General features: G+C 38.3%; 89 protein-coding genes and 1 pseudogene (1 of these 90 running past the window's edge). 57 read left to right on the plus strand and 33 right to left on the minus strand.

All coding sequences use genetic code 11. The annotated features are described in order from the left end of the window. The 5 genes from LC419_RS10835 to LC419_RS10855 all read left to right on the plus strand — a co-directional run. Window positions 1–2,223, plus strand: the 3' portion of a protein-coding gene (locus LC419_RS10835; protein ID WP_223607350.1) for a T9SS type A sorting domain-containing protein. It extends 1,332 nt beyond the left edge of the window; the window shows 2,223 of its 3,555 coding nt (coding positions 1,333–3,555); the start codon falls outside the window, past its left edge; its stop codon occupies window positions 2,221–2,223. A 297-nt stretch (window positions 2,224–2,520) separates the two neighbouring features. Beyond that, window positions 2,521–4,422: a choice-of-anchor J domain-containing protein gene (locus LC419_RS10840; protein ID WP_223607351.1), complete on the plus strand. Its 1,902-nt coding sequence runs from the start codon at window positions 2,521–2,523 to the stop codon at window positions 4,420–4,422. Window positions 4,423–4,612: 190 nt separating this feature from the next. Continuing rightward, on the plus strand, window positions 4,613–6,205 hold the full coding sequence (locus LC419_RS10845; protein ID WP_223607352.1) for a GEVED domain-containing protein: 1,593 nt from the start codon (window positions 4,613–4,615) through the stop codon (window positions 6,203–6,205). 264 nt (window positions 6,206–6,469) lie between these two features. After that, window positions 6,470–8,062, plus strand: a complete 1,593-nt coding sequence (locus LC419_RS10850; RefSeq protein WP_223607353.1) for a GEVED domain-containing protein — start codon at window positions 6,470–6,472, stop codon at window positions 8,060–8,062. A gap of 269 nt (window positions 8,063–8,331) precedes the next feature. Then, window positions 8,332–9,096 (plus strand): choice-of-anchor J domain-containing protein, encoded by a 765-nt coding sequence (locus LC419_RS10855; RefSeq protein WP_223607354.1) that lies wholly within the window; start codon window positions 8,332–8,334, stop codon window positions 9,094–9,096. Between the two features lie 83 nt (window positions 9,097–9,179). Here LC419_RS10855 and LC419_RS10860 read toward each other — a convergent pair whose 3' ends face one another. Further along, entirely contained in the window at window positions 9,180–9,338 is a 159-nt protein-coding gene (locus LC419_RS10860; RefSeq protein ID WP_223607355.1) for a hypothetical protein, read from the minus strand. Between the two features lie 45 nt (window positions 9,339–9,383). After that, window positions 9,384–10,211, minus strand: a complete 828-nt coding sequence (locus tag LC419_RS10865; protein ID WP_223607356.1) for an ion transporter — start codon at window positions 10,209–10,211, stop codon at window positions 9,384–9,386. A 61-nt stretch (window positions 10,212–10,272) separates the two neighbouring features. Here LC419_RS10865 and LC419_RS10870 point away from each other — a divergent pair, with 61 nt between their 5' ends. Then, window positions 10,273–11,370 carry a Nif3-like dinuclear metal center hexameric protein gene (locus LC419_RS10870; protein ID WP_223607357.1) on the plus strand — a complete coding sequence of 366 codons (1,098 nt, stop codon included), beginning with the start codon at window positions 10,273–10,275 and terminating at the stop codon, window positions 11,368–11,370. Between the two features lie 2 nt (window positions 11,371–11,372). Further along, window positions 11,373–12,149, plus strand: coding sequence for a zinc ribbon domain-containing protein (locus LC419_RS10875; protein ID WP_223607358.1), 777 nt, complete (start codon window positions 11,373–11,375; stop codon window positions 12,147–12,149). Between the two features lie 275 nt (window positions 12,150–12,424). On the opposite strand, the gene LC419_RS10880 is transcribed toward LC419_RS10875, so the two are convergent. Next, window positions 12,425–14,203: a long-chain fatty acid--CoA ligase gene (locus LC419_RS10880; RefSeq protein WP_223607359.1), complete on the minus strand. Its 1,779-nt coding sequence runs from the start codon at window positions 14,201–14,203 to the stop codon at window positions 12,425–12,427. Window positions 14,204–14,446: 243 nt separating this feature from the next. Between LC419_RS10880 and LC419_RS10885 the strand changes: the two genes are divergently transcribed. Then, window positions 14,447–15,586 (plus strand): acyl-CoA dehydrogenase, encoded by a 1,140-nt coding sequence (locus LC419_RS10885; RefSeq protein ID WP_072922884.1) that lies wholly within the window; start codon window positions 14,447–14,449, stop codon window positions 15,584–15,586. 21 nt (window positions 15,587–15,607) lie between these two features. Beyond that, window positions 15,608–15,973: a hypothetical protein gene (locus tag LC419_RS10890; protein WP_047448598.1), complete on the plus strand. Its 366-nt coding sequence runs from the start codon at window positions 15,608–15,610 to the stop codon at window positions 15,971–15,973. 360 nt (window positions 15,974–16,333) lie between these two features. On the opposite strand, the gene LC419_RS10895 is transcribed toward LC419_RS10890, so the two are convergent. Then, entirely contained in the window at window positions 16,334–17,290 is a 957-nt protein-coding gene (locus tag LC419_RS10895) for a DUF4349 domain-containing protein (RefSeq protein ID WP_223607360.1), read from the minus strand. Window positions 17,291–17,679: 389 nt separating this feature from the next. On the opposite strand from LC419_RS10895, the gene LC419_RS10900 reads away from it, so the two are divergent. Beyond that, window positions 17,680–18,069, plus strand: a complete 390-nt coding sequence (locus LC419_RS10900; RefSeq protein WP_223607361.1) for a hypothetical protein — start codon at window positions 17,680–17,682, stop codon at window positions 18,067–18,069. Between the two features lie 4 nt (window positions 18,070–18,073). Beyond that, entirely contained in the window at window positions 18,074–20,335 is a 2,262-nt protein-coding gene (locus tag LC419_RS10905; RefSeq protein ID WP_223607362.1) for a reprolysin-like metallopeptidase, read from the plus strand. A gap of 73 nt (window positions 20,336–20,408) precedes the next feature. Here the strand turns inward: LC419_RS10905 and LC419_RS10910 are convergent, their stop codons facing one another. Then, complete coding sequence (locus LC419_RS10910; RefSeq protein WP_223607363.1) at window positions 20,409–22,004, minus strand: peptide chain release factor 3; 1,596 nt, start codon at window positions 22,002–22,004, stop codon at window positions 20,409–20,411. Window positions 22,005–22,176: 172 nt separating this feature from the next. After that, on the minus strand, window positions 22,177–22,869 hold the full coding sequence (locus LC419_RS10915; RefSeq protein WP_223607364.1) for a hypothetical protein: 693 nt from the start codon (window positions 22,867–22,869) through the stop codon (window positions 22,177–22,179). A gap of 109 nt (window positions 22,870–22,978) precedes the next feature. Between LC419_RS10915 and LC419_RS10920 the strand changes: the two genes are divergently transcribed. The 8 genes from LC419_RS10920 to LC419_RS10955 all read left to right on the plus strand — a co-directional run bounded on the left by LC419_RS10920 (window position 22,979) and on the right by LC419_RS10955 (window position 35,616). Then, entirely contained in the window at window positions 22,979–23,809 is an 831-nt protein-coding gene (locus LC419_RS10920; RefSeq protein ID WP_223607365.1) for a CPBP family intramembrane glutamic endopeptidase, read from the plus strand. 59 nt (window positions 23,810–23,868) lie between these two features. After that, window positions 23,869–24,450, plus strand: coding sequence for an RdgB/HAM1 family non-canonical purine NTP pyrophosphatase (gene rdgB / locus LC419_RS10925; RefSeq protein ID WP_223607599.1), 582 nt, complete (start codon window positions 23,869–23,871; stop codon window positions 24,448–24,450). A 55-nt stretch (window positions 24,451–24,505) separates the two neighbouring features. Then, entirely contained in the window at window positions 24,506–25,420 is a 915-nt protein-coding gene (locus LC419_RS10930; RefSeq protein WP_223607366.1) for a ribonuclease Z, read from the plus strand. Window positions 25,421–25,427: 7 nt separating this feature from the next. Then, on the plus strand, window positions 25,428–26,198 hold the full coding sequence (locus LC419_RS10935; protein ID WP_223607367.1) for a TIGR02757 family protein: 771 nt from the start codon (window positions 25,428–25,430) through the stop codon (window positions 26,196–26,198). Between the two features lie 12 nt (window positions 26,199–26,210). Beyond that, window positions 26,211–26,753 (plus strand): DUF1003 domain-containing protein, encoded by a 543-nt coding sequence (locus LC419_RS10940; RefSeq protein ID WP_223607368.1) that lies wholly within the window; start codon window positions 26,211–26,213, stop codon window positions 26,751–26,753. A 281-nt stretch (window positions 26,754–27,034) separates the two neighbouring features. Next, the gene (locus LC419_RS10945) at window positions 27,035–29,365 is read left to right on the plus strand and encodes a choice-of-anchor L domain-containing protein (protein WP_223607369.1); all 2,331 of its coding nucleotides are present in this window, start codon (window positions 27,035–27,037) and stop codon (window positions 29,363–29,365) included. A gap of 172 nt (window positions 29,366–29,537) precedes the next feature. Next, window positions 29,538–33,140, plus strand: a complete 3,603-nt coding sequence (locus LC419_RS10950; protein WP_223607370.1) for a choice-of-anchor L domain-containing protein — start codon at window positions 29,538–29,540, stop codon at window positions 33,138–33,140. Window positions 33,141–33,249: 109 nt separating this feature from the next. After that, window positions 33,250–35,616: a choice-of-anchor L domain-containing protein gene (locus tag LC419_RS10955; protein WP_223607371.1), complete on the plus strand. Its 2,367-nt coding sequence runs from the start codon at window positions 33,250–33,252 to the stop codon at window positions 35,614–35,616. A gap of 67 nt (window positions 35,617–35,683) precedes the next feature. Here the strand turns inward: LC419_RS10955 and rsmA are convergent, their stop codons facing one another. After that, complete coding sequence (rsmA, locus tag LC419_RS10960) at window positions 35,684–36,454, minus strand: 16S rRNA (adenine(1518)-N(6)/adenine(1519)-N(6))-dimethyltransferase RsmA (protein WP_223607372.1); 771 nt, start codon at window positions 36,452–36,454, stop codon at window positions 35,684–35,686. Between the two features lie 91 nt (window positions 36,455–36,545). Here rsmA and LC419_RS10965 point away from each other — a divergent pair, with 91 nt between their 5' ends. From LC419_RS10965 to LC419_RS11000, 8 genes are all read left to right on the plus strand, one after another. After that, window positions 36,546–37,445, plus strand: coding sequence for an ABC transporter permease (locus LC419_RS10965; protein ID WP_223607373.1), 900 nt, complete (start codon window positions 36,546–36,548; stop codon window positions 37,443–37,445). A 2-nt stretch (window positions 37,446–37,447) separates the two neighbouring features. After that, window positions 37,448–37,747 (plus strand): DUF3098 domain-containing protein, encoded by a 300-nt coding sequence (locus tag LC419_RS10970; RefSeq protein ID WP_223607374.1) that lies wholly within the window; start codon window positions 37,448–37,450, stop codon window positions 37,745–37,747. A gap of 89 nt (window positions 37,748–37,836) precedes the next feature. Continuing rightward, entirely contained in the window at window positions 37,837–38,655 is an 819-nt protein-coding gene (locus LC419_RS10975; RefSeq protein ID WP_223607375.1) for an undecaprenyl-diphosphate phosphatase, read from the plus strand. Between the two features lie 4 nt (window positions 38,656–38,659). Further along, window positions 38,660–39,112: a hypothetical protein gene (locus LC419_RS10980; protein ID WP_223607376.1), complete on the plus strand. Its 453-nt coding sequence runs from the start codon at window positions 38,660–38,662 to the stop codon at window positions 39,110–39,112. Beyond that, on the plus strand, window positions 39,112–39,810 hold the full coding sequence (gene truB / locus LC419_RS10985) for a tRNA pseudouridine(55) synthase TruB (protein WP_223607377.1): 699 nt from the start codon (window positions 39,112–39,114) through the stop codon (window positions 39,808–39,810). The genes LC419_RS10980 and truB overlap by 1 nt, the downstream gene beginning before the upstream one ends. After that, window positions 39,807–40,385: a hypothetical protein gene (locus LC419_RS10990; RefSeq protein WP_223607378.1), complete on the plus strand. Its 579-nt coding sequence runs from the start codon at window positions 39,807–39,809 to the stop codon at window positions 40,383–40,385. Before truB ends, LC419_RS10990 begins: the two co-directional genes overlap by 4 nt. After that, on the plus strand, window positions 40,385–41,107 hold the full coding sequence (gene rluF, locus LC419_RS10995; RefSeq protein WP_223607379.1) for a 23S rRNA pseudouridine(2604) synthase RluF: 723 nt from the start codon (window positions 40,385–40,387) through the stop codon (window positions 41,105–41,107). Before LC419_RS10990 ends, rluF begins: the two co-directional genes overlap by 1 nt. Window positions 41,108–41,348: 241 nt before the next feature. Further along, window positions 41,349–42,569, plus strand: coding sequence for a hypothetical protein (locus tag LC419_RS11000; protein ID WP_223607380.1), 1,221 nt, complete (start codon window positions 41,349–41,351; stop codon window positions 42,567–42,569). Window positions 42,570–42,922: 353 nt separating this feature from the next. On the opposite strand, the gene LC419_RS11005 is transcribed toward LC419_RS11000, so the two are convergent. Then, a complete protein-coding gene (locus LC419_RS11005) occupies window positions 42,923–44,191 on the minus strand; it encodes a helix-hairpin-helix domain-containing protein (RefSeq protein WP_306666573.1) in 1,269 nt (422 codons plus the stop codon). Between the two features lie 187 nt (window positions 44,192–44,378). Then, on the minus strand, window positions 44,379–44,723 hold the full coding sequence (locus tag LC419_RS11010) for a MerR family transcriptional regulator (protein WP_034704939.1): 345 nt from the start codon (window positions 44,721–44,723) through the stop codon (window positions 44,379–44,381). A gap of 285 nt (window positions 44,724–45,008) precedes the next feature. Here LC419_RS11010 and LC419_RS11015 point away from each other — a divergent pair, with 285 nt between their 5' ends. After that, window positions 45,009–47,666, plus strand: coding sequence for a reprolysin-like metallopeptidase (locus LC419_RS11015; protein WP_223607381.1), 2,658 nt, complete (start codon window positions 45,009–45,011; stop codon window positions 47,664–47,666). Between the two features lie 119 nt (window positions 47,667–47,785). Next, a complete protein-coding gene (locus LC419_RS11020) occupies window positions 47,786–48,667 on the plus strand; it encodes a helix-turn-helix transcriptional regulator (RefSeq protein WP_223607382.1) in 882 nt (293 codons plus the stop codon). A gap of 108 nt (window positions 48,668–48,775) precedes the next feature. Here LC419_RS11020 and ccoG read toward each other — a convergent pair whose 3' ends face one another. Next, the gene (gene ccoG, locus LC419_RS11025) at window positions 48,776–50,218 is read right to left on the minus strand and encodes a cytochrome c oxidase accessory protein CcoG (protein WP_223607383.1); all 1,443 of its coding nucleotides are present in this window, start codon (window positions 50,216–50,218) and stop codon (window positions 48,776–48,778) included. 661 nt (window positions 50,219–50,879) lie between these two features. Between ccoG and LC419_RS24130 the strand changes: the two genes are divergently transcribed. From LC419_RS24130 to LC419_RS11035, 3 genes are all read left to right on the plus strand, one after another. After that, the gene (locus LC419_RS24130) at window positions 50,880–51,527 is read left to right on the plus strand and encodes a S41 family peptidase (RefSeq protein ID WP_262901705.1); all 648 of its coding nucleotides are present in this window, start codon (window positions 50,880–50,882) and stop codon (window positions 51,525–51,527) included. A 31-nt stretch (window positions 51,528–51,558) separates the two neighbouring features. Further along, window positions 51,559–51,969 carry a S41 family peptidase gene (locus tag LC419_RS24135; protein ID WP_262901706.1) on the plus strand — a complete coding sequence of 137 codons (411 nt, stop codon included), beginning with the start codon at window positions 51,559–51,561 and terminating at the stop codon, window positions 51,967–51,969. A gap of 72 nt (window positions 51,970–52,041) precedes the next feature. After that, window positions 52,042–52,935 carry an SMP-30/gluconolactonase/LRE family protein gene (locus LC419_RS11035; RefSeq protein WP_223607384.1) on the plus strand — a complete coding sequence of 298 codons (894 nt, stop codon included), beginning with the start codon at window positions 52,042–52,044 and terminating at the stop codon, window positions 52,933–52,935. A gap of 89 nt (window positions 52,936–53,024) precedes the next feature. On the opposite strand, the gene LC419_RS11040 is transcribed toward LC419_RS11035, so the two are convergent. Further along, the gene (locus LC419_RS11040; RefSeq protein ID WP_223607385.1) at window positions 53,025–54,332 is read right to left on the minus strand and encodes a DEAD/DEAH box helicase; all 1,308 of its coding nucleotides are present in this window, start codon (window positions 54,330–54,332) and stop codon (window positions 53,025–53,027) included. 330 nt (window positions 54,333–54,662) lie between these two features. Next, on the minus strand, window positions 54,663–55,928 hold the full coding sequence (locus tag LC419_RS11045) for a hypothetical protein (RefSeq protein ID WP_223607386.1): 1,266 nt from the start codon (window positions 55,926–55,928) through the stop codon (window positions 54,663–54,665). Window positions 55,929–56,207: 279 nt separating this feature from the next. On the opposite strand from LC419_RS11045, the gene rpsA reads away from it, so the two are divergent. The 5 genes from rpsA to LC419_RS11070 all read left to right on the plus strand — a co-directional run bounded on the left by rpsA (window position 56,208) and on the right by LC419_RS11070 (window position 64,637). Next, window positions 56,208–57,998: a 30S ribosomal protein S1 gene (gene rpsA, locus LC419_RS11050; protein WP_034726429.1), complete on the plus strand. Its 1,791-nt coding sequence runs from the start codon at window positions 56,208–56,210 to the stop codon at window positions 57,996–57,998. A 246-nt stretch (window positions 57,999–58,244) separates the two neighbouring features. Beyond that, window positions 58,245–59,669, plus strand: a complete 1,425-nt coding sequence (locus tag LC419_RS11055; protein ID WP_223607387.1) for a T9SS type A sorting domain-containing protein — start codon at window positions 58,245–58,247, stop codon at window positions 59,667–59,669. A 186-nt stretch (window positions 59,670–59,855) separates the two neighbouring features. After that, window positions 59,856–62,453, plus strand: a complete 2,598-nt coding sequence (locus LC419_RS11060; RefSeq protein WP_223607388.1) for a T9SS-dependent M36 family metallopeptidase — start codon at window positions 59,856–59,858, stop codon at window positions 62,451–62,453. Window positions 62,454–62,580: 127 nt separating this feature from the next. Further along, window positions 62,581–63,561: a DMT family transporter gene (locus LC419_RS11065; RefSeq protein WP_223607389.1), complete on the plus strand. Its 981-nt coding sequence runs from the start codon at window positions 62,581–62,583 to the stop codon at window positions 63,559–63,561. Window positions 63,562–63,641: 80 nt separating this feature from the next. Beyond that, window positions 63,642–64,637, plus strand: a complete 996-nt coding sequence (locus LC419_RS11070; RefSeq protein WP_223607390.1) for an alpha/beta fold hydrolase — start codon at window positions 63,642–63,644, stop codon at window positions 64,635–64,637. Between the two features lie 207 nt (window positions 64,638–64,844). Here LC419_RS11070 and rplS read toward each other — a convergent pair whose 3' ends face one another. Next, window positions 64,845–65,201, minus strand: coding sequence for a 50S ribosomal protein L19 (gene rplS, locus LC419_RS11075; protein WP_223607391.1), 357 nt, complete (start codon window positions 65,199–65,201; stop codon window positions 64,845–64,847). Window positions 65,202–65,492: 291 nt separating this feature from the next. Between rplS and LC419_RS11080 the strand changes: the two genes are divergently transcribed. Beyond that, complete coding sequence (locus LC419_RS11080; RefSeq protein WP_223607392.1) at window positions 65,493–68,231, plus strand: fibronectin type III domain-containing protein; 2,739 nt, start codon at window positions 65,493–65,495, stop codon at window positions 68,229–68,231. Between the two features lie 109 nt (window positions 68,232–68,340). Here the strand turns inward: LC419_RS11080 and LC419_RS11085 are convergent, their stop codons facing one another. The 3 genes from LC419_RS11085 to LC419_RS11095 form a co-directional block, all read right to left on the minus strand. Continuing rightward, the gene (locus LC419_RS11085) at window positions 68,341–69,027 is read right to left on the minus strand and encodes a DUF3667 domain-containing protein (protein ID WP_223607393.1); all 687 of its coding nucleotides are present in this window, start codon (window positions 69,025–69,027) and stop codon (window positions 68,341–68,343) included. Between the two features lie 464 nt (window positions 69,028–69,491). After that, on the minus strand, window positions 69,492–71,015 hold the full coding sequence (locus tag LC419_RS11090) for a membrane-binding protein (protein WP_223607394.1): 1,524 nt from the start codon (window positions 71,013–71,015) through the stop codon (window positions 69,492–69,494). A gap of 245 nt (window positions 71,016–71,260) precedes the next feature. Continuing rightward, window positions 71,261–71,758, minus strand: a complete 498-nt coding sequence (locus LC419_RS11095; protein WP_223607395.1) for a DoxX family protein — start codon at window positions 71,756–71,758, stop codon at window positions 71,261–71,263. Between the two features lie 161 nt (window positions 71,759–71,919). Here LC419_RS11095 and LC419_RS11100 point away from each other — a divergent pair, with 161 nt between their 5' ends. Beyond that, the gene (locus tag LC419_RS11100) at window positions 71,920–72,621 is read left to right on the plus strand and encodes a CoA transferase subunit A (RefSeq protein ID WP_034726421.1); all 702 of its coding nucleotides are present in this window, start codon (window positions 71,920–71,922) and stop codon (window positions 72,619–72,621) included. Window positions 72,622–72,682: 61 nt separating this feature from the next. Here the strand turns inward: LC419_RS11100 and LC419_RS11105 are convergent, their stop codons facing one another. Then, window positions 72,683–74,485, minus strand: coding sequence for an ABC transporter ATP-binding protein (locus LC419_RS11105; RefSeq protein WP_223607396.1), 1,803 nt, complete (start codon window positions 74,483–74,485; stop codon window positions 72,683–72,685). A 524-nt stretch (window positions 74,486–75,009) separates the two neighbouring features. On the opposite strand from LC419_RS11105, the gene LC419_RS11110 reads away from it, so the two are divergent. Continuing rightward, window positions 75,010–75,663 (plus strand): CoA transferase subunit B, encoded by a 654-nt coding sequence (locus LC419_RS11110; protein WP_223607397.1) that lies wholly within the window; start codon window positions 75,010–75,012, stop codon window positions 75,661–75,663. 348 nt (window positions 75,664–76,011) lie between these two features. On the opposite strand, the gene LC419_RS11115 is transcribed toward LC419_RS11110, so the two are convergent. Beyond that, on the minus strand, window positions 76,012–76,833 hold the full coding sequence (locus LC419_RS11115) for a DUF4197 domain-containing protein (RefSeq protein ID WP_223607398.1): 822 nt from the start codon (window positions 76,831–76,833) through the stop codon (window positions 76,012–76,014). A 161-nt stretch (window positions 76,834–76,994) separates the two neighbouring features. Between LC419_RS11115 and LC419_RS11120 the strand changes: the two genes are divergently transcribed. From LC419_RS11120 to LC419_RS11135, 4 genes are all read left to right on the plus strand, one after another. Continuing rightward, complete coding sequence (locus LC419_RS11120; protein WP_223607399.1) at window positions 76,995–79,205, plus strand: family 20 glycosylhydrolase; 2,211 nt, start codon at window positions 76,995–76,997, stop codon at window positions 79,203–79,205. Between the two features lie 145 nt (window positions 79,206–79,350). Next, the gene (locus tag LC419_RS11125; protein ID WP_223607400.1) at window positions 79,351–80,343 is read left to right on the plus strand and encodes an isoaspartyl peptidase/L-asparaginase family protein; all 993 of its coding nucleotides are present in this window, start codon (window positions 79,351–79,353) and stop codon (window positions 80,341–80,343) included. A 34-nt stretch (window positions 80,344–80,377) separates the two neighbouring features. After that, window positions 80,378–81,046: a copper homeostasis protein CutC gene (locus LC419_RS11130; protein ID WP_223607401.1), complete on the plus strand. Its 669-nt coding sequence runs from the start codon at window positions 80,378–80,380 to the stop codon at window positions 81,044–81,046. 148 nt (window positions 81,047–81,194) lie between these two features. Next, complete coding sequence (locus tag LC419_RS11135; protein WP_223607402.1) at window positions 81,195–83,678, plus strand: glycoside hydrolase family 2 protein; 2,484 nt, start codon at window positions 81,195–81,197, stop codon at window positions 83,676–83,678. Between the two features lie 282 nt (window positions 83,679–83,960). Here the strand turns inward: LC419_RS11135 and LC419_RS11140 are convergent, their stop codons facing one another. Next, the gene (locus tag LC419_RS11140; RefSeq protein WP_223607403.1) at window positions 83,961–84,836 is read right to left on the minus strand and encodes a C1 family peptidase; all 876 of its coding nucleotides are present in this window, start codon (window positions 84,834–84,836) and stop codon (window positions 83,961–83,963) included. A gap of 275 nt (window positions 84,837–85,111) precedes the next feature. Here LC419_RS11140 and LC419_RS11145 point away from each other — a divergent pair, with 275 nt between their 5' ends. From LC419_RS11145 to LC419_RS11165, 5 genes are all read left to right on the plus strand, one after another. Continuing rightward, window positions 85,112–86,020, plus strand: a complete 909-nt coding sequence (locus tag LC419_RS11145; RefSeq protein WP_223607404.1) for an AEC family transporter — start codon at window positions 85,112–85,114, stop codon at window positions 86,018–86,020. Between the two features lie 459 nt (window positions 86,021–86,479). After that, a complete protein-coding gene (gene priA / locus LC419_RS11150) occupies window positions 86,480–88,927 on the plus strand; it encodes a primosomal protein N' (protein WP_223607405.1) in 2,448 nt (815 codons plus the stop codon). 160 nt (window positions 88,928–89,087) lie between these two features. Further along, complete coding sequence (gene dacB, locus LC419_RS11155; protein WP_223607406.1) at window positions 89,088–90,557, plus strand: D-alanyl-D-alanine carboxypeptidase/D-alanyl-D-alanine-endopeptidase; 1,470 nt, start codon at window positions 89,088–89,090, stop codon at window positions 90,555–90,557. An 86-nt stretch (window positions 90,558–90,643) separates the two neighbouring features. After that, window positions 90,644–92,569, plus strand: coding sequence for a M1 family aminopeptidase (locus LC419_RS11160; protein WP_223607407.1), 1,926 nt, complete (start codon window positions 90,644–90,646; stop codon window positions 92,567–92,569). A gap of 254 nt (window positions 92,570–92,823) precedes the next feature. After that, window positions 92,824–94,755, plus strand: coding sequence for a M1 family aminopeptidase (locus LC419_RS11165; RefSeq protein ID WP_223607408.1), 1,932 nt, complete (start codon window positions 92,824–92,826; stop codon window positions 94,753–94,755). 392 nt (window positions 94,756–95,147) lie between these two features. On the opposite strand, the gene LC419_RS11170 is transcribed toward LC419_RS11165, so the two are convergent. After that, the gene (locus LC419_RS11170; RefSeq protein ID WP_223607409.1) at window positions 95,148–96,026 is read right to left on the minus strand and encodes a cupin-like domain-containing protein; all 879 of its coding nucleotides are present in this window, start codon (window positions 96,024–96,026) and stop codon (window positions 95,148–95,150) included. Window positions 96,027–96,186: 160 nt separating this feature from the next. On the opposite strand from LC419_RS11170, the gene kbl reads away from it, so the two are divergent. The 5 genes from kbl to gldG all read left to right on the plus strand — a co-directional run bounded on the left by kbl (window position 96,187) and on the right by gldG (window position 100,979). Further along, window positions 96,187–97,383: a glycine C-acetyltransferase gene (gene kbl / locus LC419_RS11175; RefSeq protein ID WP_223607410.1), complete on the plus strand. Its 1,197-nt coding sequence runs from the start codon at window positions 96,187–96,189 to the stop codon at window positions 97,381–97,383. A gap of 31 nt (window positions 97,384–97,414) precedes the next feature. Beyond that, on the plus strand, window positions 97,415–97,936 hold the full coding sequence (locus LC419_RS11180; protein WP_223607411.1) for a hypothetical protein: 522 nt from the start codon (window positions 97,415–97,417) through the stop codon (window positions 97,934–97,936). A gap of 15 nt (window positions 97,937–97,951) precedes the next feature. After that, window positions 97,952–98,500, plus strand: coding sequence for a CopD family protein (locus LC419_RS11185; RefSeq protein WP_223607412.1), 549 nt, complete (start codon window positions 97,952–97,954; stop codon window positions 98,498–98,500). A gap of 75 nt (window positions 98,501–98,575) precedes the next feature. Continuing rightward, complete coding sequence (locus LC419_RS11190; protein ID WP_223607413.1) at window positions 98,576–99,304, plus strand: ABC transporter permease; 729 nt, start codon at window positions 98,576–98,578, stop codon at window positions 99,302–99,304. A gap of 4 nt (window positions 99,305–99,308) precedes the next feature. Beyond that, complete coding sequence (gene gldG / locus LC419_RS11195; protein WP_223607601.1) at window positions 99,309–100,979, plus strand: gliding motility-associated ABC transporter substrate-binding protein GldG; 1,671 nt, start codon at window positions 99,309–99,311, stop codon at window positions 100,977–100,979. Between the two features lie 126 nt (window positions 100,980–101,105). Here gldG and LC419_RS11200 read toward each other — a convergent pair whose 3' ends face one another. From LC419_RS11200 to LC419_RS11210, 3 genes are all read right to left on the minus strand, one after another. Further along, window positions 101,106–101,540, minus strand: a complete 435-nt coding sequence (locus tag LC419_RS11200) for a hypothetical protein (protein ID WP_223607414.1) — start codon at window positions 101,538–101,540, stop codon at window positions 101,106–101,108. 515 nt (window positions 101,541–102,055) lie between these two features. Further along, a complete protein-coding gene (locus LC419_RS11205) occupies window positions 102,056–102,970 on the minus strand; it encodes an AraC family transcriptional regulator (protein WP_223607415.1) in 915 nt (304 codons plus the stop codon). Window positions 102,971–103,216: 246 nt separating this feature from the next. Further along, complete coding sequence (locus tag LC419_RS11210) at window positions 103,217–104,056, minus strand: SDR family oxidoreductase (RefSeq protein WP_223607416.1); 840 nt, start codon at window positions 104,054–104,056, stop codon at window positions 103,217–103,219. Between LC419_RS11210 and LC419_RS11215 the strand changes: the two genes are divergently transcribed. Beyond that, entirely contained in the window at window positions 104,047–104,214 is a 168-nt protein-coding gene (locus tag LC419_RS11215) for a hypothetical protein (RefSeq protein WP_223607417.1), read from the plus strand. The genes LC419_RS11210 and LC419_RS11215 overlap by 10 nt on opposite strands. A gap of 582 nt (window positions 104,215–104,796) precedes the next feature. Here the strand turns inward: LC419_RS11215 and LC419_RS11220 are convergent. The 4 genes and pseudogenes from LC419_RS11220 to LC419_RS24205 all read right to left on the minus strand — a co-directional run bounded on the left by LC419_RS11220 (window position 104,797) and on the right by LC419_RS24205 (window position 107,764). Beyond that, the gene (locus LC419_RS11220) at window positions 104,797–105,243 is read right to left on the minus strand and encodes a hypothetical protein (RefSeq protein WP_223607418.1); all 447 of its coding nucleotides are present in this window, start codon (window positions 105,241–105,243) and stop codon (window positions 104,797–104,799) included. Window positions 105,244–105,904: 661 nt separating this feature from the next. Continuing rightward, window positions 105,905–106,243, minus strand: a pseudogene (locus LC419_RS11225) (RHS repeat-associated core domain-containing protein); the annotation flags it as partial. Between the two features lie 104 nt (window positions 106,244–106,347). Continuing rightward, complete coding sequence (locus LC419_RS11230; protein ID WP_223607419.1) at window positions 106,348–106,935, minus strand: hypothetical protein; 588 nt, start codon at window positions 106,933–106,935, stop codon at window positions 106,348–106,350. Continuing rightward, window positions 106,910–107,764, minus strand: a complete 855-nt coding sequence (locus LC419_RS24205) for an RHS repeat-associated core domain-containing protein (protein ID WP_306666574.1) — start codon at window positions 107,762–107,764, stop codon at window positions 106,910–106,912. The genes LC419_RS11230 and LC419_RS24205 overlap by 26 nt, the downstream gene beginning before the upstream one ends. Window positions 107,765–107,995: 231 nt before the next feature. On the opposite strand from LC419_RS24205, the gene LC419_RS11240 reads away from it, so the two are divergent. Continuing rightward, window positions 107,996–108,229 carry a helix-turn-helix transcriptional regulator gene (locus tag LC419_RS11240; protein ID WP_223607602.1) on the plus strand — a complete coding sequence of 78 codons (234 nt, stop codon included), beginning with the start codon at window positions 107,996–107,998 and terminating at the stop codon, window positions 108,227–108,229. A gap of 74 nt (window positions 108,230–108,303) precedes the next feature. Here LC419_RS11240 and LC419_RS11245 read toward each other — a convergent pair whose 3' ends face one another. From LC419_RS11245 to LC419_RS11270, 6 genes are all read right to left on the minus strand, one after another. Continuing rightward, complete coding sequence (locus LC419_RS11245; RefSeq protein ID WP_223607420.1) at window positions 108,304–108,702, minus strand: hypothetical protein; 399 nt, start codon at window positions 108,700–108,702, stop codon at window positions 108,304–108,306. Between the two features lie 5 nt (window positions 108,703–108,707). After that, window positions 108,708–109,625 carry an RHS repeat-associated core domain-containing protein gene (locus LC419_RS11250; RefSeq protein ID WP_223607421.1) on the minus strand — a complete coding sequence of 306 codons (918 nt, stop codon included), beginning with the start codon at window positions 109,623–109,625 and terminating at the stop codon, window positions 108,708–108,710. Window positions 109,626–110,378: 753 nt separating this feature from the next. Beyond that, window positions 110,379–110,558 carry a hypothetical protein gene (locus LC419_RS11255; RefSeq protein ID WP_223607422.1) on the minus strand — a complete coding sequence of 60 codons (180 nt, stop codon included), beginning with the start codon at window positions 110,556–110,558 and terminating at the stop codon, window positions 110,379–110,381. Between the two features lie 189 nt (window positions 110,559–110,747). Continuing rightward, complete coding sequence (locus LC419_RS11260) at window positions 110,748–111,632, minus strand: tyrosine-type recombinase/integrase (RefSeq protein ID WP_223607423.1); 885 nt, start codon at window positions 111,630–111,632, stop codon at window positions 110,748–110,750. Then, entirely contained in the window at window positions 111,632–112,435 is an 804-nt protein-coding gene (locus LC419_RS11265) for a tyrosine-type recombinase/integrase (RefSeq protein WP_223607424.1), read from the minus strand. Before LC419_RS11265 ends, LC419_RS11260 begins: the two co-directional genes overlap by 1 nt. Before the next feature lie 141 nt (window positions 112,436–112,576). Further along, window positions 112,577–114,823, minus strand: a complete 2,247-nt coding sequence (locus LC419_RS11270) for a CHC2 zinc finger domain-containing protein (RefSeq protein WP_223607425.1) — start codon at window positions 114,821–114,823, stop codon at window positions 112,577–112,579. 90 nt (window positions 114,824–114,913) lie between these two features. On the opposite strand from LC419_RS11270, the gene LC419_RS11275 reads away from it, so the two are divergent. Continuing rightward, complete coding sequence (locus tag LC419_RS11275; protein WP_223607426.1) at window positions 114,914–115,321, plus strand: helix-turn-helix domain-containing protein; 408 nt, start codon at window positions 114,914–114,916, stop codon at window positions 115,319–115,321. The last annotated feature ends 22 nt before the right edge of the window (window positions 115,322–115,343 follow it).

Below are 115,343 nucleotides of genomic sequence, written 5' to 3' on the forward strand. Positions count from 1 at the left end.
TATAGCTTTACAGCAACAGGAACCAGTCACCTGATTACCATTTCCAATGTAGTTTCTACGGGGGTGAGCTCAGATACTGATATGTACTTCCAGGTTCTTGGAGGAAGCTGTGGGACAATGACCAGCATATTGTGTTCTGATGATAATATCAATATGGCAACAGGACTTACTGTGGGTCAGACCTATTATGTAAGAGTGTATACATATTCATCGAATGCAAATACAAACGCAAGCTTCAATATTTGTGTATCAACACCTCCGCCTCCGCCTGCAAACGACGATTGCGCGAATGCTGTAACGGTTACGGTAAATGCTGATATGAACTGTGGTTTTGTAACTGCAGGAAATACTTCAGGAGGAACTAACTCTTCTGTTCCTGTAGGAGCTTGTTCAGGTTCTCCGGATGATGATGTGTGGTATAAATTTATTGCGACAGGCACAAAACATACGATCTGGTTTAAGAATGTAGCTTCTGTAGGAACCTCTACATCTACTTCATTGTACGCTCAGGTGTTCAGTGGTGCATGCGGAACATTAACGAGCACTACATGTATTACTTCAAATTCAACTTACACTGTTTTATCTAACCTGACAGCAGGGGAGACTTATTATGTAAGAGCTTATAATTCAAATGCTAACTCCGGGGCTTCATTGTATGCCAATACATTTGATCTATGTATAGGGACCTTACCTCCACCTCCGGCAAATGACGAGTGTTCAGGTGCTGCTACCTTGACCGTTAATCCGGATATGAGCTGTGGATCTGTAACTTCGGGAACTACTTTTGGTGCAACCAATTCTTCAGTTCCGGTAGGCACTTGTTCAGGGACTCCTGACGATGATGTCTGGTATTCATTTACCGCTACCGGTACTGCACATACAATTTGGTTAAAAAATGTGGTATCAGTGGGAAGCAGCTCATCTACGAGCTTGTATGCACAGGTATTCACAGGAGGATGTGGGGCTTTGGTCAACAAAACCTGTATCACTTCAAATACAAACTACACTGCACTTACAGGCCTTACAGCTGGAGAAACTTATTATGTAAGAGTGTATAACTCCAATGCAAATACGTCTACAACGATTTATGCTAATACATTTAGTGTGTGTATCGGTACACTGCCTCCTCCTCCTGCCAATGATGACTGTGCTAACGCTGTTTCATTAACGGTAAGCAGCACGGGAACTTGTACAAACCCTGTAACCGGTTCTACTTACAGTGCTACTCAAAGTACAGGAACAACTCCAACTTGTGCAGCCAGCGGAATCAATGATGACGTTTGGTATTCCTTTACAGCTACTGCAGCGACTCATCTGGTAACCGTAAATTATACGGATAATGCTACCGCAACACAGGTGTATTCAGGATCTTGCGGAAGTTTCACAGCAGTTGCATGTACAGATGGAGGTTTTGGTAATTCCAATGTACTTTTACAGAGCTTGACAGTAGGTCAGGTGTATTATGTAAGAGTTTATTCTTCATCAAGTACAGCTACAATAGCTTCATCTTTCAGCATCTGTATTACTTCACCGGTAGCACCTGCGAACGATACCTGTGATACGGCAATTGCCATTCCTTGCGGTGGAACAGTAGAAGGCAACAATGCACTTGCTGCCAACGAAACTTTACCTGCCAGTACTTGTGGCGGTACAACAACTACAGCAAGTTATAAAGGAGTGTGGTATACTGTAAAAGCTCATGCAGCAGGACCTATTACAATCAGTGCTTGTGGAGCTGAATTTGACAGCTACTTAAGAGTATATTCAGGAAGTTGTGCAGCACTTACATGTGTGAACAATACTTCAGGAATTGGTTATGCTGATGGCGGATGTTCTGGTGCTAATCTTAATGATTCATCTACTTTAACATTCAATGCTACAGCCGGAACTACGTATTATGTATTACTGACCGGTTATACGGCAGCGAGATTCGGAAAATATACGATTTCTGTGACGCAGGATTGCTCTACCATGGGAACATCTGAGGTTAAAAAAGAAAATAACCTTAAAGCCTATCCAAATCCTTTTGCAGACGTTCTGAATATTTCTGATATTTCTAAAGTGAAGTCAGTATCCATTATTGATCTGGCAGGAAGAGTGGTGAAAACTATAGAAAATCCTTCTTCAGTCCTTCAGTTGGGAGATCTGAAACAGGGAATGTATTTGGTGACTCTTACTTTGAAAGACGGATCTAAACAGACCATTAAGGCGATTAAAAAATAAAATTGTATTAACCCTATTCAAAAGAACAGCAGCTGATAGGCTGCTGTTCTTTTTTGATGATGTTTTTTTATTTCATTTCATAGACTTACCGAAATGGGCATCAATTTTAGAAGAAGTTTCTTTAAAAAAACTTCTTAATTTAGTGAATTACAAATAATTATTAAAATATGTTATAAAATTATGTTATTGATGAAAATAATTTAATAATTTATGTTATTTTTATTTATTTTATTGATTTCATACTGTATTGTTGAAATATTTCATATTTTCATGTCATTAATCTGAAATATTCACATTATGAAAAAACTATTATCTTTTATGATAATGCTTCCGGTTTTCATCTTTGGACAATGGACAGAGATGTTTGATTCCGGAACGACACTTCCGGCGGGCTGGGCTATCATCAATAATGGCGGAAGCAATGGCTGGACTATTCGTACGCCAAATCTTGGTGCAACACAATCAGGAGCAAACGTTGCCGGGATTACTTATAATGATACAGCTCATGATGATTATTTGATCACAAAGGCCATATATGTACAGGCAGGGATTAGTGAAAGAATTGCTTTCTATGTAAGATCCGGCTCTTTCCTTCTGGAAAATTATGAAGTTTTACTTTCAACGACAGATCAGACACAGGGAGCATTTTCGACTGTACTGCAGTCAGAAGAGAAAGCATCACAAACATGGACAAAAAAAACAATTAGTTTATCCGCATATGTTGGGCAAACGGTTTATGTGGCCATTCATGCAACGGACACTGATCAGTTTTACCTTTTTACAGATAGCTTTATTGTAGATGCTCCTCCTACCACACTACCGCCTTGTACTACAATTACTTTACCAATAAATGGAGCCACTGGAGTAAATGCAGATGGCGTACTGAATTGGGATATGGTATCCTCAGCTACAGGATATAAAGTTAAAGTAGGGACAACCAGCGGAGGAACGGATATTGTAAATAATATCGATGCAGGAGATGTGACGACTTATAATATACAAGGAACGCTTAATGCAGCAACTACTTATTATGCCACAATTATTCCGTATAATGCAGTTGGTGATGCCACCAGTTGTACTGAAATTTTCTTTACAACAGCTTCGGCACCTGCTAATAATGATTGTTCCAATGCTACTTCATTAGCTGTAAGCAGCACAGGAATATGTGTGAATCCTGTAAGTGGTACTACTGCTGGAGCTACTCAAAGTACAGGAACAACTCCAACTTGTGCAGCCAGCGGAATCAATGATGACGTTTGGTATTCCTTTACAGCTACTGCAGCGACTCATCTGGTAACCGTAAATTATACGGATAATGCTACCGCAACACAGGTGTATTCAGGATCTTGCGGAAGTTTCACAGCAGTTGCATGTACAGATGGAGGTTTTGGTAATTCCAATGTACTTTTACAGAGCTTGACAGTAGGTCAGGTGTATTATGTAAGAGTTTATTCTTCATCAAGTACAGCTACAACAGCTTCATCTTTCAGCATCTGTATTACTTCACCGGTAGCACCTGCGAACGATACCTGTGATACGGCAATTGCCATTCCTTGCGGTGGAACAGTAGAAGGCAACAATGCACTTGCTGCCAACGAAACTTTACCTGCCAGTACTTGTGGCGGTACAACCACTACAGCAAGTTATAAAGGAGTGTGGTATACTGTAAAAGCTCATGCAGCAGGACCTATTACAATCAGTGCTTGTGGAGCAGAATTTGACAGCTACTTAAGAGTATATTCAGGAAGTTGCTCAGGATTAACATGTGTAAGCGATATATCTGGAGTAGGATATGCTGACAGCGGATGTCCCGGTGCTAATCTTAATAATTCATCTATTTTAACATTCAATGCTACAGCCGGAACTACGTATTATGTATTACTGACCGGTTATACGGCAGCGAGATTCGGAAAATATACGATTTCTGTGACGCAGGATTGCTCTACCATGGGAACATCTGAGGTTAAAAAAGAAAATAACCTTAAAGCCTATCCAAATCCTTTTGCAGACGTTCTGAATATTTCTGATATTTCTAAAGTGGAGTCAGTATCCATTATTGATCTGGCAGGAAGAGTGGTAAAAACCATAGACCATCCTACTTCGGCCCTTCGGTTGAGAGATTTGAAACAGGGAGTGTATCTGGTCACCCTGAATATGAAAGACGGACCTAAACAGACCATTAAGGCAATTAAAAAGTGAGCATATCCTATAGATCAGCAGCTGAAAGGCTGCTGTTTTTTTTGATGATAAACATCGAATAAATACAATTTTAAAAACTGCAGAATTCCATAATGATAAGAGATTGTTTAATATTATTTTTTTAAAAATTAGAAAACGATATTATTGTGTTTTTTTTGTTAAATTTGCTTATAATATAAAAAAATAATATATGAAAAAGATTTTAATTGCGAATATGTTAATTGTTTTTACGTCGACATTTGCGCAAACCTATTGTATCCCTGAATATTCGAGCGGCTGTTCTGGCGGAGATGTAATTGACAGTTTTACGATCCCTGCAGCAGGATTTAGTCATCTGGATACAGGATGTTCTCAGGCATCTTACGGAGATTACACTACCCAAACCGTTACCATGAATGCCGGTGTTAATTATGCCTTTTCTATTACCCATGGCTTTGAAAATCAAAAAATTAGAGTCTGGATTGATTTTGACAGTAACGGAACCTTTGACGATACAGCACCCGAGTTGGTGGCTGAAGCAAGCAGCATCGGGTCGGATACAAATTCAGTGACAAACGGGATCATTACTATTCCTGTAACAGCCACACCCGGAACTTACAGAATGAGGGTGGGAGACCGATATTCCAGCCAGCCGGAGCCTTGTAATACGTCAGGGTATGGAGAAGCACATGATTATGTGGTAGTTATCGGAGCTGCTCCAAGTTGCCTTTCACCAGGGAACTTATCTTCAAGTACCATCACTTCAAATTCAGCTTCTATTTCCTGGACAGCTCCTACAAGCACGGTTGGCGTAGGATATGAATATTATCGCTCTGAAACAAGCACAGGGCCAACGAGTACTACTGTTGCCACAGGAAGTACTGGAGCATCTGCGCTTACGGCATCATTATCTTCACTTTCTCCTGCCACTACGTATTATGTATGGGTAAGATCCGTATGCAGTGCTTCCGATAAAAGTGCATGGTCTATAGGAGCGTCATTTACAACGGAATGTGCCGTTATTGTACCTACAGTAACTTACACAAACGATTTTGCAACATTCCCGGGCAATTGCTGGGAGCAGGCTTCAGGCGGAAATGCTGCCTCAGGACCTAATAATACCGAAAAATTATGGCGTAACGGAGACTTCCTGAACGCAGGGAACGACAACAACTCTGCTAAGATTAATCTTTTCTTTACAGGGAAGGCAGCATGGCTGAAAACTGCACCTTTCAATCTCTCAGCAGGTGGGTACAGAGTTAAGTTTGACTATGGAGTTACAGTATATCTTAATACGACAGCATCCGGTATGGGATCTGATGATATTGTTCAGTTTCTTGTGTCAGGGGATGGTGGAATTACCTGGAATGTTCTGCAAACATGGGATGCGGCGAACGGACCATCTAATATGTCTACTACCTATTCTTATAATCTGACTTCTTACACAGGAACGAATACAGTCTTTGCATTCTATGCTTCCAACGGTACATCAGATGATCCGGAAGATTATGAATTTTTCGTGGATAACTTCAAAGTAGAATCTGCATCACTGGCAACATCTGAAGTGGCCGCAGCAAAAGAAATCATTAAAGCATATCCGAATCCGTTCACAGATGTATTGAACATTTCAAAAGCAGAACTTGTAAAATCAGTTTCAGTTTCTGATGTTTCGGGAAGATTGGTGAAGACCATAGATAATCCTTCTTCAGCCCTTCATCTTGGAGATCTGAAACAAGGAGTGTATCTGGTTACCCTGAATATGAAAGACGGATCGAAGCAAACCATTAAGGCCATTAAAAAATAAAATTTAATTAGTTATATGATAGAGAACAGCAGCTGAAAAGTTGCTGTTCTTTTTTATGCAATAAGATCAGATAAAGATTTATTATTTCAGAAATTTTGAAAATAAGGATCATCATTGTTTCGAAGGTTTATACACAGGCTATCAAAAAATAACGATCAATCCGATAATAATAATGGATAAACGTAAGCTGTCATTTTTTAATTTAAAAAATGATGTTATTGTATTTTTTTTATTAAATTAGCTTATACCATAAAATAATATTATATGAAAAAGATTTTACTTGCGAATCTGTTAATGATTAGCGCATCAGCATTTGCGCAAACGTATTGTATCCCTGAATATTCGAGCGGCTGTTCCGGCGGAGATGTAATTGACAGTTTTACGATCCCTGCAGCAGGATTTAGTCATCTGGATACAGGATGTTCTCAGGCATCTTACGGAGATTACACCACCCAAACCGTTACTATGAATGCCGGTGTTAATTATGCCTTTTCCATTACCCATAGTTATGAAAATCAAAATGTTAGGGTTTGGATTGATTTTGACAATAACGGAACCTTTGATGATGCAGCACCCGAGTTGGTAGCCGAAGCAAGCAGTATAGGATCGGATACAAATTCAGTGACTAACGGGACCATCAGCATTCCTGTAACCGCTATACCCGGAACTTACAGAATGAGGGTGGGAGACCGTTATTCCAGTCAGCCGGAGCCTTGTAATACGTCAGGGTATGGAGAAGCACATGATTATATGGTAGTTATCGGAGCTGCTCCAAGTTGCCTTTCACCAGGGAATTTATCTTCAAGTACCATCACTTCAAATTCTGCTTCTATTTCCTGGACAGCCCCTACAAGCACCGTTGGCGTAGGATATGAATATTATCACTCCGAGACAAGTACAGGGCCAACAAGTACTACTGTTGCCACAGGAAGTACAGGAGCATCTGCTCTTACAGCATCATTATCTTCACTTTCTCCAGCCACTACGTATTATGTATGGGTAAGATCCGTATGCAGCACTTCCGATAAAAGTGCATGGTCTATAGGAGCATCATTTACAACGGAATGTGCCGTTATTGTACCTACAGTAACTTACACAAACGATTTTGCAACATTCCCGGGCAATTGCTGGGAACAGGCATCAGGGGGAGATGCTTCCACCGGACCTGATGATACAGAAGAATTATGGTATAGCGGAGACTTCCTGAATGCCGGAGATGATAACAACTCTGCTAAAATCAATCTTTACTATACGGGTAATGCAGCATGGCTGAAGACTGTACCTTTCAATCTTTCAGCAGGAGGATATCAGGTTAAGTTTGATTACGGAGTTACAGCGTTTCTAGACACGGCTGCATCAAGTATGGGATCTGATGATATCGTTCAGTTTCTTGTATCCGGGGATGGAGGAATTACCTGGAATGTTCTGCAAACATGGGATGCGGCGAACGGACCATCTAATACGTCTACTACTTATTCTTATAATCTGACTTCTTATACAGGAGCGAATACAGTCTTTGCATTCTATGCTTCGGACGGTACATCAGATGATCCGGAAGATTATGAATTTTTCGTGGATAACTTCAAAGTAGAATCTGCATCACTGGCAACATCTGAAGTTGCCGGAGCAAAAGAAACTATTAAGGCATATCCAAATCCGTTCACAGATGTACTGAACATTTCAAAGGCAGAACTTGTAAAATCAGTTTTAGTTTCTGATGTTTCGGGAAGATTGGTGAAAACTATTGATAACCCTTCTTCAGCTCTTCATCTTGGAGATCTGGAACAGGGATTATACTTTGTAACCCTGAATATGAAAGACGGTTCCAAACAAAGTATAAAAGCCATTAAGAAATAATCTGAATTTAACTAAAATTATAAAGGCGAATATTTTTTTATTCGCCTTTTTTTGTCGATAAAGTTTGATTTAAAAACAGATATGTCAATATTTTTTTAAACCTATTTTTTTATTAATAAAAGTATAAATAATTGAAAATAATCTTTAGATGAAAAAAGTAAGTTTAGCCCGTAATATACACTGATTATTGAAAAATACTTTTATTCAATTTATTTTTGGAATAAAAATTCATGTGGTTACATTGCAAAATAATTTTAAACACACAGATTATGAAAAAAGTATTATTTTTTATTTTAGCATGGCCTACATTAAGCTTTGGACAATGGACGGAAAATTTTGATTCCAGCGATATATTACCATCAGGTTGGGCGGTTATCAATAATGGAGGGGCAAATGGATGGAGAGTTGGTGGGTCACTTAGTCCACAATCCGGAGCAAATACAGTCATAATTAATTCCGAAACTACAGCACATAATGATTACCTGATTACAAAAGCAATCCCGGTACAAGCTGGTGTTAGTGATCAAATATCGTTTTATGTTAAGTCAATGAATTTTTCTTCATTTGATAGTTATGAGGTTTTGCTTTCTACGACCAATCAAACGGCAGGTGCTTTCACAACAGTCCTTCAACCGTCGGAACAAGCGGATAATTACTGGGGTAAAAAAACCTTTAATCTTTCATCATATGTGGGACAAACGGTATATGTAGCCATTTATGCTATCGGAGCAAATCAGGGGCAGCTTAATGTTGATACTTTTGCTGTGAATACTGGAGTATTATCAACATCTGAAGTTTCCGGAGCAAAAGAAACCGTTAAGGCATATCCAAATCCGTTCACAGATGTATTTAATATTTCAAAAACAGATCTTGTGAAATCTGTTTCAGTTTCTGATGTTTTAGGAAGACTGGTAAAAACCATTGACAATCCTTCTTCAGCCCTTCATCTGGGAGATCTGAAACAGGGTTTATACTTTCTAACCCTGAATATGAAAGGCGGCTCAAAACAAACCATCAAAGCCATCAAAAAATAAAAAAATAAAAAAACAATATCATTATATTGGAAAAAGACGGCAAAAGCCGTCTTTTTTATTACTTATTACCCATCATTCATTACTCATTTATTCGGCACTGGCTGTATATCTCCCGTATTCATATGCTCGAAGATCGTAGGGAAAAACATGACAAGGATAAAATAGATAATGATCATTAAGACGATTAACGAAAAAAGGATAATGACCAGACTGTTGGGTTTATTTTTCTTTTGTGGTTCCATGATTTTTGTGGTATTTGGTTAATAGATTAATATCAATACCAAATACTAAGCTAATTTCTTGCCACACTGTTTGCAGTATCTTGCGTCGTCATCGATATCTTCATTACCACACTGGTCGCAGATCTTTTCCAGATTCTGTCTTTTATTTCTCATTTCGGCAGTCACAATTCCTGTAGGAACCGCAATGATGGAATAACCTGCCAACATCAGAATAACAGCGAAAAATTTACCCATCGGTGTAATAGGAGAGACATCTCCATAACCCACAGTCGTTACCGTAACCACTGCCCAGTAAATAGATTGCGGAATGGTTTCAAAACCAGGTCTTCCACCTTCCACCATAAACATCAGGGAGCCTACAATTACAGAGAAAATGATCAGGAACAAAAGGAAAATATAGATCTTTCTGGAACTGTGCTTTAAGGCTCTTACGATGAGGTAACCGTCATTCATAAAGTCCAGAAGATTGAAAATTCTGAAGACCCTAAGCATTCTCAGCATTCTGAAAATCAGGAAATATTTGGTCACCGGAAAGAAAAAGCTGAGAAAAAAAGGAACCAATGCCAAAAAATCGATGATTCCGAAAAAGCTGAAAATATAGTTTTTCTTATTCTTTACCACACTGATCCGCATCCAGTATTCGGCGGTGAAGAAAATAGAAATAATCCATTCAAGGATCAGAAAGGTTCTGTGAAATCTTTTGTCGAGTTGAGGTACGCTTTCCATCATAATAATGGCGGTACTTATCAGGATCAGAGATAATAATGTAATGTCAAATAACTTACCGAGTTTGGTGTCGGCACGGTAGATGACCCTGTAAAGAAACCTTTTCCAAAGCTTATCTTCAGGAACAAGATTGTGTTCTCTTTCCATTTTTAATGTTTTTTAAAATTAACAAATTATCGTTATTTTCGTAGCAAACATACAGAATAAAATGACAATAAGCGAAGTAATTTCAAAAATAGAGCACCGCATTCCGCTGCAGCAGGCAGAAGATTTTGACAATGTAGGATTGCTGTGCGGATCTCCGGACCGAAATGTTAGCGGTATACTGGTGTGCCATGATGCATTGGAGAATGTGGTGGATGAGGCTATTCAGAAAAACTGCAATCTGATCGTATGTTTTCATCCCATTATTTTTTCAGGATTAAAATCGCTGACAGGAAAGAATTATGTGGAAAGAGCCGTGTTAAAAGCGATTGAGAATAAAATTGCCATCTACGCCATTCATACGGCATTTGATAATGATTTCTTTGGCGTCAATCATGGAATCTGCAGCCAGCTGGGATTGAAGGATCTGAAAATTCTTCAACCTAGAAAAAATAATTTAAAACAGCTGACGGTCTTTGTCCCGAAAGATCAGTCTGAACAGGTAAAAGAAGCCCTTTTTTCTGCAGGAGCGGGAAATATAGGGTTTTATGACGAATGCAGTTTTACCCTCAACGGAAACGGAACATTCAGGCCCACGGAAGGGTCGAATCCATTCTCAGGACAGCAAGATGTTCGTGAAAATGTAGATGAAGATATGATTTCTGTGATTTTTGAAAGCTATAAACAGGGAAGGATCATCTCAGCGATGAAAGCCGCGCATCCATATGAAGAGGTTGCTTATCAGATTTATCAACTGGAGAACGAGAACCAGCATACAGGTTTGGGAATGTATGGTGATCTGGAAGAGGAAATGGAGGAACAGGATTTTTTAAGATTCGTTAAAGAAAAATTCGGACTGGAAGTGATCAAGCATTCTGATTTTACCGGTAAAAAAATCAAAAGGATAGGTGTTCTCGGAGGTTCGGGGGCGAGTGGAATCAAAGCTGCATTATCCCAGAAATGTGATGCTTACCTTACCGGAGATATTAAATACCACGACTATTTTCTGGCAGAATCCAAAATGATGATCTGTGACATAGGCCATTATGAATCAGAACAATTTGTAACTCAACAATTATTTGAAATTTTATCACAAAAATTTAGTACATTTGCAATTTCAAAATCTATTGAAAAAACAAACCCAGTAAATTATTTCATTTAAATATGGCAAAAACCAACGATATTTCAGTTGAAGAAAAATTAAGAGCTTTATACGATTTGCAGATCATTGATTCAAGATTGGATGAAATCCGAAATACCAGAGGAGAATTGCCAATTGAAGTTGAAGATCTTGAAATTGAGATTGAAGGACTTGAAAAAAGAGCTGAAAAATTTCATGCAGATATCAAAGATCAGGACGATCAGATCAAAACTAAGCATGAAGTGATTAACCATGCAAAAACTTTAATTGAAAAATACAAATCTCAGCAGGATAATGTAAGAAACAATAAAGAGTTTGAAGCATTAGGAAAAGAAATGGAATTCCAGGATCTGGAAATTCAGCTTGCTGAAAAAAGAATTAAAGAATTCGGAGCTAAAATTGCTCACAAAAATGAAACTTTAAGCGAACTTAACGGAAAAATAGATGATCTTAAAAACCATTTAAAATTCAAAAAAGAAGAATTGGATGGTCTTGTATCTGAAACTCAAAAAGAAGAAGAATACTTAATAGAGCAGTCTAAAGAGTATGCAGGTAAGATCGACGAAAGATTACTGGCTTCATATAACAGAATCAGAAAGAGCTCTATCAACGGACTTGCTGTAGTAGGATTGGAAAGAGGGGCACCGAAAGGTTCATTCTTCACGATTCCTCCTCAGAAGCAGATGGAAATCGCTCAGAGAAAGAAAATTATTATCGATGAGCATTCAGGGAAAATCCTGGTGGATGACGAATTGGTAATGGAAGAAAACGACAGAATGAAATCCGTAATTAAATTTTAATTAGGATTCAGACCATACAAAAAGTGCTTCAGTAATGAGGCACTTTTTTTGTTTATAGGGTTAATCTATAGGTATTCAATATAGACGGGCTTTAGCCCGTTGTTTTATCCTGTAAACGAAACAATTCCATTTATTTCGATGGCCTTAGAAACACTTAGTCATTATTAAAATTCAACAGGAATGGGCTTTAGCTCGTTTATATTGATCCCCATCAATTTAATACCTAGCCAAAACATAAAAAAAAGCTGCTTCTCTTGAAACAGCTCATTGTATTTTTAATCGTGATGCTCATACATTTTATTGTATAGATCCATAAATTTCTCTTTGACCGCTTTTCTTTTCAGCTTTAAAGTAGGCGTTAGAAGCCCTGTCTCTATGGCCCAGACTTCCGGAGTAAGCTCAATTCTTTTGATCTTTTCCCAGTTTCCGAGGTGTTCGTTGATGCCTTCTATTTCTTTTTCAATTCTTTCTTTTAATTCAGGGCTTTTGGCGATTTCTGCCGGAGTAGAACCAATATTCAGGTTATTTCTCATGGCCCAGTTTTTAGCAAATTCAAAATCAGGCTGTACCAGTGCACACGGCATTTTTTCACCGTCACCTACCACCATGATCTGCTCTATGAATTTTGAAGCTTTCGCTTGGTTTTCAATAGTTTGTGGGGCAATGTATTTTCCGCCTGAAGTCTTGAACATCTCTTTTTTACGGTCGGTGATCTGAAGGAATCCTTCTGCATCAATATGCCCGATGTCTCCTGTTCTGAAAAAGCCGTCTTCCGTAAAAGCTTCTCTGGTCATTTCTTCAGCTTTAAAATAGCCTTTGAAAATAGAAGGGCCTTTTACCGTAATTTCACCATCTTCCTGGATTTTCACCTGTAGATTATCTAATGGTGCACCAACGGTTCCTACCTTCATTTTCTCAAAACTGTTAACCGCGATTACCGGTGAAGTTTCTGTCAGTCCGTAGCCTTCCAGAATAGGAATTCCTGCATTCTGGAACATCATATTCAGTCTTGTAGACAAAGCAGCAGAACCGGAAACCAGTGTGATGATTTCGCCTCCCATACCTTCTCTCCATTTGGAGAATACCAGCTTATCGGCAATGATTTCCTGCAGTCCGGATGGTTTTGAGATCGTTTTCTTTTTACTGATCAGATTTAATGCCCAGAAGAATATTTTAGATTTCAGACCTCCCGCAGAAGAACCTGTATTGTAGATTTTATCGTATACTTTTTCTACCAGTCTCGGCACCACAGTCATATAGTGAGGTTTCACTTCTTTGATGTTTTCCCCCATTTTATCGATGCTTTCAGCAAAATAGATGGAAAATCCATTGTATTGATACAGATAGAAAAGCATTCTTTCGAAAATATGACAGATCGGAAGGAAGCTCAATGCTCTGGAATCTTTGTAATCCAGGCTTTTTCGTTTAGGAATTCTTGGAATTGAACCCAGAACGTTGGAAACGATATTATGGTGGGTCAACATTACTCCTTTGGGTCTTCCCGTTGTTCCGGAAGTATAAATAATCGTAGCCAGATCCTCTGAATTGATGGCATTGGAAAGGTCTTCCACTTCAATTTGGGTAGAATCATCTTCCCCAAGATCCAGAATTTCTCGCCAGTTAGCGGCTCCGCTTATCACATCGAAAGTAAAAACACCCTGTAAAGAGGGAATATTATGTTTCACCTTCATCACTTTCGTCAGAAGTTCTTTATCGGACACAAAGCAATACTGTATTTCAGCATTATTAAAGATAAATTCATAATCTTCAGCAGAAATACTCGGATATACAGGTACGGAAACTACACCGATCTGAGAAAGTCCAAAATCCATCACCGCCCATTCTGTACGTGAATTGGTGGTGATCAGAGCAATCTTATCTCCCGGCTTTATCCCCAGTTTCAAAAGTCCTCTGGATATTTTATTTCCCTGATTGATAAACTCTAACGTTGAAGTTTTTTTCCATTCGCCCTGATATTTAGTAACAAACATATCCGTTTTAGGAAATTTTTCTAAAGCGTAGTGTGGAATATCGAATAATCTTTTGATCGTCATGATTTTTTAAGCAATTTTTAAAGAATTTTAAATATAAGCATTTTTTTTAATTGTAGTAATCAGAAATCACCAATTGAAAATTAATTGAATGCCTGCCATAATATCAGGAGGTTTTCAGCTGTTATACAACTGAAATTTGAAACTAGCCACCCCCAACTTCTAACTTCTCATTTCTAACTTCTAATTCTATTTTCAGATTTCGTTAAAAAGTGTAAATTTACGGCTATCTAATTATTATTTTTTATGGACTTTAATTTATCGGAAGAACAGCTGATGATTCAGCAGGCTGCAAGAGATTTTGCACAAAATGAACTATTACCCGAAGTTATCGAAAGAGACCGCGAGCAGAAATTCCCTACAGAGCAGGTAAAGAAAATGGGGGAGATGGGACTTTTGGGAATGATGGTGGATCCTAAATACGGAGGGGCTGGTATGGACAGTGTTTCTTACGTCCTAGCAATGGAGGAGATCGCAAAAATAGATGCTTCTGCAGCTGTGGTAATGTCTGTAAACAACTCATTGGTATGTGCAGGTCTTGAAAAATTTGCTTCCGAAGAACAGAAAGTAAAATACCTTACCCCTCTAGCGAGCGGAAAGGTAATTGGAGCTTTCGCATTATCTGAGCCTGAAGCAGGTTCTGATGCTACTTCTCAAAAAACAACAGCAGAAGATAAAGGAGATTACTACCTATTAAACGGTATCAAAAACTGGATCACTAACGGTGGAACAGCTTCCTACTATATTGTAATTGCACAAACGGATCCTGAGAAAAAACATAAAGGAATCAACGCTTTCATCGTGGAAAGAGGATGGGAAGGTTTTGAAGTAGGGGTAAAAGAAGACAAATTGGGAATCAGAGGAAGTGATACACACTCTTTGATCTTCAACAATGTAAAAGTACCTAAAGAAAACAGAATCGGTGAAGATGGTTTCGGCTTCAATTTTGCAATGGCAGTATTGAACGGAGGAAGAATCGGTATTGCTTCTCAGGCTTTAGGAATTGCTTCAGGAGCTTACGAACTGGCTTTAAAATATGCCAAAACAAGAAAAGCTTTCAAAACGGAGATCATCAATCACCAGGCGATTGCGTTCAAATTGGCAGATATGGCTACTCAGATCACGGCGGCAAGAATGCTATGTTTCAAAGCTGCATGTGAGAAAGATGCAGGTAAAGATATCTCTGAAAGTGGAGCAATGGCAAAACTATACGCTTCTCAGGTAGCAATGGATACCACGATCGAAGCGGTACAGATCCACGGTGGATACGGATACGTGAAAGAATACCACGTAGAAAGAATGATGAGAGATGCGAAGATCACGCAGATCTATGAAGGTACTTCTGAAATCCAGAAAATTGTGATTTCAAGAAGCATCGCAAAATAACAAATATAAAACACACTACTTATGAAAAAAACTTTGTGGATCAGTCTGGGCGTAGTCCTTATTCTGGTAAGCGTATTGGTATGGTACAAATACTTTTTCGTTTTTGGAGAGGGCGTAAAGTCCGGCTACCTGAATTATGCCATGAAAAAAGGCTATGTTTTCAAAACCTACGAAGGAAAATTGATCCAGGAAGGTTTTGGAAAAGGAAAAACAGGAACCATTACAAGCTACGAGTTTGAATTTTCTGTAGATGATCCTGAAATTTTTAAGCAGTTGGAAACCAACAGCGGTAAAACTTTTGATCTTCATTATAAAGAATACAATGGAGCACTTCCCTGGAGAGGAAACACAAAGTTTGTGGTAGACAAAGTAGTCAATATGAAATAGAGAAAGGCTCCCATTGGGGAGCCTTTCCATTTACAAACCACTTACTTTAATAATATATAAGCACTTTTTCAAGCGATATTATTCACTTTTAATTTTCGGATTTAACCATCTGATCTGATTTCGTGAACAGGTCAATAAAAGTATCATATACACCAAAATTATAGGATAGCTCCCAAAACAAATGCATCCTTACTCCTTTCAGATTTGTAAACTTCCGGGTCATATTTAAAATTAGTTAGGGTTATCAGAGATTTATTATGCTTGTCTTAATAAATATAAATATAGGAAGAAGTATTGGTTTTAATTTTTTTAATTCCTTAAAAAAATATTAAAAAAATCCATCTTTCGATGGATTCTGTTTTATTGCGGATGATCGCCGGTCGTTTTTTTGTTTTTCTTCTTGTAGAAATAGTATCCTATCCCGCCAATAACAAATAATGGCCATAGAGGAAGGATGAAAAGAAAGACAGATGTGATTACTCCCCAACCGGATGAAATGGCCGCCAGTGATTTTCCACCGAAAGTTTCAGGTTCTTTTTCATCAGCAGATTTATCGGCAAGGGTCAATGTTATTGTACAAAGAGTATTGTCTGCATAGTTATTTCCGGCTACCTGGATGTTCTTGGTTTCAATATCACCGATATTGCTCAGATCATTCATTAAGGTATCAAAATTGCGGATCGGCACTTTAATATCCATATAATATACTCTTTGTGTATTTTCTGAGTAAGAAGATTCCCTTCTGACAGGCTCTGCGGTAATATAGGTAAGCTCTTCACTTTTTACATATCCGTTGTTTCTTACGGTTTCTTCTCTCACCAGTTCTTTTACGGTATCAGCATTGTCTGCTTTTACAGACAGCAATCCGGTTTTTACCATTCTGTTTTTCGCAGCGAGCTCGTAACTGTCGTTTTTTGGTTGGTCTTTGTAGATGATTTTGGTTTCTTTGATCACCTTCGGAGCCGGAACATTCACAACGATCTTTTCAGCTTTTTTCTCTGCCGAATCTTTTTTCTCAATTTTTGATTCCAGTTTGGTAGAGGTAATTTTATCAGACAGAGAATCTACTATTTTTGAGGTGTTTTCTATTTTCTGCTGAATTTCACCTTTTGCATCTTCAAAATCCTTTATTCTGACATTCGCTGAATCCAGAACCTTATTGGCAGTACTGTTAATAGAGTTAACGGTTTCATTGACAGCTGCAGCCGTACTGTCCGCTGCGTGTAAAGTGTCTTCTATCTTTGATTGGGTACCTTCTGCTTTTTTACACATCATAAAAGTGCTGGATACCGCCACGAGTAATATGAACTTTTTCATAACATTATTTTTTTGATGAAGTAAAATTAGGAAGGAGCCGCCCTAGGTCTTTGTAAATGGAAAGTATTGTTTTAGTAAAAGTGTAAGCAATTGAAAAATAGCTTTTTGTATTTGTTTTACAATTATTTTACAAATGATCACCTGTTTTTTTGAGATGCTCGGGAAGTCTATTGTATAGTATTAAATGCTTAGAGCATTCGGATAACGATGAGATGTTTATTGTCTCATTATTAGACTATTATTGTGAAAAATGATAACAAAAATAAAATGTTTATATTTAAATAATTTTTATATTTGTTATTATGGGTTTATTCATTAAAAGTTTTCTTTTTTTAGGTTTTTTTAGCATTTTATTGTTTAATTGTGCTGATTACAAAAATATTTCGCGAATGAACCAAGAAAATAAAAAACAGGAAAATGTAGAATTTACCGAAATCAGAAGACTTAATTCCAGTATTGATCTGAGTGAATACACAGTCATCACTTCCACGAAAGGAATCAAAGATCTATATATGAAACTGAATGATTCAAAATACTCCAGATCTGCACCAATACCGGTTTTGGAGGAAGGTGAGTTTTTTCTGGTCATAAAACCCAAACTTAAAAAAATAAAAAACGGAGATATCGAAATTGAAAAAATAGAACGTAACGGTTCCACTTTAAATGTTTTGTATAAAGAAATAGAAAATCAGGAATATGCGGAAAAAAATCAATCTTCACCCATACTGATCCTGAAAATATTTGACAGCCCTAAAAAAATTAAGCTAACCATAATCTAATATAATGAAACAAAAACTATTATTTCTGACAAGTCTTCTGGTTCTTTCGGGAACAGCTGTAGCCCAGCAGAATACTTGGAGCAGGACCTTTGAGAAAAACGTAAATGTAATAAGGGAAAGAGGGGTAAGAACTTCAGACTACCAACTGGTTAATCTGAATATCAATGAGATGAAACAGCAGCTTTCTCTTGCACCGGACAGAAACAGGCTTTCTTCCGAAAAAGGAATTCTTGTCAAGTTTCCAAACGATCAGGGAACTTTTGATACGTACGAAGTATTTGAAGCATCCACAATGCATCCTGATTTGCAGGCAAGATATGCTGATATTAAATCTTATGTAGGCCAAAGAGTAGGAGATCCTGCTACCAACATCAGATTTACATATGATCCGTATTTCGGTCTGAATGCGGTAGTGAGAGGAATAAAAGGAATGTATTATATAGATTCGTATTCTCAGGATAACAAAACCTATATGGTATACGACAGAAAAAATGCGGTTTCTCAAAGCCGTTTCGACTGTCTGTTTAAAGGAGATTCGCCTTTAGTGGATCTGGTGCCGGATATCCATACTAAAACAGTTATAGATGGTTTGATGCGCAAATATAGATTGGCCATCAGTACCACAACGGAATATACAGCGTATACAGCCCAGCAGGCTGGTGTAGGTGCCGGAACCGATGCTCAGAAAAAAGCAGCTGTTCTTGCAGCGGTTAATTTAGCAGTGGCCCGTCTTAACCAGGTATTTGAAAATGAAATTTCTGTGACATTACAGCTTGTTGACAATACAGATCAGTTGTTTTTCGTTGGTACAGATACTTTTGATGCATTGGATGCCTATCAGATGATTGATGAGAATGTTACGGTGACCAATAACGCAATTGGTGTCAATAATTATGACATCGGGCATGTATTTTTCCAGGCTACTCAGGGTAATGATAACGGACTTGCTTATACTCCGGCAATTTGCGGAAGTGTAAAGGCAGGAGGGGTTACCGGCTCAGCAGCTCCTGTGGGAGATCCTTTTGTGATTGACTATGTGGCGCACGAAATGGGGCATCAGTTTGGAGCCAACCATACTCAGAATAATGGCTGTAACAGAAACACAGCCACTTCAGTAGAACCGGGCAGTGCAAGTTCTATTATGGGGTATGCCGGAATCTGTTCCCCGAATGTACAGAATAACAGTGATGCTTACTTCCACGCGGTGAGTATCCGTGAGATGTACACCAGAATTACCGGAACTGGCGGAAACTGTTCAGTGAATACAGCAACAGGAAATAATGAACCAACTGCGAATGCAGGACCTGATAGAACAATCCCAATGGGAACACCGTTTGCTTTAACCGGCGTTGGTTCTGATCCGGATGGTGATGCAGTGACTTATAACTGGGAACAAATTGACACGGGTGCGGCGACAATGCCACCAAGACCAACCAATACGGTAGGCCCAATGTTCAGATCCATGTGGGGAACAACATCGCCTACGAGATACTTCCCAAGACTTTCAACCATCATAGAAGGATATGATCCTACCATTATTACAGCTTCCAATTTCAAAGCATGGGAAAAGCTGTCTACAGTGGCCAGAAATTTAACCTTCTCGTTCATGGTAAGAGATAACAAGCCTGTGGGCGGACAGACTGGCCGTGATGATATTCAGCTTACAGTATCTACTGCTGCCGGACCATTTACAGTAAGTTCCCAGAATACAGCGGGAGTGGTATGGAATGTAGGAACACCTCAGACCATCACATGGAACGTAGCAAATACCAATGCAGCTCCGGTAAATACGGCTAACGTAATGATCCTTCTTTCAAAAGACGGTGGACTTACGTTCCCGCATACATTGGTAGCTAGCACGCCAAACAACGGTTCTTATGCATTCAATGTTCCGGGTGGTTTAGGAACAAGTTCCACTGCCAGAATAATGATCAAGGCAATTGATAATGTATTTTTGAATGTGAATACCACAAACTTTACAATCAATTCTACATTAGGAATCAGCGAAACTGAAAAAGCGGAACAGGGAATACGCATTTATCCTAACCCTTCGAAAGGTATATTCACCATCGAAACAGAATCAGGAAACGGTATTGCCTACACTGTTTTTGCAATGGACGGAAAATTAGTTAATGCTACGAAAGAGGTGAAAGGTGGTAAGATTCGTGAAGAAGTGAATCTGTCCTATCTTCCTTCAGGTGTTTACATCGTTCAGGTAGATAAAGACGGTCAGAAAATTTCCAAAAAACTGATCATTAAAAAATAAGAGAAGCTTTTGCTATAAAAAGAAACCGTTCAATTTCACATTGAACGGTTTTTTATTTTTAATTAAAAGGAATTTAATCATTATTAAATTCACTGATAAAATGAAGTTTCACATTCGGAAATTTTTCCTGGGTCATATGTATTGTGAATGAAGAATCTGCCAGAAATACCAGTTGATTGTACTTATCTCTGGCAAGGAAACGCTGCTTCAGTCTTGCAAACTCCTTAAACTCCTCAGATTTCTCATCGGCTTCCACCCAACATGCCTTATGCATGGAAAGAGGTTCGTAGGTGCATTTGGCACCATACTCATGCTCCAGACGGTATTGGATTACCTCATACTGAAGCGCACCTACCGTTCCGATGATTTTTCTGTTGTTCATTTCCAGGGTAAATAACTGGGCAACCCCTTCATCCATCAGCTGATCAATACCTTTTGCCAATTGTTTAGCTTTAAGCGGATCACTGTTGTTGATATAACGGAAATGCTCCGGAGAGAAGCTTGGAACTCCTTTAAAGCTTAATTTTTCACCTCCAGTCAGGGTATCACCGATTCTGAAGCTTCCGGTATCATGAAGGCCTACAATATCTCCCGGGAAACTTTCGTCTACAACCTCCTTTTTGTCTGCGAAGAAGGCGTTCGGGGAAGAGAATTTCATTTTTTTACCCTCTCTTACCAATAAATAATTTTCATTTCTTTTGAATGTTCCCGAAACAATTTTCACAAAGGCCAATCGGTCTCTGTGCTTAGGATCCATATTCGCGTGGATCTTAAAAACGAATCCTGTAAAATTACTTTCTTCAGGTTTCACAAGACGCGTATCACTTTCTTTAGGCTGAGGCATCGGGGCAATTTCAATAAATGCATCCAATAGCTCACGGACTCCGAAATTATTCAAAGCAGAACCAAAAAATACCGGCTGCAGATCCCCTGACATATATTCATCACGGCTGAATTCAGGATATACAGACTGTACAAGCTCCAGTTCGTCTCTTAGATTCTGAGCGGCTTTTTCTCCGATCACTTCGTCTATTGCAGGATCATTGATATCGTCAAACTTAACCGTTTCACCTACTTTCTGTTTCTTTTCTTCAAGGAAAAGCTGGATATTATTTTCCCAGATATTATAAATTCCTTGGAAGTCGCTTCCCATACCGATTGGAATGGATAATGGAACTACTCTTAATCCTAATTTCTGCTCCACCTCATCCAAAAGATCAAAGGCATCCTTACCTTCACGGTCAAGCTTATTGATGAAAACAAGCATCGGGATGTTTCTCATTCTGCAGACCTTTACCAATTTTTCAGTCTGTTCCTCAACCCCTTTTGCCACGTCGATAACAACGATTACGGAGTCTACGGCAGTTAAAGTTCTGTAAGTATCTTCAGCAAAATCTTTGTGACCCGGTGTATCCAGGATGTTTATTTTGTGGTCTTTATATTCAAAAGCCAATACGGAAGTCGCTACAGAGATCCCTCTCTGTCTTTCGATTTCCATAAAGTCGGAGGTAGCTCCTTTTTTTATTTTGTTGGATTTTACCGCACCGGCTTCCTGAATGGCACCCCCGAAAAGAAGTAATTTTTCGGTAAGGGTTGTTTTTCCGGCATCCGGGTGGGAAATGATCCCGAAAGTCTTTCTTTTTTGTATTTCTTTGATTAAGTCTGACATAGTGTATTTTGAAGTTGCAAAAATCGGGATTTTTTGCGAGGTTTTCAAATAATTTACTGAATAAATGGGTGAGGGGTACGGGATACGAGATTTCGGGGCGAGGATTCGAGTTTTAGAGTTTCAGGGTTTACTTATTGAGCTGCTGTCTAAACCTCAGTTTAGCTTCTCTTTTTTAAGTAAAATAAAATACCAGCCAGAGTATAAGTCCACAGATTGAAAAGGCTGCTAATATAACGAACAGAAGTGTAAAACCTTCACTTTTTCGATCTATTTTCCATGTTTTCGGATCAATGAAATAGCTATGGAAAACCCGGGGAGCGATTTTCAGGTCCGGCCGGAAAATACTTATTCCCTGCAGGAAATGAGCATATAGCGTATAGCGGTCTTTGACGACATGGAGTGGAAGAGTCATTTCAATATACAAACAGGTAGGGGCTTCTTTTTCAGATTTTATGAAAACTTCGAGCAGCGGAATGATTCCGGAATTTCGGGTGTTAAATGATGAGATGTCAAATTCTTTTCCGCTAGCAACAAGATCGGTGTACAGTACTTTTTTTACAGCTTCATTTTTTGAATTACAATAAAGAATTCCGGTTTCATTAATGATAATTTTATTGGCTAAAAGATTTCTTTTGATGATATAATGCTTTACCGATGGAATCAAAATGCCAAATCCTATAGGGAAACAGATGAGTGCCGGAAAAAGCATGACTTCAATACCTCTTTTGTAAATTCCATACGCGGGAAGAAGGATAAGAAAACCACAGCCGAAAAGCAATACCCCATAAAGAAGTGCCTGAAGCATGAATGTCGGAAATATGCTGATGTTAGATTCCAGACTCTGGAAAGGTTTTTCTGAGTTCATTTTTACTGTGATTGTGATGAATAGGCGAAAATAAGTATTTCCTTTTTTAGTTGCTTAAGGCTTTCAAAAAAATTATCTTTGTTTTCATAAAATTTTTATAGAGAAAAGCATGGAAAATAGCAGGTATCCGAAGTTTACATTCACATGGATTGGTGGGCTTGTCCTGGTGGCAGGATTATTCATAGGAACAATGGCTGTTACCTTTTTTGGAAGCTTCTGGAAAATTGCTTTTAAAGAAAACCTGGAACTGAAAGACTGGTTTTTAATGCTGACGAATGCAGCCGGATTTCTCACAGCGATTGCCTTTTTTGATTTTTTTATTGTGAGACCGAGCACAGGAAAAAAACTGAATTTCAACTTTTCTCCCACGAATTTTTATACCTATCTCCTGATATTTCCTATGATGCTCGGGATGATGTTTATCTCAGAATTTATCACGTCACTTATTCCTGTCACAGGACCGTTTTGGGGAAAGTATTATGAATATTTTGCCCAGCTGATGGAACAGCTGACTTTTGAACCTGTCATCATGATCATCATGACCGTAATTATGGCTCCGATTTTTGAAGAGATTATTTTCAGGGGAATTATCCAGAAAGGATTAATGAATAAAGGAGTAGACCCTAAAAGAGCTATTTTTTATGCATCCGTTATCTTTGGAGTGATCCACGGAAATCCATGGCAGTTTGTAGGGGCGGTATTGCTGGGAGGTGTTTTGGGATTAGTGTATTATAAAACAAAATCTCTGTTGCTGCCGATGCTGTTGCATGGCTTTAACAACCTTTGCTCTTCAATGCTGGTAACTTACACCAAAAGCGAAAGTTTTGCAGATGCTTTGAAAATTTCCGAATGGGTTATTTTAGCCGTTGGACTTGTTCTTTTTTCTTTATTCTACTACCTTTTCATGAAAAAAAATAAAGTACATTACGCTGAAATTTAACAGATAACATGAGTGAACCGTAACAAAAATACGGACAAACGAATTGAGCAAAAATGAATATAGATATGGAATTATTGGTTGCGACACACAACGTACACAAAAAAGAAGAGATCCAGCAGATTCTGGGAAATGATTTTACAGTAAAAAGCCTTACAGATTATAATATTCACGAAGAAATCGTAGAAGATGGCGATTCTTTCAATGCCAATGCCCTGATCAAAGCACAATACTGTTTTGAGAAAACCGGAATTCCCAGTTTAGGAGACGACAGCGGACTTGTGGTGGAAGCTTTGGACGGCAGACCCGGAATTTTTTCTGCCCGTTATGCCGGAGACCACGATTTTGCTAAAAACATCGGAAAAGTTTTAAGCGAATTGGAAGGTGAAGACAACAGAAAATCCTATTTCATTACGGTTTTATGTTATTATGATGAAAATGGAGCCCGCTATTTTGAAGGCAGAGTCCATGGGAATTTACTGACAGAAAACAAAGGTCATAAAGGATTCGGCTATGACCCGATCTTCGTTCCGGAAGGGTATGACATGACTTTTGCAGAAATGAATCCGGAAGATAAAAACAGAATCAGCCACCGTAAACAGGCATTGGATCTGTTCCTGGAGTTTCTGAAAGTAAAAGATTAATTCTAAACCTATGTTTAGATTTTCTGTCGTACATTTGTTTCAATAAACTATTGATTTGAGTACTTATTTAACGATACTGGGCTTTAACTCAGCTATTCCGACCATCAACTCTTCTCCTACAGCCCAGCTGCTGGAAATAGAAGAAAGACACTTTCTGATCGATTGTGGAGAGGGAACACAGGTACAGCTGAGAAAAGCAAAAGCAAGATTTTCAAAGATCAATCATATCTTTATATCACACCTGCACGGCGACCATTGTTTTGGTCTGCCGGGGCTTATTGCATCTTTCCGTTTGCTTGGAAGGGATACTCCTATTCATATTTACGGTCCGAAAGGAATAAAAAAAATGCTGGAAACCATCTTTACGATTACCGAAACGCATCGTGGTTTTGACGTTATTTATCACGAGCTGGATAAAGACTATTCCGAAAAGATCTATGAAGACAGCAGGGTAGAAGTATATACTATTCCTTTGGATCACAGAATATACTGTAACGGTTATCTTTTTAAAGAAAAACCGAAAGATAGGCATCTCAATATGAAGGAAATCGCTAAATACAGCGAAATAGAAAGCTGCGATTATCACAATATAAAAGCAGGAAAAGACTTTGTACTGAGTGACGGATACGTCCTTAAAAATGAAGTGCTGACCCTGGATCCGGCACCTCCGGTTTCCTATGCGTTCTGCAGTGATACCCGTTATCTTGAAACGGTGCTTCCGATCATTAAAAATGTAACCGTTCTGTACCATGAGTCCACTTTTCTTCATGATTTGAAGGAGATGGCGGATTATACGGGACATTCAACAGCTTTGGAAGCAGCAACAATTGCTCAGAAAGCTGAAGTGGGTAAACTTATCCTCGGACATTTTTCAAACAGGTATGGAGACCTTACGGTATTTACGGATGAAGCCAGAAATATTTTTCCCAATACCTTCCTTCCGAAAGCGTTGGAAAGTGTAAAAATTTAAAACCGGTATGCTTAATTTTGAAGAATTAAAAAGCTTTTTGAACGAAAAAGCAGATCAGTACAACAGCCCTGATTTTATTGAAGATGACCCGATACAGATTCCACACCGTTTCTCTTTACAACAGGACGTGGAAATTGCAGGGTTTCTGGCGGCAACTATTTCCTGGGGAAACCGGAAATCGATCATTAAATCTGCAGAGAAAATGCTGGATATCATGGGGAATTCTCCTTATGATTTTGTATTGAATCATTCCGAAAAAGATCTGGAAGCCCTTCAGGACAAAAGTATACACAGAACTTTTAACGGCCAGGATTTTGCTTACTTCATCAGGCAGTTCAATAAGATCTATAAAGAACATGAAAGCCTCGAGAATTTATTTTTAGTAAAAAATCAGGAAACCAGTTTTCTTCATGCTATTGAAAGGTTCAGAAACGGTTTTCTGGAAACGGAGAAGCACAGAAGTCATAAACACGTCAGCTCGCCTTATAAAAACTCTTCCTCGAAAAGGATCATTATGTTCCTGCGCTGGATGGTGAGAAAAGATAAGCATGGGGTGGATTTTGGTATTTGGAAGAATATAGATCAGAAACACCTGTCTATTCCGTTAGATGTTCATACGGGAAATATATCGAGAAAGCTCGGTTTGGTTTCCAGAACGCAGAATGACTGGAAGACCGTTGAAGAGCTAGATATTGCTATCAGAAAATTTGATGAGAATGATCCTGCCAAATACGATTTTGCCTTATTTGGACTGGGTGTGACCAAAGAACTCTTATAACATTAGGAAAGGATGAAAAAAGAAACTGAAAAGACTGAAACAGAAAAAACGGAAATCTTAGAAAAAATAGCGAATGGTATTACGTGGTGGGTAGGCTCTATTCCGTCGCTCATCGTTCATACCTTATTCTTTATCACCTCATTTCTTTTGCCGATGCTCAATTTGGTCGAGTTCGACAAAATGCTTTTGATTCTTACCACAGTAGTTTCTCTGGAAGCGATTTATCTGGCTATTTTCATTCAGATGTCGGTGAATAAAAGCCATGAAAAAATTGAAGATATTCAGGAGGATATCGAAGAGATCAGCGAAGATATTGAGGACATTCAGGAAGATATTGAGGAGATCAGCGAAGACATTGAAGAGATCAATGAAGACATTGAAGACATTCAGGAAGATATTGAAGAAATCAACGAGGATGAAGATGATGAAGACCACAACGAAAGAGCAAAGAACGTAATTCTTAAAAGCAATGTAAGCTCCAACAAAAATGAAATTAAAGCCTTAAAAGATATCATCAGTCAGCTTAAAGATGAAATTGAACAGTTGAAAAAATAAAAGGAATTTGATCTTAAATAAAAGATAGTTGAAATTATCCTAAGAAATACAAAAGCAGGCCTGTACATGATCAGGTTTGCTTTTTTTTATGTATATTTTTCAGTAAAAACGCAACTCTACTATTTTTGTGGAATATATAATTATAAAATAAATTTATTACGAATATATATGGCGAATTATGATGATGTGCTGAAAAAGGATGTTTTAATCGATATTTTTGCTACATTTGAACAAACAATAATAAAATGTTAAGTTATAGATTAAAAAATTACTTTTTAGTTATGCTGTTTCTGCTGACTTCGGTTTCGGTATTCTCTCAAAGGGCAGACCGGAAACCAAAGCCTGAAAAGTTTACTGCAGAAAGTAAGAAAGCAGGTGCATTTATAGATGTAAACGTACCCACTTACCTACCTTCCAGCTATACGATAGAAGATCTTGTAAAGAAAGTGCTGATTTCAGGAGGATCTGTCTGTGCGGCTCCCAATGTGAGCAATGTATCCATTACTCCCAATCAGCTTTCAACAGATACAGAGAGAGCATGGGGATATTTTAACAAAGGAACGACCAGTTTCCCGTTTAATGACGGACTTGTCCTGGTAACAGGAAAAGCAAGAAGAGCCGGAAACGCTCTGGAAGGGCCGAATTCATTAGGTGATGTCGTACCAGGTGCCGGAATGAATGATCCCGATCTGGTAGCAGCCATTAATCCCCCGGGTAACCTTAAAGACATAGTATCCCTGGAATTTGATTTTGTGCCGAATAGCAATCAGGTGAAATTTAATTATTTATTTGCTTCCGAAGAATATACCAGTGGGTATCCGTGTGGTGATTTCGCAGACGGTTTTGCACTCCTTCTTAAAAAAGTGGGAGATCCTACCTATGAAAATCTGGCTATTCTACCCAACGGAGCCGGACCTGTAAGTGTAACGAATATCGTTCCGGCAGGAGTAGGTTGTAGCGCTGCTGACATCAAAAACGAACAGTATTTCGGAGGATTGAATACGCTGAATGTAGAAACCAATTTTATAGGAAGAACCATCCCTCTTAAAGCTGTTGCTACCGTTATTCCGGGCCAGACTTATCATTTTAAAATGGTTTTGGGGGATGCGATAGACAATAGTTATGATTCTGCTGTATTTTTACAAGGGGGATCATTCGATATCGGAATGACAATTGTTGACAATAATGGGAACCCTTTGGGAGAAACCGTGAATATGTGTGACAATGCGCCGCAGGTTTTAAAAGCACAGGTAACAACCGTTCCGGGAATGACGTACAAATGGTACAAAGACGGCGTTCTGATCCCTAATGCAACGAATGCGATATATATTGCTACTGCCCCTGGAGTATATGAAGTGAAAACTTTTGTAGGCGGAACGGAATGTCAGAAAGCAAACATTACAATCATTGGAGGAACGTCTCCAACGGCTCAGAGTGCCACACTCAAACTTTGTGCTACACCGACCTTGAGTACTTTTAATCTGGACAGTGCAAAACCGCAGATCAGTACAACAGCCGGAGCCGTATTCCGTTTCTATGCGAATCAGGCCGATGCACAGGCACAAAATAACAGCTTTATTACCAACACAACAGCCTATAACGGTACAGACAACCAGGTTATTTATGTACTGGTTTCCAATGGAGCTTTCTGTAGCAAAATTGTTACGCTGACATTAAGAAGAGAAGAAACTCCGGTTGCCACCCTTACAGCTCCGAGAGTGAGGATATGTTCCGGTGAATCTCTGATCCTGACAGCTGCAGGTGGAGTAACCTACCAGTGGAGTGACACTTCAACGAATGGAGGAGTAAGAACCGTGAGCCCAACCCAGACGACTACATATACAGTATATGCTATCGGTGCGCAGGGATGCAGATCTCTGCAGCCGGCTACCATCACGATTGATGTTGTTCCTGCCATTGTATCTTCTCTGAAAGGAGGTCAGATCTGTGAGGGCGATATGATTCTTTTGGATGCCGGATCAGGACCAGGATATACCTACGAATGGAATACCGGTGAGACTACTCAGGCTATTACCGTGGGAACTCCGGGAGAATATACCGTAAAGATCAGCAATGGGGTGTGTTCCCAGGAATTTAAAACCCAGGTGATCCGTGCTGTAGTTCCTCAAATTATAAAAGTAGATTATAGCGTTAATGGAACAATGGTTCTTACCGCAAGCAATCCGAGTAACGGAACATTGGAATATTCTGTAGATAACGGTTTTACATGGCAATCTTCCAATGTGTTTTCAAATGTTCCTAAAAATACGGTCATATCGATCCGTGTCAAAGTGAAGAATACCAGTTGTGTAGGATTCCTTGAATATTTTACATTCGTTATGAAGAATGTGATCACCCCTAATGGAGACAAAGTAAATGATATCATTGATTTCAGTGGAGTGAGCGGTTACAAAGACTTTAAAGGTTTCGTTTTCGACCGCTATGGAAGAGAGGTGTTTAAAGCGGCTAAGACCAGACCGTACTGGGATGGTTATTTCCAGGGAAAACGCCTTCCTACTTCATCTTATTGGTATCAGGTAACCTACGAGGACCCTGCCAGTAAGGAGCTGGCTGTGAAAACAGGATGGATCCTTCTTAAAAATATGGAATAAATTTTTATACAATACGTAGAAAGACTGGTATTTTTGCCAGTCTTTTTTTATTGTTTTTAATTAAAGCAAGTTTATATGTTAAAATAAATAAACTTGTATTAGTGATAATGTAAATTGTCTTAAATTGAATTTCAATCAAAAAAAATAGTATTTTTGTTTCAAATACTATAAAATGTTAAATAGGAGGATTGGAAGTTTATTTTTGGCGTTATTTTTTGTACTCTTGGGAAGTTCTGTTTTTGCTCAAAACAGAGAGAGAACGGCAGTAACCCAAAAAAAGATACACCCAGCTTCTATGAAAGCCGGTGCTTTTATAGATGTCAATACCCCCAATTATCCTGAATCCAATTTCAGCATTACGCAGCTGGTAAAAGACGTGCTGATATCAGGGGGAGCCTGCTCTACGGCAAACGTAAGCAACGTTAACGTTTCTCCTAATTTATCTGTCAATGATCCGAACCGAAGTTGGGGATTTTTCAACAAAGGAACTACTGCTTTTCCTTTTGCGAAAGGAATTGTTCTTACAACAGGATTTGCCAGAAAAGCAGGGAATAGCCTTGAGACATCATTAAGTGATGCTCTTCCTGCTGCGGGAGATTTAGATCTTGCTGCGGCATTGAATGTGAACAATACTTCACTGAGAGATGCCACCTATATTGAATTCGATTTTATTCCTACCTCTACTGAGATTACCTTCAGATATTTATTTGCTTCCAAAGAATACGATACAAGCCATCAGTTTGCCTGTAATATATCAGATGGATTTGCTTTACTGTTAAAGAAATCCACGGATCCTAACTACACGAATCTTGCAGTGCTTCCCAATGGAGCTGGCCCGGTGAGTGTGACTAATATTCACCCGGCAATTTCCGGATCTTCAGGTTGTGGTCCTGTGAATCAGCAATATTTTGCTGGGATCAATAATAATCCAATGATAGAGACCAACTTTGACGGACGTACTGTACCATTAACAGCAAAAGCAACCGTTGTTCCGGGGCAGACTTATCATTTTAAAATGGTTTTGGCGGATTATTCAGATTCCAATTTCGATTCAGGCGTTTTTCTTGAAGCGGGATCATTCGATATCGGGGTGAAAATCCTGGATCCTGCCGGAGTACAGCTTCCTGCTACCATCACGATGTGTGATAATACACCACAAACATTCACCGCTTCCGTACAAGCCCCGAATGTTACCTATCAGTGGTTTTTAAACAATAATCCTATTACGGGTGCAACTGGCGCCAGCTATACTGCCACACAACCGGGAGTCTATAGTGTACAGGTATTGATTCAGGGAAATAGCTGTCCGGGAACAGCAACTATTACCGTAGTGGGAGGAGCATCTCCTACTGTCCAGAATGCAGTGCTGACATCCTGCTATGCCGCCGGAAACGCCATTTTTAATTTACCTTCAGCACAGGCTTCTATAAGTACAACCCCTGGAGCAACATTTGACTATTATGTAAATCAGGCCGATGCCCTTGCGGGAAATGCAAGCACCATTCCAAGTCCTGCCACATATTCAAGCCCCGGAGCACAAACAGTATATGTCAGAGTCAAAACCGGATTCTGTGCCAAAGTAGCTGAACTTCAGCTGGTAAAAGCTCCTGAGATAACCGCTTCAGTCTTACCTCCGGCCGTATTAACCTGCGCCAGTTCGCAGACGACTTTAGATGCTTCGGCTTCGGTATATCCAGCAGGATCTACCTTCAACTGGACTACGACAGGGGGAAATATAGTTTCAGGAGGAACTACATTAACTCCGGTTATTAACGCTCCGGGAACTTACACCTTAACGATATCAAAGACTTTCCAGCCGGGCAATGTAGTATGTACAGGCGTTGTGAACGTGACGGTGACAGGAGACAGTGCTCCGCCAATAACAGGTCTTACAGCAAGTAAAATACAGATCTGTAATGGTGAATCCGTCACTTTAACTGCATCCGGAGGAACTACATACAACTGGGCTACACTTCCGGGAACCGGAAATACACAAACAGTAACACCTACCGCTACCACTACTTATACAGTGACTGCTGTTGGGGCCAATGGATGTGTATCTCAAAACCCTGCTACCATCACGATTGAGGTCTCTCAACCGATCACGGTACAGAATGCCATATTGCATAAATGCTACGCTCCCGGACTGACTTATGACCTTACCACTGCCCAAAGTCAGATTACTGCTGCGGGAGGCGGGGTGACCTTTAATTATTATATTCTCCAGGCTGATGCCCAGGCGGGTAATGCCAATTTTATTGCAACACCTACGACCTATGCGCCACCGGGAAATCAAACAATATATGTTTTGGTGAAAAACGGAGGATGCCACTATGTGGTTGAACTTCAATTACTGAGAACCGCTGAAACAACACTTACGATAGCTGCACCACAGGAAATTACCTGTACAACGCCTCAGACGACACTCAATGCCTCAGCATCTGTAGTTCCTGCAGGATCTACCATTGCATGGACAGCAGCGGGTGGTGGGAATATTGTATCAGGAGCAAATACCCTTAATCCTGTAGTAAATACAGGTGGAGTGTATACGCTTACCGTTACGAATGTTTCCCAGCCGGGTAATTTAAGCTGTACTTACACAGCCTCAGTTACTGTAACACAAAATACAACACTGCCAACGGCTTCTGTAGTCTCTTCACAACCAAGAATATGTGTGGGAGAATCGGTGACATTGACTGCTTCCGGCGGTGTGACTTACAACTGGGTAGGACTTCCAGGAAACGGAAATACTCAGGTAGTTTCGCCAACATTGACCACAGTATATACGGTATTCGCGGTAGCAGCTAACGGATGTATTTCTGCAACTCCGGCCACGGTTACTGTTGTTGTTGGTCCGCCAACTGCCGGTGTTTCTGCATCAAAAATAAAAATATGTGCCGGAGAATCTGTTACACTTACCGCTACCGGAGGTGTGACTTACAACTGGGTAGGACTTCCAGGAAACGGAAACACGCAGGTTGTTACTCCTGCAGTGACTACAGAATACTCAGTTTTTGCACTTGGAGGCAATGGCTGTAGCTCTGTGCTTCCTGCAAAAGTGAAGATTGAGGTAGTACCTGCCATTGTTTCTACATTAAAAGATGTGTACGTGTGTGAAGGAGATACCGGAATCTTAGATGCCGGTGCAGGTCCTAATTACACATACTTATGGAGCACAGGTGCAACTACCCAAACGATATCTACCAACGTTCCGGGAACGTATACTGTTACTATCAGCAATGGGGTGTGTTCTAAGGTTTTCACTGGAAAACTTTTAAATCCGGAACTGCCTAAGTTTACGAATGTAGTATATGAAAATCATGTGTTAACGCTTACGGCGAGCAATCCTACAGGAGCTGTTTTAGAGTTTTCGATAGATGGAGGCGTAGTGTGGCAGACATCCAATATTTTTAATAATGTTCTGGATAATACAAATTATCATTTAAGGGTAAGGGAAAAAGATGCCAAGTGCGGTACATCATTAGATTACTTCACATTTGTGATCAGCAACGCTATTACGCCGAATATGGACGGTATAAATGACACCATCAACTTCTCCGGAATCAGTGGCTATAATAATTTTGCTGCATCAATTTTTGACCGATATGGTGCGGAATTGTTCAGGGCAACAAAAACAGATGCTGTCTGGAGAGGATCTCTCAAAGGTATGAACCTCTCTACAGGCACCTACTGGTATAAAGTACAATGGGAAAATCCAGCCAGTAAAAAACTTGAACAGCGTTCGGGTTGGATATTGTTAAAAAACAGGAACTAGTAAATAAACCTTCCATATTTGGAAGGTTTTTTATTTTTTATATTAAATAAAAAATAAAAAATATGCGATATATTTGAAAATAAATTAAATTTGTTGAAACAAAAATATTATGCGAAGAAATCTCCTGTTTTTTTTATTTTTTTTAGTCACCTCGACTCTTTTATATTCACAAAATGGTAAGCCCAGGATTCCTCACAAGGAAACGATTCCTTCAACAAGTAAAGCTGGAGCTTTTATTGACGTTAATGTTCCACCATATCCGGAATCTTCATTTTCCATTACTCAATTGGTAAAGGATGTTCTTATATCTTCGGGAACCAATACCTGTGTGACTCCCAGTGTGACCAATGTAAAGATAACCCCCAACCACGCAGTAACCGATGCTGATAGATCCTGGGGGTATTTCCATAAAGGAACTACCAATTTCCCTTTTAAAGATGGTATTGTCCTTTCTACCGGAAAAGCCAGGAGAGCAGGGAATAATGCTGAAACAAATTTAAGTGATGATAATGGAGGAGGAACAGATTCAGATCTTGCCCAGGTAATCGGGGGTACTGGAACACTTGCGGATGCTGTCCTTCTTGAATTTGACTTTATCCCTACAACCTCTCAGATTAAATTTAATTATATACTGGCGTCAGAAGAATATTATGGCTCATTTCCTTGCCAATATGCTGATGCTTTTGCTATCCTTCTCAAACCTACAGCGGGTGGCCCTTACCAGAATATGGCCATACTTCCCGGAGGTGCCGGACCTGTAAGTGTTACCAACATTCACCCTGCTATCAGTGGGAGCTGTGGAGCCGTTAATGAGCAGTATTTCGGAGGATACAACACCACCAATATCGAAACCAATTTTGAAGGAAGAACTGTTCCTCTTACAGCTACAGCTACTGTAGTGGCGGGTCAGGAATATCACTTTAAGATGGTGATTGCAGATTATACCCCTTATTCTTTTCCGGATCACGTGTATGACTCTGCCGTATTTCTGGAAGGTGGATCATTTAATATCGGTGTAGAGCTTTTAGATCCAAGCGGTGCTACTTTACCTTCAGATATCAATGTGTGTGATAATGTACCACAGGTGATCACAGCTTCAGTAAGTGATCCTAACTTATTATACAGATGGTTCCTGAACGGAACTCTTATTCCGGGGGCTACCACAAACACGGTTACGGCCGTACAGCCGGGAATCTATACTATTGAAGTAAGTGTTCCGGGAAATCCTTGTCCTGGTAAAGCAAGTATAGAAATCCATGGAGGAACTACTCCGCAGGCACAGGATGCCTCGTTGCTGCTTTGTACCACACCGGATATTACCACCTTTGACCTGACGAATGCGATGCCGTCAATCAGCCCGACACCGGGAGCTGTATTCAAGTTCTATGTTAATCAGGCGGATGCCATCGCTCAGAATAACAATAACATTCAAAATATATTAAATTATAATGGTACAGACGGTCAGATCCTGTATACAGTGGTTTCAAACGGTGGTTTCTGTAGTAAGCTGGTCGAATTAAAGCTGCTAAAAGAAACTACGCCTATTGCAGGTGTGAAATCTTCCAGAATAAAAGTATGTCCGGGAGAATCTGTCACGCTGACTGCTGAAGGTGGAGTAACCTATCAATGGGCCAACTTCCCGGGAACAGGGAATACACAAACTGTAACCCTTTATCAGACCACGACATTCACTGTTTATGCAGTAGGAGCAAAAGGATGCCGTTCATTAAACCCTGCTACCATAAGAGTAGAAGTTACGCCGGAGCTCACCTCTCCACTGAAAGATGTAGAAATCTGTCTGGGTGACCGTGTGGTTTTAGATGCCGGTGCAGGACCGAATTATAAATATCTATGGAGTACGGGAGCTACCACACAGACTATTACTGTAGACAGCTGGGGAGTTTATACGGTAGAAATAGATAACGGATTCTGTAAAAAGATCTTCACTGCGAAAGTAGGAGGTGCAGCCACTCCGTTTGTAACGGCAGTCAATTATGAAAGTGCTAAAAAAACAGTGACGATTATTGCTGAAAACCCTATGATGAACAATACTCCAAGTACTTTAGAGTATTCTATAAACAATGGCATCACATGGCAGGATTCTAATGTTTTCACCAACCTTTTAGATAACACCAATTATACGGTACAGGTGAGAAGGGTAGGAACTCATTGTGTGGGAACATTTGATTTCTATACCCTGCAGATCAACAATATCATTACACCTAACGATGATGGAGTCAATGATATACTGGATCTTAAAGCCCTTGTTGGATTCAATAATTTCACAGGATCAGTCTTTGACAGATATGGGGTGGAAATGTTCAGATTCTCCAAAGAAAAACCGGTATGGGATGGAACCGTAGGAGGTAAGAAATTGTCTACAGCTACGTACTGGTATAAGTTTAATTTCGAATATCCTAAGTCTAAAGTTCAGATGAACTGGTCCGGATGGATCATGCTTAAGAACAGAGAATAAACAATAAAGCAGACAGAAAAAGCCTTTCAAGAAAAACTTGAAAGGCTTTTTTGTTTTTTGAAACCTCCTACTGATTCTGCTTCCAGAGATTGGCAAAGCCGATAAAATCCAGAACGCTGAGCTCTTCCGCTCTTTTGTCTAAGAATTCATGGGTTTTTAAAGCCTCAGGAATGTTCAGTATTTTCAGGGAGTTTGACAATTTCTTTCTTCTCTGATTAAATCCGGCTTTCACGATCTGCTTAAAAAGAACCTCATTTCCGGCAAGACCTTCTTTTGGATTTCTTGTAAGTCTGATGACCCCTGATTTTACTTTCGGCGGCGGATTGAATACATTTTCATGCACGGTGAACAAGTAGGTCACATCATAATACGCCTGAATCAGGACGGACAGGATACCGTAATCTTTAGTTCTGGGTACGGCAGCCGTTCTTTCTGCGACTTCCTTCTGGAACATTCCTACCATTTCAGGAACCTGCCCGTAGTAATCAACAATTTTAAACAGAATCTGTGAAGAAATGTTGTACGGGAAATTACCAATAATAGCGATCTGCTCCCCATTGATAAAATTAAAGTCCTGTTTCAGAAAATCTCCTACAAAAGTATTTTCTGTGATCTTTGAATAGTTCTTTTTCAGATATTCAATAGATTCGGTATCGATCTCGGCAAGGTAGATAGTCTGATCCTTATCGAGAAGATATTTGGTGAGGACTCCCATTCCGGGACCTACTTCCATGACATTTTTATAGTCTTCAAAACTAAGACCTTCCACGATTTTTCTCGCGATATTTTCATCTGTCAGAAAGTGCTGTCCAAGATGTTTTTTTGCTTTTACACTCAAAGTTTTTTATGATTTTATTAACAATGATTTTCTTTATTTCTCCCCAAATTTCGGAAGTTTTTTTCTAATTTAGCCAAAAATTTTAATATTAATGGCTAAATCTGTAGATGAGTTTAATAAGAAAAGGCTTCGGTCCAGCAATATTACAGTAGTAATAAGTATTGCCTTAGTGTTATTTTTGTTAGGATTAATGGGGCTTATTTTAATCAATGCCCAGAAGTATTCTGACTATATCAAAGAACAACTGGTAGTGAATGCTTATTTTGATGAAAACTATGCAGCGAAAGATTCTGTGAAAATTGCAAAACTGGAGGAAGAAACTTTTAAAAAGGTACAGACGTTAGCTCCTGTAAAAAAAGCAACCTACATCTCAAGAGATATGGCGGCGAAAGAAGCCAAGAAAACGATGGGGATAGACAGCGATGCGCTTTTTGAAGAAAATATTTTCCCTTCATCTATTGAAGTTGCATTAAAGCCTGAATACGTAGACCCAGCAAAAATTGACGGTGCGATTAAAATAATCAAGTCTGTTCCGGGTATCGTGGATGTGAAAAATGACAGTACGCTGATGGTGGATGTTTACAACAACCTGAGCAGGATTTTAAAGTGGATCTTAGGATTCTCTGTTCTTTTCCTGATCCTGGCTGTCGTATTGATCAACAACTCCATCAGGCTGAAGATCTTCTCTAAAAGATTTATCATCAAAACCATGCAGCTTGTTGGGGCAAAAAGAAGATTCATTCTTAAGCCGTTTATCATCGAAGCCGTTATTTTGGGGGCTATCGGTTCTTTAATTGGCCTTCTGGCGCTTGGAGGAGTGTGGTATTATTTCACAAGCCAGATTGGTTCGGCTTTCGTACAGGACAACAATCAGTATTTCTGGTTGGTTATTTTAGTACTTGGAGTAGGCGTATTTATTTCCGTCCTAAGTACCATTTTCGCTACATGGAGATTCTTAAAATCAAACGTTGACGATCTATATTACTCTTAATAATGAGCAAAAAAACAAATAAACTGGCCGCTTCAGATTTTGGCAAAGAAACAACTGAGGTGCCACAGGAAAGTACCTTTTACTTCGGACAGCAGAACTTCAAGTGGATGCTGATAGGTCTGGCTTTTATCGTAGTGGGATTCCTGCTGATGATGGGACCGGATGCCAACACCGTAGATGGTAAATTTGATCCTAATTCATGGAATGACGATATTTTTTCCATACGCAGGATCAGAATTGCACCACTGTTCATAGTGATAGGCTTCGTCATAGAAGTGTACGCTATTTTAAAAAGAAAATAAATATAAACTTTATTTAAGGATTAAGAAATTTAGGAATTCGGAAACATCTGAATTTCAAAATTTCTTAATCTTTTAATTTTTACAATATTATGGATTTAATTAAAGCAATCATTATTGCTATTATTGAAGGACTTACCGAGTATCTTCCTATCTCTTCAACGGCACACATGGGATTTGCTGCTAATCTTCTGGGCCTGCAGGATGATGAATTTCTGAAAATGTTTCAGGTTTCCATTCAGTTTGGAGCTATTTTATCTGTAGTGGTGGCGTATTGGAAGAAATTTTTTGATCTTAAAAATATCCAGTTCTATTACAAACTTGCTTTTGCAGTTGTTCCTGCATTGGTTTTAGGATATTTATTTGATGATAAAATTGAAGCTATTCTCGGAAATCAGATTGCTATTTCTTCAGTACTGGTGCTGGGAGGAGTTGTTCTTCTTTTTGCAGATAAATGGTTCAAGAATCCTAAAATTGACGATGAAAAAGGGATTACGATAAGAAGTGCCATTACCATCGGATTCTGGCAGTGTCTTGCGATGATGCCGGGAACCAGCCGTAGTGCAGCTTCCATTATCGGAGGAATGTCACAGGGGCTTACCAGAAAGGCTGCAGCAGAATTCTCTTTCTTTCTAGCGGTTCCAACGATGCTGGCAGTGACGGTTTATTCCGTTTTCCTGAAAACATGGGGTAAAGAAACGGCTCACCCTCAGAAAGGATATGAAATGATTATGGCCTCTCAGGATCACATTATGATCTTTGTGATTGGAAATATCGTAGCATTTATTGTCGCATTGATCGCTATTAAGGCATTCATTGGAGTACTGAACAAATATGGTTTCAAACCTTGGGGCTGGTACCGTATTTTCGTAGGAATCGCTCTTTTAATTTATTTCTATTTCTTTAAGTAAGAGTATGAAAAATAATATTCTAAAAATACTGGCTTTTTCCGGACTAATCGTTTCATGCGCTCCGGCACATACGTTGTTCGTGAAAAATAATACGAAAGAAAGAATAGAGTTTGTAGTAGAGCTTAAAGAGAAGAATACGACTGCTCAGGATTTACTGATCTGTAAAGAGCTTGTCCCGGACGAAAAACTGGATCATAAAGCTTTTATGGAATATTCCAAAGAAGGAAAATGCTACAATCAGAAAATTACAGCGATTAATAAGACCAGCTATAAATTTAATTTACCGGAGAATTACACGGTGAACATTGTTCCGAATAATTCTGTATATCCGTTTCATAACATCTACTACTTCATCGGAGACAAAAAATGCTTTGTGAATGTAGAAAACGGTCCCGACTGCAAGCAGAGGGTCAATAAGCTTCCAAGCTTAGTAAGTATCACCGAAATTACAGAATAATGACAGCTGAAGAACTGCAATCAGGATATGTATTTTTATTGGACAAACCTTTGGACTGGACTTCTTTCCAGGCTGTCAATAAAATGAAATATAAGCTCAAAAGAGAATTTAATCTTCCCAAGAAATTTAAAATAGGCCACGCCGGAACTCTAGACCCGAGAGCTACGGGACTTCTTATTGTCTGCTGCGGAAAATTCACCAAGAAAATTCCGGAAATCCAGGATGCTCCCAAAGAATACTGGACCGAGATCAAAATAGGAGTCCAGACAGAATCCTATGATACTGAAAAACCGGAAATTCTTCAGCAGGATATTGCCCACATCACAGAAGAACAGATCAATGAGGCACTGGGGAAATTTGTTGGAGAAATAGAGCAGAAACCTCCTGTGTATTCAGCGATCAAGATAGACGGACAGAGAGCGTACAATCTGGCAAGAGCAGGCGAAGAAGTGGAAATGAAATCCAGAAAAACTACGATTTTCTATATCAATGATATTAAAATAGACCTTCCTTTGGTCAGTTTTACAGTAGGATGTTCGAAAGGAACTTACATCAGAAGCCTGGCTCATGATATCGGGCAGGAATTGGGAGTAGGGGCTTATCTGACCCAGCTCAGACGTACAAAAATCGGAGATTATACCATTGAAAATGCAACAACTGATTTTCTGGAAAACGAATACAGATTTGAAGGCTTATGATAAAAAAATTACTTTTGATTTCAGGACTCTTATCTTACACAGTATTTTTTTCGCAGGAAACAGGGACAAAGAGAGAAAAAATGGGGTTTTACGTGAACCCTTCACTGAATATAGGCCTGAATCTTCAGACTAAAGATAATCAGTTCAGTAATTCGCAGTATATTGAGCCGAAACGCGTGGGTAAAATAACGTATGGCATTACAGCAATTGGCGGTTACAATTTTCTTTCTAACTTTGCAATTGGAACCGGATTGAAATACAGTTTTATAGAAGACAATTATCATTTGGTATACTGGATGATCCAGCCGAAGATCATATTCAACCCGGGCGACCGCCCTTTTTATATTGATTTAAATTACGGGAAGCAGATTAATCATTCAGCAATTTCAGATTCTGAATTTTGGGGTGCAAGGCTTGGAATGATGGTTTCCTATTCAAAAAGACTGAGCCAGGAAGGGGGAATTACTTTTGAAGGACATCAGCTCAACGGGAAATCAAATGGCTTTTTCATCGGCTTAAGCTATGGAATTACCATTTTCAGCAATAAAAATTATACAGGTTACGGAGACGACTAATGGAAAAAACGCGCATCAATAAATATTTATCAGAAGTAGGCTACTGTTCAAGAAGAGCCGCAGATAAACTTTTGGAAGAAGGAAGAATTACGATTAATGGGAAAGTTCCTGAGATGGGCACAAAAGTTTCCGATGAAGATGTGGTGGAAGTGGATGGGAAACCTATCCGTGAGCCGCAGGATAAGCCCGTTTATATCGCTTTTAACAAACCCGTGGGGATTGTCTGTACCACAGATACCAAACGTGAAAAAAACAATATCGTAGATTATATCAACTATCCGAAAAGAATTTTCCCTATCGGAAGACTGGACAAACCGAGTGAAGGTCTGATCCTGCTGACCAGCGACGGAGATATCGTCAACAAAATACTTAGAGCAAGAAACAATCACGAAAAAGAATACATCGTACGTCTTGACAAACCTATGTCACCTAAATTCCTTGATAAAATGAGGAATGGCGTTCCCATCCTGGATACCGTCACTAAAAAATGTGATGTGGAAAGAATTGATGATATGACGTTCCGTATCATCCTTACCCAGGGACTGAACAGACAGATCCGAAGAATGTGCGAATACCTCGGCTATGAGGTGAAAAAACTGAAACGTATCCGTATTATGAACATCAAACTGGATCTTCCCGTTGGAAAATGGCGTGACCTTACAGAAGAGGAACTGGGTTCACTGAATAATCTCCTTTCTGATTCTATCAAAACAGTCGATTAAAATTAGAGCATAAATAATAAGATGATAAGCAGGGGATATTCTCCTGCTTACTTTTTTTATTCCTGTTTTTTGGCTGGCCAATCAGAACTTCTGTCTCCAGTTGATCTATCTGAAGAAATGCAATAGAGAAGGTACTTTAAATGTTATTTTTTAATAATATTCACACATTGGTGTAATATTTTTAATTTGTTGGTGGATATATGTTATATTTATAATAGTAACTACTAAAAACCTAGAAACCATGAAATTAAAGTTTAATCCACTTTCCCTCGTTATTTTATTAGCATTTTCAAATTGCCAAAATGATAACCATAATCCGGATCTCCCGCACGATTCTACATTTTACATTGATTACAGAAGCCTGAAAGGATTACCGGATGGAATAGCTGTCATTGAGCTCGATCCTGAAGCTCCAAATTTTGGACATATCAGCAGCAAACTTGAATTAGACGTTGGTGTCCTGCCTCATCATCTTTATTATAATCAGACTGCGAACAAACTATTCACCACTGCTTTAGGAGGAAGCTATCTTTACCAGATACAAACAGAAAAAGACAAAAACGGACAGCCAAAATTAGTGAATGCAACACCTATCGATACAGGTGAGAATACGGTAGGAGAAAATTTGTTTTTTACCAATGACGGAAGATATTTTATGACTTTTATGGGAGGAGCAGGAGGACCAAAGGATGGCAGTATAGGTGTTTTTAATGCCAATAATAACCAGCTTATCAAAACTATTAAAGCTCCGATTCAAGCCAATCCCAATCAATTTATTATGTACCCGCATGGTATTTCTGTTAATGAGGAAAAAGGAATAATGATGGTCACCTCTACCATTCACCCGGATCTTACCACTGGAATGGGAAACACCTGTACTTTATTAGACATGAATACTTATGAATTAAAAGAGACCTATCTGGTGGCAGACTCACAAACAGATATGTCCAGTCCTGTCGAGGTTCTGTTACTGCGTGGAAAATTTCCACAATATGCCCTTGCAACCACGATGCTGGGAGGTGATATCTGGATCGCTCCATACAATGCGGCAAGCAATAAATATGATGCTTTTAGTAAAATATTTGACGGAAGCACACAGGGATTAGGCTGGACACTCGAAATGTATATTGATGATAACAACAAGCTCTATGTAAGTTTTGCAGATCCTGGAAAAGTTTTGGTTTTTGATATAAGCAATCTTCCCCAACTCAAGCTTTTAAAAACACTTACTGCAGATAAAGGAGCACATCATATGGTTTTCTTTAAAACCAAAAAAGGAAAAGAAGTGGTAGCCGTACAAAATAACCTATTGAATATTCCTAACTTAAATTCAGGCACCATTAGTGTTATTGAAATCGAGACAGGGAAAACGCTAGGGACAGTCGATTTACGCACCAAATATGGAATATTGCCAGAATCAATTGAAGGAACCAATGGTCCCGGCAGCTACATGCACCACTAAAATGTAAAATAACCTGAGTTCTGGATAAGATGTTTTTTCAGACATCAGACTTTCAATTGGGAGTAAAAATGTCAATGGTGAATTTTGCTTTGCAAGTGAATAGTGAGTTTTAGGTGGCAGATATTAGGTAGCAGTTTGTAGGGATTGTGCTGAAGGTTGAAATTATGGTCTTTTGATTTTAGGTAAGAGCTAAGCAACAAGACTCCACATGCCAAACATCAGATTTAAGACAAACAGATGCAAAACATGATATTATCTATAAACTAGCAACTAAAAAAACTGCAACCAACAACCAGCAAACAAGAATCACCCTGAAATTCATAATTCATAACTCTCCAAAACCCGTGCTCAGGTTATTTCAAATATAATTTCATTCTTTCCTCATATTGGGGCTTTAATTTTAAAAGCTTCAGAATTTTCTGATCATCATGGTAGGTAGTCCGGTAGAATATAATTTTGTCAGCAGAATATTTAAAGTAGGGATGATCTTTCAGCCATTCTTCAGGAGCTTCTGTTAAAGTATATTTAGGAACATTTGAAACATCCAGCGGAGCAATAGAAATTAATTTTTGAACCAAATCTTTATCAATATTATAAGTGTCTAAAATTTGCTGTTTATTGACAAAACCTCTCAGTTTTTTTCTAAAGCCAATCATTGATCCCGCACTTTTTTCATCCAAACCAAATTCCAGCAGCTGTTTGAATGTAATTATATTTAAATCAATTTTTGAAAAATCAGTTTCCTGTTTTTTGTCTACAGTAGGGTTGAGTTTAATATATGGTTTTAATTCCTGGTATTTCTCAGGAGAGATCACAAAACATTTCTGCAGATCTTCCGGTGTTTTAAAGCTTCCCCGAAGGTTTCGGTCACGATAGTTGACAATAGTCTGAGCCTGTCTTTCCGAAAACCCTAAAGCCTTCCAGCCCTCTAAATCCGCCATATTAGGATCAAAATTACGGTACTGAATTCTTGATTTTACAGCATAATTCTTAGCTGAATTTTTGAAATGGTCCGGTGTTTTTGCTGGAAGCAGTAAGTAAGGCTCCATTTTTGTGTAATTGTCCGAGGAGATGATAAAACATTCTTTGAATTTTTCCTTACTGATAAAGCTTCCTCCCAAATAATTTTTATATTTTATAATGGATTCGGCCTGCCTTTCACTGAAGCCCATATTTATCCATTCGGCATTGGAAAGCCCATCAGGATTGAACTTTCGGGAAATGGCGATCTCTTTCTTTTCATATCCTTTAAACTTCCCGGAAGAAGCGTCTTTATCTGTATCAGGAAGTAACAGATATGATTCCAGCTCTGCAAATTTTTCAGGGGAAACGGCGTAGCATTTTTTTAATTGAGCTTTCGAACTAAACCGGCCTCCTATCATTTTTTTATAATTCAGAAGGGTAGAAATCTGTTTTTCAGAAAATCCTAAATGTTCCCACTGTTTTGCATCCAGTTCATTAGGATCAAAATCTGTGAGATTCAAAGGAACTGAACTTTCTGTAATAAATCTGACCTCAGGAAATGTTTCTTTTTCCCTGCCGGTATAAGTATGAAAGGCAAGAAGGACAATCATCAGGATCCCCATGAATGCCAGTTTCCGGTAATCATTTTTTCTCATCATTCCGTAAACTTATCAATAAAAATAAATCGGGGCAATGGGAGAATGCATAATGAATTGTTTTGTACAGCAAATACTTTCAAATGATTTTTAATTTACATTTGAATGCTTTTCAGATAGAATGCTTTTCAGAAAAGGAGAAGAAAGGTACTGGAAAAAATAAAAGCATCTTAAGATGCTTTTTATGATGTTATTCGGAATCTCTGTCCGCAAGGGAAGCTTTCAGTTTCTGAAGCTCAGCCTTTATAAATTCGAGACGGTCAATAATAGTTACCGTTTCGGAAATCTTACTGTTGGTGGTCAGAGCGATTCTTGCGCCGTCCAGTGTATAACCTTTTTCCTTGACCAGATGATAGATCATTTGAAGATTCTTAATGTCTTCCGGAGTGAAGTAACGGTTGCCTTTTTTGTTCTTTTTAGGCTTGATGATAGGGAATTCCTGTTCCCAATACCGTATCAGTGAGGTGTTTACATCAAAAGCTTTGGCCACTTCTCCTATTGAATAATACAGTTTGTCAGGTAAATTTATCTTCATTGTATGAATCCTAAAAGCCAAAGATAAATATTTTTTAAACTCTGATGCAAATATGCATGAGTAAATAGTGATCACAGGAATATTTTTTTTAATAAAACAAATGAAGTTAAATAATTAAAGTATGAATTTCTACAATTATGAATATTGTATGTATTTTTTTTGTAAAATTTAAAATTATGATTAATGGAAGCTTTTTTTTGAGGATTTTATTTATAATAGTCATTAAATGAGGTTTTTATGTTATTGATTTTTGTTAAATTAGCCTACACTAAAAAATATTATTCTATGAAAAAGTATTTCTTTCTTTCCATAATGTTGCTTCCATTCTTAGGACAAGCGCAATGGACCAAAACCTCCTTAAGGACGCAGAAAGTCAAGCCGTCTCAGGAGAAACTCGAATATGCAGCTTTGTATTCCTTAGATACCAATCAGCTTAAGCTTTCACTGAAAGATGCTCCCGAACGTTTTTCAGGATCAAAAGGAGTGATTGTATCACTTCCTACAGCAGGTGGAAAGATCGAAAAATTTCAGGTGTGGGAATCTTCCAATATGGATCCAGCTCTTCAGAAAAAATATCCGGATATCAAATCCTACGTAGGAAGCGGTGTAGATGACCCTTCCGTATACTTAAGATTCAGCATGTCACCAGTAGGATTTTCATCCATGATCACCAGATCCGGTCTCTCAGAATTCATTGAACCTTACAGCGAAGACAGAACAGTATATGCCGTTTTTGACTCCAATGCAAGAAAAGGCCAGGATAAAGAACCATTTGAGTGCTCCGTCATAGAGGAAGCAGAAAAAAAAAGCGAAAGCGTAAGTAAGAAAACAGCGGGTTTTAATATTTTCAGACTTGCTTTATCCTGTACAGGAGAATATGCTCAATACCATTTAACAGCTGCAGGTACTCCGGCCACAGCAACTGATGCAGAGAAAAAAGCAGTGATTCTTGCTGCTATGAATGCTTCACTGACCAGGCTGAACGGTGTTTTTGAAAAAGATCTTTCTTTTCATTTTAACCTTATCGCCAACAATGAAACGATTATATTTTTAGATCCGGCTGGAGATCCTTATACAAACGGAGGCCCGAATGAGGCTCATGCCCAGATTTCCACAAGAATTGCTGCTGAGGATTATGATATGGGGCATTTAATTGATAAAAAAGGAGGTAACGGATCTGCAGGGGTAGGTGTTATCTGCAACAACAGCTCAAAAGGAGCAGGATGGACTGCCCATAATTTTCCTGAAGGAGATAAATTCGATATAGATTATGTAGCTCATGAAATGGGTCACCAGCTGGGCGCAGGACACTCTTATACTTACAGATCTGCACAAGCGGATCAGAGAGTGGAGCCGGGAAGCGGTAGTACGATAATGGCGTATACAGGGATTACAACAGCTTCTGATGTTCAGTTTAATTCCAATGATTATTTTCACACCAACAGTGTTACTCAGATTAAAAATAAAATAAACAGTATTGTCTGCGGTGTCAATGCACCTTTTGCCAATCCAGCTCCTGATGTGAATGCCGGTGCGGATTATACAATTCCTAAATCCACTCCATTTGTTTTAAAAGCCACCTCATCTGATGCCAATACGGCTTCTTATACTTATACATGGGAACAGGCAGATCAGGCTGCGGCAGCTCAGATCGGGGCAGGTGATATTTCGTCAGCTTATCCTACAAAACCTACGGGACCTACTTTCAGATCTTTTACCCCTACAACTTCTGCGGTAAGATATTTCCCTGATTTCAATAAAGTATTGGCAGGCGTTTTATCAACCCGTTGGGAATCGGTTTCAAGTGTGGCAAGAAGCCTTAATTTTGCTGCTACGGTAAGAAACAACAGTCCGGCGCAGCCACAGGTATCCAAAGATGCGACGGTACTGACAGTGGATGCAGCATCCGGTCCTTTTCAGGTGACGGCTCCGATATTCGGTCAGTCATTAACCTCAGGAGGGACCATTAATGTGACCTGGGATGTAGCCAATACCAATCAGGCTCCTGTAAGCACAGCCAATGTCAATATTAAACTATCTAAAGACGGTGGACAGACGTTTACCACTATAGCTGCCAATACCGCTAATGACGGAAGTGAGCAGGTAACAATTCCGGCAGGATCTATCTCTGCCAATGCTTATATTCTAGTAGAAGCGGTAGGAAATGTGTATTATGCGGTAAGTCCAAGTTTTGTAATAGATTATAACGTGACGGGCGAGACATGTAATACGTATACCTACAACGGGCCGGCTGTAGCCATTACAGACAGTCCCGGAGGCGGAGGTATCTCAGCACCAAGAATCAATATTCCTTTAATGGTCAACAGTACAGGAACCATTACTAAAATAAAAGTGACTCCGTCCGTTACCCATCCGAACATCAGCCAGTTGGCCATAGGAATTGAAAGTCCTGTAGGATCTTCAGCCCTGTTCTGGAACAGACAATGCTCCGGACAGTCGGGAATTACAGCGTCATTCAGTGAGGCAGGTAATGCTGTAGCGTGTGCATCACCTCTTGCAGGAGAGACGAAATCAAATGAATCCTTAGCGATATTTAAAGGACATAAAGCTCAGGGAGAATGGAAACTTTTTGCCACAGACAATAATCCTGGAAGTACAGGAACCGTTACAGCGTGGTCTCTGGAAGTATGTACAAGAGAAACTCAGACACTGGGAACTCATGAAGTTTCTTCTCCATTAGCAGATGATATCAAGATTTATCCTAATCCAAGTGACGGTAATTTCTTTATCAAATCCAGAAACTTAAAAGGAGAAGTGAAGATAGGTATGTTTGACGCCAGCGGAAGATTGGTATTCTCCTCTGCTTACCAGAGTGAAGGCAACAGTACAAAAGAGTTTAATGTCAATGTTCCTAAAGGGGTTTATGTGATCAGCATCAATTCTTCAAAAGGAGCTTACAACACAAAGCTTGTGATCAAATAACATAATGATAATTTCTGAATTAAGGACTGGTGAAAACCGGTCCTTTTTTTATGCCTATTTGCGTTGTCTCTCTTTTTGCAGTACTTTTATAGAATAACTACCATCCGTCTATTATCAGAATGAATTCTATCTCTGTCCTTCATATCGAGCTTTTCCAGTCCGGCAGGAATACTTCAGATTTTTATTTCAATACTATGAAAGAACATCTGGTTGTAGGTCATCGTCATATTGAAAAACCACACCGCCACGACTTCTACGCGGCTGTTCTCTTTACAAAAGGAAAAGGAACCCATGAGATCGATTTTCAGAAGTATGAAGTGTCTGAGGGGAGTCTTTTCTTTCTGTCTCCAGGGCAGATCCACAGCTGGGAACTTTCAGAAGATATTGACGGGTACATTTTTTTCTGCTCACAGGAGTTTTACGAAATGCATTATGTGAGCCAGAAATTGAGGAATTTTCCCTTTTTCGGGTCCGTATCATTTCCCAGAAAACTGCAGCTTGATGTGGTAGAATTAAGGAAAACGGACAGCTTATTTCAGGAGCTGGGAAAAGAGCATCAGTCCCAGAACGTTATGAAAGAAGGATTCATCCTTTCTCTGATGTCACAGATCTTCATTAATGCGACAAGGCTGTTTTCAAAAGATATTGATATACGCTCTTCGTCTGCCAGCATTTCATATTTTAAACATTATCAGGATTTTGAAAATCTGATAGAGCAGCATTTTATGGCTCATAAATCTATTTCGCACTATGCATCGTTATTGGGAATTACGCCAAAACACCTGAACAGGATTGCGCAAACTGTTGTTCAGAAGACCGCAACTGATGTCATTACCGAAAGAGTCGTTCTGGAAGCCAAAAGAATGCTCATATACCTCGATGAAAATCTTGTGGAAATTGCGTTCAGACTCGGATATGAAGAATATTCCTACTTTGTAAGAGTATTCCGGAAAAGCTCCGGAATGACTCCTACTCAGTTTATGAGAAAATACAAGGTTTAAAATGCTAGATTTTAGATATCAGACACAAGAAATGTGTTCACTCATCCTTTATCTCGCATCTCCAGTCTAAAATCTTCAGTCTAAAATCTGACGTCTGAAATCTGACATCTATAACAAAAGCTTAAACGGTCCCTCAAACGTTGTCTCAAACGAATCCAGCATTTCTCCCTTTTCATCAAACACACCGATAACCATATTCTGTTTGGAGAACTTAATATCTTCTTCCGGGAAGGTAATGTTGATATTCCCTTTCAGAATTTCATCACCTTTCAGAATGATCTTTTCAGAACCGAAATACGTGATCTCTGCATGGGCCGGAGTCATTACTTTGATGGTTAGGATTTTTTTCTCGTTGGATTTGTTTAAAAGGGTATAAATAAAAGTATTGGTGATTTTTCCGTTTTTAATAAAGAAAGTAGAACCTGCCGGCTTGATGAATTTTGCCTCCATAGATCCGCGGTCATACATTAAGAAGCCTAAAAATCCTATTAACAGGGCTAAAAATACCGTCGTAGCTTTCATTCTTGACGTGAATTTGAAGCTGTCCTGATTTTCAATTTCTGCTTCTGTCGCATAGCGGACCAGTCCTCTTGGAAGTCCTACTTTGTCCATTACCTCATCGCAGGCGTCTATACAGGCTGTACAGTTGACGCATTCCAGCTGCTGTCCGTTTCTGATGTCGATACCGGTAGGGCAGACTACAACACACTGATGACAGTCGATGCAGTCTCCTTTTCCTGCTGCTTTACGGTCTTCATTATTTCTCCATTTTGAACGGCCTTCTCCTCTTTTGAAATCATAATATACGTTGATGGTCTGTTTGTCGATCAGTACACCCTGAAGTCTTCCGTATGGGCACACCAGCGTGCAAACCTGTTCGCGGAGCCATGCAAAAACAAAATAGAATGTCATGGTAAAAAATATCATGGCAATGAATTTAAGGGGATGCTCCTGCGGCCCATCATTCATAATGCGGAACAACTCCTCGTATCCTACGATGTACATGAACATAACGTGAGCTATAAGCAATGAAATGAATGCAAAAACAGACCATTTCAGAAGTCTTTTCCTGATTTTTTCAGCATTCCATTCCTGTCTGTCCAGCTTCATCTGCTTATTTCTGTCACCTTCGATCAGGTATTCAATTTTCCGGAATACCATCTCCATAAAAAGGGTCTGAGGACATAGCCACCCACAGAATATCCTTCCAAAAACTACGGTGAAAAGCATTACGAAGATCACGGAAGTTACCGCTCCAAGCGCCAGGATAAAAAAATCCTGAAGGTAGAAAGGCTGACCCAGAATGAAAAACCTCCTGTCGATCACATTGATCAGAAGAAAAGGATTGCCATTGATCTTTACAAACGGAAGCCCGAAAAATATAACGAGCATGACATAACTTGCGTAATTCCTGTAGTTGGTATATTTTCCTTTTGGTTTTCGTGGAAAGACCCATTTTCTTTTTCCCGTTTCGTCCATGGTTCCCACCGAGTTTCTGAACGTATCGTTTTCTATTTCTACAAATTGGCTCTTGCCTGATTCTGCACTCATTGCGGTACTTTTGTTAAGTTAAAAAAGTATTAAGGTGATATTAGAGGCCTGATCAAGCCGTTTTTTCAGTCAGTTTTACAAAGGAAAAAGAAGTGTTGATCTTACCATGGCAAAGGTCCGGATAAAACTGTTTTTTAACTAACACCATCTGCTTCCAAAATAGGACAATTAGGACATTGTATTTTGTTATAGAGATAATTGCTTCCAAAATTGTTATCTATTTAGAAGTTGCTGAAATACAGTATTTTCAATGTTTTTTTTCTTAGTTTAGCATGCCCGAGGAAAGAGAGATTTATATTTTAATTTTTATACATCTTTTCCACTTTGACAGGTTTTAATAAAAAAGCTATCCGTGAAAAATAAAATTTCTATTCTATGCCTTCTGTTGATCATTTTTTCATCATTATCGGCCCAGATTCCAAATAAACTAACGCTTAATGAGAAAATCTATGGGTTATCTAAATTCTAGAGCGAATACAATTTTGTCTATCTGTACAAAACGGACCAGCCAAAATGGGATAAGGCTTCTAGGGAAGCTATTGTAAACATCCAAAAAACGGAAAACGATAATCAGTATTACAAAGAGCTCCAAAAATTATGTGCTGTTTTAAAAGACGGACATACACAGGTTTATTTTCCCGAGGATATCCAGAATCAGATTATGGTGTCTATGTTTGGAGAATACAGGCTTTTCCTGATGAATGTACAGGGAAGTGTGCATATCATCGGCACCAATAAAAGCAAAGAAAAAGAGATTCCCTTAGGAATTGAGATCATAAAAGTGAACGGGCTGTCTACCCCTGAATACGAGGATAAATTCGTCAAACCTTATATTTCGTCTTCTACTGTGAGCTATCTCAATTTTAAAGCAGGTACGAATCTATTGGAAGGGGTCAATGGAGATACTTATGACATCGAAATCAAAACTCCCAAAGGGGAAATCAAAAAGCTGCATCTTACCCATTCAAAAACAGCGGAAACTGCTGTGAATCCCGAAGCCTTGCACAATCAGGCGCTTTTTGAGTTCAAATGGCTGAAGAATGATATGGCATATGTAAAGATCAGTAGCTTTGAGAATTTCTCTATTGTAAAAGACTTCGAATCCAAGTTGCCTGAACTTAAGAATGCAAAAGCAATTATTTTAGATATCAGAAATAACGGCGGCGGCAGTTCAAAAAATTCAAAAAATATTGCGAAATATTTTGTCAAAGGAGATACCATTTACGGGGCACAGCCGGAAGATCATTCCGACAGAAAGAGCCCTTGGTTCCTTTCTCACGCCAAAAGATACGATCAGTGGAAGATCTGAGTGGGGTCTTTCCAAACAGGAGACGACTGATTTGTTTAAAGCCTATCTGGGAAGCAAGTTTCATGAATTTGAGTACAAACCTCAGATTGTAGAGCCTGTAGAAAAGCTGAGCGTTCCTACCGTTGTGCTGACAAGTGTTTTAACGGCTTCAGCTGCAGAAGACTTTTTGATTTATCTATACAATCAAAAAAATATAACCAGAGTGGGCGGTTATTCCAATGGAAGTACCGGCCAGCCTCTTCAGATAGAATTGCCGGGAAATGGCTCTGCGATCATATGTACCAAAAAAGTTACCCTGCCGGATGGTGAAGAATTTATAGGAGTCGGAATTAAGCCGCATATTTTTGTAGAAAGAAACCTGAACGATACCTTATATCCTCTGAAATTTGATTCTCAGCTTGAAGCGGGAATTAACCATTTAAAGGCAAAGGTGAAAAAGTAGGGTTATTTTTACCGCCTGACAAAGGATATTTTATTGTACAAATTGTAAATTTGAAGGCTCTAAAAAAGAAGAATGAAAAATATATGCAGAATAAGCATGATTGGTTTGGTTTTCGCATTGTTAAGCTGTCAATCAGTAAATTACAACAACATGTTTTATGAAGATGTACAGCCGGAGAAGGTTTCGGATCAATTTAGTTTTACAGAAGGACCGTCTTCGGATCAACATGGAAATGTTTATTTCACTGACCAGCCTAATGACAAGATCTACTACTGGGACTGGAAAACCAATAAGGTTATAGAATTTTTAGGAAAGACAGGGAGGGCCAATGGAACTCATTTCGATAAAGACGGAAATCTCATTACCTGTTCTGATGATCAGGGTGAGATCTGGAAAATTTCAAAAGATAAAAAAGTAGAAGTGATCCTGAAAGGTTTTGAAGGGAAGAGACTGAACGGGCCCAATGATGTCTGGAATGATTCATCCGGCGGAATGTATTTTACAGATCCTCTGTATAAAAGGGATTACTGGATCAATTTTAAACAGGAAATAGCCCATAAAAGTCTTTATTACAGAACAAAAGACGGAAAGACGATTAAGCTGGAAACCTTTGTGCAGCCGAACGGAATCGTGGGAAGTGAGATATTTAAAAAGTTATATATTTCAGATATTGATGCAGGAAAAACATATGTGTATGATATCCTTGGAGAAGGAAAATTGTCCGAAAGAAAACTGTTCTGCGAGATGGGTTCAGACGGTATGACTCTGGATAAGCATGGTAATCTCTATTTAACAGGAAAAGGAGTGCATATCTTTAACCGTCACGGAAAGAAACTTTACCATATTCCCATCGCAGAAGAATGGACATCCAACGTCACTTTTGGAGGACAGAACAATGATATTTTATTTATTACCGCTTCAAAATCTGTCTATACTTTACCCACTAAAGTGAGAGGAACACGATAAATAATTTTTTTAATAATAAGTAGTATAACAACGAAAAGAGCCCGGTAGAATACCGGGCTCTCTCTTTATTTTTGATGAAATGCTCTCAATTAATAAGCAACCTCCATTTTTACTTTCTTGCCTTTCAGCTTTTCGGTACTTAATTTCTTTAAAACAAAGCCGACTTTATTTCTGGAAACCGCTACATAGGAAGTGGTGTCTTTCACTTCAATGATCCCGATATCTTCTTTCTGCAGTTCTCCTTTTTTGATAAGATATCCTACAATATCCACTTTATTGACTTTATCTTTTTTTCCTGCACTGATATAAATCGTCTGGAAAGGTGTTTTCTCCGGAACTCTGTTAAAATCTTTTACACTTTCTTCCGGTGTATTGCTTTTAATGAAAGGAAAGTTTTCATCTTCAGTCATGATCAGATAGGCAAAACCTTTTGCATTCATTCGTGCGGTACGTCCGTTTCTGTGAATGAAAGCATCTTCTTTCGGGGGAAGCTGGTAATGAACGATAGATTCCACTTCCGGGACATCCAGGCCGCGGGAAGCAAGATCTGTAGTGATCAGGATCCTTGCAGAATCGTTTCTGAATTTCAGAAGGGCACGTTCTCTCTCGTCCTGCTCCATACCGCCATGGAAAGTCTCCCTGTCGATTCCTTTTTCAGCCAGAAGATCAGAAATACGGTCTACAGCCTCACGGTGATTACAGAAAATTAATGTTCTTTTATTGCCGATTTTACAGATTAAATTAAACAGCGTATCCAGTTTCTCTTCAGAAATAGTCATCACTTTTCTCAACTGAATATCCGGTTTTACCTCGCTTAATTTTAGAAAATCAATGATCTTTTCATTATTTAAACCTGTAAACGCCGGAATTTCATCCATTGCCGTTGCTGAGGTTAAAATTCTTTGGGAAAGACCTCTCAGTGAACCTGAGATGTATTCCATGTCTTCATGAAAACCCAGTTCCAAAGCCTTGTCAAACTCATCTAAAACCAAAGTTTTAATCGTCTTAGGATCAAAATTGTTATTTCTTAAGTGATAAGTAACTCTTCCCGGGGTTCCGATTAAAACTGCCGGTGCCTCAATTAAATTATTGACCTCAATTTTTTTATCATGACCACCATAACACACCGAAACTTTAAAATCTGTTCCCATGGATTTGAAAACCTGCTCAATCTGCAACGCCAGTTCCCTTGCCGGAACCAGAATCAGCGCCTGAATTCCCTGAACATCTTTTTTAAGGTTTCGAAGAACCGGAAATAAAAATGCCAGCGTTTTTCCTGAACCTGTAGGAGATAGCAAAACAACATCCGTATTGTTTTCAGTAGTCTTATATGTAGATTTCTGCATCTGATTCATATCCTGAATCTGCAGTTTTTGATAAATTGATTCTAATTCCATTTTGCAAAGGTAGTAAATTTCGAGAGCAAGTTTGGAGTGGGGGAGTTTGAGGGTTTTAGAGTGGGAGCGTTTCAGAGTTACGGGTTTGAGAGTTTTTAGAGTAAATAAGATTGAAAGAAGTTTGTCAGTGGCTATTTTTTTTAGTTGCTGGTTGTCAGTTTCTGGTTCGTAGTAATTAAGCCTATGGATAGTTGCCTTATGCTTGATATCTATTATCTGGAATCCGGAATCCGGAATCTTTTTTTAGCTCTTGACTAAAATCAGAAGACCATAATTTCAACCTTCGGCACAGTCCCTAATCCCTAAAACCTGCCACCTAATATCTGCCATCTATTTTAACCTACTCAACATCTCTTTCCCCCTCAATAAAGTTACAGGATAAGCTTCCTCCGGATTTGAAATGGATTTTTGATAAAATTCTTTGGCAATAACGGTGTTTCCCTGGGTGAAATTGATGAAGCCAGACATTTCGTACATGAAATTGCGGAGCTTGAGGTCTTTTTCTTCCTTGGTGGAGAGGTACTTTAGAAGCTTTTCCGCGGAAGTAAGGCGGGCATCTTTATAAGGTTTGATATCGTATCCGTTAGGTTTGCTGAACCAGTAATCCCACATGGCACCGTTATTGTGCTCGTTCCATGAATATTTAATCAGTTGCAAAGCCACTTCGAGAAGGGCTGGGTTCAGGTTTTTATTTTTCGGATCTGATTTTTCACTTTCTGCTATATAACGGCCGATGGTGATGTCTGCGCCTTTCTCCAGTATTTCCTGGAAAATAGATTCTTTAAGGTATAAAGAATGGTTTTTAGAGAAATTTTCATAAGCAAATGATGAAGGAAAATGATCTGCCAGGTTTTCTATACGGTAACCTTTTGTGAGTTCAGATTTTAAATCAATCTTATAAACGGTATTGTAATCGTGAAAAAGGTAGACGTAGATGATTCCTTTTTTGAGATCGCAGATGGTAGAATATAAAGTGTTCAGTTCTCCCTCCTGATGGGTCTTATCTAAAATGGTCTTCAAAAACCCGATATTGTTCTCCTTGGAAGCGGCAAGCATTTCATTGGCGATGTCCGGTCTTCTGCAAGACAGTTTTCCATTGATCATATTGCAGTTGGAATTCACCTGAAAGTCGCCGGTCTTTTCTATGATTTTTCCGGGAGTGATGACGACAGAATTTCCTTCTTTATCTGCCAGTAGAACTTTGGCAGAGATGGCGTAGTCGTATTTTTTTAAATACACCATGGCTTCTTTTACGGTTTTGCATTTTCCTAATATTTCCCACATCAGATCTCCCTGGTAAGGATTTTTCAGATTCAGTTTACTCAGGTCGTAATTGGCCGCTGCAAAATCATAGAACAAACCGTATTCATTCATCGCGGCAGCGGTTTGCATATCGGGAGCTCCGAAGCTGATGGATCCATAGCGGTCTTTCGTCGCAGGATTATACCAGATTCTTGTAAAAGGAGTCATATCATCTTCATTAGCCGCAGCGAATGTTTCTCCTCCTCTCGAACAGGAAAATATAGTACAGGCTTTTACCGTATTCATACTGGACGAAAGTATGCTGATGACAAACAGGAGAAATATTTTTTGCATAGGTTGTTTATTTGTTAATGGTTTTGAAGGATGCTGGGTGTTTCTATTAAAACATTTCACGAAATGAATGTATTACATGAAGGTTGAGTTTCTCCTTGATTTCTAATAAGAAAGAGCGAGAAATCCATTGTTAATATAAAATAAAATTCATATCTTTGCACCCACTTTTGTGTGAAAGGTTTGAAAAGGTAAAATATTAAAAATTAATTACTTCCGTATTTTTTAGATCCACATTTATTCAGACCACTAAAAAAGAAGGAATACAAATTTTATTAGAAAATGTCAAAAGAGACAAATTCAGCAGAGGTTTTATTAAACCAAAACGTAGCACCAGAACAATTTGATTGGGATTCATTCGAATCAGGTCTTGATGCAGATGCGAGAAAAGAAAAAAGCGATTTAGAAGAAATCTATAACGGATCTCTTAGCAGCTTAAACGATAACGACGTTATCACTGGTAAAGTTGTAAGATTAACGGATAAAGAAGCTATCGTTGATATCGATTTCAAATCTGAAGGTGTTATTTCTCTTAACGAATTCCGTTACAACCCGGGCCTTAAAGTAGGTGATGATGTGGAAGTAATGGTAGACAGAAGAGAAGACAAAACTGGACAGTTACAGTTATCTCACAGAAAAGCTAGAACGCTTAAAGCTTGGGATAGAGTAAACGAACTTCACGAAACAGGTGAAATCGTTAACGGTTTTGTTAAGTCTAGAACTAAAGGAGGTATGATCGTTGACGTACACGGAATCGAAGCATTCTTACCAGGTTCTCAGATTGATGTTAAGCCAATCAAAGATTACGATCAGTTCGTAGGTAAAACTATGGAGTTCAAAGTTGTGAAAATCAACCCTGAGTTCAAAAACGTAGTGGTATCTCACAAAGCATTGATCGAAGCAGATATCGAAGGTCAGAAAAAAGAAATCATCGCTCAGCTTGAAAAAGGTCAGGTTCTTGAAGGTACTGTTAAGAATATTACTTCTTACGGTGTATTCATTGACTTAGGAGGTGTAGATGGATTGATCCACATTACAGACCTTTCTTGGTCTAGAGTGAACCACCCATCTGAAATTCTTGAGGACGGACAGACTGTGAAAGTTGTTATCCTTGATTTCGATGATGAGAAAACAAGAATCCAGTTAGGTATGAAGCAATTAGAGGCTCATCCTTGGGATGCTCTTTCTGCTGACATGAAAGTTGGTGACAAAGTAAAAGGAAAAGTAGTAGTTCTTGCTGACTATGGTGCATTCGTAGAAATCGCTCCAGGTGTAGAAGGATTGATCCACGTTTCTGAAATGTCTTGGTCTACTCACTTAAGATCTGCAGGAGACTTCGTGAAGGTAGGTGATGAAGTAGAAGCTGAAGTATTAACACTAGACAGAGAAGAAAGAAAAATTTCTCTTGGTATCAAGCAGTTATCTAAAGATCCATGGGAAAATATCGAAGCTAAGTATCCGGTAGGATCTCAGCATGTAGGAACGGTAAGAAACTTCACTAACTTTGGTGTATTCGTAGAGTTAGAAGAAGGTATCGACGGATTAATCTACATCTCTGATCTTTCTTGGACTAAGAAAATCAAGCACCCATCTGAGTTCTGTGCAGTAGGTGATAAATTAAACGTTATCGTTCTTGAATTAGACATCCAGGCTAGAAGACTATCTTTAGGTCACAAGCAGTTAACTGAAAACCCTTGGGATAAATTCGAAACGAAATATGCTGAAGGTACTATCCACGCTGGTAAAGCTGTAGAGGTTCACGATAAAGGAGCTTCTGTACAGTTCGAAGACGTAGAAGTAGAAGCTTTCTGCCCATCAAGATTATTAGAGAAAGAAGATGGATCTAAAATCAAGAAAGGTGAGGATGCTCAGTTCAAAGTAATCGAATTCAACAAAGAGTTCAAAAGAGTAGTAGTTTCTCATACTGGAATCTTCAGAGACGAAGAGAAGAAAAATATGAAAGACTCTTCTTCTAGAAACGTATCTTCTTCTTCAAACAACGAAGAAAGATCAACTCTTGGAGATATCGATGCATTAGCAGAATTGAAAAGAAAAATGGAAGAAGGTAAATAATCTTCAACCCATTTGAATATATGAAGCCGCTCGTAAGAGCGGCTTTTTTTTGTTTCTATGAGGAATCAGGATTGACGACGTAAGATCTTGATTTTATGATGGTTGAACTTTGTTTATTTGTTATTTTTTTTACTTTTTTGGTGTAATTTCATTGTAAATTATTTTAATTTACTTGATTATTATTAAATTATTTCATCAAATAGGGAAAAAATATTATTTTTAGCCAACTAAATTTAAATAATAACCATGAAAAGAACATTTTTATTTTTATTCATGACATTCATGATGTCATGGAGTGGACTTAAAGCACAAGGTCTTGATTACATTATCATGCTGGATAACGGAAGCTCCATCACCGCTGATGAATACGCTAATATGAAGCGGGGTGCCATTAAGCTGATGGAAGAGCTTTTGGCCTGTAATAACAAAAGCAGAGTAGCTGTTGTACAGTATGGAACAGGAAAGTATGGGGATACCAGTGGGACTTATAAGCCCATGATTTATATCGAATCCGATTTTACCAGCGATCAGTTTGTCGCCCAGAATTTTGAAAGACGTCTGGATTTTGGAGATCTTTTTAATGAATCCTTAGGAATGATTGGTGATGCACTTGACGGAAATCCCAATGCTAATATTGTAAGTCCTCAGACAACCTTAGGCCTGGGGAGTGATCTTAGAGTGGTTGTATTTACTGATGCAATGAGAAATCTGGGCAATGCACTTACAGGCACTTATCTTGTGAATTCTGGCAGTCCGGGCTATGGTACTACTGCAGCATTTGTGAATGAACTGAAGTTCAAATACAACAGGGGAGCAAGGTTTACAATGATTCATACCAATACAGTGATGTCAGCAATCAGGGCTGCTGCGGCTATTGCCTCATATGGTGCGGGATCATATTCCGGATCGGTAGAACCTGTTCCGGGAGATCCTAATATTAACGTAACTCCAAGATTATATTTTAACAGGCCTAATGGATTTGAAGTTGTGTCTGGTGAAATGAACTATTGGAGAGATCTGGCACAAAATATATGCGAGACAAATGGTATGGGAACTGTAGATTTCAGATACGAACCGGGAGAATGTATAGGATATACACAAGGTGTTGGCGGATATCATCATCTTCCGGCCGGGGCTACCTTATTAAATCTCAAGCTGGAACTGGTAGGCTTACAGTCGGGAACGGTTTTTCCTGTGCCGTTTAATCCTTCATTCGGGCCTGGCAACTTTTTTGTCTATTATCCACAACCTTCAGACTTTGATGCTGCTGTAAATGGTGGAGCAACTGGAATTCAGAAATTCAAATTAACAATGGAATACTCTTATAACGGTCAGACTGAAGTAGCATATGCATGGAACAATTATCCGTTTTTTGATTATGACATTAACATGGATTGCCCGGTATTAAAGACAGCAAAACCATCAGAAGAAAAGATGTTCAAGCTTACTCCTAACCCTACTGATGGATTATTTAAAGTAATTCTGAATAAAGAAGTTAAGTCAGGAAAGCTTGAGATCAGAGACTTGAGTGGAAATACAGTGTACAATAAAATACTGCGTAATGAAAAAGAAATAGACATCGATATCAGTTCCCGAAAAGAAGGAGTTTATATTGTTAATGTAATAAATGATAAGAGCGAAATATATTCAGAAAAAATAATCAAAAAATAAAAAATTTAAGCTGTCTCTCAAGGCAGCTTTTTTTATGGACATACAGGGGTAATTAGGTATTGTGGAAATGATAAAAGTTTATTGAATAAGGGTTTTTTAGGTATAGTTTTTTATTTTTTCAAATAAATTATTAAAAAAATGCATTAATTGTGAATTATTTGTAAATTAGCGCCTTTATTAGTAAAAATGAAAAAGATAACTCTACCTCTTTTATTTGCTGCATTCGCAGTATTTCCTTCTACTTTATTTTCACAAGATAATGAGAAGCTAGTTAAAGATTATATTTCTCAAAACAAGATCAGGGAATATAAAAAGAACGATCTTACCAATTTCGTCATTGAAAATGTTGACGCATCAAAGTCAATGAACGGAAATGTTGTAAAGTTCCAGCAAACCTACAACGGAATACCAGTTTATGGTTCTGCAGGAACGGTGTTAGTTAAAGATAATAAAGTCGTTTATTATTCGGATAACTTTCTGAAAGATTATAAGGTATCTACTTCTACTGCCGCTACGATCACAAAAGAAGCCGCGTTACAGAAAATAGCTGCCGATTTAGGGGCTGAGAATGTTTCGGATCTGCCTATTATGGCATTTTTCGAAAAAGGAGCTAATAAACTTACAGCAGCGAAACAGAGACTGGTTTATACAGTAGATGAGAGCCAGAACCTCAGACTTGCGTACGAATATATTTTACACGAGCCAAAAACGACAAATCACTGGAATATTCTTGTTGATGCCAATACAGGAAAAATTTTAAGCAAGCTTAATTTAAACCTTTCATGTAATTTCCACGATGAAGCCTATGCTCATGATGAAAATACAGTGGCTTCATTACCACAGGTGGAGAGCGCTTATCGCTTCAATACCGGTAACCTGGTTACTTTGGCGCCGGACAATGCTTCTTATAACGTTTTTCCTTTGCCTGTAGAATCACCGACATTCGGATCCAGAGCCATAGTAAACAATCCATGGATTCTTGCTTCATCACCGGAAGGTTGGCATTCCAATGTGACTACTCATTATACCACCACAAGAGGGAATAATGTATATGCTTACGATGATAAAGATGCCAATGAACAGACTTTCGGGGTATCGCCGGATGGAGGAGCCGCAAGAAATTTCGATTTTCCTTACAGCTCAACAGGTTTCACTTATAATAATTTGTCAGCAGCCACCACGAACTTGTTCTATATAAGTAATATGGTGCACGATATTTTCTATAAATTCGGATTTACTGAATCTGCCAGAAATTTCCAGAGTAATAATTTTGGAAACGGAGGTCTGGATGATGATGAGGTTTTTGCACAGTCACAAGATGGAGGAGGCTTTAATAATGCCAATTTTGCCTCTTATATGGACAATTACAACCCGGTGATGCAGATGTATCTGTGGTTGGTTTCAAACCGTAAATTATTCTACAAAGCACCATCTGATGCTGTAAACCGTGTTGTGAATGCGGGAGTCGCTCAGTTTGGTCCTGCCGTAAATGATATTGGAATCACCGGAGATGTTAAGCTTGCCAGTGTTATTGATGGCTGTACGGCTTTACCAGCCGGAGAACTGGCTGGAAAAATTGGTCTGGTTGAAAGAGGTGGAACATGCGGTTTTTCTGTAAAGACGAAAAATGCACAGAATGCAGGAGCTATAGGAACAATTATCTATAACAATGCAGCCAATGGTTCCACTTTAGGTAATATGGCCGGTAGCGATCCTACCATTACAACACCAACCATATTAATAACGAATGCTGAAGGAGAGTTTATTAAAACAAAATTAGCTGCAAGCATCCCTGTAAATGTTGATTTAAGAGCAGATACAAAATACGACGGAAGTTTCGATAACGGAATTGTTGCCCATGAATATGGTCACGGAATCTCCAACAGAATGACCGGAACAGGATATAACTGTTTAAATTCAAATGCTGATAAAGAGCAGATGGGAGAAGGATGGTCAGATTTCTTTGCATTAATGATTACAAATAAACCTGGAGATAACGCTTCAGTAGCAAGAGGAATGGGAACGTATCCTATCGGGCAGGCAACTACTGGTTTAGGAATCAGACCGGCTAAGTATTCACCGGATTTTACCGTGAATAACTACACATACGGCAGAACCAATGGGATGGAATTCAACAACGGATCAGCTATTGTACCGGATTCTCACTCCATCGGATTTATCTGGGCAACCATGCTTTGGGATCTTAACTGGAAGTACGTTGAAAAATACGGCTATGCATCTGACGTAACGGCTAATGCTGCCAGCGGAAGTGCAAGAGTACTTCAATTGGTAACGGATGCTCTGAAACTTCAGGTATGTAACCCAACGTTTATTGACGGAAGAAATGCGATCCTTCAGGCTGAATTGGCAACAACAGGAGGCGTAGATAAATGTATGATCTGGAGAGTTTTTGCTAAAAGAGGTTTAGGGGCACTGGCTACAGCCGGATCTTTGACCAATATCAATGACCAGACTGAAAGCTTTGCCCTTCCGGAAGGATGTTCTGCATTGTCTACAGAAGAAGTAAAAGCGGCTAAAAATACCATCTCTATCTATCCGAATCCTGCTAAAGAAGAATTCTATATCAACTTCCCAAGCAGTACAATTGGAAAAGTAAGCCTTGAGATCTATGATATGTCTGGAAAACTGGTATCTTCAGAAGATAAGATTTCACCGGTGGCCAGAAAAGCAGTTTCTACCAATGGCCTGATCAACGGAACTTATATGGTAAAAGTGAAAGGACTTGGTTTTGAAGCTTCATCTAAAGTAATCGTTAAGAAATAATTACTACATAAATCATTTTTTGAGAATCGCTGCAAGCTTGCTTGCGGCGATTTTATTTATCTATGACAATCACGTCTCCGGGTATTTTAATTATTATGTTGTAACTTTGCAGGCTGTTAAAAAAATTATGAAGAAGAAAAATATACTCAAAGGAGTTTTATTCGTAGGGATCGGGGCCAGTATATACGGAATGCTGGCGACATTTGTGAAAATGGCTTATCATGACGGCTATACTACTTCCGAAGTGACTTCTGCTCAGTTTATGCTGGGATTAGCTGGGCTTTTGTTCCTGAATTTCATGCAGACGATCACATCCAAACAGAAACTTTCGTCACCAAGTGCTAAAGAAGTGAGAATGCTGATGATTGCCGGAACCTCTTTAGGCTGTACCAGTCTGTTCTATTATATTGCGGTTCAGTATATCAATGTTTCCATAGCGATTGTGCTGCTGATGCAGTCCGTTTGGTTCAGTGTTGTGGTGGAAAGCATTATTGCAAGGAAATTGCCTAATGCAAGAAAAGTAGTTTCCGTGATCATCGTACTGGTAGGAACGATTTTAGCGACAAACCTGATCAATATGGATATCGAACTCGACTGGCACGGGATCTTCTGGGGCTTAATGGCTGCAGCGTCGTATACCATGACCATGTTTACTTCCAATACACTGGCTACCCATCTTCCGGTATTCAGGAAAAGTATTATCATGCTTTCCGGTGGGGCGATCGTAGTATTCGGTTTCCTGTTTTTTGCTCAGATAGGGCCTATGTATTTTGATGGTCTAAAATCATTATACCTTAATTTTACAGATAATACAGAGCATATTCACTCTTTCAACTATTCCATTTTCTGGACGTACGGTTTTGTTCTGGCTTTGTTCGGAACCATTGTGCCGCCTATCTTATTCAACGTAGGTTTTCCGAATGCGGGTCTTGGTTTGGGAAGTATTGTTTCATCACTGGAGCTTCCGGTATCAGTGACGATGGCTTTCGTTTTGTTAGGAGAGAAAGTCTTGCTGGTCCAGTGGGGAGGGATTATTCTGATCCTTTTTGCGATTGTCCTGATGAATCTTCCAGCAAAAAAAGAATTAAAAACAGTTGAAGTAGCTTAAAAAATAATCAATTAAATAGTGTTAAAAACCGTTCCTTTTGGATCGGTTTTTTTAATTTTAATAGCTAAAACAAAACGTTCATGACCTACTTCCGAAAAGCAATGACTGCAATCATGATCTCTGCAGTATCCACCTCCGTATTTTCGCAGATAAAGCCACTTGATGCAATGTTATCCGACTACTCCTATCCATATGAAGTCCATTATTTAGATCTCGAATCTCAGAATAATGACCTGAAAATGGCTTATATGGATGTAAAACCCCAAAAACCGAATGGAAAAACAATCATGCTTCTCCACGGAAAAAACTTCAACGGAGCGTATTGGCAACAGACGGGGAAAGACCTTTCAGAAAAGGGTTTCAGAGTAATTATTCCGGATCAGATCGGATTTGGAAAGTCTTCTAAGCCTCATAGCTACCAGTTTTCTTTTTCCCAACTGGCAGAGAATACAAAAGCTATTTTGGACCAACTTCAGATTGAGAAGACTATCGTTTTGGGACATTCCATGGGAGGAATGGTTGCTGCGAGATTTACCCTTCTTTATCCCGAAAAAGTTCAGAAACTGATTCTGGAAAACCCAATCGGACTGGAAGATTATAAAAGTTTTGCTTCTTATCAGACTATAGATCAGGCGTACCGGTCGGAACTGAAAAATACCGCTGAAACGTACAAAAATTATCAGATGAAATTCTATTATGATAATCAATGGAAAGATGAATATCAGCCGTGGCTGGATCTTATTGCGGGCTGGACGCTACACAAAGATTATCCAGTGGTAGCCTGGGATGCTGCACTTACTTCGGATATGATTTACAATCAACCTGTCTGTTATGAATTCAAAAATATAAAAACACCGACACTGTTGATTATCGGAACGAGAGACAGGACGGCAATAGGAAAAGACAGAGCGCCTAAAGAATTACAGCCTAAAATGGGGCAGTATCAGGACCTGGGAAAAAAGACACAGCGGGAAATTGCCGGGTCAAAATTGGTTGAGCTCGAAAATGTAGGACATCTTCCGCATATAGAAGTGTATTCTAAGTTTTTTAATGCTTTGTATGAGTTTATTAAGTGAGGTTGAGGCTAAGACTAAGGTCGATCGAGGCTGAGAAAACCAGCCACAACGTGGCGATTTAGCCCAAGGTAGGATGCAGTCCTATCATAATTCTGCCCAATCATAAGTATCCTCTAAAAAAGAGATTCCTGAAGCCCCGCAATTATACCAAAATAAAAAGAGACTACCTGAACAGATAATCTCTTTTTGTATGTATTGTTGTCTGAATTACTTTTTCTTGTAAGCAGCATCCTTGATTCTAGCTTTTTTACCTCTAAGGTCTCTGAAGTAATAAATTCTAGATCTTCTAACGCTACCTCTTCTGTCAACTTCAATTTTCTGAAGTGCTGGCATGTTGATAGGGAATACTCTTTCTACACCTACATCACCACTCATTTTTCTGATAGTGAAAGTTTTTGTAGCGCCAGTACCTCTTAATTGGATAACGGTACCTTTGAAGAACTGAGTTCTTGTTTTTTGTCCTTCTTTAATTTCGTAATACACAGTAATTGTGTCTCCTGCTTTGAATTCAGGGAAATCTTTTTTAGTAATGTACTGGTCTTGTACGTACTTTAATAAATCCATTATTAATAAAATAAAATGTTAAAGCTAAGCAACTTACACGTTCTTCGTCAGAGGTTGAATAACAGGTCGCAAAGATACAAAATACTTTTTGATTCTACCAAATAATTAATGTACTAAAAACTATAATTTTTTCACCCCAAATCTGCCGTAAAGTTAACAGTTCCTTTAAGTTCCCGGCAGGCACAGTTTATATAGGAAGTTTACTTTTGCCCGAAATTAAAAAATCAGATCATTATTTTTTTAAAGACCTGATTTACAAATCGAAATAAATCTATACAAAAGTAAACTATTATGAAACACTATTTCTTCTTTTTCTGTTTTGCCGTCCAGATGGCATTCGGGCAGGCACTGTTTCCCTACCTGCAGAATCCGACGCCAAACTCGATGATTGTCAACTGGAAAACAGCCTCCGACAACGAAACAACTGTAATTTACGGAACGTCTCCAACCAGCCTGAACGTGACGGTTACGGGAACAACAAACATTTTTTCCGATACGGGTTACAACAACAACTATTATTACCACACTGCTAAAGTAGCAGGTCTTCAGCCCAACACGAAATATTACTATAAAATAAAGACCGGAACTACAGAGTCTGCAGTTTACAATTTCAGAACCCTTCCTCTTCCGGGACAGCCTGCTACAGCTGACGGGAAAATCCGTTTTCTAATCATGGGGGACAACCAGATCAAAGCGGAACCACGATATGATACCCTTACGCTGAATGCCTTCAAAAAACTAAAGCAGAAGTTTGGAGCCGGTTCAGACCCTTCAGATAATATTGCCCTTACTTTTATGGTAGGAGACCAGGTAGACGTAGGGACCCTTGATCATTATGAGAATGTCCATTTTAAAAAGAACATCAAATTATCACCCTATCTTCCTATTCAGACTACAGTAGGAAATCACGAGACGTATGGAACACTGGGGATGAATTCTTATTACGCCCATTTCTATATTGATGAAATTAAATATAAAAATATCTCATCCGGAAACGAAAACTATTACGCACAGCAGGCAGGTAACGTTCTGTTTGTAAGCTTAAGTTCTGAACATACAGGTACCGCACAGCAGACATGGCTTTCCCAGATTCTGAATGAAGCCAATGCAGATCCTACGGTAGACTGGATCATCTCTTTGAGCCACAGACCTTATCAGGCAGAACAGTACGTAGGAGATATTTCTACATGGGTAAGAAACAATGCGGTACCCTTGTTGACGACTTCCAATAAATATTTAATGCACGTTGGAGCTCACCACCACCTGTACCACAGAGGTCAGCTGAAAGAAACGCCAAACTATCAGATCATTTCCGGAGGTACGGCATGGGATCAGTACTGGGGAATGTCTAATGAGCAGGATTTTGATGATGTACAGAAAACACTGACCGACTGGACCTATCAGATCGTGGAAGTAGATGTACAGACCGGGAAAGTAGACATAGAATGCTACTCAATCGGTGGCGTTTACAATAAGAAGCAAAATGAACTGGTAGATACTTTCCACAGGTATAAAAACCAGCCGAAGCCATCAAAACCTTCTATTATAAACACCTTTGCTGCATCGGTAACGTTGCCTTTGACTCTCGACGGAAGCGCTTTTGCATCATCCAATGGAGAACTTCTGAATACCACACAGTTTCAGATCAGTAAAGCTGCCAATTTCTCAGTCATTGAAAAAGAATTTTACCGTGACTACGAAAACTGGTTTGGAAAAGATGGAAACGGAACACCGGATAAAACGAAAAACCTGAATGCAGGAGTTGATATTACAAAAGCGACTATCGCAGCGAACTCTATTTCAAACGGGACGTATTATGTAAAGGTTCGTTACAGAGACAGAAACCTGGAATGGAGTGACTGGAGTGATGTAAAACAGTTTGAGGTTGCCGGAAGTGTGGTTTCCAATCCTACCTTTACATTAGACAAAACTGAATATACACAGGCTGAGCCTATCACATCTACGTATACGGGAGGACCTGGAAATCAGCAGGACTGGGTTGGAATTTATAAAAAAGGACAGACGCCTGCTACTACAACTTCTCAGGGCTTTATTTACACTAATGGCCAAACGGCAGGAACAGCTGTGTTCACGAATGGTCTTGCTAATAAAGGTCAGTATTTTGCAGGTTTCTTTGCCAATGGAGGATATACTGAAATTACAGGCAGAAAAAGTTTCTATGTAGGACCGAAAGTAGTGCTGCAGGCAACGGCAGATACGTATCCTGTAGGTGGAACAGTTGTTATCAATTACAGCAACGGACCGAATCTGGTGAAAGACTGGATCGGGATTTATAAAATGGGGCAGACGCCTGGAACCAATACTGCTACCAAATGGAGCTATGTGACAACACCTGCAGGAACACTGAATTTTACAGGTCTTGCAAAGGGATATTACTATGCTCAGTATCTTCTTGAAGACGGATATACGGGAATAGGAGATAAAGTATTCTTCAAAGTAGGGGATATTGTAACAGATCTGTGGATCAACAAACCAGTCTATACATTAGGTGAAAATATTACCGCTTCATGGACGGATTCTCCTGGAATCATCAAAGACTGGTTAGGAATTTACCCTCAGAATGTTCAGACGCCGGATGATAATTTTGTTTCTTATACGTATTTTGACGGAGTTACTCAGGGAACAAAAACCATCCAGGGAACAGCACTTCCTACAACGCCGGGGAACTATTATATGGTAATGTTTACGAATGACTCTTACACAGAAGTTTCCAACAGAAAACAGTTTCAGGTGACATCGGGAACATTGGGAACCGATGAAGTGAAAAGCACAGAGAAAAATGTAGTGATTTATCCGAATCCAACGAAACCGGGTGAACCTACATTCATCAAGAGTGATTACCCTATCGAGAAAATTGAGCTGTTATCTGCAGCAGGACAGCTGTTGTATGAATCCAAAAACATCAACAACCAACGTTTCTCTCTGGTGAATGAAAATCTTCCGAAGGGCGTATACTTCGTGAAAGTACACACAAGAAAATTATTTACTTTAAAACTGGTTATACAGTAATATTCTAACAGTATATTGGAAAAAAGCAGGAAAATTATTTCCTGCTTTTTCTATTTAATACAAACAGGAACAGTAAAATACAAATAACAATGATCATCTCTTTTACTTTTTAATGGGAGATTAAGTTCATTAAAGCTCCTAAAATCATGATCGAAATACCAAATGTGATCATTCCCAATATATAGGAAACGAGTGCTTTAAAATAGCTGGCTACCTTACCTTTATCGAAAAACTGTCCTACCGCCCAGGAAAAATAAACAAACACGATCCCTGCAGCTATCTGCATCAGATGATATTTTGTGACTCCTTCGACAATGGCAAAAACAGAAAACATCAGCATTTCCATTCCAAGAATGAAACATAGCAGGATTAATATTTCAAAAAAATTGTAATCATATTTCCTGAAAAATATTTTTAGCCAAAAAGCAATAAACGCACCCATAATAATATTGGAATATCCATAATGACTTTGAACCCAGTTATTAATGGTATTAAGCTTTGAATCTCCTGCACCATCAATTTTTATATAGCTTTCTTCGATATGAAAAAAATGATTGATAAGGGTATAAATCAGCGATGTAACAATAATAAAGATCACAGGTTTAACAAGCCGGCTTCTGTTTTCACTGATAAAATTCCTGATATTTTCTCCGGGTCTTATGAACAGTTCCCGGATGGTATACAAAATACCCCTGTCAAAATGTAAAACGTGTTCGATTTCATGGAGGATGTAATGTCCGTCTATTCTTTTCGGCTTTAAATTTTGTTTACAGTTTGAGCAAAATTCTTCATTCATAGCAGTTTAAGTTTTAAATGCAAAAAAAGATAAATAGTTTTATATATACTTTACACTTTAGTTTAGTTTTTGAAAATTTTATGTACTTAAACTTTCGATTCATTCAGTCGCGTGGTTAAAAAAAGTTCCCGCAGATTCCACAGATTTCGCAGATTTTTTTTGTATTCAGACATTTCGCTTCATCGAATCAACTAAGTTGATTTCCCCCTTTGCTCTCCTTAAATTTCCAGCATATTAATTATTCTCTGCGTCAAAAAAAGTCCCACAGATTTCACAGATTTTTTCATGCACTCGTACACTTAGCTTCGTCCAATCAACGGAGTTAATTTCTCTTTGCAACCCTATAATTTCCAATATAATTAATCAGCCTTTGCCTCAAAAAAATACAGATACTGGACTTTCAATTTTTCACAAAAAAATAGGCCGTTACAAACAGCCGATTTTATATTGAAATAAAAATATTTTTAAAACTCATAGAGAAGATCCTCCTCGCGTAAAGTAGTACTTAAAGCGCTATAAGCATCCTGAAGTTCACCATCCGCCAGAATTTTTGAATCCTGGATAAGCTTTCCGTCCGGATTATAAACTTTCAACAGGACCCATTTACCGCTGCGCTCCATCTCTTTTAAACCTGATTCAGTTTTGTATTTTAATTTTCCACTTTGAAGAATCCCGTCTTTGACAACAGCTTTATTGCCGGGTTTTCCTTTTGCATACTGGATGATCTGTGCAGTGAAACCTTCTGTTGATTCCAATGGCTCATTGTAGGTATAAACGATGGCTCCCTTATCATCATAAACCGTAGAATCATATCCTGTTTGCTTGGCATTCAGTTTTTTCTCGTATTTTAGTTTTTCATCCTCTCTGAAAGACCTGGAAAGAACTAAAACACCATCCTTATATTGCTGTTCGTTAAGTTCTTCAAACAAAGTACCGTTGTAAGGCATGTCATCCTTATAGGTTATACTACCTTTCAGCCTTCCGTCCGGATGATAATATTTCATCTCCTGTACCATATCATCTTTTAATACCTTTTCAGAAGATAATTTACCATCTTCATCAAAGTATTTGTTCAGAATCAAAGATCCGTCTTTATAGACATCGATTGCTGTAAGACCGGACAGATCATAACTGAACTGATAGTCTTCGCCGTCCTGAGGTTTATAATAATTGGATTCCTTATCGTAAGCGTAGATCAGGTTTCCTATTTTCTTACCCGTCTCATCGTAGGTTGTTTTATAGCCGTCTTTTTTGTTTTTCTTATCTTCCTGCAGGATTTTTCCACTCTTTGAATAGATGATGCTTTCTTTGATCGTTCCGTCGCTTTTCTGCTTTTCGATTTTGGATACCCTCATCGGATTGTAGTAATATTCTACCACTACGTTATCGTCGGAGTTACCGGCATTGCTTGTGCCGATGTGTTTTCCTTTATCGCCGTAATATTTAGTTTCGTACTTTCCTTTGTTGTCTGTGGTGATTTCGTAGCGGATGCCTTTGATATCGTCATCATAGGCTATCGTTTTGAAATTTTCAGAATCCTCATAGATGGTAATGCTGTTATAGAAAGAGGATAGTTCAGGATCTTTGTAGGTGTACATTTTTCCTTTAAAGGTACCGTCTGCTTTGTACACAAGATCTTCTACAGGTCTTCCTTTTTCATCAAACGTCTGCGCCGGTCCTATCTGTTTGCCACCCGAAAATGTTGCTGTGCTTACGGTTTTACCTTCAGGGCTGTACCAGATCACTTTTCCTTCATAGACCTCGCTACCCGGAGTGGCATTGGAAGCAAGACCTTCCATCTGTGGCTTACCGTTTTTATAAAAATCTTTAATTAAAGTAAGCTTGCCTTTATTTTCAGTTTCACGGTAGAATTCCATTTTGTCCTGAGTGGTTTTCTCCCAGTTTTCGTCAAAATAGATTTTTTCCTGTGCGCCCACACTGATGCTGAGGATCAGGGCAAGAACTGCGGAGGTAAATAATTTTTTCATGTTTTTTATTAAGTTTAAATGATTCAGTAGTGTACAATTTGAAGTGGAGTAGAGAGAGCAATCCGTACCCATGAAAAATATTCATAACCACCGGATTGGTCACGCCAAATATAAGTCAATTTACTGAGAAATAAAGGGGATTGAGCGCATAAAACCTCCGTGAAATCCCGGAATTTTTTCTGAGAAATTTTACTATAGGTACACAGCGAAAAATGAATTGATCTGCCTTTTACGACTCAACATTTTTACAAATAAAAGAAATCCTTCTTTTTCTTTTTGATCAGTTGATCGATCCCGAAAGCTCTGTACCCGTTAAGAGAAAACATTCCCAATAGCATAATAAACAATACCTGCGGAAGATAAAAGAAATAGGTAAGCCATGTGAAAGGATCCATAGAACGGGTTCCAACGGCAGGATCTACGGGAACGAGTTCAGTAGGAATAGAGTGAATATCTTTGGTGAACAATGCCACTAGCATGATGACCATTAAAGACAGTGAACTGAATCTGGTTAAAAGCCCCAACAATAAAAATAATCCCCAAAATGCCTCATTAAAAGCGACGAAATTAGCCATTAACTGAGGATTGGAAAAGCCAAGACTGCTAATGGTTTTCAGCATATAACCCTGAAAAACCGGATGGAAAAGTTTATTGAAACCGGTGATAAAAAAGAACAATCCGATGCTTATTCTGCAAATGACATAAAACAAATCTCCGGCTTTATTGAATGTATTCTTTTCCATATAATAGGGGTATAAATTAAATTTTTAAATGGTTTAAAGGATTTAACTTAAACTATGATGCCGGAATCCACCAAAAGTTAGATCTGAATTCAAATAAATTTCTGAATAATGCAGATATGAGAAAAATGATTAAATTTAACGGACAGAAAATCTAATATTTCATGATAGATAAAAGAGTAAAAAATGCAAAGGAAGCCATCGAAGGAATTAATGATGGAATGACTTTAATGCTGGGCGGATTTGGTCTGTGCGGTATCCCTGAAAACTCAATAAATGCTTTGGTGGAGAGCGATGTGAAAGACGTAACCTGTATTTCAAACAACGCCGGTGTCGATGATTTTGGATTAGGGTTGCTTCTTCAGAAAAGACAGATCAAAAAAATGATCTCTTCATATGTGGGCGAAAATGCTGAATTCGAAAGACAGATGCTGTCCGGAGAACTGGAGGTAGAGCTTACACCACAGGGAACTTTGGCGGAAAAATGCAGAGCGGCTCAGGCTGGAATTCCTGCTTTTTATACGCCTGCAGGGTACGGAACAGAGATTGCAGAAGGGAAGGAAGTAAAAGATTTTAACGGAAAACCTCATATCCTTGAACACGCTTACAAAGCAGATTTTTCAATCGTAAAAGCATGGAAAGGAGACTACCTTGGAAACCTGATTTTCAAAGGTTCTGCAAGAAATTTCAACCATCCAATGGCGGGTGCCGCAAAAATTACTATTGCTGAAGTGGAAGAATTGGTAGAACCGGGTGTTTTAGACCCTAATGAGATCCATATTCCGGGGATTATGGTGCAAAGAATTTTCCAGGGTGAAAAATTTGAAAAGAGAATTGAACAGAGAACGGTAAGACAGAAAGATTAATTCCTGTCAAAATCCGGTCTTGACCATAAAAAAAAGCGCTGAAATGAATTCAGCGCTTTTTTTATTCCTGTGAAATGAGATTTTTCCTTTCTCCGATCTGTTGTCGCCACATCGCGAAATACAAACCTTTTTCTGCAATGAGATGACTGTGAGATCCTGTTTCTATCACCTGTCCGCGTTCAAGGACATAAATTCTGTCTGCATGCATAATCGTACTTAAACGGTGAGCAATAAGAACGGTGATCTGTTCCTTTTCTTTTGAAATATCTTTGATGGTAGAAGTTATTTCCTCTTCTGTGATGCTGTCCAAAGCTGAAGTCGCTTCATCAAAAATCAATAAATGCGGTTTTCTTAAAAGTGCTCTTGCAATGGCGATTCTTTGTTTTTCTCCACCACTCAGTTTCAGTCCGCCTTCACCAATAACGGTTTCTATACCTTTCTCGGCTCTTTCCAGTAAAGCAGTACAGCTGGATTTCTTTAACGCGATTTCCAGATCAGCTTCGGTAGCATTAGGATTGACAAAAAGAAGATTTTCCTTGATGGTTCCTGCAAAAAGCTGAGTATCCTGAGTCACAAAACCGATTTGATTTCTCAGTTCATCAAAATCAAACTCTTTTCCGTTAATACCATTGTAAAAAATATTTCCTTCCTGAGGCCTGTAAAGTCCAACCAGCAATTTAACCAAAGTACTTTTCCCTGAACCGCTCGGTCCCACAAAAGCAATGGTTTCGCCATTTTTAACGTCAAAAGAGATATTATTCAAAGCTTTATACTGAGCCGACTGGTGTTTGAAAGAAACATGTTTAAACTGTAATTCTTCAATAGCTCCAATTTGTTTCGGATGAAGCGGTTTTTCTTCCACTTCCTTCTTCATTAAATTGTCGAAATTCTGAAGAGAAGCCTCTGCTTCACGGTAAGAAATAATGATGTTCCCAATCTCCTGCATCGGCCCGAAAATGAAAAATCCATAGAACATCAGAGACAGGTATTGCCCCGGAGTAACGATGTTTTTAAAAATTAAGAGCAACAACGTCATGGTAATCATCTGCTGAAGAAAATTAACCATCGTTCCCTGGATAAAACTTAATGAACGGATGCTTTTCACCTTTCTCAGTTCTAGTCCAAGGATCTTGTATGTATTGTTATTCAAACGGATCACTTCCTGGTTCGTTAATCCCAAACTTTTAACGATTTCTATATTTCTTAAGCTTTCCGTGGTACTTCCCGCTAAAGCGGTCGTTTCCGAAACAATATTCTTCTGAATGCTTTTGATTCTTTTACTCAATAAGTTGGTGATGAAAGCAATCAGGAAAATTCCGCAGATGTAGACAGGCATAATCGACCAGTGCAAACGGATCGCATACACAGAAACGAAAATGATACTGACCAGAATTCCAAAGAAAATATTAATAAAGCTGGTGATGAATTTTACGGTATCTTCTCTTACTTTCGTTAAAATAGATAAGGTCTCACCACTTCTCTGATCTTCAAATTCCTGGTAAGGCAATGCCATTGAGTGCTTCAAACCATCTGTAAATATTTTCGCGCCAAACTTCTGAGTAATTACGCTTACCGCATAATCCTGAAAAGCTTTGGCTATTCTGCTCACCATCGCTGTTCCGATAAGTAATCCCAAAAAGTAAAAAACACCGTGATAAACACTGTTACCGTATAAATATTGATTCAGATTTCTTGGCAGGAGTTTTTCCTTGTCAAAAAAGTTGGGATGCGTCACCAGCTGATCCAGGATATTTCCCGTAATGGCCGGAGCAAATAAAGAGAAAACCTGATTAATGGTGGCCAGCAGCAAAGAAAGCGCGATCAACCATTGGTAAGGCTTAAGGTATCTTAAAAGTATTTTCATTATAGTAAATAATGCTGCAAAATTAGAGATATTATTTTGACTTATGGCATTAACCTGAGCTCGGGTTGATAAAATTAATATTACCTGGCTGGAAGCTGAAAGTTACGGGGTACGCGGTGCGAGTTTGAGTGTCGGAGAGTTATGAAGTAAGAGAGTTTTAGAGTAAATGAGTTTGAAAGAGGGTTGTCAGTTGCTGTTTTTTTTTGCTGGTTCGTAAGTAATTAAGCTAATAATCGTCTCATGTTTGGCATCTGGCGTCTTGGTTCTTGCTCTTAACTACAATGAAAAGACCATAATTTGAATCTTCAGCACAATCCCTAGTCCCTATAACCTGCCATCTTGTATTTTATTTCTTAGCTCTTGACTAAAATCAAAAGACCATGATTTGAATCTTCAGCACAATCCCTAATCCCTACAACCTGGAACCTGCTATCTGCAGTATGCCTCATCTTTATCTCAACCTTAATAACAAAGCCCTTTTGTATTCAAGTGAAAAGAATTAAATTGCAGTCTAAGTTTTTATTATGCTTACAAAAGAACAAATTGCTAAAAGGATTTCAAAAGAACTGAAAGACCGATATTATGTAAACCTGGGAATCGGAATCCCTACATTGGTGGCTAACTATGTTCCGGATGGTATTTCCGTAGAATTTCAGAGTGAAAACGGAGTGCTCGGAATGGGTCCTTTCCCTTTCGAAGGGGAAGAAGATGCCGACATCATCAATGCCGGAAAACAGACCATCACCATTCTGCCGGGAGGCTCATTTTTCGATTCAGCCTTCAGTTTCGGGATGATCCGAGGTCAGAAAGTAGATCTTACTATCCTTGGAGCGATGGAAGTTTCTGAGAACGGAGATATCGCCAACTGGAAAATTCCAGGGAAAATGGTTAAAGGAATGGGTGGAGCAATGGACCTGGTAGCATCTGCAGAAAATATTATCGTTGCGATGATGCACGTGAACAAGGCCGGAGAAAGCAAGATACTGAAAAAATGTACGCTTCCGCTTACAGGGGTTAACTGCGTGAAAAGAGTCGTAACCGAATTAGCTGTATTAGACGTTACTCCCGAAGGATTCAAACTGGTAGAAAGAGCTCCGGGCGTTTCAGTGGAGCACATCGTAAAATCTACAGAAGCTGATCTGATCATCGAAGGTGAAATTCCTGAAATGCAATTTTAGATAAAATAAAAACCTTGTCATTGACAAGGTTTTTTTATTGAAAATATCTTTTGAACCATTCAAATTGACATAGGAAATCGTAGCGTTAAGAAAATAAAATCTGCGAACATTAAGAAAATTCTACTGTTTGAAGCGCGACACAAAATTCAAATCGAATAACCCGTGTAGAATTCGCACAAGTTTAGAATTTTTAGTGAACAGAATTTATTTTTAGCGAAGAGTTCCAAGTCTTGAACTTTTGTTTCTTTTGTTTCTTTTGTTTCAAGACAAAAGAAAATAACCTTTTTATATTTTTGGTTTAAGTTCAACACGACATCGCTGAAAAATCTTAATTACAAGCTCTAACATCTATTTTGAATCCTGCGCCCCAAACACCTTCTGTAAAATAGAAGTCGTTCTCATAGCGGGCGTATTTCTGATTCCGCTTTCTTTTTCCGCCACCATTTTGAAAACACCATTGATGGTTTCTGTGGTTACATATTCGTTAAGATCAGTCGTCACAGCCTGTCCGGTGAATGTATTGTATTTAGAGATCAGATTTTTCCAGACCGTATCAGCACCTACTTTTCCTAAGGAAGCTTTCACTTTGGGCTGAAACGCGGTGAACAGCTGACTTTGTGTTTTGGTTTGTAAATAATTGGTTGCTGCATTGTCACTGCTTAACAGGATATTTTTAGCATCCGTAATGGTCATGGATGTGATTGCTTTTGTAAAAATTGGAGCAGCTTCCGTTACCGCATCCTCAGCAGCTCTGTTTAATAATTTAACCCCTTCGTCTGCCAGACTTCCCATACCCAGAGAGCGGAGTGTGGTATCGATCTTTCTTAGTTTTTCGGGCATTAAGATTTTTACCGCTTCATTTTTTAAAAATCCGTCTGTCAGAGACAGTTTCTTTACACCATCAGTTACCCCAAGGCTTAAAGCTTCTTTTAATCCCGAAGAAATCTGTGTTGAAGTAAGACTTCCGAGATTAATGGGAGAGGTTTTGGTGGTAGTTGTTGTCGTAGTGGATGGAGTGGAGGTGGTTATGGTAGAATTTTTAGGTTTCGCCGGATTATCAAGATCAACACCGGTTTTGGTTTTGACTGTAGATTTGATAATATCTAAGATCTGTGCATATGAAGAAATTGAAAATAATAATCCTGCGGCCAGTAAAATGCTTTTTCTCATTGTATTTTTTTTGCAAATTTAGATGTTTTATTATTTAATAAGTTAAAATGCTCCGAAGAGTTTTGGAAAATAATTATATTAGCTAAAACCTTAATCATACTCAGATGCGACGTTTTCTCTTTATATTTTCAACTCTTTTTTCCAGTGTTTTTAATGCTCAGATGAAGCCCAATTTAATTCCTTATCCTCAAAGTGTAACCATACAGGAAGGTAAATTTATCATTCCTGAAACCTTGATACTGAACGATAAACTTCCGAAAGAAGAGACAGAATATTTCAAAAAACGTCTGGGTGCTCAGGTTAAATTTCAATCCAGCAGCAGTACGGAAAAAATTCATGTGATGTATATCCAGGTTCCACAGCCGAAAATTCCGGTTAATCCTGAAAGTAAGAAAGAAAGTTATTCCATCGACATTTCTCCGAAAAGAATTTTCATAAGTTCAGATACCAAACAAGGATATTTTCTTGCCCTTCAAACGTTGATTCAGCTTTTTGAAGAGCATAAAGAAGATGGTGCTATTCCGGCCATGGAGATAAAAGACAGCCCAAAATTTGCCTGGCGCGGAATGCACCTGGATGTCTGCCGCCATTTTTTCAGTGTTGACGAAGTAAAACAGTACATCGACTATCTGGCCATGTACAAGCTGAATACCTTTCACTGGCATCTTACAGACGATCAGGGTTGGAGAATCGAAATTAAAAAATATCCGAAGCTGACAGAAATTGGTTCAAAACGTAAAGAATCCATGATTGGGGCTTATGTAGACAATACATTTGACGGAAAACCTTACGGCCCGTATTTCTACACTCAGGAACAGATCAAAGATGTCGTTAAATATGCTCAGCAGAGACATATTACCATCGTTCCGGAAATTGAAATGCCGGGGCATGCTTTAGCCGCTTTATCTGCATATCCGGAACTTGCCTGTACAAAAGGACCGTTTGAATCCGCTACAAAGTGGGGCGTTTTTGATGATGTGTTCTGCCCGAAAGAAGAAACATTCACCTTCCTGGAAAATGTTCTTGATGAGGTCATGACATTATTCCCTTCCCAGTACATCCACATTGGTGGCGACGAATGCCCGAAAACAAGATGGAAAGAATGTGCCCATTGTCAGGAATTGATTAAGAAAAATAATCTGAAAGATGAACATGGCCTGCAAAGCTATTTCATCCACAGAATTGAAAAATATGTAAATGGTAAAGGCAGAAAAATCATCGGTTGGGACGAAATCCTGGAAGGAGGCCTTGCACCAAACGCAGCTGTGATGAGCTGGACTGGCGTGAATGGAGGCATTGAGGCTGCAAAATCGGGACATTTTGCCGTGATGACACCCGGAGCTTATTGCTATTTTGACCATTATCAGGGAGATCCGCAGTCGGAGCCTAATGCTTTTGGAGGATTTACACCTTTAGATAAAATCTATTCTTACAATCCTGTTCCTGCTGAACTGAATGCAGAGCAGGCAAAATATATACTTGGAGTTCAGGCGAATTTATGGACTGAATATATCACAGATTTTAAACAGGTACAATACATGATTTTCCCAAGACTGATGGCACTTTCTGAAGTTGGATGGGGAACATCAGATCCTGAAAATTATAAAGAATTTGAAAACAGGGTCATTAGCCAGTTCAAAGTTCTGGACAAAATGAAGGTGAATTATGCAAAAAGCATTTACAATATCTCCGGAAAAGTAATTCCCGCCGGTAACGGTATCTCTTATGAACTTACCGTTTCACAGGATCCGAAAGGAATTCGATATACAACGGACGGAACAGAACCTTCTCTGAATTCAAAGATATATCATGGAGCCATCAATATTTCCAAATCTTCAACCGTTAAATCTGCCTATTTTGAAGGTGGAAAACTGAAAAGTGCCGTTTCTACTCAGGAATTTACAGTTTCAAAATCTACAGGAAAAAAAATAATCTTAGAGCAGCAACCCAGTGAAAATTATTCTTTCGGTGGAGCTTTTACTTTAGTGGATGGAATTATCGGGAATACCAGACAGCTGGGTAAAACATGGCTCGGCTTTCAGGGAAAAGATGTCGTAGCAACTATTGATCTTGGTCAGAAGACCGGTTTTTCAGAAGTGTATTTCAATACCTTGGAAAATAAAGGAAGCTGGATTCATTTGGCGAAATCTGCACAGATCTTTATTTCCGACGACGGTAAGAATTTTAAAATGATCAAAGAGATCGGGAAAGATGAGATTCAGAGTTTAAAAGGAAAAATAAAGTTAAACGTAGGAAGCCAGAACTCAAAATACATCAAATTCAAAATAGAAAACGCCGGCATCATTCCTGCTGGAAATCCCGGAGCTGACTCAAAAGCATGGCTTTTTGTAGATGAAATTGGTGTAAATTAAGCCAGATATTAAATGACCAGATTATCTGCTAAACTGACTCATTAAACATTAAAAATAAGAAAAAGACTACAGAGCAACTGCTGTAGTCTTTTTTCCTTTTATGCTAGCGGGAAAATTGCTAATTTGGAAGCCAAATACATCTTACATGCAAAGCAGACGAAATTTCATCAAAAAAACAGCCGCCGCCTCTTTGGCACTTGCTGTAAATCCCCTGGATCTGATCGCTAAAGATCTACCTGATCATTCTAAAACAGCAGGAAAACCGATTGTTCTTTCCACCTGGAATTTCGGACTGAAGGCGAATGAAGAAGCTTGGACCATTCTTGGAAAAGGCGGAAAAGCGCTTGATGCAGTGGAAAAGGGAGTTCGTCTCGTGGAATTGGATCCTACCGAAAGAAGTGTAGGATATGGCGGCCGGCCGGACAGAGACGGAAGAGTAACCCTTGATGCCTGTATTATGGATGAAAACTATAATATTGGTTCTGTTGCCTGTTTGGAGCATATCAAAAACCCTATTTCCGTGGCAAGATCCGTGATGGAGAAAACACCACATGTGATGCTGGTTGGAGACGGAGCTTTGCAGTTTGCACTTTCGCAAGGCTTTAAAAAAGAAAATCTTCTCACTTCGGAATCTGAAAAAGAATGGAAAGAATGGTTAAAAACCAGCGAATATAAACCAGTTGCCAATATTGAAAACCATGACACTATTGGAATGATTGCCCTTGACGCGCAGGGAAACCTTTCAGGAGCCTGTACCACCAGCGGAATGGCTTTTAAAATGCACGGCAGAGTGGGAGATTCACCGATTATCGGGGCCGGTCTTTTTGTAGACAATGAAGTAGGAGCAGCTACGGCTACAGGGCATGGTGAGGAAGTGATCCGGACTGTAGGAACCCATCTTGTGGTTGAACTGATGAGACAGGGCAGAAATCCTCAACAGGCATGTAAAGAAGCGGTTGAAAGGATTGTGAATATTACCAAGAGAAGAAATAAAAGCCTGAAAGATATCCAGGTTGGTTTTATTGCTTTAAATAAAAGAGGGGAGTACGGATCTTACTGTATTCAGGACGGATTTAATTTTGCGGTGTATGATCAGAAAGGAAACCGTCTTGAAAAGCCGGAATTCGCCTTGAAATAAAAAATCTTTTTCTTACCAATCAATAAAAAAATAAATGTCAAAAATAGAAATAGCGTGTTTCAATCCGGAATCAGCCCTGATTGCTTTTGAAAACGGAGCCGACAGAATAGAATTATGTGACGGATTAAGCGAAGGCGGAACCACCCCTGATTTCGAAACGTTAAAAGAGTTAAGAGCAAAAATCAATATTCCCATTTTTGTAATGATCAGACCGAGAGGTGGAGATTTTACTTATTCCGAAGCGGAATTTGAACAGATGAAAAAAGAACTGGTTCAGTTGAAATCTTTAGGGGCAGACGGCTTTGTTTTTGGAATTTTAGACAAGAATGACGAGGTCAATGTAGAACAAAACAAAGTTTTAGTTGAATTGGCTGATGCTCTTCCATGTACTTTCCACCGTGCATTTGACAGAGCAACAAATCTTGAAGATTCTCTTGAAAAAATAATAGATTGTGGTTTTAAAACCATTCTTACTTCAGGTCAGAAACCCAATGTTTCAGAAGGTAAAGAAAACCTGAAAAAACTGGTTGAACTTTCCAATGGCAGGATTGAAATCCTGATCGGAGGAGGTCTTCGCTCTACGAATATTGAAGAGATCAGAGAGTTTACCAATGCCGGTTATTTTCATTCCTCAGCGATCACGGATGGCGGAGCTTTTGCCAGTGCGGATGAGGTGATAGCTTTAAAAATAGTTAAATTTTAGAAGTGAAATGAACCGCGCTTGTCATTCTGAACGAAACAAAGTGGCGTGAAAGAATCTCAATAAAATAATAATAGAGATTCCTCTGTTCCTCGGAATGACAAAGTCAATATTTAACCGATACTTATAAAATTTCTAAACCAATTCCTTAATGAATAAATCCATCCTTTTTATCTTCCTTTTTATTCAGACTATGATGACTGCACAACTGACAGAACGAAGTTTGTCTCCGGAGAAATGGCAGTTCAAAAACATGAAAGAACAGAATTGGCTATCCGCAAAAATTCCGGGTACCGTTCATCTTGATCTGATGGATAACAAGGTGATTCCCGATCCTTTCAAAGATGAAAACGAAAAAAAGGTTCAATGGATAGAAAACGAGGATTGGGAATATAAAACCACTTTTAAAGTATCTGCGAAAGAACTGGGAAATAATCATATTGACCTGGTTTTTAATGGTCTTGATACCTTCTCAGAGATCTATCTGAACGGAAAACTGTTGAAAAAAACAGACAATATGTTCAGAAAATGGAATGTTCCCGTGAAAGAGTTCCTGAAACAAGGGGATAACGAGCTGAAGATTGCATTTAAATCGGCAGTGAATGAAGGAAAGGAATTGGCTAAAAAAGTTCCGTTTGCGATGCCGGAATCACCCCGAAGCTTTATAAGAAAGGCCCAGTATCAGTTTGGCTGGGATTGGGGACCTAGGTTGGTAACTGCAGGGATTTGGAAAGATATACAACTGGAATTCTGGAATTTTGCGAAAATAGAGACCGTTAAATACCATCAGAACTTTTCAAATGAAGTTTTGGATTTTAATTTTGAGATAGAAATTAATGCACAGGAAGCCGGGGATTATCGTTTGAATATTAATCAATTGAACAAGACGGTTTCTCTTAAGAAAGGCATGAATACCATTCGTCTTCCTTATGATATGAGCGGATTCAAGCTTTGGCAGCCCAACGGATGGGGAGACGCGAATCTGCATGATTTTAAAATCGAACTTTTAAAGAATAAGTCAGCTTTAGACCAAAAGAATATAAAAGTAGGACTTAGAACGGTAGAACTGGTTCAGGAAAAAGATGCAGCCGGAAAATCATTCTATTTTAAAGTTAATGGAAAACCTTTGTATGCGAAAGGAACCAACTGGATCCCTGCTGACAGTTTTTCACCCAGAGTAAGCAAAGAAAAATACAGGAAACTGATTAAAGACATGAAGGAAGCCAATATGAATATGGTCCGTGTCTGGGGTGGCGGAATCTATGAAGATGATGAATTCTACAAAGCCTGTGACGAAAACGGTATTCTGGTCTGGCAGGATTTTATGTTTGCGGGAAGCTTTTATCCGGCTGATGAAGCTTTTTTAAGCAATGTCAGAGAAGAAGTAAAAGATCAGGTCAATAGACTTCAGAACCACCCGTCGATTGCTTTGTGGTGTGGCAATAATGAAGTTGATGAAGCCATCGTCAACTGGGGATACCAGAAACAGTTCAAATATTCAAAAGACGATTCCCTACAGGTGTGGAAAGACTATAAAAAGGTGTTCCATGACGTGATTCCAAATACATTACGGGAAAATCTTACTCCTGAAAAAAATATTTATTGGCCCAGTTCGCCATCTATCGGTTGGGGACATAAAGAAAGCCTTACCGAAGGAGATTCTCATTATTGGGGAGTTTGGTGGGGAGAGCAGCCGTTTGAAATGTATAATGAAAAAGTAGGCCGTTTCATGTCTGAATACGGTTTTCAGGGAATGCCGGGCCTGGAAGCAGTGAAGTCAATGTTTTCCGGAACTCCCGATTTGAATTTGCAGAACCCTACCATCAAAGCTCATGAAAAACATGGCAGAGGATGGGAGATCATTAATGAATATATTAAAAGAGATTACAAACTTCCATCAGACTTTGTACAATACAATTACATTTCCCAATTGCTGCAGGCGAGGGGAATGAGAATCGCGGTTGAGGCCCATCGTCGTGCAAAACCTTACAATATGGGAACGTTATACTGGCAGCTGAATGACTGCTGGCCGGTAGTTTCATGGTCTTCCATCGATTATTTAGGAAACTGGAAAGCCCTTCAGTATCAGATGAAACGAAGCTTTGAACAACAGGTTATTTTAACAGAAGAAAAAGATGGGATTTTAAATTTTTACGCCATTAATGATGGAATTAAAAGCTTTACTGATGTTGATTTTGAGATTAAAACAATAAATTTTGACGGAAAGGTTTTAAAAGAAACCAAAACATCTGCAAAAGAGAAAACATTGGAAAGTATTCTGAAATTTGATCCTGTTGAAATCAAAAATTTAATAACTGAATCTGAAAAGAACACAACCTTTTTACAACTTACGCTAAAGGATAAAGAAGGAAAAATCATCGCTGTCAATACCCATTTCTTTGCTAAACCGAAAGATCTGCAGCTGACGAAACCTGCTATTAAGATTAAAAGAATCAAAGCTGACGAGATTGAAATTTCCACAGATGTATTGGCAAAAGATGTCTATCTGATCGGAGACATCCATTTCAGCGATAATTTCTTCGACCTTCTTCCCCATACTTCAAAAAAGGTCAAACTTTCAAAACCTCTGAAAAATATTGAAGCAATCAGTCTTTGGGATACCTTACATAATTAAAAAGTAAAAAAACAAAAATCTGCATCATCATCAGAATCTGCGGGAGCATAAAAAAACAAGCCACATAGGTTTCAAAAATCGATGAGGTTTACTATTTTCAAAGTTTAATATTAGCATATAAGCAAACCGTAGCATAAAATTTTATCTTCGATAAATCCTTGCGCCTTACAAAATAAAGTATAAAAACAATAGCGCCTTTGCGAAATTCCAACAATAAAAAAGCCTTCCAAATACTACGGAAGGCTTCTTTCTATATATAATAATTTGGTGCTGAATAATTAATTACTGAACATAGGCCACATAACTCTCATTAATGGCGCCATTAGAGGTTTTTGCAAAGAAAGCATAGTCTATCCAGAAATATCCGCTGCTTCCCCATGAGGTTCCCCAGGAATTCTGAACTTTAAATGCCTGCTTACTGTCATCATACCCGATAACGCAGATGGCATGCCCTCCATAGTTCTGACCGGAATGAGCTTTCCAGATCCATCCAGTACTTCCCATATTGTAGAAACTGTCATCCACACTTACAGCGATGACAATGGGAAGATTCATGCTCAGTAGATTTTTCACGCCTGCAATGTCAGTTTTATTGACTGTTCCCCAGCTTGTAAACTTGTGGGTGCTGGCTGCATTTTTTTGCGTTGCGTTTGGTTGGGTAGAACATCCCGCATCGGTGTAAGGCATTTCATTCCAGCTGCAGACTCCCTGGTTTTTAATCAGATTAAGTCCTGCAGTAACATAAGCTCCCTGGGCGCATGTACCTACTTTGATCTGGTTGTAGACATACTCGGGGCTTCTGCTCTGCGTAACGCCTTTAAAATTCAGTTCAAGAGAGCTCGCCGCCGCATAAGCCGTAGCCCAGGCAACACACGAACCTTCAGATCCCTGGTTACCCACTGTTGAACTTGGAATAGAATAGCTGCTTGGAAGACTTACTTTGGCAGCTTCGGAACTTTTTCCCTTAAACTTAAGCGTTAATGCCTCAACATCTGCTTTTTCATAAGAATTAAAGGTTTGTTCATCCACCAGTCTGGCTCCCAGAGCGTACTGCTTTTGGGAAGACTGTTCCGGTGTTGAAGTGGTGATGTCCTCGTTGGAATTACAGGAGGACAGAAATAGCACGCCTAGTGCTAAAGACATTAGTTTACTTTTCATATTAAAAATTTTTGTGGTTTTGTAAAAGTAATAATTTATTCAATATTTTGTGATTTATTATGTAAAAAATAGTAAAATTTAACATTATTAATTGATCTTATTGGGTAATTGTCTTAGGATGGAGTATTCTCAAAACGTGATGCTTATTGAATTTAATTGAATTAATTCACTTTAAATTTATTTTAAATAAAAATAGATTTTTGTCAGTAAAATTTAATTTTCGAAGGTCATAACTGAAAAATCAGCCGTAACTTTGTAACCTATTCTTACACATTATGGTAAATTTTGTTCTGATTGCAGTGTGTATTATCGCAGGAATGGTATTCAAGGCAACAAAATCTATCCATCCCGATGCTCACAAAGGAATTAACACCTGGATTCTTTATCTGGCTCTGCCTGCCGTGTCCTTTAAATATCTGCCTAAAGTAAAGTGGACCACAGAAATGCTGTTCCCCATCGCCGCTACCTTTCTGATCTCTGTTTTCTGTTTCTTCTTCATGATGTTTTACAGCAAAAGCAAAGGCTACTCCCGGCGGTCCAGAAGTACACTGGAACTAACAAGCGGATACAGCAATACGTCCTTTATAGGTTTTCCACTGATCAGTGCTTTTTATGGTGAAAGTCTTCTAAGTATAGCGATCATCTGTGATCAGACCATGTTTTTTGCCCTTTCAACCATGGGAATTATTGCAGCTGTAAAAGGAGGAAGCAGATCCGGAAAAGTAAGCGCTTTGTTTATTCTGAAAAGACTGATCACCTTTCCACCATTAATTGGCTGTATCGCGGCATTGGTATTGTCGCAGTTTATCGATTTTACTGCTGCAGAGCCATTCTTTGATAAACTAGCTGCAACGGTAAGTCCGCTGGCATTATTCTCAGTTGGACTACAGCTGAAATTTAACGGGTGGAAAAAACTGATCCCTCAAATGTCTGCTTCTATGCTGTATAAATTGATCCTGGCTCCTGCCATTGTACTTGGATTGGCACTGCTTCTTAATATAAAAGGAGATGTAGCGAAAATTACCGTATTTGAAGCGGCCATGCCTACAGTCGTCACCTCCAGTATCATCGCAGAACAGTTCAGGTTAAATACCAAGCTCACCAATCTGATCATTGGTTTCAGTATCCTCGTAGGATTTATAACGTCCGCCGTCTGGTATCAGATCACCGAATGGCTTTTTTAAAATAATAGACTGAATGTAACTACGAGAACAAAAAATAATGAATTTTGATTTGACTAAGCAGGCGTTTTACCCTGCAGCTTCATCAGCGACGCAGTCGACCTCTTTATCTTCTTAAAATTAAACGTTCTTTAAATCAAACTTTGCGTTTAAAAAATCACACAAATTAAAAATAATCTCCCGCAGCTGGGACAGATTCAGCAGAAGCTTATGTATTTTAAATCTGTGTAATGTGCGCAATCAGCAAGAAAAAATTGGCCGAATAAGAGCATCTTCCTTTCGTTGATCGGACAAATATATTCAATAGGAACGGGCTTTAACCCGTTTAATATTAATCATAAATCAAACGGCTTTAGCCAAAATATAAATTTGAACACAACTCCATATAATCCCCAACACAATCTCAATAAAAAATTGCAGTTCTCTAAAGAAAAATCTAATTTTACACTTTAAAATTTTCCCTTGCAATACGTCCAAATCGTTTTACCACTTAATTTAAAAGGATCTTTCACCTATAAAATCCCTGAAGAGCTGATATCAGATATTCAGCCCGGAATGCGTGTGCTGGTACCGTTTGGAGGCAAGAAAATTTATACGGGAATTGTTTTTGAACTTCACGACAATGCGCCTGAAAATTTTGTCGCCAAGGAAGTCATCAGTATCCTGGATGACCAGCCAATTCTTCCCGAAGAGCAGATCAATTTCTGGAACTGGCTTTCAGATTATTATCTGTGCGGATTGGGGGAGATTTACCGTTTTGCATTTCCTTCCTCTTTAAAGCTGGAAAGTGAAACCTATTTAAAATTAAAGCCCAATATAACCGTTGATTTTGAAAATCTGGATGTCAATGAAATGTATCTTGTCCAGGCATTGGAAGTGCGTCAGTTGATCAATTTAACAGATATTGAAGCTTTTATTCCTAAAAAAGATATCATTAAGACGATCAATTCCCTGATCGATCTGCAGTATATTGAAATTGATGAAAAAATTGCAGAAAAATATAAAGCTAAGGAAGTCGCTTATGTAAAGATTAACGATGAAGTTTTGGGCAATCAGAACCTGACGGAGATTCTTTTAAAACTGAACAAAGCTCCGAAACAGAAAGACCTTTTCCTGGCTATTTTAGAAAAACAAACCGAGCATCCCGATATTCCTGTTAAAAAATCTGAACTGTTTGAGGACGGATATTTCGGAAGTTCCCATTTTAAAGCCCTTGCCCATAAAAGTCTTGTCGAAGAATACTATATGCAGAAAGACAGGATCGAAAGTTATGAAGGAGTCATTGAAGAACTTGAAGAACTTTCTGAACAGCAGAAGGAAGCTAAAATTGAAATAGATGAGGCCTTTGAAGAAGGGAAAAATGTATTGCTGCATGGGGTAACTTCTTCAGGAAAAACCCATATTTATTTAGAGAAAATCGAAGAATGCATTCGGGAAGGAAAAAATGTGCTGTTCCTGCTTCCTGAAATTTCTCTCACCAAACAGATTACCCAAAGGCTTGAAAAAAAATACGGAAGACAGCTAGGTTTCTATCATCAGAAACTGACGGATTTTGAACGGGTAGAAGTCTGGAGAAGAATCAAACAGAATGATATCAAAATTCTCATAGGAACCCGAAACGCCATGTTTCTGCCGTTTAAAGATCTTGGACTGATCGTTGTGGATGAGGAACATGATTCTGCATACAGGCCAAGAGAATCTTCTCCTAATTTTAATGCCAAAGATGCTGCCCTGGTTTTAGGAAATCTGTACGGAGCTGGTGTGATCCTTGGATCGGCGACGCCTTCCGTAGAAAGCTATTACAATGCGCGAAAAGATAAAATAAAATATATCTTCCTGAATGAAAGATTCGGGAATGTGAATCTGCCGGAATATGAACTTATCAACTTTAAAGAAGCCCAGGAATCTAAAAAAGTCTCCGGGAACTTTTCTTTACACCTGATTGATGAGATTAAAAAAACGGTTGATGAAAAAAATCAGGCCATAGTACTTCATAACCGCCGTGGTTATGCGAATGTCATAGAATGTGAAACCTGCGGCTATGTCAATTACTGTTCGAACTGTGATGTGGTTATGACCTATCACAAGGCTGCAAATGAAATGAAATGCCACTACTGCGGACAAAGGGCCTCAAAGCCGAGAAGCTGCCCGAAATGCCAGTCTGAAAATCTGAATGAAAGAGGAGTGGGCGTAGAGCAGATCCATGAAGAAGTATCCAAGCTGTTTCCTGACCATGAAGTGGACCGGATGGATGTGGATTCCATGCGTAAAAAATTTGCGTATGAAAAGCTGTACGAGAAAATTGAAGAAGGAGAAACAGACATTATCGTAGGAACGCAGATGATTTCTAAAGGTCTTGATTTTGACCACATCGAATTGGTTACGATTCCCAAAGCAGATTCCTTATTATATGTACAGGATTTCAGAGCGGAGGAAAGAGCCTATCAGCTGATCACGCAGGTATCCGGAAGAGCAGGAAGGGTTTCAGGAAAGGGTAAAATTTTAATTCAGACCTATAATCCTGATCATTCCGTTTTTCAGCTGATCAAGATGAATAACCCGGCAAAAATCTATAAATATATCCTTACCGAACGTCAGAAATTCCACTATCCACCATTCACGAAGCTGATTATGATCGAGCTGAAACACCGGAAAGAAGATAAAGTAAACCGGGCTTCTCAGTTTTTAGGCTCTATCTTAAGGAAATACCTTCCCGAAGAATGTGTTTTGGGACCTGAAAGAGCTCAGATTGCAAGGCTTAATAATTTATACCAATTCCAGATTATGCTTAAACTTCCACGCGGGAAAAAGTATGATGAATTTAAAAAAATGGTTTTGCTGAGTTTGAATGAATTTGATGAAATCACTGCTTATCAAAGTATTAAAAAAGACGTTATTGTGGATTTTTAACAATTTTTAACAAACTTTAGGCTCTTTTATAAGACCTCTGTGACCCTTTATCTGACAATAATTTCTACTTTTGGTCGTTGATTAAGTGTTTGGCTCTTTAATTGGATGATTTAACTTATCATTTTTTATAGTGTCAAACTATGGAACCAAAAAAAGATAGATGGTAAATTACAGAAAATATATTTCAAGTGCAGCGGTATTGGCTTCTGGGTTTTTCCTTGCTCAATCTACCGTTTCTACAGTTCTTTACTCACAGGCTTACGATAATCAAAGAAGTACTTTGAATCTGCCTTCTCCCATTACTTCGGTAGCGGAAAAGACAATTTTGTCGGCCAAAGAGCTCGTAGATATTAATGTAAACACAATGATGGCGGATCCTGTGCTGAAAAATGCCAATTGGGGATTCGTAGTGTATGACCCTAAAACGAAGAAAGTGATCTCTTCGTACAATGAAAATACTCCTTTAGTTCCGGCTTCTACTACCAAGTTATTAACCACGGAAACAGCGTTGAACCTTTTAGGCGAAAACTACCGTTGGATGACGCAGCTGGAATATTCAGGGACTATTGATGAAAGTGGAGTTTTAAATGGAAACTTGTATCTGATAGGCAGCGGAGACCCTTCTTTAGGAACCAATAAAGCAGGAGCGTGGTCGTACAGAGACATTGTTTCAGACTTCATGAGCGGACTTTCCCGCGAAGGTATCAAAAAGGTGAATGGTGATATTATCATTCAGACAGCGCTTTTCAAAGGCAATATTACAATCCTTCCGGAAAATGTTGTATGGCTTGAAAACAATAATTATTACCTGCCTGTAGGAACTACCCGTGAGATCAATCCGGCGAACGAAAAGCTGATCGTGAAAAAATCAGGATTTGCTTCTGATAAAAAGTATTTTTACGTTTCTCCTTATGTGAACCAGATGGTGTATGCAGAAAAGTACGATGGCGATGGTGTTTTAACAACAAAACTTCCTGATGCTCCGGCTTATCTTGCCAATACATTCAGAACGACATTAGTAAAAAGCGGAATCGGAGTAACAGGGAAAGTAACGCCAAGAATGACGGATGCAGCCCCTGAAAGCAGAAAACTGGTAGCAGCCTATAAATCTCCGACATTGGGTGATATCGTATTCTATACCAATCAGCACAGCGACAATTCTCTGGCAGAAGCATTACTGAAAACAGTAGGGTACCAGAAAATGGGCGACCAGACATCCGAATCAGGAAGAATCGTAGTAACCAACCACCTGAAAAATGAAAGCTTCGATATGATCGGGCTGAATTATATGGATGGAAGCGGACTCTCAAGAGGAAATAATGTAACACCTATTTCTCAGGTGAAATTCCTGACCTCTTTAATGGATGAGAAATATTACAAAACCTATTTCACTTCACTACCGGTAGGTGGACAGTCCGGAACGCTGAAAAGAATGTTCATCGGTACCGGAAACGGACAGGTTTTTGCTAAAACAGGAACTTTAAATAAAGTAAAAACTTTAGCAGGATATCTGAAAACGAACTCAGGAAAAACATTGGTGTTTTCTTTAATGGTTAACAATTATTCAGGATCTGTAGATATGGTGAAGAAAAGAATGGAAAAAATTCTTGAGCCGGCTCTAGATCTTTAAACAATATTTATTTTAATATTCTAAAAACCTTTTAATCAATGATTAGAAGGTTTTTTTTATCTTTGATTACATCTAATATCCTGAGTATGAATAAATTTTATCTTTTAGTTCTTGGCTTTTTAATCTCCCAGCAGTTTTCTGGCCAGAAACAGGAACCCAATATTGAAATGCAGGGGTTAATCGCAAAAGAAATGAGTGCTTTTACGAAAAAAATGATCACCTACAATATCAACCCGAACACGTTAAATTATGATCTTCAGTACCAGAGAATGGATGTCAGTCTGGATCCTGCAGTCTATAATATTTCAGGTTCCGTAACTTCTCATTTCAAACCGACTCAGAATATGAGCAGCATCTATTTTGATCTCTCCGATATTATGGTGGTTTCCCAGGTACAGTATCATGGAAGTAACCTGACCTTTCAGCAGCTTCCTACCAAAGAAGTAAAGATCGATTTTCCCACTTCAATTCCTGTCAATACCCTTGATTCTCTCACGATCCATTATTCGGGAGCGCCTACTGCAGGAAATGCTTTCAATACAACCACACAGGGCGGAATCCCTATTTTATGCACTTTGAGTGAACCATACGGAGCACAGGACTGGTTTCCCACGAAGCAGAGCATGAATGATAAAATTGAACGGTTTGATCTTAAAATCACCACACCTTCACAATACAATGTGGCTTCCAATGGAAAGCTGATGTCGGAAACTACGCTTCCCGGAAATCAAAAACTTACGTTCTGGAGAACGGCGTATCCTACTGCAGCCTACCTGATTGCCCTTTCTATTACCAATTTCGTCAAACTGAATGATACGATCGGGAATCCACCTTTTCCGTTTGTGAATTATGTATATCCTTCCACCAATGCCAATGTCACCAGTATGGCTAATATTGAATGGACTAAGCAGGTCATGAATACGTTCGAGACCTATTTCGGACCCTATCCTTTCCGTAATGAAAAATACGGGCATATGGAGTTTAAATTTGGAGGAGGAATGGAGCACCAGACGATGTCATCCATGGGTAGCTGGAGCAAAGGGCTGATCGCTCATGAGCTGGCCCATCAGTGGTTCGGAGATAAAGTGACTTGCGGTGCGTGGAATGATATCTGGCTGAATGAAGGTTTTGCAACATTCGGTGCAGCGCTGGCCAATGAAAAACTATTGATGACCAATGCGGAATTCAAGAATTTTCTGTTGGGAGAGATCAATAATATCACCTCTGCTCCTGATGGTGCTACCTACGTTCCGGATTCAGAATTATCGAGTGTGAGCAGGATCTTCAGCAACAGACTGACCTATGCAAAAGGGGCCTATATTTTAAGAATGATTAAATGGATCCTTGGAGATGCCGTTTTCTATCAGGCCGTAAAAGACTATCACGCCAGACCGAATTTAGCATACAGTTATGTCAGAACATCAGATTTTAATGCATCTCTTCTACAGTCTACCGGAAAAGATTTCACAGGATTCTTTAATGACTGGCTGTATGGTGAAGGGTATCCAAGCTATACGACAAAATGGAAACAGACCGGAAACCAGATCTTTTTTAAAATTTCACAAACACAGAGCAGTCCATCGGTAAGCTTTTTTGAAATGCCGTTACCCATCAAAGTTAATGGAACGGGAGGGGAGATTGCTTATTTTGTACTGAATCATACCGCTAATAACCAAGGGTTTTTAGAAACCGTTTTATTCCCGGTTGCCAGCGTTGAATTCAATTATGATTATCAGATTCTTGAGAAAAATTCTACTGTTGTTCAGGATAACACGTTAAGCGTTTCTTCCGTGCAAAAGGATGAATTTGCATTGTATCCAAATCCGGCAAAAAATGAACTGTATCTGAAAGGTTTTGACAGGGCGGCTGAGTATTCTATCCACTCTGCGGATGGGAAGCTGATCAGAAAATCGGTTTACCAGCCTGGAAAAACAATCGGGATTTCAGAACTGGTTCCTGGGGCTTATATTTTTACCATTAACGAACAGCATGTGAAATTTATAAAACAGTAAAAAGTTCACTAAATAATCAATTTTACTTTTAATATGATCATGATAAGTGCGTTTAATTGTGAAGTAATGTGGTAATCTGTCTTTATTTTTGATTTAAAAAATTATATGTTATTGAATATATAGTGAAATAAATATTATAAAAAAGCATAAAAATGCTATAGTTTTTTGTATAAATTTCTATTTGCATAAAATTGACCTTTTAATCCATGATTAAAAGGTTTTTATCTATATTTAACCGAATAATTTTTTGGGAAATGAAAACACTTTATCTTTTGATTCTGAGCGCCTTGCTGCCGCAAGTGATGTACAGCCAGAATATACATGATCACAATATTGAAAAGAAAGGATTGGTTGCAATGGAAAAGAAATCCTTTGCAAAAAAAATGACCTCTTACAATGTGAATCCTAATACTTTGAATTACGATCTTCAGTATCAGAGAATGGACATCAGTCTGGATCCCGCAGTGTATAATATCTCAGGTTCTGTGACCTCGCACTTTAAGCCTAATCAGAATATGAGCAGCATCTATTTTGATCTTAACAGTACACTTACCGTATCTCAAGTGAAATACCACGGTACGGATCTAACATTTCAGCAACTTTCTACAAAAGAACTGAAGATAGATTTTCCGGCTTCTATCCCAGCGAATACACTGGATTCCCTGACGATCAATTATTCCGGTGCTCCATCTTCGGCTAACAGTGCTTTTTTTAATGGAAATCAGGGAGGAACGGCTGTTCTGTCTACATTGAGTGAGCCTTATGGTGCACAGGATTGGTTTCCTACCAAGCAGAGCCTGAATGATAAAATTGAACGATTTGATTTTAAAATTACCACACCTTCACAATATAACGTTGCTGCAAACGGTAAACTGATGTCTGAAACGGCACTTCCCGGTTCAAAGAAACTGACTTTCTGGAGAACGGCTTATCCTACAGCAGCCTATCTGATTGCGCTTTCGATTACTAATTTTACCAAAATAAACAGTACCATCGGAAACCCTCCGTTTCCGTTTGTGAATTATGTATTCCCGTCTACCGCTTCCAATACAGGCACAATGTCTAATATAGAATGGACGAAACAGGCGATGGAGACATTTGAAACCTATTTTGGACCTTATCCTTTCCGTAATGAAAAGTACGGGCATATGCAGTTCCAGTGGGGAGGTGGTATGGAGCATCAGACCATGTCTTCTATGGGCAGTTGGAGCAGAAGTATTATCGCTCATGAACTGGCTCACCAATGGTTTGGAGATAAAATAACCTGTGCAACATGGAATGATATCTGGCTGAATGAAGGTTTTGCCACTTTCGGGGAACATTTGGCGAACGAAAAACTATTGATGACCAATGCTCAGTTTATGAATTATCTGGTAGGTGAAAAAAACGATATTACCAGTGCTACCGGAGGAAGTACTTACGTTTCAGATGCAGAGCTTTCCAACTCAAACCGAATTTTCAGCCCCAGACTTTCCTACGCAAAAGGAGGATACATCGTAAGAATGATCAAATGGATTTTGGGTGATACGGCTTTCTATCAGGCTGTAAAAGACTATCATTCAAGACCGAATTTAGCATATGGTTATGCAAGTACGGCAGATTTTAAAGCTTCATTTCTTCAGTCCAGCGGAAAAGACCTTACTGAGTTTTTTAATGACTGGCTATATGGACAGGGATATCCTACCTACACTATCAAATGGAAGCAGACCGGAAATCAGATCTTCTTTAAAGCAGGACAGGCCCAGAGTAATGCTTCTGTTAGCTTTTTTGAAATGCCATTACCGATCAAAGTCAACGGAACAGGAGGACAGACCGCTTATTTTGTTCTGAATCATACTTCCAATAATCAGGGCTTCCTTGAAACGGTTTCTTTTCCTGTAGCGAGTGTTCAGTTTAATTATGAACATCAGATTCTGGAGAAAAACTCTACCGTGACTCAGGATAATACATTAAGCGTATCTTCCGTAGATAAAGAAGATTTTGCGTTATATCCGAATCCCGCTAAAAATGAATTGTTCTTAAAGGGAATTGACAAAGCCGTGGAGTATTCCATTCATTCTATCGATGGAAAGCTGATCAGAAAGGCGGTATATCAACCTGGAAAATCAATTGAGATCTTAGAACTGGTACCGGGAACCTATATTCTTACAGTTCAGGAGAAAAATATGAAATTTGTCAAGCATTAAATCGAGTCAGGAAGTTTGAAGATGGAAGAGGGGAGTGATTGCAGTCTAAATCAGAACTAAAAGTCTTTTTATTTGGAACAAAGCCTCAAACTATCCTTGGCAAGGATGCCAACAGTAATTACGATCTTCTCATCTTGACGAATTTAAATTAAATAACAAAAACGGACCCATGGTCCGTTTTTTCATTTTTAGATAGCAGTCACGTAAATTTAATATCACAAAATGGTAAAAGCAAGTCAGAGTTTGTCAGATAATGATCTGAAAAGTTTCACCACCCGTAAAGAGGTTAAAAGAGCGGATAATAAAAATAGTGAGCGCGTTCAGCGGATGTTAGGGCATACAATAATTCCATTTTAATATAATTTATGGGTTAATAGATCATGAAAAAGCTTTTATATCAGGAAGCTTCTGTGTTTTCTGGCAGCCCGGGTAGCTCTTTTTCTGGCTGTTTTTACTTTGTACCGGAACCATTTTTCTTTAAAGAGTTTACGCATCATATTATCAAAATTTCTGGTCACGACCATATTTTTGAAGCCGCGCCATTTTTCAAGTAAACTTGAAGGAAGGGCCCTTACAGAAACGGAATAACCTTCGGTTTCATATTGTATATAATGCCACCAGCCGGAAGGGATATAAAGTGTTTCGCCAGGCTTTAACAGCGCTTCATAACCGTTTAAGTAGAGGAGAGCAGGGAATTCCCTGTAGTCGGGATCTTTGATATTGGGTAAGCTGTGAAAGTTGTAAGGCAGTTTATACATCAGATCCGACTGCTCCCAAGGAAAAAGCCAGATCCTTTTAATGCCGTGAAATTGGGTGATAAAAACATGGGACATATCAATATCAATGTGGTTTCTCGTAATGGATCCTTCACCACCGAAGAACATAAAAGGAAGCCACTTTAATATTTTTCCGTTCGTGACATCATTGTAATGAAGATCATCTTTAAGCTCCGGTCTGATGTTGAGCAGATTGAATAAAAAAAGCCTGTGCTCTGTAGACGTTGTGCTGATCAGGTCGAGATATTCCGCAAATGTAGTCTGCCCGATAGGGTTGCTGGCTACTTTGTCCAGAGATTCCAGCTCGCTTCCGTAGATGTTAACTTTATGACTACCTGCTATTTCCTTGAAGTATTCATAATTCCACTTTTTAAAAGCAGGACTTCCGGGATCGATGAAATCTTCCATAATAATAGGAAGGCGTGGTTTCATATAATTCTGTATAAAGCTTCGGGAACTTATTGTCTTTACTTTTTCTATCGGAGTCAGTCTCATATTCCTCAGTTTAAGTCACAAATATAAATATTATCCTACTAAATTAGTAGACTAATTATGTTAAAACTGAATTTGACCCCTATTTTTAGAATAAAACTTTTAAAAGCTGATATTTTAACACCTTTTTATTAAATTAGCGCATCTAAAAAATTACTAAAAAATGATCTCTGAAAAATATCTTCAACATTTACAGAACGAACTACAAAACATTGAAAATGACGGTCTTTATAAAAGAGAAAGAATCATCACTTCCCAGCAGAGTGCAGAAATAGAAGCTAACGGAAAGAAGCTTTTAAACTTTTGTGCCAATAATTATCTGGGTCTGTCAAACAATCCGGAGGTCATGAAAGCCTCTCAGGACATGATAGAGTCTCATGGTTACGGGATGTCATCTGTACGTTTCATCTGCGGAACACAGGATATTCACAAGGAATTAGAGAAAAAAATCGCGGATTTCTTAGGTCTTGAAGACACGATTTTATATGCAGCATGTTTTGATGCAAACGGAGGTGTTTTTGAACCTTTGTTTACTGAAGAAGATGCGATTATTTCAGACGAGCTGAACCACGCTTCAATTATTGACGGAGTACGTCTTTGTAAATCGGCAAGATACCGTTATAAAAATAATAATATGGCTGATCTTGAAGCACAGTTAATCGCTGCTTCTGAAAAAGATCACCGTTTCAAAATCATCGTTACAGACGGAGTTTTCTCTATGGATGGTATTGTAGCTGATCTGAAAGGCGTATGTGATCTTGCAGACAAATACAATGCATTAGTAATGGTGGATGATTCTCACGCTACAGGTTTCATCGGAAAAACAGGTCGTGGGACCCATGAAGCCAATGAAGTAATGGGTCGAGTGGATATTATCACTTCTACGTTAGGAAAAGCTTTAGGGGGTGCTTTGGGAGGATTTACTTCCGGTAAAAAAGAGATCATCGATATGCTGAGACAGCGTTCCCGTCCTTATTTATTCTCCAATTCATTAGCGCCAGGTATCGTAGGAGCTGCATTGAAAGTTTTGGATATGATCTCTGAAGATACTTCACTTCGTGATCAGGTAATGGAAAACGCTGAATATTTCAGAAAAGAAATGGTAGCCAAAGGATTTGATATTCCTGAAGGTGATGCTGCCATTGTTCCGGTAATGTTATACGACGCGCCTCTTGCTCAGAAAATGGCTGAAAAGCTTATGGATGAAGGCATTTACGTGATCGGATTCTTCTATCCTGTAGTACCGAAAGGAAAAGCAAGGATCAGAGTACAGCTTTCTGCTGCTCACACCAGAGCCCACCTTGATAAAGCAATTGCTGCTTTTGAAAAAGTAGGAAAAGAGCTTGGTGTTATTTCTTAATTAAAATAGGATATTATTAAAAACAGGTTTTATGAAAAAAATACTTTTGATCATCGGTTTTGTATGTTTTCAAAGTTTCTCTGCACAGAGCATTATGGATTTCGATCTTAAAAATGTAGAACTGCAGGGCATGAAACCTGCGACAATAGATAAAGAAATGAAAGATATCGGGATTACAAAGATCCCTTTTGTGACGGATAATCCCGATATTATTTCAAAAATAGAAGGTCCGGAAACGGCAGCAACCATTAAAAACTTCTACACCTTTACGTATAATAACTCTAAAAAGGATGATGGTGGGGTAATGGTTTATGAGTTTAAAACCAAAAAAGATCTGGATGCGTTTCTTGCCAAAAACTATGAACAGTCCAACAGCAGAACTTTAGTAAAAGGACTGTTCTGCATTAATATCTGGAGCGATTACGGCCTGCATGTAAAAGGCAAGGAAACTAGTGAAGACCATCTGAATAAATTGGAGAAGTATTACGTTAATCTGGGGGCCAAAAGAGTAAAGCTACAGGAAATGCAGCCTGTTGACGCTACCGATCAATAATTTTTATATCTACTGATGCTTTATACAATAATCAAAGCACTGCATATCATTTTTATGGTAAGCTATTTTGCGGGAATTTTCTATCTCGTAAGAATTTTCGTTTACTATAAGGATACAGACGAATTTGCTGAAGAAAAAAAGAAAATCCTCAGAGAACAATATACTTTCATGGCCAGAAGGCTTTGGAATATTATTACCGTTCCGGCAGGTGTGATAATGGCAGTTTGCGGAATTGTCATGATCTTTCTGAATACCGGGCTGATGAAAATGCCGTGGTTTCATTTAAAACTTACTTTCCTGATCGGTCTTGCCGTTTATCATTACTGGTGCTGGAAAAAAGTGCTGAAACTGAAAGAGTTGAACGGCCAAACCATCGAAACGCCTAATATCAAACTGAGACAGGCCAACGAGATCGCGACATTCCTGCTGTTCCTTGTGGTATTCACCGTAATCCTGAAATCTTCAGTGATTGAATACTGGTGGCAATTAATCGTCGGATTTTTCGTTCTTGTATTTCTGATCATGATGACCGTGAAACTCGTTAATAAAAAAAAGAAGAAATAAAGTAATAAGTTAAGAGTTATGAATGATGAGTTTGTTTGCTACCTGCTACCTAAACTCTAACCCCTAAATAAAACTATGATTGCAATTTTAAAGAAGGAACTTTGGAGTTACTTTGGAAACTGGAGCGCGTGGGTCATTATCGGCGCATTCAGTCTGATTACCGCTCTTTTCCTGTTTTTTTTCGAGAATGATTCTAATATTTTCGACATCGGAATGGCTTCTCTACAGAGCTATTTCGTACTCGTTCCATGGCTGCTGATGTTTATTATTCCTGCATTGTCTATGAAGACTTTTGCAGAAGAACAGCAGACGGGAACCCTGAACTGGCTGTTTTCCCAGCCTCTAAAAGTTTCAGATTTGGTAACAGGGAAGTTTCTTTCAGTGTGGATCGTTGGGGTTTTATGCCTGATTCCGTCACTGATTTATCTTTATACCGTATATGTTCTTGGTGTTCCAGCCGGGAATATTGACCTTGGAATGACCTTCGGAAGTTATATCGGACTAATTGTGCTGATTGCAGCATTCTCAGGCGTTGGAATTCTGGCTTCTTCCTTATCGCAGAATCAGATCATGGCGTACCTGTTAGGGGTCTTCATGTGTTTCATCATGTACTTTGGAATAGAGCAGCTGGCGAGTTACAAGCTTTTGGGCGGTGCCGATTTTATTCTTCAGAATATTGGTTTTTATCAGCATTTTCTTGGCTTTACAAGAGGTCTTATTGATTTTAAGGATGTCGCCTATTTTATTCTGATCATCGGTGCTACGTTATTATTGTCCAACCATTTTATCTCTAAAAAGAAGTAGTATGATGAAGAAGTTCAATATTAAATCTCCATTAGGAATTTTCCTGATCGCCATAGTGCCTTTGGTGATTCTGCTTACGTACTCAGGAATAAGATTAGACTTAACAAAAGAAAAAAGATATACGCTTTCGGACAGTACCGTAAAAGTACTGGAATCTGTGAAAAAGCCGCTTACGGTAGATGTTTATCTTGAAGGAGATTTTCCGGCAAGCTTTAAGCAGCTTCAGAGCGAAACCAGATTTATGCTGGAAGAATTCAGAAAAATCAACCCGAAGATCGATTTTAAATTCATTGATCCTATTAAAACCAAAATGTCTCAGGACACGCTGATGGCGATGGGGATGCAGCCTTCCGTTCTTCCGGATGTTAAAGACGGTAAGATTTCACAGATTACGCTTTTCCCTTATGCTGTTATCAAATATGACAAAAGGGGAGTGTCTATTCCGTTGGTGGTACAGCAGGCAGGAATAGATGCCGACCAGCAGCTGACCAGATCTATTGAAGGTCTGGAATACAGTCTGGTTTCCAATATCAAAAACATTGCGGCTGATAAGAGAAAGAAAGTCGGAATCCTGGTGAATCAGGATGAGCTTGGTCCTGAAGAGTTCCATGGTTTTATGCAATTGGCGATGGAAAATTATGATGCAGGTCCTGTGGTCCCAAAAAATCAGACAGAACTTACCCTGGAAGATCTTCCGTTATTGAAGCAGATGAGCGCTTTGGTGATTGCAAAACCGAGAAAAGCATTTACAGATAATGAAAAAGTAATTCTTGACCAGTTTATTATGAATGGTGGAAAAACGCTGTGGATGATCGATGCCGTAAACGCTGAAATGGATACGCTGACAAGATCTCAAAAAGTGATGCCTTTCCCTGTGGACATCAATATGACAGATTTCTTTTTCAATTACGGAATCAGGATCAATCCGGCTTTGGTGAAGGATGTAAAGAAATTTGCTCTGCTGAAACTGGTTACCGGTGAAGTAGGAGGGAACCCTCAGTATACAAGCCTTCCGTGGCCGTATTTTCCACTTGGAATTGCTGAAAACGATAATCCGATTACGAAAAATATTAATCCGGTAAAATTTGAATTTCCAACTTCCATCGATACATTAGGGGGAAGAAAAAATATCAAAACACAGGTTCTTTTCGAATCGAGTGAGAGAACACTTCTGAAGCAGGTTCCGAACTATGTGGACCTAAAAGAAATTGCCAGCGTAGACAGTCTTGGGCAAATGGAAAAACCGAGCAAACCGAAGATCTTTGCTGTTGCATTGGAAGGGAAATTTAATTCTGCCTATGCCTCAAGAATTGAAAGAAAAGGATATCCCGGTTTCAAAAGCCAGAGTCCTGAAAACAAAATGATCGTGATTGCTGACGGAGATGTCGGAAGAAATAAAATGCATAAAGGCGAGCCGCTTCCGATGGGAATTGACCGTCTGACGAATCAGGAGTTTGGGAACGAACAGTTCCTCAGAAATGCTTTAGATTATCTTCTGGATGACAGCAATCTGATGGCGCTTAGAAACAGAAACATCGAAGAAAGGCTTCTGGACAGAAACCGTATCACGGAGGAAAAAGCAAACTGGCAATGGCTGAATTTACTGCTGCCTTTAGTGGTGATCGGTCTGCTGGGAGGATTGTTCTTCTGGATGAGGAAAAGAAAGTTTGGATAGAATATATAAAACCACCGTGAAAAACGGTGGTTTTTTATTTTTGGAGTACGGAGCAGCGTTGAGGTATTTACATTAATAAGAACGCAATTTAATCTGTTCATTCCCTAATCCCTAATCCCTGCTACCTTAATATCTAAACGGAAGATTCACAATATCAATTACTTTTTCGCCCCTGTTGTTTTTACCGGCTTCCCACTTCACGTTGTAAGTTGCTTTTTCAGCTGCTTTTTTTACCTCCGTATTGAACGTTTCATCACCTCCGTAAGTGGAGACATTGATTACATTACCTTCTGAATTGACTTTCAGAATGATCTTCGTTTTTAAATCTTTCCCGAGAGCCTTAAGAGCATCGGTATTCAGATTCTTTTTGACATGGTCAATAAAGGCTTTGTTTCCTTTGGGATATTGAGCAGGAAAAGCCACCATCGGAGGCGGCGGAACAGACATGTCCTGAGGCTGCCGTGATTCAAATTTGTCTTTTACTTTTTCTTCTTTTTTTACTTTCTGTGCCAACCCAATTCCGAAGATTAATATCAGGATGAGTAAGAATACTTTTTTCATAATAATTAGTTTTTGGTTTTCCTACTTTTTAAAGCTTTTCGGATTCCGCTTATCTAAATCCTAAGGTACTGAATTTATGGGTTGATTTTTAAATTATCAAATGAATTTGAGGTTAAAGTTTTGGTGTTTAGGGTTTTATTGTGTGAGTAGGATTTTGCGTTATATAAAGGTTGACGCGAAAAAAGCTAATGTGGTGTATGAAAGTTAAGTCTCAAAACTTGTGGAGTATTAAAAAAGAATCAAACCTTATAATAAAATACATCTTTTGATTTTTAAAGATTTTTTAACCACAAATACCACAATTTTTTTTCACTAATCACACTATGACGTCATCTATATTTGTGTGATTAGTGAAAATAGTAGCCGTAGCTCGTGTTTTAATCAACGCAAAGTTTTGGTATAACACCGGATAGTTTAAGAAATACAAAGAGAAAAATCACTCTTAGATTGATTCGATGAAGCGTCTGCATAAAATTTTCCTTAGCCTATTTGAGCTGAAGCGACATTTGTGTTTATTAATTGAACATTTTCCTGAATTCCAGCGGCGACTGATTTGTTTTCTGCTTAAAGAGTTTACTGAAAGACTGCGGATGCTCAAAACCCAGTTCATAAGCAATTTCACTTACCGACAGGTGAGTGGTGCTGAGACGTTCCTTGGCCAGGTCGATCAGTTTATTCTGAATGTGCTGCTGCGTATTTTGTTGGGTATGAATACGCAATAAAGATCCGAGGTAATTGGGAGAAATATTCATCTCTCCGGCAATGAATTTTACGGAAGGAATTCCGTTTTCTATGAGATTTCCGCTGTCAAAATACCGGGAAAGGACTTCTTCAAAACGTTCCAGAAGCTCGTGGCTGGATTTTTTCCGGGTGAAAAACTGCCGTTCATAAAAACGTTCGGAATAGATAAGAAGAAGTTCAATCTGGGCCGCAATCAGCTCCTGAGAAAACTTATCAATATTCGACTGGTATTCCTTTTCTATATTTTTCAGAATATCAACAACAATTTTTTCTTCCCTGTCTGACAGGAAAAGGGCTTCATTGATATCATACTTGAAAAAGTCATAGGATTTTATCTTTTTTGCAAGGGAAGTATTCCAGAGAAAATCCGGATGAATCACAAGCAGCCAGCCTGTGGGCTCTACCACAACATCAGGTTTTATTTCCAGTTTCAGAAACTGAAGCGGAGACACAAAACACAAAACTCCGGAATCAAAATCATATTCCTGCTGACCGTAGTTGAACTTCGCATTCACATTTCGCTTGAGCCCGATGGAATAAAAATTCTGAATCCATTTCAGTTCATGGTCATCCGTAGGGTAGTTGACCTTGCTGTAATCAATCAGACTGATCAACGGATGCTCAGGATTGGGAAGATTACAGAAGGCATGAAATTCTGAAATTGAATTGAAGCGGAAGGGAGGTTTCATGATGCTAATTTAATTTTTTTGAGTGAAATTTGTAATGTATTTTAGTTGCTGGTTGATTGTTATTGGTTAAGGGGTTGTTTTGCTTAGTTTGATGTCTTGTAAGTTAAAAGCAATGTAGTATTAGCACTGTCATCCTGAGCGTAGCCGAAGGATATTTGTGTGATGTACAAAAAGTATTTATTGCCAAATGCTTTGTGAACTCCGTTCGTAAATCTTCAGTTGATGCTCAGCATGACATTTTTAAAGCTATATCACCGTAGACATCGTCAGTGTTTCCCACTGTTTTGCATCACCGGTAATGATTTTAATTTTTTGATCCAGGAATTCAGCGGTGCCACTTCCCAATAAGAAATGTACAGGCGGATTCTGTTCTTCACTGAGTGCGATGATGGCTGCGGCTCCTTTTTCGGGGTCATTGGGTTGGTTGCCATTAATTTCGTTAAGATGTGCCTGCTCGGAACTTCTGGCTGTTTCATAAACCTGAATTGGATTTTCCGGTGTTTTCACCGAATCTTTACTTAAGAAATCCGTACGGAAATAGCCAGGATACACCACAGTGACATGCACTCCGAATTCTTTGATCTCTTCAGCCAGTGCTTCAGTTAATCCCGCTACGGCAAACTTAGTCGCACAATAGATTCCCCAGCCCGGAAAATTCCCGGAATACCCTCCGATAGAAGAAATATTGAATATATGCCCTGATTTCTGCTCACGAAGATAATGAACTGCATTCCTGATGACATTCAGGGTTCCAAATACATTGACATCGAAGTTGGCTCTGGCTTCACGGTCTGTAAGCTCTTCCAGCGTACCAATCTGCCCATATCCGGCATTATTGACCACCACATCAAGCTGTCCGAAATGCTCTATCGTTTTTGAGATCGCTGACTGTACATATTCGTTATCCGTTAAATTCAGTTCAATAGGCAAGAATACATCAGAGGTTTCTCCGATTTCTGAGATTAATGACTGTGCATTTCTGGTAGCTGCTGCCACGCGGTAGTTATTTTCTAATAATTTTTTCACTAAGGCCAATCCGAGACCTTTTGAGGCTCCTGTTACGAACCATACTTTTTTTGTTTCCATTTTTATCGGGTTTAAATGATGGTACAAAGATCGTGGGATTGGAAAGGGCAGAAGTAGCCAGATCGATGCATGATGTAACCAAATCGTGGAAATTGAGGGGATATGGAAATTTTAAGGCTTTCCAGCTGGTTCTTAATGAGGTCCAGGGCGTTGCATAAGTCCCCGGAGCTACTTGTCTGACGGTCTTTACCCGCTTCGGAAGCCTATGAAGGCCCTTAGATAAGCCCCTTTATACCGTTTGCAAACTGCCGATAGTCCGTTAATGAACCCTGTCTACCCCCTTAGGTAAGGGGGTGTTGCCCCTTGTTCAAGGGGGTAGAGGTGGTTGTGGAAGGGGCTCGGGACGGTTGTAAGATGGGATGTTGGTCGTTGAATGCAGATTGTAGTAAAGTTTTTGCTGTTACCGTTATTTATTGATAAGGTAATTGTAGCCAGTTGCGAATAATGCGTGTCTTATATCTTGTTTATTTACATTACTAAACATCCTTCAATATGATTCAAGCCAATGGATAATAGTTGTTGGTATTTGTTATTTCAATAGATGCTTTGTTGTTTTTTGCAAAACTTACCCTGGCATTTCCCAGGTGGTCCTTCTATTGGTAAATATAAGGGTTTCCTAAAATAAAAACCACTGCAATTGCGGTGGTTTTTTGATAAAAATAACAAGGGTTCTCAAGTTAAAAATGCGAAAAACAAGGGTTGTTTTTTTGAGTCAGGAGCAAGAGCTAAGTTCAACTCTTTTATTCACAAATAGGAATTTGACCATATAATGTACTGTTTTGAAGTTCAACAACATAATCCTCCTTTGAATGGCAATATTTTTTTTTGTATTTCTTTTTATCTAAATTATAAATCCTGACAATTAAGTATGGTGTATCTATTACTAAACCACCTATAATATTAATATTATAATTATAATCTTTATTTATATAATTTGAATATTTGAATTTTAGAATAAGTTCATCACTGACATTAAACTTTTTATCCAAGTGAATTTCTTTTCCAGTAGTATATACAAAATCCAAAACAGTATTATTTTGTTTTTCGTTAATAAAGCTCATAGGTAACCTATCAGTAATAATATTATCATCAATTACAATAATTAGATTCAGTTTACTTTGGGAAGAATATAGCAAAGAACAAAATCCTAATAAAAAAGTCAATACTTTATTTTTTAATTTTCCCATTTTCATAATTTGATAAAATGTTATTTACTGCATTAATATTTAAATCCATTAATTTTGTACCTTTTTTATCATAAAACACTGCACCTTGTTTATTATATGGATCTATCATAGAACCATATAACTTTAAAGTAACTGAATTACGCTCCAAATTACCAACAATTATATTAGTCTCATAATCTTCAAATGCTTTTATATCATCACTAGAAGGTTCTGTTGCTGCAATAGTATAAAACGTTTCTCCTGGTAGCAAAGTTGCTGTTGGGTGTGAATGTAATAAAATATCTGTTTTTATATTATTCTTAATACCGTTTTGAATAGCAACGTCCATAAAATTTACATGTCCACTTGCTTCCCCTTTATCTATTCTCATTTTTTCTCCTGTTGTGTATGTCGTTTTATTCCTTCCTAGATCTATGTCGGCACGAACTTCATGTTGCCCTCCCTCTTTATCTGGACTTATTAAATGTGTCGAAGGCGAATTTGTCATTTTCAAAGCTGTCGAAATTGCTCCTAAAGAAGCTATTCCTCCCCTTATTTCTTGTTTCGCTTCCGTCAGGTAATTACTTTTATTTCCCTCACTAATATAAATTTTATTATCATTTATACCATCACTACCTAAATATCTACCAGATTTTGTAAAAAAATCTCCTAAAGGTCCTCTTCCATCCGGATCTATAAATCTAAGGGGATTGTTGAAAACATAATTATATGGTGACCATCTTCTCATCTTCTCCGCGAGCGGATCCACCACACCCCATCTCCCAAGATCAGCCATATAAAACCTTGCTCCATAATCATACATTCCAGTTTCTTGCAGCTCCTTGCCATTATATTTATAGCTGTAATATCCGCCAAAATTAGAACTACTAAGCATTCCTTCTATATGATTGAGACCAAAAGGGTAATAATTGTTGGTATCTGTTACTTCAAGAGCTCCTGCGCTGTTTTTGGCAAAACTAACTCTGTTATTTCCCAGATTGTCTCTGTACTCGTAAATATAAGGTTTTCCTCAAATAAAAAACCACTGCAATTTTACAGTGGTTTTGTTTTTATCTTGGACATAAGCGAGACGCTTGTGCCAGTGGAGGGATTTTGTTCAATAAGTTATTTAATGAATGAAAGATTGTATTGATTAAAAAAATCTAATATTTTCCAATAAGGTCTTAGTTTTGATAAATCATGATCACTTAAATTGTCTGACAAAGAATCATAATAATAACTGAAGGTTTTATTATCTTTTTTTATTAAACTAAAATAATTATAACACCCAAAACACATTCCACAATTTTTATACATTCCAACGTTTTCAAAATTCTTAAATAATATCTCAAAATCAGAATCGCTGATGTTCATTTCCTTTTGAGAAGTTATTTTATTGTTAAAAATTTCGATATAGAACCATTTATTATCTTTATTTTTATAAATTCTTTTGAATGTTATATCGATTTCTCCAGATTTGTACTGATAAAAAACAATATCAAATTTGTTATTGACATTGTAAAATTCTTCCATTTGATTTTTCAAAATTTTACTATCTCCAACATCTAATACCATTTCTTTATCGGAGGTTGCCAGTACACACTTTTTATCATTTGGCACAGGTAACTGGCTTTTACAACTGGTGTAAAATAATAAAATAAGTAAAATAGAGTAGTTAATGATAATGTTATTTTTTCTTCTTATAATAATCATATCCTGGTTTTATTACATTTAAGTTTACTGTTTCCTGTTTTATTTTCCTTGTAAATGGGTCTAAAGTAATATTTGGTGCATTTTCAAATATTTGTCTTAAAGGAATTTTGGTACCTGTAGGATCAATTTGAGCTCTGATTACATTTTCAATATGCGAAACTTCTGTCTCTTCTGTTTGTCTCACTTTAGCAGCATGTTGTACTGATTTAGAAAAATAATCTGGATCAGAAATATTTCCTTCATAGTCACCTTCCACCTTTCCTTGATCAAATCTAAAGGCATGACCTTCTTCATGACCTATACCAACTATATTTGTACCTAAATCAATACCATTAGAAGTTGTTTTGTTTAAATCTAAATAGATGTCTGTGCCTCCTCCTTTTTCAGCATTATATTCTTTTTTAGGTTCAGTGATATTTGAAATAATATCTCCTTTTGAATCCTTTTGATTGAGATGTATAGTATGAATATTTTTAGATTTGACCAACGTATTCCAATTGTTTTTCGCTTCTTCAGAATTTCTATTCAATTCTCTTTGAGATCTTTTAAAATTTCTCTTTAACTCTCTATTTTCTTTTTTAGATTTATTCGGGTCGTTTGCATATTCAATCCTCATTCCGTCTGGATCAATAAATCTGATAGGATTATCTACAGCATAATTATAAGCACCATGTCGCCTATAAGCCTCCGCCAGCGGATCCACCACACCCCATCTTCCTAAATCCGGCATATAGAACCTAGCCCCATAATCATACATCCCCGTTTCCTGTAGCTCTTTACCATTGTACTTGTAACTGTAATACCCACCAAAATTAGAACTACTTAGCATTCCTTCAATATGATTGAGACCAAAAGGGTAATAATTGTTGGTATCTGTTACTTCAAGAGCTCCTTCGCTGTTTTTGGCAAAACTTATTCTGGCATTTCCTAGATGATCTCTGTACTGTTAAATATACTGGTTTGAAATATGAAATGATAGAATCAATATGAAAAACAGGAGCTTTTTTATTCATATACTTGGGCTTCAGTCGTGACAACTGATAGATATTTATAACAGGTCATCGGTAGATATGAGCGTGAGGAAATAAAACCATCTATTGAGATGGCCAAGCAACTGGCAGAAGCTCTGGAAGTGTCTCTGGATTATCTCGTAGGGTCTACGGATATTCTACTGGATAAAAATATTGTCGCTAAAATTTTAGATATACAAAAACTAAAAGAGAACGATAGACAGCATGTCTTCGCTCTCCTTGATGCCTTCCTAAAACAAACTAAGCTGCAAAGCATTATGTAAACAAAAAACCTCGCAAAATGCGAGGTTTTTTGTTTACATAAGAACGAGCGAGACGCTCGTATCATCCGAGGTAATCAAATACTGTTTGTATTGAACCATAAGTCATTTGCTGAAAAAATATTATAATTAATTTCCCAATCTAATAATTGATTTTTCAAAATATTATAATCTAGTTTTAAATTCTTGTCATCCAAATTTTCAACAATAATTGTACACAAAAATGGAAATTGATTTTTATTTAAGCGGACAATATTTTCATAGTTTTTCTCAATAATTAAAAGAGGGTATTCTTTCCATAGATAACCTATAATTATATTATTGCTTAATAAAGTTGCCCAATTCTCTTCATCTTCCCAAAAAGAGATTTGAATATCAGTATTTTTTAATAATTCAACATTAAGATAAAAATCAGAAAACTTCCAATTTCCATCATGTAATAAAACACTTTTAATTTTCTCGGTAATATTTTCCATAATAATTATCTCATTGATCCTGGAGAACCATGAATGTTACCATTAGGTTTTCTATAAACATTAATAACATTTGTATGTTTTCCATTTGCTAATACACCAATATTTGTATTAGTAACTGTAACCTTTGCTTTATTTCCAATCCACAAACCTGCTTGATCAGCATATTGGGCTGCTTTTAAAACAGCAACATTAGCGTCAACTGTTCGATAAAAAAGACTTTTACCATAAACACCAGCAAAAACATGCCTGTTCATAGCTCCTTGCGACACTGTATATACTCCATTAGTTAGCTCACCGTGCTTATTTAACGAAAAACCTTGTTCGACAATATCGTCAGCTAATTTTTTTATTCCACTTATATTTCCTTTTTTTAGCTGAAATAATACTGCCGCCAATTGTATTGCTCCCACAGCTTCTTGGGTTTCCTGATCCTGATAATCAACCACTGCATCAAGAGTAGCCCACCCTGCAGAAGCTACAAGATTACTTCCACCCATTAGGAAAGTTCCCATAGTAAAAGCTAGGTTTCTTTCAAATTTCTCTGTAGCAAGAGCTGCTTTACTATTTCTGATACCAAAAGCTAATCTGTCCTGAGAACCATGATAAGCACTTAAACTTTGGATTCCCATAAATGACAGCTTAGAATCACTCACATTTTTTGTCAGCTTAATTTCACCAATTTCAATAGGATTATTAGGAGTAGAACCTTTCTTTGGTGGATCTTCCTCTCCAATCATTCCGGTTGGATCATTAAATCTTATAGGATTCCCATAGACATATGAATATGGACTGTAAGCAAACTGTAACTCACTCAAAGGATCATGTACACCCCATCGTCCAATATCCGGCATATAAAATCTTGCGCCGTAATCATACATTCCGGTCTCCTGCAACTCCTTCCCGTTGTACTTATAGTTGTACAATCCCGCTCAAATTTTTCCAAACTTCCTACTCAACCTTTCTTCGCGCGAGGCTTTTCATTGTGATCGTCTGCGCTTGCCCGCTTTTTCAAATATAAAAATTTAATTCAGTTGAAAAATAAAATTCCGTGTAGATTTTTTCTTTTCAATTGAAAAAATAGATTTTGGATTGCCGATAAATAGGGACTTAAAAGCGCGTCGCAACTTTTTTTTTGACAGCAATTATATTTTTGTCAAAATAAGAGTACATTTTCAATTTAATTTTACAAATAATATGCAAGTAACTCAAGCAAAAATAACTTTGTTTGTAAGCAGACAATGTTTTTATTTGCTGTATTAAATGATTTTAATATAAGATTTTTTATTTTGTTTTTAATAACCACGGTATTATTACACAAAGGTTTTAGCAAACCGATTTTTTATAAAACATGATATTATATTTGTGACTATGGAAAATATTATCATAATTCTCGTAATGCTTTTCCTTGTTATTTTAGCAATGATAGGTTTTGTTATCGTTTCTAAAAATGCAGGAAAAGCAAAAAAGTGATTACAAACCCGGTTGTAATCACTTTCTTTCAATTTAGTTTTCAGTAGTCCACCTGGCAGGGTGGACTATTATTTTACAAATATATACTTTCTTTCGATTTGTTTTGTGGTTCCGGTGGTATTGTTGTCGCTGTTGTTGTAAATGTGGACTTGTGGGTAAAATTGGTGCTGCTTTAGCCCTGGCTTTATCCACAAATCCACATTCTTTTACAAACTAAATTTTCTATTCCCGGCTTCATTCAGCGTTGGCGCATCTTTTCCTTGATTCGGGTGGTTGAAGCGGTGGAGAAAAAGGTATTTTTCGGAGCTGGAAAGATTCTGCAAAGCGTTGGCTAAAAGCGTTGGATTGTGCGGGCTTTGCCCAAACAAAAGGAAAGCATTTTGCATAATCTCAAATTATAGGCAATGAGGGATTTGCCAGGAACGAAGCTTGTCGGAGTGGAAGGCAACGTTTTGCGGCTGCTTTGCGTATAATTTTGATTATGTAATTTGCTGTGGCGGTTTTGCGTGGGAGAGTTGGAGGGTTTGAGCTTTGGAGGAAAATGTCTTTTTTATTTGGAGGGTGGGATATTTAATTCAAAATGCAAGCGGATGGAACTGGTTAATCGCTGTTTGTAATGCATTGATTCCGGTTTCTTTGTATTTCTCGGTTGTATCTGCGTGTTTGTGACCTGCAAAACATTGTACTTTTCTTAAGTTTTCGCCCTGGTCTAATTTCAGTTTGATAACGCTTTGTCGGATTTTTACACTTGTCAATTTCTTTGTAAAACCTTTCTGATACGTTGATACTAAATAATTAATATCATCTTTTGTAATTGCTGAACCGAGTTTATTCAGTAGAAAAAAAGAAGTTTTTTGTCTTTGTAATTTTGTTCTATCTTCCTGTAAATATTGATAAAATAATAGTATTTGTTCTGCTTTTAAATCTAATATTCTTTCGTTGGTAATTCCTGTTTTCTGAACTTTTATTTTTGCATTTTTCAGATCTAAATTTTCAATCTTTAATCTTTCAATTTCTCCAACCAATAACGCCTGATTTACCAGTAAACTCATTATGATTTGGTTTCTCTTTTCTAATATCGGATAACGTTCTTTTCTTGGTTCTAAAAGCTTTTGTAATTCCTTTTCTGTGAGCAGTTCCTGTAATTGTATCGGGTTTTCTTTGCCGTCTTTTATCCTGATATTTCCTGCAATATTAGTTTTTATTTTCCCTGTTTCTACTAAATAATCATAGTATTTTTTGATCGCATAAATAGTTCTTTTTACGCTTTGTGGAGTATAGCTTTTTCTTAAGTATTCTACATATTCCATTAGGTTTTGATAGCTCAGTTTCTCCGGATTTTTATTATGCTTTTTAAACTTTTCTATTTCGTAGAGATAGTTTTTTACAGTTCCTTCAGATAATTCATTTTGCAGATAAGCCCCTAAATCCCCAAAGGGGACTTTTTTATTATTTCCCATTAATTCCTAAACTTTATGTGTGTATAAATCTGTGTGGTTCCTAAATATTCGTGTCCTAAAAAATCCCGTACTTTCTCCAGCTCCATTCCCTGTTCTAATAACTGTGTCGCAATTGTATGCCGTAAACAGTGCAATGTAAATCCTTTGTTTTCCAATCCTGTTTTCCGGAGTAATTTTCTAAATTCTTCGTAAGGGTTTTGGGTGATCAGTTTTTCGTCCTGGTTCCGGACTCTGGTTTCTAAAAATTTCTCAAGATCTTTTTTAACCTGTTTGGTAAATGGGATTACTCTGCGTTTTTTGCCTTTTCCTTTTTTGATGTAGAGTAGATTATTTTCTAAATCAATATCCTTAATCTTTAGTTCTGATGCTTCGCTTCTCCTCATTCCGCACGCATAACACAGATGTAATATGATGGTTTGTAATCCGCTGCTTTTATTGTATAATCTTCTGATTTCTTCGTCTGTAAATACTTTTCTCTCTTCTGATTTCGGAGTTTTAATTTTCAGCTGGTAAGGATTGAGTTTTATGGTTCCGGATCTTTGTAAATATTCAAAGTAGAGTTTGATGGCTAATAAAATAGAGTGGAGATAATTGTCGCTTAAAGGCTTTTTGGTTCTCGGACTTATGACCGTTTTCAGATAACTGTAATAATCTAAAATATCTCCCGTTTGTACTTCAAAATTTTCTTTCCGGATATATTTTAAAAACTTTGCAATCTGATTTGGATAGGAGTTTATAACGGTTTTACAATACCCTAAATTCTGTAATTCTTTTCTAAATTGTAGTATATTTTCTTCATCCATTTGTATTAGTATGACGGTTTTGCTTTTGTGTTTTCTGTGGAAAATGGGAAACAAACGATTTTTTACTATAACCTATTGATTTTTAATAACTCTTGTTTCCGTTTAGTTTCCGCTAGCTTCCGGACTTTGCAAGTCAGGCAATTATTTATTCTTAACTTTTAAACCTTCTATGATTTTATGGAAGTGGTCTTTTAATTCCTGTCTGACTTTTCCGATATCGTCGCTGTAGCCGATTTTATAGGTAAATCCTTTGTTTACAAAACCTTTCTGTTTCAGATATTCCAACCGTACCAATTCGTTCAGATAAACCTGCAATTGGCTTTTCTTAAAACCTGTATATTCCATTGCTTCGAACCTGTTAAATTCTCTCTGTTCAAAACGTTTCTTCAACTTCTCTAAAAACTGTCTCAGGCTTCCGTCCAGCTCATCAATCTTCAAAATAATACTCTCGAATAAAATCTCAATTCCCTGTTCTAAATCTTCGATTTCTGTGATGAGTTTTCCGTCATCGGTCTGTTTTCTCTGATATTGATTTAGGATGGTGATTTGCTTGATAATGCTTTGTACCATTTCGTTCAACCGCCTTTTATTCTTCACTTTATCGGGCAACTGGAGTTCCATTGCGTAAGGGTTTACCACTTCGTAACATTTCAGATTCTTGACCAATTTCTGTATAAAATGGATAGCTTTCTGCTCGTTGTTCCTGTCTATCATTCCTGCATTTTTCAGGTTCTGATAGTCAATGATTTTCCTGGTCTGCTCCTCGCTTTCGTTGATGGCGACAATAAAACTTCGATTCATATTATCCTCATACAATTCGCCTTTTGTAGTTGCACTTAAACTGCTGAACTGTCCTTTTACAATTTTATGGGAAGATTTATTATTTCCCTTTTTATCCTTGATGGTTACGGAACTTCTTAGAACTTGGTTCGATATAAATTCTCTCAGCGCATACAATGCATCTTCCTTTAATCCGTCCAAATCTTCAATGATGATAATCTTTCCGTGTAAATCAAATTCTCCCCAATTGTATAGACTTGATTCTGTAATTCTCGTAAATCTCAGTACATCTTCTTGTGGCATTAAATCTGCAATCCTGCTTATAATATGGGTTTTTCCACTTCCCGAACTTCCTTGTACAATTCCGTGCAATGGACTTTTATTTAGGTAACTTATCGTAATCAAAAACAATAATAATCTGCTGTTTTCTTCGCCAATAATTCCGGCTTTTTCAATTAACTGATTTAAGGATTTTAGTAAGTCTTTCTGCTCTAAAAAGTCGATTGCTGTTTTCGGTTCTGCTCCTGGTACTGTCTTTGGCTCCGCTTCCGTAACTCTTATTTTTTCAGATGAAAGAAAAATATCGTTTCGATTCTTTAGTAATTCTATAAATATTTCTTCATTGTGGAGCTGTAGCGTTTCGTTTACATCATTATTAGGAAGTTCAATTGTAGAGACTTTGTAATTCTTAAATTCTTCGGCATATTTCTTAACTGCCTTTTTTCCTGCATCGTCATTGTCAAAACAGAAAATAATTTCTTCCAAATTCTCTAAACTTTTTATTGAGTTTAAAATCTCTTCATTCAATCCATTTGTTCCAAAGCAACTTATCAGACTATAATTGTCCCTGATTTCTTTTATCTGGAGTAAACTCGCACAATCGATTATTGCTTCTGTTAATATCAGTTTTTTAGTTTCCTTTTTCGGATAGTTTGGATAGATTCCTTTTCGGTCTTTCAGATAATAATGCTTGGCTTTATCATTGTTTAAAATGCTTCTGAAGTATAATCCTGTAACTTCGTTTTTCTGATTTCTAAGTGCAAAACAGATACACCATTTCGCAAAAGGACTAAATCCCTTTTCTCCGGTTCTGCTGTTTATCAATCCTTTGTCCTGTAACAATCCAACTTCTAAAGCCTGTCTCAACAATTCTTCCGTTTTCCTTTCCCCGTGATGGAACTGGGCAGAGTTGTAGCCGATTTCTAAAATTGAGTTGTCAAGATTTCTCTTTTCCAAATATTCCTTTGCTGGTTTGCTGTTGCTTATCGCATTCCTAAAATATTGGAACATATTGGTTAGGAACTTTTCTCTGCTTATCTCTTGATTTCCGGAACCTGGATTCAAAATCTCTCCAGCTTTTTTTATCGCTTCGTGCTTTGATAAATTCTCCTTGTGCATTATAAAATCTATCACATCCATACTTTTGCCGTGGGTCTTGCAATTGGAAGAAAAACAATAAGCCGTCTGTGTTTTGTAGTAAACCTGCATACTCGGCGTTTTGTCCTCGTGGAATGGACAGCACATTTTAGAACTCTTATCCGGCTTTAAGCCGTAATACTGCAAGATAGTAGCAATTGATAACTGGGATTTTATTTCAGAGATTTCCATAGAATAAAAGTTTTTGACTTTTTTTACAACACAAAAAAGATATATTAAATTGTATTATTATACAATATATAAATTTACCTACTTCTAAATATGGAAGTATTTGCTAAATTTGTTGTAGTAAAAGTCAACAATATGAACGTCGGGGAAAATATCAAAAGAATAAGAACCGCAAAGAACCTTTCCCAAAAGGAAGTAACGATAAATGCAGGTTTAGATACTGCGCAATACAGCCGTATTGAAAACGGCAAGACAGACCCGTCCGTAAATACCTTGGAACGCATTGCCAAAGCTTTGGGAATAACACTTGCAGAACTTTTTGCCTCTACCGATGAACTCAAAGAGATTAATTCTCTCGATAAATCCCTGATGGAAAAAGTAGCTCTGATGGAAAGTCTTTCCGATGAAGAAAAACAAACAATCTACACAATGCTCGACGCTTTTATAGGTAAACGAAAACTTAAAGATGCACTCTCAAACGTGCTACAAGATGTAAAATAACAAAGCCAACTTCTAAAAGTTG

It is taken from the genome of Chryseobacterium sp. OSA05B (genome assembly GCF_019970065.1).
Taxonomy (GTDB): Bacteria; Bacteroidota; Bacteroidia; order Flavobacteriales; family Weeksellaceae; genus Chryseobacterium.

Excerpts from the sequence above, each read along its gene's own strand:
- LC419_RS10890 (WP_047448598.1), top strand. The coding sequence starts at position 15,608 with ATGAAAAAAACTTTGTGGATCAGTCTGGGCGTAGTCCTTATTCTGGTA.
- LC419_RS10850 (WP_223607353.1), top strand. The coding sequence starts at position 6,470 with ATGAAAAAGATTTTACTTGCGAATCTGTTAATGATTAGCGCATCAGCA.
- LC419_RS10845 (WP_223607352.1), top strand. The coding sequence starts at position 4,613 with ATGAAAAAGATTTTAATTGCGAATATGTTAATTGTTTTTACGTCGACA.
- LC419_RS10980 (WP_223607376.1), top strand. The coding sequence starts at position 38,660 with ATGAAAAATAATATTCTAAAAATACTGGCTTTTTCCGGACTAATCGTT.
- LC419_RS10920 (WP_223607365.1), top strand. The coding sequence starts at position 22,979 with ATGGAAAATAGCAGGTATCCGAAGTTTACATTCACATGGATTGGTGGG.
- LC419_RS10990 (WP_223607378.1), top strand. The coding sequence starts at position 39,807 with ATGATAAAAAAATTACTTTTGATTTCAGGACTCTTATCTTACACAGTA.
- LC419_RS11020 (WP_223607382.1), top strand. The coding sequence starts at position 47,786 with ATGAATTCTATCTCTGTCCTTCATATCGAGCTTTTCCAGTCCGGCAGG.
- LC419_RS10910 (WP_223607363.1), bottom strand. The coding sequence starts at position 22,004 with ATGTCAGACTTAATCAAAGAAATACAAAAAAGAAAGACTTTCGGGATC.
- LC419_RS11180 (WP_223607411.1), top strand. The coding sequence starts at position 97,415 with ATGAAAAAAATACTTTTGATCATCGGTTTTGTATGTTTTCAAAGTTTC.
- LC419_RS10970 (WP_223607374.1), top strand. The coding sequence starts at position 37,448 with ATGAGCAAAAAAACAAATAAACTGGCCGCTTCAGATTTTGGCAAAGAA.
- kbl (WP_223607410.1), top strand. The coding sequence starts at position 96,187 with ATGATCTCTGAAAAATATCTTCAACATTTACAGAACGAACTACAAAAC.
- LC419_RS11045 (WP_223607386.1), bottom strand. The coding sequence starts at position 55,928 with ATGCAAAAAATATTTCTCCTGTTTGTCATCAGCATACTTTCGTCCAGT.
- LC419_RS10855 (WP_223607354.1), top strand. The coding sequence starts at position 8,332 with ATGAAAAAAGTATTATTTTTTATTTTAGCATGGCCTACATTAAGCTTT.
- LC419_RS11205 (WP_223607415.1), bottom strand. The coding sequence starts at position 102,970 with ATGAAACCTCCCTTCCGCTTCAATTCAATTTCAGAATTTCATGCCTTC.
- LC419_RS11040 (WP_223607385.1), bottom strand. The coding sequence starts at position 54,332 with ATGGAATTAGAATCAATTTATCAAAAACTGCAGATTCAGGATATGAAT.
- LC419_RS11130 (WP_223607401.1), top strand. The coding sequence starts at position 80,378 with ATGTCAAAAATAGAAATAGCGTGTTTCAATCCGGAATCAGCCCTGATT.
- LC419_RS11070 (WP_223607390.1), top strand. The coding sequence starts at position 63,642 with ATGACCTACTTCCGAAAAGCAATGACTGCAATCATGATCTCTGCAGTA.
- LC419_RS10935 (WP_223607367.1), top strand. The coding sequence starts at position 25,428 with ATGCTTAATTTTGAAGAATTAAAAAGCTTTTTGAACGAAAAAGCAGAT.
- LC419_RS10880 (WP_223607359.1), bottom strand. The coding sequence starts at position 14,203 with ATGACGATCAAAAGATTATTCGATATTCCACACTACGCTTTAGAAAAA.
- LC419_RS11115 (WP_223607398.1), bottom strand. The coding sequence starts at position 76,833 with ATGAGAAAAAGCATTTTACTGGCCGCAGGATTATTATTTTCAATTTCT.
- LC419_RS11275 (WP_223607426.1), top strand. The coding sequence starts at position 114,914 with ATGGAAGTATTTGCTAAATTTGTTGTAGTAAAAGTCAACAATATGAAC.
- LC419_RS10955 (WP_223607371.1), top strand. The coding sequence starts at position 33,250 with ATGCGAAGAAATCTCCTGTTTTTTTTATTTTTTTTAGTCACCTCGACT.
- LC419_RS11000 (WP_223607380.1), top strand. The coding sequence starts at position 41,349 with ATGAAATTAAAGTTTAATCCACTTTCCCTCGTTATTTTATTAGCATTT.
- LC419_RS11245 (WP_223607420.1), bottom strand. The coding sequence starts at position 108,702 with ATGGAAAATATTACCGAGAAAATTAAAAGTGTTTTATTACATGATGGA.
- LC419_RS10975 (WP_223607375.1), top strand. The coding sequence starts at position 37,837 with ATGGATTTAATTAAAGCAATCATTATTGCTATTATTGAAGGACTTACC.
- LC419_RS10905 (WP_223607362.1), top strand. The coding sequence starts at position 18,074 with ATGAAACAAAAACTATTATTTCTGACAAGTCTTCTGGTTCTTTCGGGA.
- rluF (WP_223607379.1), top strand. The coding sequence starts at position 40,385 with ATGGAAAAAACGCGCATCAATAAATATTTATCAGAAGTAGGCTACTGT.
- LC419_RS11015 (WP_223607381.1), top strand. The coding sequence starts at position 45,009 with ATGAAAAAGTATTTCTTTCTTTCCATAATGTTGCTTCCATTCTTAGGA.
- LC419_RS11170 (WP_223607409.1), bottom strand. The coding sequence starts at position 96,026 with ATGAGACTGACTCCGATAGAAAAAGTAAAGACAATAAGTTCCCGAAGC.
- LC419_RS11095 (WP_223607395.1), bottom strand. The coding sequence starts at position 71,758 with ATGGAAAAGAATACATTCAATAAAGCCGGAGATTTGTTTTATGTCATT.
- LC419_RS11270 (WP_223607425.1), bottom strand. The coding sequence starts at position 114,823 with ATGGAAATCTCTGAAATAAAATCCCAGTTATCAATTGCTACTATCTTG.
- LC419_RS11145 (WP_223607404.1), top strand. The coding sequence starts at position 85,112 with ATGGTAAATTTTGTTCTGATTGCAGTGTGTATTATCGCAGGAATGGTA.
- LC419_RS11080 (WP_223607392.1), top strand. The coding sequence starts at position 65,493 with ATGAAACACTATTTCTTCTTTTTCTGTTTTGCCGTCCAGATGGCATTC.
- LC419_RS10885 (WP_072922884.1), top strand. The coding sequence starts at position 14,447 with ATGGACTTTAATTTATCGGAAGAACAGCTGATGATTCAGCAGGCTGCA.
- LC419_RS10860 (WP_223607355.1), bottom strand. The coding sequence starts at position 9,338 with ATGGAACCACAAAAGAAAAATAAACCCAACAGTCTGGTCATTATCCTT.
- LC419_RS10900 (WP_223607361.1), top strand. The coding sequence starts at position 17,680 with ATGAACCAAGAAAATAAAAAACAGGAAAATGTAGAATTTACCGAAATC.
- LC419_RS10875 (WP_223607358.1), top strand. The coding sequence starts at position 11,373 with ATGGCAAAAACCAACGATATTTCAGTTGAAGAAAAATTAAGAGCTTTA.
- LC419_RS11120 (WP_223607399.1), top strand. The coding sequence starts at position 76,995 with ATGAAGCCCAATTTAATTCCTTATCCTCAAAGTGTAACCATACAGGAA.
- LC419_RS24130 (WP_262901705.1), top strand. The coding sequence starts at position 50,880 with ATGGTGTCTATGTTTGGAGAATACAGGCTTTTCCTGATGAATGTACAG.
- LC419_RS10840 (WP_223607351.1), top strand. The coding sequence starts at position 2,521 with ATGAAAAAACTATTATCTTTTATGATAATGCTTCCGGTTTTCATCTTT.
- LC419_RS11255 (WP_223607422.1), bottom strand. The coding sequence starts at position 110,558 with ATGCAAAATGCTTTCCTTTTGTTTGGGCAAAGCCCGCACAATCCAACG.
- LC419_RS11230 (WP_223607419.1), bottom strand. The coding sequence starts at position 106,935 with ATGATTATTATAAGAAGAAAAAATAACATTATCATTAACTACTCTATT.
- LC419_RS10965 (WP_223607373.1), top strand. The coding sequence starts at position 36,546 with ATGGCTAAATCTGTAGATGAGTTTAATAAGAAAAGGCTTCGGTCCAGC.
- LC419_RS11110 (WP_223607397.1), top strand. The coding sequence starts at position 75,010 with ATGCTTACAAAAGAACAAATTGCTAAAAGGATTTCAAAAGAACTGAAA.
- LC419_RS11005 (WP_306666573.1), bottom strand. The coding sequence starts at position 44,191 with ATGATGAGAAAAAATGATTACCGGAAACTGGCATTCATGGGGATCCTG.
- dacB (WP_223607406.1), top strand. The coding sequence starts at position 89,088 with ATGGTAAATTACAGAAAATATATTTCAAGTGCAGCGGTATTGGCTTCT.
- LC419_RS11210 (WP_223607416.1), bottom strand. The coding sequence starts at position 104,056 with ATGGAAACAAAAAAAGTATGGTTCGTAACAGGAGCCTCAAAAGGTCTC.
- gldG (WP_223607601.1), top strand. The coding sequence starts at position 99,309 with ATGAAGAAGTTCAATATTAAATCTCCATTAGGAATTTTCCTGATCGCC.
- LC419_RS11185 (WP_223607412.1), top strand. The coding sequence starts at position 97,952 with ATGCTTTATACAATAATCAAAGCACTGCATATCATTTTTATGGTAAGC.
- LC419_RS11055 (WP_223607387.1), top strand. The coding sequence starts at position 58,245 with ATGAAAAGAACATTTTTATTTTTATTCATGACATTCATGATGTCATGG.
- LC419_RS11065 (WP_223607389.1), top strand. The coding sequence starts at position 62,581 with ATGAAGAAGAAAAATATACTCAAAGGAGTTTTATTCGTAGGGATCGGG.
- LC419_RS10915 (WP_223607364.1), bottom strand. The coding sequence starts at position 22,869 with ATGAACTCAGAAAAACCTTTCCAGAGTCTGGAATCTAACATCAGCATA.
- rpsA (WP_034726429.1), top strand. The coding sequence starts at position 56,208 with ATGTCAAAAGAGACAAATTCAGCAGAGGTTTTATTAAACCAAAACGTA.
- LC419_RS10945 (WP_223607369.1), top strand. The coding sequence starts at position 27,035 with ATGCTGTTTCTGCTGACTTCGGTTTCGGTATTCTCTCAAAGGGCAGAC.
- LC419_RS11160 (WP_223607407.1), top strand. The coding sequence starts at position 90,644 with ATGAATAAATTTTATCTTTTAGTTCTTGGCTTTTTAATCTCCCAGCAG.
- LC419_RS10870 (WP_223607357.1), top strand. The coding sequence starts at position 10,273 with ATGACAATAAGCGAAGTAATTTCAAAAATAGAGCACCGCATTCCGCTG.
- LC419_RS11105 (WP_223607396.1), bottom strand. The coding sequence starts at position 74,485 with ATGAAAATACTTTTAAGATACCTTAAGCCTTACCAATGGTTGATCGCG.
- LC419_RS24205 (WP_306666574.1), bottom strand. The coding sequence starts at position 107,764 with ATGCTAAGTAGTTCTAATTTTGGTGGGTATTACAGTTACAAGTACAAT.
- LC419_RS11140 (WP_223607403.1), bottom strand. The coding sequence starts at position 84,836 with ATGAAAAGTAAACTAATGTCTTTAGCACTAGGCGTGCTATTTCTGTCC.
- truB (WP_223607377.1), top strand. The coding sequence starts at position 39,112 with ATGACAGCTGAAGAACTGCAATCAGGATATGTATTTTTATTGGACAAA.
- LC419_RS11220 (WP_223607418.1), bottom strand. The coding sequence starts at position 105,243 with ATGGGAAAATTAAAAAATAAAGTATTGACTTTTTTATTAGGATTTTGT.
- ccoG (WP_223607383.1), bottom strand. The coding sequence starts at position 50,218 with ATGAGTGCAGAATCAGGCAAGAGCCAATTTGTAGAAATAGAAAACGAT.
- LC419_RS11100 (WP_034726421.1), top strand. The coding sequence starts at position 71,920 with ATGATAGATAAAAGAGTAAAAAATGCAAAGGAAGCCATCGAAGGAATT.
- rplS (WP_223607391.1), bottom strand. The coding sequence starts at position 65,201 with ATGGATTTATTAAAGTACGTACAAGACCAGTACATTACTAAAAAAGAT.
- LC419_RS11035 (WP_223607384.1), top strand. The coding sequence starts at position 52,042 with ATGAAAAATATATGCAGAATAAGCATGATTGGTTTGGTTTTCGCATTG.
- LC419_RS11165 (WP_223607408.1), top strand. The coding sequence starts at position 92,824 with ATGAAAACACTTTATCTTTTGATTCTGAGCGCCTTGCTGCCGCAAGTG.
- LC419_RS11090 (WP_223607394.1), bottom strand. The coding sequence starts at position 71,015 with ATGAAAAAATTATTTACCTCCGCAGTTCTTGCCCTGATCCTCAGCATC.
- LC419_RS10950 (WP_223607370.1), top strand. The coding sequence starts at position 29,538 with ATGTTAAATAGGAGGATTGGAAGTTTATTTTTGGCGTTATTTTTTGTA.
- LC419_RS10865 (WP_223607356.1), bottom strand. The coding sequence starts at position 10,211 with ATGGAAAGAGAACACAATCTTGTTCCTGAAGATAAGCTTTGGAAAAGG.
- LC419_RS10895 (WP_223607360.1), bottom strand. The coding sequence starts at position 17,290 with ATGAAAAAGTTCATATTACTCGTGGCGGTATCCAGCACTTTTATGATG.
- LC419_RS11260 (WP_223607423.1), bottom strand. The coding sequence starts at position 111,632 with ATGGGAAATAATAAAAAAGTCCCCTTTGGGGATTTAGGGGCTTATCTG.
- LC419_RS11085 (WP_223607393.1), bottom strand. The coding sequence starts at position 69,027 with ATGAATGAAGAATTTTGCTCAAACTGTAAACAAAATTTAAAGCCGAAA.
- LC419_RS11265 (WP_223607424.1), bottom strand. The coding sequence starts at position 112,435 with ATGGATGAAGAAAATATACTACAATTTAGAAAAGAATTACAGAATTTA.
- LC419_RS11060 (WP_223607388.1), top strand. The coding sequence starts at position 59,856 with ATGAAAAAGATAACTCTACCTCTTTTATTTGCTGCATTCGCAGTATTT.
- LC419_RS11190 (WP_223607413.1), top strand. The coding sequence starts at position 98,576 with ATGATTGCAATTTTAAAGAAGGAACTTTGGAGTTACTTTGGAAACTGG.
- LC419_RS11135 (WP_223607402.1), top strand. The coding sequence starts at position 81,195 with ATGAATAAATCCATCCTTTTTATCTTCCTTTTTATTCAGACTATGATG.
- LC419_RS11200 (WP_223607414.1), bottom strand. The coding sequence starts at position 101,540 with ATGAAAAAAGTATTCTTACTCATCCTGATATTAATCTTCGGAATTGGG.
- LC419_RS11010 (WP_034704939.1), bottom strand. The coding sequence starts at position 44,723 with ATGAAGATAAATTTACCTGACAAACTGTATTATTCAATAGGAGAAGTG.
- LC419_RS10940 (WP_223607368.1), top strand. The coding sequence starts at position 26,211 with ATGAAAAAAGAAACTGAAAAGACTGAAACAGAAAAAACGGAAATCTTA.
- LC419_RS11125 (WP_223607400.1), top strand. The coding sequence starts at position 79,351 with ATGCAAAGCAGACGAAATTTCATCAAAAAAACAGCCGCCGCCTCTTTG.